The organism is Variovorax paradoxus (assembly GCF_009755665.1).
In the GTDB taxonomy this organism is placed as follows: Bacteria; Pseudomonadota; Gammaproteobacteria; order Burkholderiales; family Burkholderiaceae_C; genus Variovorax; species Variovorax paradoxus_G.
This window is the reverse complement of the sequence record NZ_CP046622.1, coordinates 4773779-4886630: the sequence shown is the minus strand read 5'-3', so window position 1 is coordinate 4886630 and position 112852 is coordinate 4773779. Positions and strand designations below refer to the sequence as shown.

Below are 112852 nucleotides of genomic sequence, written 5' to 3'. Positions count from 1 at the left end.
GCATTTCGCGCACCGGCGTGGCATGCGCCGCATCCGGCCAGGCGCGCAGCGATTCGAGCAGCTTCTTCGAGGCAGTGTTGAGCGCGTAGGCGCGGATGTCGTCCTTGCCCGCCGTGGCGGGCGGCGCCACCAGCGCAACGCGCACGCGCTCGCGCGCAAGCAGCAGGGCCAACGTCCGGCCGACGATGCCGGCACCGCGTATGCAAACTTCAGGGGGGAGGGCCATCGGCTCATTGTAAGAACTATGCCCAGGCCCGGGGCTCGCCCCGGAATGGCCGATGCGGGAGAATCTCGGCCGAATTCCAAGGAACCCCACGTGCCACAGCCCGCTTTCGATCTTCAGGCCACCATTGCGCGTCTCTTCGTCTATCCCGTCAAATCATGCGCCGGAGTCGAGCTCCCCGAGGCGCTGCTGACCGAAACCGGGCTCGAATTCGACCGCGCCTGGATGGTGGTCGATGCACAGGGCGAGTTCGTCACCCAGCGCCAGCTGCCGCGCATGGCGCTGATCAAGCCGCAAATGAAGCAGATGGAAGTGGTGCTGCGGGCGCCCGGCATGCTGGCCCTGCACCTCGCGTTCGACAAGGTCGAAAAGCCGGTGCGCGCGAAAGTCTGGAAAGACGAAGTAGCCGCCTACGACATGGGCGATATCGCGGCGCAGTGGTTCAGCGACTTTCTCTCCGAGCCGGGCAAGCCGCAGACGCTGCGCCTGGTGCGCTTCGATCCTGAGCACAAGCGGCTGTCAAGCCTGGATTGGACGGGGGGCGTCGAGGCAACGAACCAGTTTGCCGACGGCTACCCGCTGCTGGTGGCCAGCGAGGGTTCGCTGGCCGAACTCAACGAGCGGCTGGCCGCCGCGGGGCACGATGCGGTCGGCATCGAACGCTTTCGGCCCAACATCGTGCTGGCGGGCATCGAGTCGCACGATGAAGACCGCGTCGACGCGCTGCACATCGAAACAGCCGAAGGCGACGCCGAGCTCAAGCCGGTAAAGCCCTGCACGCGTTGTCCGATTCCGGACATCGACCCGGCCACCGGCGTCAGCAGCCCCGAGGTTGGCGACATGCTGCGCACCTACCGCGCCGATGCGCGCGTCGACGGGCGGATCACCTTCGGCATGAACTGCATCGTGCTGCAGGGCATGGAGCACATGCTCAAAATCGGGCAGGCCGTGGGCGCGAACTACCGGTTCGAATGAAGGGCAGCCGGAAAGGCAGCCGCACGCTGCGCGGGCTGGCGGTGCTTTTGGCGCTCGTCGCGCTTGCGTCGGTGCTGCTTTTTGTCGGCAATCAGTCGCGATGGCTCCAGCCGCCTGCAGCGCGGCCCTTTTTGCTCTCCCACCGCGGCGTGCATCAGACTTTCGATGTGCGCGGTTTGCGCAGCGATACCTGCACCGCCGGCCAGATTCACGCGCCAACGCATGCGTTGATCGAAAACACGCTGCCGTCGATGCGGGCAGCCTTCGACGCCGGCGCGGACATGGTGGAGTTCGATGTCCATCCCACCAAAGACGGCGCGTTTGCGGTGTTCCACGACTGGACGCTTGAATGCCGAACCGAGGGGCGAGGCGTCGTGCGCGATTACGCGCTGGCGCAACTGCAGGTGCTGGACGTGGGCTACGGCTATACCTACGACGGGGGCAAGACCTATCCGTTGCGAGGTAAGGGCATCGGATTGATGCCGAGTCTGTCGCAGGTACTGGGCGAGTTCCCGACGAGGCGCTTTCTGATTCACATGAAGAGCCGCGACGCGGAAGAAGGCCGGCTGCTTGCAGGCCGCCTCGCCGCTCTGGATGCCGTGCAGAGAAGCCGACTCGTGGTGTACGGCAGCGACGAGCCGGTCAGCGCGCTCAAGCAGGCGTTGCCGGACATTCGAATCGCGCCGCGCAGTGCGCTGGTGCAGTGCCTGCTGCGCTACGCGGCGCTTGGCTGGTCGAGCTACATGCCCGAAGCATGCCGGAGCGGCTTGATGCTGGTGCCGGTCAATGTGGCGCCATGGCTCTGGGGCTGGCCGCATCGGCTGCAGCGCCGGCTGGAGACAGCCGACACTCGGCTGGTGGTGGTCGGGCCCTATGCGGGCGGCGACTTCAGTAGTGGCATCGACAACACCGAGACGCTTGCGGAGCTGCCCCTCGACTATCGCGGCGGGCTGTGGACCAATCGCATCGAGCGCATCGGTCCGGCAGTGCGCTCCCGCATGCCGGATTGAAGCCGGAGGCGCCTCAGAAGCTCACGCCGGCAATCAGCATGATGTTGGCGTAGGGCGTGCACTCGCCCGTGCGCACGATGGCACGCGCCTTCGCGCTGCGGCGCTTGAACTCTTCATGCGACACGGTTTGCGGCGAAATGCCGAGCGATTGCGGATACCAGGCGGGCAGGGCGTTGGCGCCGTTCAGGGCCTCATCCGCCACCACGATGCTCTCGACCTGCATCTCCGAAAGAACGGCTTGAAGCACCTCGGTGAGCAGCGGCACGCCGCGTGTCACCGCAAGGTCGATGCGCCGCGGTCCGTCCGGAATCGGCAGGCCCGCATCGCCGATCACCAGCATGTCGCCGTGGCCCATCGAGGCGATGACCTGGGAAAGTTCGGAGTTGAGCAGGGCGGTACGTTTCACAGCGCGGTCCAGTCAGGGGGCATGGGGCTTTGCAGCACGGCGTCGCGCTGCGGAATGGAAGGTTGGGCGCCGGGCTGCTGAATGCACAGCGCGGCCGCGCGAATGCCCAGGCGAACGGCTTCGTCGAACGACTGGCCTTCGCCCAATGCGACCGCCAGCGCACCGAGGAAGGTGTCGCCGGCCGCGGTGGTGTCGACCGCCTGCACTTTGGGTGCGGGATGGTGGCGCGCGCCGTCGGCATCGACAGCCACCGCGCCGCGCGCGCCGAGCGTGACGACCACGCGCTGAATGCCCTTGGCACGCAAGGCTTGGCCGGCCAGCGCGGCTTCCTGCGAGCTATCGGCGACCTGTCCGCACAGCGCCTCCGCTTCGATTTCATTGACGACCAGCGTGTCGATGCGCGGCCACAGCGGCTCGGCGATGGGCTGCACCGGCGACGGGTTGAGCAGCACCTTGCAGCCTGCCTCGTGTGCCACCGTGATGGCGCGGGCAACCTCGTGCATCGGTGTCTCGAACTGCGCCACCAGAAAGGCCGCGCCTTGCAGCTGTTGCCGCAGCGCCGCCTCGTCGATCTCTACCTTCGCGTTGGCGCCGGGGATCATCACGATGCGGTTCTGGCCGCTGTCCTCCACCAGGATCAGCGCCGTGCCGGTGGGCTCGCTGCCGTCCGTGCGCAGCGCGGCGGTGTCGATGCCGTCTTGCGTGAGCGCTGAGCGCAGCGCCTGGCCGTGCGCGTCGCTGCCGACGCAGCCGATCATGCTGACCCTGCCGCCTTCGCGCGCGCAGCTCACGGCCTGGTTGGCGCCCTTGCCGCCGGGAATGTGGGCGATCGAGCGGCCCAGCAGGGTTTCACCGGCGGAAGGCGCCTGCGGCACGCGCAGCACGATGTCCATGTTCAGGCTGCCGAGCACCACGATGCGGGGCTGCTGCTGCGCAGCGCTGGGAAAAGAAGGCTGGGAACTCACGGGGCGCGGGACTTTCGGTTTTCCGTTGGAGAAGAAACAGGCGCGGCGGCAGGAGCGGGCACGGCCGCCTCGCGGAAGCTCGCATGCCGCGCTGTCGAGGCGCGCACGCGAAGCTCGGGCTGCAGCACCACCTTGCGCGCATCGCGCCGCTTGCCGCCCACGCGCTCCAGCAGCATGTCGACCGCCAGTGCGCCGATGCGCTCCTTGGGTTGCGCCACGGTAGTGAGCGGGGGGCTGGTGTAGGCCGAGAGTTCGATGTCGTCGAAGCCGACGATCGACAGGTCGTCGGGCACATGCACGCCGCTTTCATGCGCCGCGCGCAGGGCGCCGATGGCCATCAGATCGTTGCAGACGAACACGGCCGAAGGCGCCTGCTCGGTACGCAGGATGGCGTGCATCGCCTCGTAGCCGCCCTGGCTCGTGAAGCCGCCGCGCCACAGCAGCGCATCGGCATTCGGCGTGGCGCCGGCTTCGGCCAGCGCCATGCGCCAGCCTTCGATGCGCTGCTCGCTCGGCATCACGCCCACCGGCCCGCCAATGCAGGCAATGCGCTTGTGGCCGAGCGACAGCAGGTGCCGCACCGCGAGCAGGCCGCCCTGCATGTGGGCGGTTTCCACCAGGTCGCAGGCCGGGTCCGCAATCTCGCGGTCGACCAGCACCGTGGGAATGCGCAGGCCGTGCAGTTGCGTGACCAGCGAGTCGTCGTCGCCCGCGCCCGTGGACACCACGATCAGCCCGTCGATGCGGCGTTCGGCCAGCACCTGCAGGTACACGCTCTGGCGCCGGGGCTCGTCGTCGGTGTTGCACAGCACCAGCGTGTAACCGGCGCCAAAGCAGCGGTCTTCCACGATGCGCACGATCTCGGCAAAGTACGGGTTCGAACTGTTTGGAATCAGCATGCCCAGCGTCGACGTGGTGTTGCTCTTCAGGCTGCGCGCCATCGCATTCGGCACATAGCCCAATTCGCGGATGGCCTGCTCCACCCGTTCGCGACCCTTGGCGCTCACGTGGCGCGTGTCGTTGACCACATGCGAGACGGTGGTAACCGAAACCCCCGCGCGCAGCGCGACGTCCTTGATGGTGGCCATGGCGTGTTCCCTTTTTCATGAAGGCGTCAGGCCAGGCGGCGATCGGCCCGGCGCTGGCGCAAGGTGTCGATGATCACCGCAACCACGATCACCGCGCCGGTGATGATGCGCTTGCTCGGCTCGCTCGCGCCCACCTGGGCGAGCCCGGCTTCGAGCACCGCGATGATGAGCACGCCGAAGAAGGTGTTGACCACCGAGCCGCGTCCGCCCATGAGGCTGGTGCCGCCGATCACCACGGCCGCGATCACCTGCAGCTCGATGCCGACGCCTGCATTCGGGTCCGCCGCCTCGAGCCGTGCCGACTGCATCAGCCCCGCAAGCCCGGCCAAGAGGCCGGTGGCGGCAAACACGATGATGCGGATCGGCCGCGGGTCGATGCCCGCAAGCCGCATGGCTTCTTCATTGGTGCCGATGCCCACCACGTGCCGGCCGAAGACCGTGCGCGTGAGTACCAGTTGGCCCACCACCACCAGCACCACCGCCAGCACGAAAGCCGCCGAAATGCCGCCGACCCAGGGCGCTGCAAGGCCGGAGATCGCATCGCCCACATATTGCGTGCGCGAATCGGTGACCAGATACGCACCGCCGCGCACTGCTTCGAGCATGCCCAGCGAGACGATGAAGCTCGGAAGGCGCCATGCCACCGACACCGCGCCCGTGACCGTGCCGCACACCAGCCCGGTCGCAAGGCCCAGCGCGGCAGCCACCGGCACCGAGAGCTGCCATTGCAAGATGGCTGCGGCCGTGACCGCGGCGCTGAGGGCGAGCACCGAGCCCACCGAAAGATCGATGCCCGCGATGATCAGCACGAAGGTCATGCCGATGGCCATCACCGCCAGAGCGGGAATTTCGTTGGCAATGGAGATGAAGGTTTCGCGGGTAAAGAAGTACTCGCTCAGCGAACCGAAAAGCACGACCATGCCCACGAGCACGACCGTGAGGCCAAGGTAGGTGCCCAACTGGCCCTTGAGAGCGGAGGGCTGGGCGGAGGTAGCGGCGGCTGCGTTCATGGTGTCTCGGCGGAGGCCGGTTGGGCCTTGTTCGAATCGGAAATGGCGGAGCCCGCCATCGGGGGCGTCGGCGGCATTGGCGCAGGGGCGCGTCCCGCCGCGTCGCTGAAAGCGGCGGCGAGCAGCGATTGTTCGCTCCACTGGCCGCGCTCGAACACTGCCACCAGCCGGCCGGCGCTCATCACGCCGATGCGGTCGCACATGGCCATCAGCTCGCGCAGGTCGCTAGACACCATCAAGAGCGCCTTGCCGGCCTCGGTCATGCGGTCGAGTTCGGCATACAGGTCGGCACGCGCACCCACGTCCACGCCGCGCGTGGGCTCGTCGAGCAATAGCACCTTGCATTCGCGGTGCAGCCAGCGTGCGAACACCACCTTCTGCTGGTTGCCGCCGCTCAGCGTGGCAACGGGCTGCTCGATGCTGCGCGAACGAATGCGCAGCAGCTCGACCAGCCGCTTGGCAATGCCGCGCTCCTTGGCGCGTTGCAGCCAGCCGGCGTGCGAGATGGCGCCCAGGTCGCTCAACGTGGCATTGACGCGAATCGGCTGCGTGAGCAGCAAGCCTTGCGACTTACGGTCTTCAGTCACCAGGCCGATGCCCGCGCGAATGGCCTGCATCGGCGACCGCCAGCCCTTGGGCGCGCGCTGCACCGGCTGCGTGCTGGCGATGCCGTCGTATAGAAGAATTTCACCGCTGTCGGCGCGGTCCGCACCGAACAGCAGCCGCACGAGTTCGGTCCGGCCCGAACCGACCAGGCCCGCCAGGCCCATGACTTCGCCCGCGTGCAGGTCGATGTCCACGCCCTTCACGACCTCGGCGCGGCCGATGCCGCGCGCGCTCAGCAGTACTGGGCCGGCCACTCGGCGGTCACGCCCTTCGTGTTCGTGCACCGCGCGTCCCACCATGCGCTGGACCAGTTCGGATTCGCGCACGCCGGCCATGGCGCGCACATCGACCAGCCGGCCGTCGCGCAGCACCGCCACGCGGTCGGCAATGCGCTGCAATTCCTCGAGCCGGTGCGACACATAGACGATGGCCACGCCGCGCGCCTTGAGCAGTTCGATCTGCTCGAATAGGTGCGAGGTTTCGCGCGGCGTGAGCATGGCGGTGGGCTCGTCGAGCACCAGCACGCGCGTGTCGTCCTGCAGGTTGCGCGCAATCTCGACCATCTGCTGCTGGCCAATGCCGAGCCGCGCCACGGGCGTGGCCGGGTCGATGTTCTGCATGCCGATTTTTGCGAGCTGCTGCGCGGCCAGGTCGTGCAGTTTGCCGCGGCGAATCCAGCCGGTCTGGTTGGGCAGCCGGTCGAGCAGCAGGTTCTCGGCCACCGACAGCGTGTTGACCAGCCCCAGCTCCTGCATGACCATGCGCACGCCCAGCCGCTCGGCGTCGCGGCGCGATGCGGGCTGGAACGGCGTGCCGCCCAGCAGCATCTGGCCGCGCGTCGGCTGCACCAGGCCGCAGACGATCTTCGAGAGGGTGCTCTTGCCCGCGCCGTTCTCGCCCGTGAGCGCAAGCACTTCGCCGGCATTCAGTACCAGCGAAACGTCGTCGAGCACCGGCGCCGCATAGTCCTTGCCGAGTGCGCTCAGCGAGAGCACGGGCGTGGCAAGACCTGTATTCATGGCGACGGCGGATGCGTTCAACGGCGACTCTTTCTCTTGTTGCTTACTTGGACGACGTCTTGGTGACCAGCACCACGTCAGTCTTCACTTCGGCCGGCATGCTCGACTGCGGCTTTTTCTCGGCCAGCGCCTTGAGCGCGGTCTCGATGCCGAACACCGCCTGCTTGGCGGCGAACTGGTCCGCGGTGGCAAGCATGCGGCCGTCCTTCAGCATCGGCTTGATGGCGCCGATGTTGTCGTAGCCCACCACCAGCACCTTGCCGGTCTTGCCGGCGGCCTTGACGGCAGCCACGGCGCCCAGCGCCATGCTGTCGTTGCCCGCCAGCAGCGCCTTCAGGTCGGGGTGCTCGCGCATCATGCCGGCGGCCACCGTGTTGCCCTTGTCGATTTCCCACTGGCCCGACTGCACGCCCACCACCGTCACGCCGGCGGCCTTCATCGCGTCCTGGTAGCCGAGGGTGCGCTGCTGCGCATTGAAGGTGGTCGAAACGCCTTCGATGATGCCGACCTTGTCGCCGGCTTTCAGGCTCTTGGCCAGCTCGTCGCCGACCAGCTTGGCGCCGGCGCGGTTGTCAGGGCCGACGAAAGGCACCTGGATGCCCTTTTCCTTCAGCGCGGCGGCGTCGAACTGGTTGTCGATGTTGACGACCAGGATGCCCCGGTCGATGGCCGCCTTGACCACCGGCACCAGCGCCTTCGAATCGGCCGGCGCAATGACCAGCGCATTGATCTTCTGCGCCATCATCTGCTCGACCATCTTGATCTGGGCAGCCGTGTCGGTCTCGTCCTTGATGCCGTTGGCCACCAGCGTGTATTGCGAGGCATTGGCTTTCTGGTGCGCCTTGGCGCCGTCTTCCATGGTGCGGAAGAATTCGTTGGCCAGCGACTTCATGACCAGCGCCACCTTGGGCTTCTCTTGGGCGAGGGCGGGCGTGGCGGCGAAGGCGCCCAGCAACGTCAGAGCGGCTGCGCTTTGCAGCGTACGGCGGGTGAACTTCATGGTGATGTGTCTCCTGAGGTGGTTGAGCGGGGGCGCCGGTCTCTGCCGGGGGCTCCGATATTAACTAACGAAAACGTTTGCGCAAACGTTTGCTACTTGGGTTTAACCCTGAGCAATTTGAGCTGTCTCGCACACCCCGCAAACGGTGGCTGAGCCGGCTCGCCTAAAATCCTGGGTTACCCAGAGGACCCCCCATGAGTTTGCAATGCGGCATCGTCGGCCTGCCCAACGTCGGTAAATCCACCCTTTTCAATGCGTTGACCAAGGCCGGTATCGCAGCGGAAAACTATCCGTTCTGCACCATCGAGCCCAACGTGGGCGTGGTGGAAGTGCCCGATCCGCGGCTCGCGCAGCTCAGCGAGATCGTCAAGCCCGAGCGCGTGGTGCCCGCCATCGTCGAGTTCGTCGACATCGCCGGCCTGGTGGCCGGCGCCAGCACGGGCGAGGGCCTGGGCAACAAGTTTCTTGCGCACATCCGCGAAACCGACGCCACGGTGAACGTGGTGCGCTGCTTCGACGACGAGAACGTGATCCACGTGGCCGGCAAGGTCGACCCGATCTCCGACATCGAAGTGATCCAGACCGAGCTCTGCCTGGCCGACCTGGCCACGGTAGAGAAGGCGCTACACCGCCACACCAAGGTGGCCCGCTCAGGCGACAAGGACGCGCAGAAGCTCGTCGGCCTGCTCGAGCGCTGCCAGGCCGCGCTGAACGAGAACACGCCGGTGCGCGCGCTCGAGTTCACCAAGGAAGAGCAGCCGCTGGTCAAGAGCTTCACGCTCATCACCGCCAAGCCCGCGATGTTCGTCGGCAACGTGGCCGAAGACGGCTTCGAGAACAACCCGTACCTCGACCGCCTGCGCGAGTACGCGGCCAAGCAGGGCGCTCCCGTGGTCGCCATCTGCGCCAAGATCGAAGCCGACCTGGCCGAGATGGACGACGAAGACAAGAAGATGTTCCTTGCCGAAATCGGCCAGGAAGAGCCGGGCCTCAACCGCCTGATTCGCGCGGCCTTCAAGCTGCTGGGCCTGCAGACCTACTTCACCGCCGGCGTGAAGGAAGTGCGCGCCTGGACCATCCACATCGGCGACACCGGTCCGCAGGCAGCGGGCGTGATTCACGGCGACTTCGAAAAGGGCTACATCCGTGCCCAGACCATCGCGTTCGAGGACTACATCGCCTACAAGGGCGAACAGGGCGCGAAGGACGCGGGCAAGATGCGTTCGGAAGGCAAGGAATACGTCGTGAAAGACGGCGACGTGATGAACTTCCTCTTCAGCTCGTGAAGCTCGCCACGTGCTCACCGTCCATCACCTGAACAACTCGCGCTCGCAGCGCGTGCTGTGGCTTCTCGAAGAACTCGGGCTGCCTTACGAGATCGTTCACTACCAGCGCGATCCGAAGACCATGTTGGCGCCCGCTTCGCTGCGGGCCGTTCATCCGCTGGGCAAGTCGCCGGTGGTCACGACGGACGACGGGCTCACGCTCGCGGAATCGGGCGCGATCATCGAGACGGTGATCGAGCGCTACGGCAACGGCCAACTGGCGCCGGCGCCGGGCACGGCAGAGGCGCTGCGCTACCGCTACTGGCTGCACTTTGCAGAAGGCACGGCCATGTCGCCGCTGCTGCTGAAGCTGGTGTTCGACAAGATCGAGCGCAGCAAGATGCCTTTCTTCGTGAAGCCGGTCGCGAAGATGATTTCGGGCAAGGCCAAGGCGGCCATCGTCGTGCCCAACATCGAGAGCCACCTGAACTTCATGGAAGCCGAGCTCGGCAAGAGCGAATGGTTTGCGGGCAATGAGTTCACGGGCGCCGACATCCAGATGAGCTTTCCCGTCGAAGCCTCGCAGGCGCGCGGCGGCCTGAATGCAACGCGCCCCCGCCTCATGGCCTATCTGGAGCGCATCTACGCGCGCCCGGCCTACCGGCGTGCGCTGGAACGCGGCGGCCCCTACGATCTGTTGAGCTGAAGCGCGTGCGCCGGGGCTACCCCGGAAAGATGTAGAGCAGCGCCACCGTCATGCACACGTAGCGCAAGAATTTGCCGATCACCATGTATCCAAGGCATGGCCAGAACGGCAGCTTGAGCCAACCCGCCACCGCGCAGAGCGGATCGCCGACGATCGGCAGCCAGCTCAAGAGGCAGGCCTTGGGGCCGAGCCGCTCCAGCCAACTCAATACGCGCACATGATGTTTCGAGTGCGAGTATTTGTCTGCGACCTTGTGCGCGCCGTAGCCGATCCACCAGTCGACCGCACCGCCCAGCGTGTTGCCCGCCGTCGCCACCAGAACCGCCGGCCAGAACAGTTCGGGGTTGAGCTTGAGCAAGCCGAAAAGAATGGGCTCGGAACCCACCGGCAGCAGCGTGGCCGAGACGAAGGCCGCGATGAACAGCGTAGAGAGTCCGTATTGCGGAAGCGCGAGTAGCGCCAGAAGAGCGTCGAGCCAGGCTTGCATAAGGTGAAATGAGTCGACGCAGTATAGGTAGCCCGCTTGCCTGTACGGGTCGGAGAAAGCGCCGAAGCCGCCCGGTTTTATGCCCCTACCCCAGGCGCAAATCGTTTCAGTCGCCGAAATCGCGCGTGGCTACAATCGTGCCTCATTTTTCAGCAGCCGAACTCGCGACGCTCTCTCCTCCATGACCTTGCAGATCGGCACCCACACGCTGGAAAACCGCCTGTTCGCCGCGCCGATGGCCGGCGTGACGGACCGGCCTTTTCGCATGCTGTGCCGCCAGCTTGGCGCGGGCTATGCGGTCAGCGAGATGGTGACCTCGCGCAAAGACCTGTGGAACACGCTCAAGACATCGCGCCGCGCCAACCATGACGGCGAGCCCGGCCCCATTGCGGTTCAGATTGCCGGCACCGACGCGGCCATGATGGCCGAGGCCACGGTCTACAACATCGAGCGTGGCGCGCAGATCATCGACATCAACATGGGCTGCCCGGCCAAGAAGGTCTGCAACAAGTGGGCCGGCTCGGCGTTGATGCGCGACGAGCCGCTGGCGCGCGAGATCGTGCAGGCGGTGGTGAATGCGGCGCAACCTTTCAACGTGCCGGTCACGCTCAAGATGCGCACCGGCTGGAGCCAGGAGCACCGCAATGCGGTGAGGCTCGCGCGCGATTTTGAATCGGCCGGCGTGCAGATGCTCACCGTGCATGGCCGTACCCGCGAGCAGGGCTACAAGGGCAGCGCCGAGTACGACACCATTGCCGCGGTGAAGGCCGCGGTGCGCATTCCCGTGGTGGCCAACGGCGACATCAATTCACCGGAGAAGGCGCGCGACGTGCTCGCGGCCACCGGTGCCGATGCGGTGATGATCGGCCGTGCAGCGCAAGGCCGGCCGTGGATCTTTCGTGAGATTTCTCACTTTCTTGCAACGGGTACGCATCTTGCGCCCCCGCTCGTCATAGAGGTTCGCCGCTTGCTGCTCGATCATCTGGTGGAGCACTATGCGCTCTACGGCGAGTTCAGCGGCGTGCGCACTGCGCGCAAGCACATCGGCTGGTATGTGCGTACGCTTGCGGACGGCGAAGCCTTCCGCGCGCAGATGAACACCATCGAAGATTCCGCCGCGCAGCTGCGTGCGGTCGGCGATTATTTCGACGGGTTGGCGGACCGCATGGACCGCATGCCCGTGCACCAGGCGGCCGAAGAGCTGTCCGGTGAAGAGGAGGCGGCTTGCGCCGCTGATTGAGAGAGAAGAAGAGAAGAAAAGCATGAGCAAGAAACACATCGAGGACTGCGTTCGCACCAGTCTGGACAGCTACTTTCGCGATTTGCGCGGCACCGAACCCGACGGCATGTACGAGATGCTCGTGCGCGTGGTCGAGAAACCCTTGCTCGATGTCGTGATGACGCGCGCCGAGGGAAACCAGTCGAAGGCTGCGCAATGGTTGGGCCTGAATCGCAACACGCTTCGCAAGAAGCTGGTTGAACACAAACTTTTGAAATAACTACACGGCATATTCCATGGCCCAGACCGCACTCATCTCCGTCTCCGACAAAACCGGCATCCTCGAATTCGCGCAAGCGCTGCACGGACTCGGCATCAAGCTCTTGTCCACCGGCGGCACCGCCAAGCTGCTGGCCGACGCCGGCCTGCCCGTGACCGAAGTGGCCGACCACACCGGTTTTCCTGAAATGCTCGATGGCCGCGTGAAGACGCTGCACCCCAAGATTCACGGCGGCCTGCTGGCGCGCCGCGACCTGCCCGCGCACGTGGCGGCCATCCAGGAACACGGCATCGACACCATCGACCTGCTGGTGGTCAATCTCTATCCGTTCGAAGCCACAGTGGCCAAGGCCGGCTGCACGCTCGAAGACGCCATCGAGAACATCGACATCGGCGGACCGGCCATGGTGCGCAGCGCGGCCAAGAACTGGAAAGACGTGGGCGTGCTGACCGACGCCTCGCAATACCCCGTGGCGCTGGCCGAGCTCCAGGCCGGCGGCAAGCTCAGCGACAAGACCAAGTTCGCGTTCTCGGTGGCCGCGTTCAACCGCATCGCCGACTACGACGGCGCCATCAGCGACTATCTTTCGGCCATCGACTTCGAGGCCAGCATCGGCCAGCCTTCGCCCACGCGCTCGCTGTTCCCTGCGCAAAGCAACGGCCGCTTCGTGAAGGTGCAGGACCTGCGCTACGGCGAGAACCCGCATCAGCAGGCCGCGTTCTATCGCGACCTGTATCCGGCGCCGGGCTCGCTCGTGTCGGCGAAGCAATTGCAGGGCAAGGAGCTCAGCTACAACAACATCGCCGATGCGGACGCCGCATGGGAATGCGTGAAGAGCTTCGACGTGCCCGCGTGCGTGATCGTGAAGCACGCCAACCCGTGCGGCGTGGCCGTGGGCGCGGACGCGCTCGAGGCCTACGGCAAGGCGTTCAAGACCGATCCGACCTCGGCCTTCGGCGGCATCATCGCCTTCAACCGCCCGGTGGACCTTGCCACTGCGCAGGCCGTTAACAAGCAGTTCGTCGAAGTGCTGATGGCACCGGGCTACACGCCCGAGGCGCTCGAGGTGTTCCAGGCAACCAAGGCCAAGCTCAACGTGCGCGTGCTCGAAATCGCCCTGCCCAAGGGTGGCGCCACCGACTGGGACAACGGCCGCAACGCGATGGACGTGAAGCGCGTCGGCTCGGGCCTCTTGATCCAGACCGCCGACAACCACGAGCTCGCGGCCAGCGACCTCAAGGTGGTCACGAAGAAGCAACCCACGCCCGAGCAGCTGCAAGACCTGCTGTTTGCATGGAAGGTTGCCAAGTATGTGAAGAGCAACGCCATCGTGTTTTGCGCCGGCGGCATGACCATGGGCGTGGGCGCGGGCCAGATGAGCCGCCTCGATTCGGCGCGCATCGCGAGCATCAAGGCCGAGCATGCGGGCCTGTCGCTCAAGGACACGGCGGTGGCGAGCGATGCCTTCTTCCCGTTCCGCGACGGCCTCGACGTGGTGGTCGACGCCGGTGCGAGCTGCGTCATTCAGCCGGGCGGTTCGATGCGCGACCAGGAAGTGATCGACGCGGCCGACGAGCGCGGCGTGGTCATGGTGCTTTCGGGCGTGCGCCACTTCCGTCACTGAGCATCAACCGCCCTTCGGGCAAGGCCGGGCTGTACCGCCAGCGTTTTGCTGGCGTGCGCAGCCCGGCTTTTTCTTGGCCGGAGGTTCGGCCTTAACGGGGCCCGGAGGCCTTGAAGATCTGCCTTGCGGCCTCGATCGTGGCGGCGATGTCGTCGTCGCTGTGCGCGGCGCTCACAAAGCCCGCTTCGTAAAGAGCCGGTGCGATGTACACGCCGCGGTCGAGCAGGCCATGGAACAGCGCATTGAACTTTGCGTTGTCGGTGGTCATTACGGTGGCGTAGTTCTGCGGCAGCTCGTTCATGAGGAAGAAGCCGAACATGCCGCCTTCGCTGTCGGCGTTGAAGGGCTGGCCTTCGGCCGCGGCGGCAGCCTTGAGGCCCTCGACCAGCGATTGCGTTTTCTTCGACAGCGCTTCATAGAAGCCCGGCCTCGCGATTTCCTTCAGCGTTGCCAATCCGCAGGCCGTGGCAACGGGATTGCCCGAGAGCGTGCCGGCCTGGTAGACCGGGCCTAGCGGCGCAAGCTGCTCCATGATGGCGCGCGGGCCGCCGAAGGCCGCCAGCGGCATGCCGCCGCCGATGACCTTGCCGAGCACCGTGAGGTCGGGCGTGATGCCCAGCACGCCTTGCGCGCCGTGCAGGCCCACGCGAAAGCCGGTCATCACTTCGTCGAACACCAGCAGCGCGCCGTGCTGCGTGCACAGGTCGCGGCAGCGCTTGGCAAATTCGGCCGTGGCGCGTACGAAGTTCATGTTGCCGGCAATCGCCTCGATCATCAGGCAGGCGATGTCGTTGCCATGCAGCGCAAAGGCTTCTTCGAGTTGCGTGATGTTGTTGTACTCGAGCACCAGCGTGTGCTGCGTGACCTCGGGCGGCACGCCGGCCGAGGTCGGGTGGCCGAAGGTGGCCAGGCCCGAACCGGCCTTGACCAGCAGCGCGTCGGCATGGCCGTGGTAGCAGCCTTCGAACTTGATGATGTGCTTGCGGCCGGTGGCGCCGCGCGCGAGGCGCAGCGCGCTCATGGCGGCTTCGGTGCCCGAGCTCACCAGCCGCACCATCTCCATCGACGGCACCAGCGCGAGGATGGCTTCGGCCAGTTCGATCTCGCGCTCGGTCGGCGCGCCGTACGAAAAGCCTTCCAGTACGGCCTTCTGCACCGCCTCGACGACGGCCGGATGGCCGTGGCCCAGGATCATCGGCCCCCACGATCCGATGTAGTCGATGTAGCGCTTGTCGTTGGCGTCCCAGAAGTAGGCGCCTTCGGCACGGCGGATGAAGCGCGGCGTGCCGCCCACGGCCTTGAAGGCGCGCACGGGCGAATTGACGCCGCCGGGAATGACGGCGCGGGCGCGGTCGAAAAGAATGTCGTTTTGGTCAGCGTTTGGCATCAATGTCTGGTGTCGTGAGGGGGCAGGGCAAAGTCTGGGGATGCGTCGGGGTCTTCACCGTCGTCTTCGTCGTCTTCGGGCTCGGCCCAGAACAGGCGGTCGGGCAGCACGTGGCCCATGCCGGGCCTGAAGCCCGCGTCGAGGCAGCGGTCCATGTAGGCCAGGGCTTCGCTGGTGGCAGCCACCAGGTCGGTGCCGCTTGCGAGCAGGGCGGCCAGCGCGGCCGACAGGGTGTCGCCCGCGCCGGCAAAAACGGCTTCGAGCCGCTCGTACTTTTCGCTGGCGAGCACTGACTGCGGGGAGGCCAGCACGTTGTCGATGAACTGGTCGGGCAGCACCATGCCGGTTACCAGGGTGTAGGGCACGCCGAACTCCCCCGCAGCCTTGGCGATGTCGCGCGCGCCGGGCGGACGGTCGCCGCTCCAGTCGGGAAGCAGCCACCGCCACAGCGTACTGTGGTTTCCAACCAACACTGTGGCCTGCGGCAAAAGTAACTCCCGAAATGCGTCCAGATAGGGCTCGATCAGGTTCTCGTCCCACCACGACAGGTTGGGCATATAGGCCACCAGCGGCACTTCGGGGTAGTCGGAGGCGGTCTCGGCGATGGTGCTCAGGGTGTCGGGGCTGCCCACGAAGCCGACCTTGATGAGCTGGACTTCCACGTCCTCGAGGATGGCGCGCGCCTGCTCGGCCACGGCCTCCTCGTCGAAGGCGAAATGGTCGAATATCTCCGCCGTGTCACGGGCGTACGCCCCTGTCACTACGGGAAGCATGTGGGCGCCCACCGACGCCATGGCCAGGGCGTCGGCGCCCAAGCCGCCGGCACCGCTCGGGTCGCTGGCGTTGAAGACCAGCACGCAGGGCGGATTCAGGTCGCGCTCGGCCACCTCTTCGGCGTCCGCCGAGGGGTCGTTAAGATCGCCCGGGTTGCGGGCGTTGTCTGCTGGATGTAAGTAAATGGTCATACGCCGGGCAAAATCCCCTGGATGGTGGCATAGGCGCGACGTTTACCGTCCGCCAGTGAGATACGCATAGATACACTCGTTGCATTTAATGAACAAGGACTTTAAGCTCCGATGAATACGAAAACTTGGATGTGCCTGATTTGTGGGTGGATCTATGACGAAGCGGTTGGTGTGCCGGAGGACGGCATCGCGGCAGGCACGGCCTGGGCTGATGTTCCGATGAACTGGACCTGTCCTGAGTGCGGTGCGCGCAAGGAAGACTTCGAAATGGTTGAAATCTGAAGAGCATGGCATAGGGCTACGCGATTTGCGTCGATGTACGGCGCGGCGGGCATCCAAGTCTCATCTCAGCAGGAGTGTGTGCAATGGGGCCGAATGGATCAGGTTACAAGGTGCTTGTCATCGATGACAGCAATACGATCCGGCGCAGTGCCGAAATATTTCTGAAGCAGGGCGGGCACGAGGTTCTTCTTGCGGAAGACGGCTTTGACGCGCTCTCGAAAATCAACGATCACAAGCCGCATCTGATTTTCTGCGACATCCTGATGCCCCGCCTGGACGGTTATCAGACCTGCGCCATCATCAAGCGCAACGCTCAATTCTCCAATGTTCCGGTCGTGATGCTCTCCTCGAAAGACGGCGTCTTCGACAAGGCTCGCGGCCGCATGGTCGGGTCGCAGGACTACCTGACCAAACCTTTCACCAAAGACCAGCTGCTGCAGGCCGTGCAGCAGTTTGGCATTGTTCAACAGGAAGTGCAGTAATGCCCATTCGAAAAATCCTCGTCGTCGACGACTCCAAGACGGAACTGGTGTTCCTGTCAGACCTGCTCCGCAAGAACGGCTTTGCCGTCAAGACCGCTGAAAACGCCGACGACGCCATGCGCCGTCTGGAGGAAGAGCAGCCCGACCTGATCCTCATGGACGTGGTCATGCCCGGCCAGAACGGCTTCCAGCTGACGCGCGCGATTGCCCGCGACCCGAAGTACGGCACCATCCCGATCATCCTGTGCACCAGCAAGAACCAGGAAACCGATCGCGTCTGGGGCATGCGCCAGGGCGCTCGCGACTACATCGTGAAGCCGGTCAACGAGGCCGACCTGATGTCGAAGATCACCGCGCTCGCCTGAGCTGGAGCCGACTCAGTCCATGGCGAATCGCGACGCTCTCCGAGCCTTCCAGTCCCGGCTTGCAAGCCGCCTGCAGGCCGCACGCACGACTGGCGTCGCCGCCACGTGGCTCGCGGTCGAGGCGGGAGAGGGCAAGTACCTCTTTCCTCTCGGCCACGCGGGCGAAATTTTCCCCTGGACGCCCCCCCAGCCCGTGCCCTACACGGAGCCCTGGTTCCTTGGCGTTGCCAACCTGCGCGGCGGCCTCTTCGGCGTGGTGCAGCTGTCGGCATTCGCCTCGGGCGTTCCGAGCGGACCGGCCTCCACCGAGGCGGCCCGCATGCAATCGCGGCTCGTTGCCCTCAACGAGCTGCTCGAAGTCAACTGCGCATTGCTGGTCGACCGACTGGCGGGGTTGCGCGGCGCCGAGGCCTTCACGGCCGCGGAGCCGCCAAGCGCAGAAGCACCCGCGTGGCTGGGGCATCTGTACACCGATGCGGCGGGTGAGCGCTGGCAGGAAATCAACCTGCAGGCGCTTTCGCAGCAACCCGAGTTTTTGAGTATTGGCGCCTAGTGCTTTCGCACAGCCCAAAGACAACCACCCTGAAGGACCGACCGTGAGCTCGATCGCCGACAAGTTCAAGAAATTACTGCCCGCGAACAGCGGCAACGAAAAGGCCCGCGTCGACGGCTCCGGTTCCACCTTATCGCTCGACGATGTCGATACGGTGCAGGCACTGGACGAGAAGACCGTCCGGCTGGCCCGAAAGCAAGGCCGCACCGCCGATGAGCCCGCGCCCACCGGCTTTGCCGACGGCGCGCTGCCTCCCAGCGAAGCAGCCAACGAGGCGGGCGCAGGCCCGCTCGACGAAGCGCAGGCCGCAGCCGCCAAAGCCGGCTCCAGGCCGGCACGCCAGCAGCGGATCCTGGCGATCATGCTGGCCGTGGTGGTGTTGCTGCTGCTGCTGGTAGCCGGTTCCGCCATTCTTCGCGCCGAACGCCTCGCGCAGCAGGTGGCCGCCACCGGCCAGTCGCTGATGCAGTCGCAGCGTCTCGCCAAATCGATTTCGCAGGCTCTCGTGGGCAGCGCGCCCGCGTTCGTCGAAGTGAAGGACAGCGCCGACGACCTCACGCGCCGCGTGCAGGGCCTGACCAACGGCGACGATGCCCTGCGCCTCGAGCGCGTGGGCAACCAGTACGACGAGGACATGGCCAAGATCAACCCGCTGGTCGCCCGTGCCGACGCCAGCGCCAAGGTCGTGCTGTCGCAGCGCCAGATCCTGACCCAGGTGGGTGCCGCCTTGCGCGACATCAACCAGCAATCGTCCGCGCTGCTCGAAATGACGGAAACCGTCGCGTCGCTGAAGATGCAGCAGAACGCCACGCTGCCTGAAATCTCCGCCGCCGGCCAGCTCGTGATGCTGACCCAGCGCATCGGCAAGTCGACCAACGAGTTCTTCACGGTCGAGGGCGTGAACCCGGACGCCGTGTTCCTGCTCGGCAAGGACCTGAACACCTTCCAGGAAACCACCCGCGGCCTGCTCGACGGCAATGCGCAGCAGCGCTTCCCCGGCTCGAAAGACCCGCAAACGCGCCAGCAGCTCGAAGCCATCCTGAAGACCTACGAGCAGATGCGCACGCAGGCCTCCGCCATTCTGGGCAACCTGCAGGGCCTGGTGGCCGCGCGCGAAGCGCAGGCTTCCATCCTGACCGACAGCGAACCGCTGCGCAAATCGCTCGGCGAGCTGCAGGACAAGCTCTCCGCACGCACCGGCCTGGGCGCCGGAACGATCGTGCTGCTGTTCGTGCTGTCGCTGGCCGCCCTGGCTCTTGCCGGCGCCATCGGTTTCGTGCAGGTGCGCGAAGGCCGCGAACGCGCCGCCATCGCCGAACGCGAACGTCTTGCGGCCGAACAGGCCAGCGACGAGGCCGGCCGCATCAACAACGCCAACCAGGCCGCCATTCTTCGGCTGATGAACGAACTGCAGACAGTGGCCGAAGGCGACCTGACGCAGGAAGCCACCGTGACCGAGGACATCACCGGCGCCATTGCCGACTCGGTGAACTACACGGTGGAAGAACTGCGACTGCTGGTGGGCAACGTGCAGAACACGGCAACCCGCGTGGCGCAGACGACGTCGCAGGTGGAAAGCACCTCGACCGAACTGCTCGCCGCCTCGACCGAACAGCTGCGCGAAATTCGCGAAACCGGCCAGTCGGTGCTGACCATGGCCGAGCGAATCAACGGCGTGTCCTCGCAAGCGCAAGAGTCCGCTACGGTGGCGCGCCAGTCGCTGCAAGCCGCATCGTCGGGCCTGCAGGCCGTGCAGAACGCCATCGGCGGTATGAACTCCATCCGCGACCAGATCCAGGAAACCTCCAAGCGGATCAAGCGCCTGGGCGAATCCTCGCAGGAGATCGGTGAAATCACCGAGCTGATCTCGGACATTACCGAACAGACGAACGTGCTGGCACTGAACGCCGCCATTCAGGCCGCATCGGCCGGTGAAGCCGGTCGCGGCTTCTCGGTGGTGGCGGAAGAAGTGCAGCGTCTGGCTGAACGCTCCGCGGACGCCACGCGCCAGATTTCGGCGCTGGTGAAGGCCATTCAGACCGACACCCAGGACGCGGTGGGCGCCATGGAGCGTTCCACGCAGGGTGTGGTCGAAGGGGCCAAGCTGTCCGACAATGCCGGTACCGCACTGACGGAGATTGACCGCGTGTCGCGCCGCCTTGCAGAACTGATCGAGCAGATTTCGCAATCCGCCTCCCGTGAAGCCGATTCGGCCAACGTGGTGGCTGCCAACATCCAGCACATTTTTGCGGTGACCGAGCAGACCGGAGAAGGTACCCGTACCACCGCCCAGCAGGTGCGCGAGCTTTCGCAGATGGCCGAAGAACTGCGTCGCTCCGTCGCCCGTTTCAAAATTGCCTGACAAGAGATAAGAACGGCGAGCATCCAACGTGTCGATTCAAACCCCTGCCACGGCCCCCCTCGCTGGCAACGTGCCGGCCACCGAAGACCTTGGGCCGCTGGCCTGGGTTCTGGGAGAAATCCAGAAATCCCTCGACAGCGTTGCCAAGTCGCTGCGTCGCTTTGTGCGCGACGTGGGCAATACCTCGGAACTCGAGAGTGGCCCGCTGCAAATGGCTCGCCAGCAACTGCACCAATCCGTCGGTGCCTTGCAGATGGTGGGCAACACCGCTCCGGCGCTGGTGCTCGGCTCCATCGAATTCGCGGTCCAGGGCTTCATTGCCGAACCGCAGCGCTGCACCGAGGGCGCGGTCCTGAAGATCGAGCGCGCCGGCTTTGCCGTCGTCGATTTCCTCAACGCGTTGCTGGCCGGCAAGCCCGTGTCGTCGGTGGCGCTGTTTCCCCAATACCGTGACGTGCTCGAACTGGTCGGCAACGAGCGCGTTCACCCGGCGGACCTGTGGAGCATTGCCTGGCGCTGGGTCGAAGTCCGTCCTGCGCTGACCCAGGCAGCGTTGGCCTATGACCCGGCGGTGCGTTCGCGGCTCGACCGGGAAGTGCTGCAACTGGTCAAGACCGGCGACGCGCAGGCCGCGCGCCGGCTGCACGCCCTGTGCCTCGGGCTCGGGCGCGGCGCGCTGCTGCCCCGCGTCGCGAGCTTCTGGACCTTGGCCGCTGGCTTCTTCGAGGCTTTGGCGCTCGAGCTGATTCCGGCCGATTCGTACGTCAAGCGCGCGGCTTCCCGCGTGCTGCTGCAATACGCCACGCTGGCACGCGGCGACAACACCGTGTCCGACCGGCTCGGCCAGGATCTGCTTTTCTTCTGTGCGCAAGCCGTGCCTACAGGCCGCGACGACGCCGCCACGCTGCGCACCGTGCGCAGCGCCTGGGGCGTCGCGAGCGAGCCATACATCAACTACAGCGTCGAGCAGTTCGGCCGCTTCGATCCGCTGGTGCTCACGCAAGCCCGCAAGCGCATCGAAACCGCCAAGGAAATGTGGTCGGCGCTTTCGGGCGGCGACGTCACCCGTACGCGCCAGGTGGCCGACACCTTCGCGCAGCTGGGCGAATCCCTGCAGAAGCTGCATCCGCCGAGCCTGCCGATGGTGGAAGCGCTGACGCATGCGGTCGAAGCGTCTGTGCGCACGGGCCAGGCACCGGACACCGAACTCGCGATGGAAGTCGCGACCTCGGTGCTCTACCTGGAAGCCGCGCTCGAAGACCTGGATCCGAGCGACCCGCAGCTCACCTCCCGCACCCTGCAGCTGGCCGGCCGCATCGAGCGCGTGCGCGCGGGCGGCCATTCGGAGCCGCTCGAGCCCTGGATGGAAGACCTGTATCGCCGCGTGAGCGATCGCCAGACCATGGGCACCGTGGTCGACGAGCTGCGCAGCCACCTGAGCGAACTTGAAAAATCGCTCGACCAGTACTTCCGCCGCCCGGCCGAAAAGGCGCTGCTGCGCACCGTGCCGAGCCAACTGCTGCAAATGCGCGGTGTGTTCTCGGTGCTGGGTCTCGAGCAGGCCGCGCACACCGTGCAGCGCATGCGCGACGACGTCGAGCAGATGCTCGTGGGCAACGCATCGCCCGTCGAGGAAATGCACAGCTTCGATGCGCTGGGCAACAACCTGGGCGCGCTCGGCTTCCTGATCGACATGCTGGGCTACCAGCCCGCACTGGCCAAGCGCCTGTTCGTGTTCGACGCCGAAGCCGGTGAGCTCAAGCCGCTGATGGGCCGCCAGGCCGCCGACAGCGATGCCGCCGATACCGCGGTGGCGGACGGCAAGCCCGCGGGCGCCGAAGCCGTGCTGAGCATCGAGGAAGTCGATGCCCAGATCGCCTCGAAACTGGCCGCGCTCGCCACGCCCAACCGCAAGGCGAAGGTGTCGCCCATCGAGGAATTCAGCCGCAAGGCCGACAGCTGGACGAACAAGATCACCGGTCCCGCGGCGCTACCCGACACCGAGGTAACCGAGCTCGAAGAAGACGACCTGCAGAACATCTTCCTCGACGAGGCCCGCGAAGTGGTGCAGAACGGCTTGGCCGCCATCGACGAACTTGGCGGCCACCCCGACGACACCGAAGAACTCACCATTCTGCGCCGCGCGTTCCACACGCTCAAGGGCAGCTCGCGCATGGTCGGCTTGACCGACTTCGGCGACGCCGCCTGGTCCTTCGAGCAGGTGCTCAACACCTGGCTGGCCGACCAGCGCGACGCCACGCCCGAACTGCTTTCCGCCACCCGCAACGCGCTCGGCGAATTCAGCGAATGGGTCGAAGCCATTGCTTCGGGCGCCCAGCACAGCTGGCAGTCGTCGCATTTCAGCCGCGTGGCCAATGCCTTGCTGGCCGGCGAGCCCGTGCCAACGGCGCCCCCGCGTATCGATGCGGATGCCCTTGCGGTGGCCGCGCGCCATATTGCCGCGGAGCCGCCGGTGGCTGCTCCCCTGCCGATGCCGGAGCTGCCCGAGCTTGCGGAACTGCGCGGCCTGCCCGATCTGGAGCTGCCGCCCGTCGCGTCGCGAGCCTCCGCGCCCGCGCCCGCCGCCGATTTCGAATTGCCGCCGCAGGTGCTGGAGCAATCCGCAAAGCACGAAACCGACGACGACTTCGCTTCGACCGACTTCCTCGACTTCGAAACCAAGCCGAGCCCGGAAGAATCTTTCGAGGTCCTGAACGGCAGCGGAGATTTCGATTTCCTGGCGATCGAAAAGGTGGAGCCCGCACCGTCTATCGCCCAGTTCGCAGCCGAACCGGTCGCGGAACCGGTCGCCGCGCCCGAACTGCTGCAGACCCCGGTGGCGCTGCCCGACCTGGACTGGACTCCCGAGCCCTTGCCAGCCAAGGAGAGCGAGCCCGTGGCCGTTGCCGTGGCCGAGCCGGTGGAAGAAGAGCCGGCGATCACCGAACCGGCGTTCCTGCTGGCGCCGGAAGAACCCGCTGCAGCCGTGGACGAAACGCCCGCGGCAGCGGCAGAGCCCGTCGAGCCGCCGGCGGCGGTTGCAGACACGGTTGCAGTTGCCGAAGAAGCGCCGCAGCCCGCACCGGAACCTGAGACGCAGGAAACCGCCGAAGCGTCGGCTCCCTCCGGCGCCGACGACCAGGTCAAGGTCATCGGGCCGCTGCGCATCGGCATCGCGCTCTACAACGTCTACCTCAACGAGGCCGACGAATGGTCCAGGCAACTGGCCACCGAAGTCGGCGAGTGGGCGCTCGAATCGCACGAGCGCCTATCCGATTCGACCGTCGCGCTTGCGCATTCGCTGGCCGGCAGCTCGGCCACGGTCGGCTTCCACAGCCTTTCGGGCATGGCCCGCCTGCTCGAAGCAGCGTTGCAGCATCTGCAAATGCAGGGCAGCGGCACGCGCGAGCAGGGCGTGGTGCTGGTTGCCGCAGCGGATGAGCTGCGCCGGCTGCTGCACCAGTTTGCCGTGGGCTTCCTGCGCGAGCCGTCCGAAGGAACGCTGCAGGCGCTGCGCGACATTGCCGCCGCACCCATGCCGCCCGAGGCTGCTGCCCGTGCCGACGTGCGGCCGCTCCAGCACATGGTGGCCACAGACAGCGTTGCCGACGTGGCGCTGGACGACTCCGAAGACGCTATCGATGTGGCCGATGCGGTCGACGTCGACCTGTTCCCGATCTTCGAGGAAGAGGCTGCGGAACTGCTGCCGCAGCTCGGCCAGGCGCTGCGCCAGTGGGCGCACCACCCTGACGACAACGCGCCCCGCGCCTCGGTGCTGCGCACGCTGCACACGCTCAAGGGCAGTGCGCGGCTGGCCGGCGCCATGCGCCTCGGCGAGCGGGCGCACCGCATGGAGTCCGAGATCGAGGTCCTGGGCACCCAGGGCGGTGCCGACCGGGGCGAAATCGAAAAACTGCTCACGCGGCTCGATTCGCTGCAGTCCACCTTCGACGCGCTGCGCGCGGCGGACGATGCCACCCAGGCCGAAGTGGCCCAGCTCGTGGTGGCGGCAACCGCTGCCCAGCCGGGCGTTCAACTGGTGCAGGTTGCCGCCGAAGCCGGCGTGCCCGCCAACGACGAGATTGCTGCCGGCGGCGACCAGAACGCGGATGCCGTGGAAACCGCCGCGGTGCCGTCGCTCCTGCCGCGACCGGCTCCGGCGCTGCTCGCTCCGCTGCGCACCGCGTCTACCCAGGCCGTCCGCATCCGCACCCAGCTGCTCGACCGCCTGGTTGCGCAGACCGGCGAGGTCATCATCACGCGTTCGCGCCTCGAGGCCGAACTGGGCCAGCTGCGCGGTTCGCTGTCCGACCTGACGGGCAACCTGGACCGCCTGCGCCAGCAACTGCGCGACATCGAAGTGCAGGCCGAAAGCCAGATGCAGTCCCGCCTGGCGCAAGCCAAGGATTCGCAGCAGAGCTTCGACCCGCTCGAGTTCGACCGGTTCACCCGCGTGCAGGAACTCACGCGGATGATGGCCGAGTCGGTGAACGACGTGGCCACCGTGCAGCGCACGCTGCAAAAGACGGTGCAGGCCACGGAGGACGACCTGAGCGTGCAGGCACGCCAGACGCGTGAACTGCAGCGTGGCCTGCTGCGTACGCGCATGGTGGAGTTCGAAGGCATTTCCGACCGCCTCTACCGCGTGGTGCGCCAGGCGTCGAAAGACACCGGCAAGCAGGTGCGCCTGGACATCGTCGGCGGCTCCATCGAAATGGACCGCGGCGTGCTCGACCGCATGACGCCCGCCTTCGAGCACCTGCTGCGCAATTGCGTCGCGCACGGCATCGAAGACCCGGCGGCGCGCGAAAAGGCCGGCAAGGATGCCAACGGCCTGATCGTGATCGACCTGCACCACGAAGGCAACGACGTCTCGGTGAGCTTCCGCGACGACGGCGCCGGCCTGGACCACAAGCGCATTGCCGAGCGTGCCCGCACCCTCGGCCTGCTCGAGGCCGGCCAGGAACTGTCGCCCGAAGAAGCTACCGAGCTGATCTTCAAGCCCGGCTTCTCCACGGCGGGACAGGTGTCCGAACTGGCCGGCCGCGGCATCGGCATGGACGTGGTGCGCGCGCAAATCGCGGCGCTCGGCGGCCGTATCGAAACGCACAGCACGGCCGGGCAGGGCACCACCTTCAAGCTGGTGCTGCCGCTCACCACCGCGGTAACGCACGTGGTGATGCTGCGTGCCGGCGAGGTGTCGATCGGCGTGCCGTCCAACCTGGTGGAGCTGGTGCAGCGCGTGAGCAGCACCGAGCTCGAAGCCGCCTACCTGCACAACAGCCATCCGTTCGGCAGCGAACAGGTGCCGTTCTACTGGGCCGGCGCGCTGCTGCAGGCCTCGGCGCGCAGCGAGCATCCCACCAGCAAGAACAACACCGTCGTGATCGTGCGAAGCGCGGCACAGCGCGTGGGCCTGCACGTGGACGAAGTGCTGGGCAACCAGGAAGTCGTGGTCAAGAACCTCGGGCCGCAACTCGCGCGCCTGCCGGGTCTGGCCGGCATCTCGGTGCTGGCTTCCGGCGCGGTGGCGCTGATCTACAACCCGGTGGCGCTGGCCGCGGTGCACGGCGAACAGGCGCGCATGCGCCAGGCCGCCGCGCTGGCCTTGTCCGCGCAGGCCGGTTCGGCCGAAGCCGACCACGGCGCCCCGCAAGAGCCGTTGCCGATGCTGGCTCCGCCGGTGCCGCAGGTTCCGCTGGTGCTGGTGGTCGACGATTCGATCACCGTGCGCCGCGTGACGCAGCGCCTGCTGCAGCGCGAAGGCTACCGCGTGTCGCTCGCGGCCGACGGCCTGCAGGCGCTCGAGCGCCTGCAGCAGGAGCGGCCGGCGGTGGTGCTGTCCGACATCGAGATGCCGCGCATGGACGGCTTCGACCTGGCCCGCAACATCCGTGCGGACGAGTCGATGGCCGGCCTGCCGATCATCATGATCACCTCGCGCATTGCCGAGAAGCACCGCGACTACGCACGCACGCTGGGCGTGAACCATTACCTGGGCAAGCCCTACTCGGAAGACGAGCTGCTGCGCCTGGTGCGTGCGTACACGAGCGAACCGGCGTTGGCCGCGGCGGCTTGACGCTCTCCGGAGCTCGACCAGTAAAGGGGCCCGCCGGGCCCCTTTATTTTTGCAGCGCCTTTGCTCGCGCCGCGCCGTAGCGCTGCAGCGTTTTGTCGCGCGCCTCGGCGTGGTCGACCACCGGCTTGGGATAGGTCTCGCCGAGCTTGATGCCCGCCGCTTCCAGCTCCACGGGCGAGGCCGTCCAGGGCGAGTGGATCGCGGCATCCGACAGCCCCGCCAGCTGCGGCAGGTAGCGGCGGATGAACTTGCCCTCGGGATCGAAGCGCTCGCTCTGCGTGACGGGGTTGAAGATGCGGAAGTAAGGCTGCGCATCGCAGCCGCTGGAGCTTGCCCACTGCCAGCCGCCGTTGTTCGAGGCCAGCTCGAAGTCGTTCAGGTGCAGCGCAAAGTAGCGCTCGCCGCGCCGCCAGTCCAGCCCCAGGTCCTTGCAGAGAAAGCTTGCCGTCACCATGCGCAGGCGGTTGTGCATGTAGCCGCTCTGGTTGATCTGCATCATGGCCGCGTCCACCAGCGGGTAGCCGGTGCGGCCCTGGCACCAGGCTTCGAACAGCTGGTCGGCGTGCTTGCCATGGTGCCACTGGATCCTGTCGTACTCGGGTCGAAAGCTCTTCGATTCGCCGCCCGAATGCACGTGCGGGAAGTGCGCCAGGATCTGGAAGTAGAACTCCCGCCAGATCAGCTCGCTGAGCCAGGTGGCCGCTCCGGCATCGCCCTGCAGCGAAAGCTGGTGCGCCACCCCCGCCACCTGCCGGATCGACACCGTGCCGAAGCGCAGGTGCACGCCCAGGTAGCTGGGCCCCCGCACCGCCGGAAAGTTGCGCGCCGCGTCGTAGCGGTCGATGCGCTGGAAAAAGTCTTCGAACAGCGCCGCCGCCCCCTGGGTACCCGTGGGAATTTCCAGCTCGGAAAGGTTGGTTTGCCGAAAGCCGATTTCTTCGAGCGGGGGCACCGGCGCGCGCCAGGCCTCGGGCGGGGCGGCCAGCGCGTCGGCATAGGCCCGAACCGGGTACGACTTGAGAAAGAACGAATCCACCTTGGCCAGCCAGGCCCGCTTGTAGGGCGTGAACACCGTGTAGGGCTGGCCGGTCTTGGTCATCACCTCGTCGCGGTCGAAGACGGTCGAATCCTTGTAGGTGTGAAAAGCCACGCCGGCATTGGCAAGCGCGCCGAGCACCTGGGCATCGCGCGCCAGCGCGTCGGGCTCGTCGTCCCGGTTGGCGAACACGGCCTGCACGTCCAGCGCGTGCGCGAGCGCCGGAATTTCGTCGACCGCGGCGGCATGGCGCACGATCAGCCCGCCGCTCAGGTCCCGCAGCTCGGCATCGAGCTCCACGAGCGACTCGCGGATGAACTCCACCCGCCGGTCGGCGCGGGGAAGGGGGTCCAGGATGGCCCGGTCGAACACGAAAACGCACACCACCTGGCGGCAGGCCCGCAGGGCGTGGTAGAGCGCCGCGTTGTCCTCCACGCGCAGGTCGCGGCGAAACCACATGAGCCCTTTGGGATAGGTCTTGTCGACGGCCAGTAAAATCGGCGGCATATGGCTTCCGATTCTGCCCCGATGAACCTCACGCATCACTTTTTGATAGCGATGCCGGGGATGGAAGATAAAACTTTCAACCGCAGCGTCGTCTACCTCTGCGAGCACAGCGAACGCGGTGCGCTCGGGCTTGTGATCAACAAGCCCAGCGACATCAATCTCAAGGTGCTGTTCGAGAAGATCGAACTCCACCTGGCCCGCCCCGAACTCGGCGACGCGCCGGTTTTCCAGGGTGGCCCGGTGCAAACCGAGCGCGGCTTCGTGCTGCACGAGCCCGTGTTCTCGCATGCCGAAAAACCCGAAGAGTCGGTCTATGCCTCGACCATGACCATTCCGGGCGGCCTTGAAATGACCACCTCCAAGGATGTGCTGGAGGCCCTGGCTACCGGCGCCGGACCGCGCAAGGTGCTGGTTTCGCTGGGCTATTCGGCCTGGGGTGAGGGCCAGCTCGAGTCGGAACTGGCCGAGAACAGCTGGCTCACCGTGAGCGCCGATCCGGCCGTGATCTTCGACACGCCCATCGAGCAGCGCTACGACAAGGCGCTGATGCTGCTGGGCCTGGAAGCCTGGAAACTGTCGCCGGAAGCGGGACACGCGTGATGGCCGCTGCCATGCCAGACGCTCCCGTTCCCTCCGCTTCTCCTGTTTCCGTTGCCGTTCCCTCCCATTTCCAGAGCTTCCTGGCCTTCGACTTCGGCCTGAAGCGAACTGGCGTCGCGAGCGGAAACCGCTTGCTGGGCGCCGCCACGCCGCAGGCCACCATCAAGGCCGAGGGCGATGCCCGCTTTGCGCAGGTCGAGGCGCGCATCAAGGAATGGCAGCCCGACGCGCTGGTGGTCGGTGTGCCGTATCACCCCGACGGCGCCCCCCACGAGAACACCCGCCGCGCGCAGAAGTTCGCGCGCCAGCTGCGCGGCCGTTTCAATCTCCAGGTGTTCGAGGTCGACGAGCGCTACAGCACCACAGAGGCGCTGGCCTCGGGCGCACGAGACGCCGATGCCGCTTCCGCCTGCATCATCCTGGAACAATTTTTGAGGAGCCTCCCTTGAGTTCAATACCCGATGCCGAAGCGCTCTACAAGGAGCTGCTGAACGGCGTGAAAACGCTGATGCGCACAGAGACAAAGCTGGTGGGTATTACCTCCGGCGGCGCCTGGCTGGTCGAGCGGCTGCAAAAAGACCTGGGCCTTGCCGGCGCGCCAGGCGTCATTTCGTCGGCCATGCACCGCGACGACTTCGCGCGCCGCGGCCTTTCGGCCAGCGCGCAGACCGCGCTGCCCTTCGATGTGAATGGCGCCGACGTGCTGCTGCTGGACGACGTGCTCTACACCGGCCGCACCATCCGCGCGGTGCTCAACGAGCTGTTCGACTTCGGCCGCCCGGCCTGTGTACGGCTTGCGGTGCTGGTCGACAGAGGTGGGCGCGAGCTGCCGGTGGCGGCCGATTTCGCGGCTGCGAAACTCACGCTGCCGGACACGCAGCTGCTCGCGCTCGCACGTGCAGACGATGGCGCCTTCAGCCTCAAGGTCGAGGAGAACCGCTGATGCTCTACAAGCGAAATCCGCAACTCAACAAGAACGGCGAACTGATCCACCTGCTGTCGATCGAGGGGCTGCCCAAGGACATCGTCACGCACATCCTGGACACCGCCGCCAACTTCACGAGCGTGAGCGACCGCGAGGTGAAGAAGGTGCCGCTGTTGCGCGGCAAGAGCGTGTTCAACCTGTTCTTCGAGAACAGCACCCGCACCCGCACCACCTTCGAGATCGCGGCCAAGCGCCTGTCGGCCGACGTCATCAACCTCGACATCGCGCGCTCCTCGGCCACCAAGGGCGAGTCGCTGCTCGACACCATTGCCAACCTGAGCGCGATGGCGGCGGACCTGTTCGTGGTGCGCCACAGCGAGTCGGGCGCGCCGTACCTCATTGCGCAGCATGTGGCACCGCACGTGCACGTGGTGAACGCCGGCGACGGCCGCCACGCGCATCCCACGCAGGGGCTGCTCGACATGTACACGATCCGCCACTACAAGAAGGACTTTGCCAACCTCACGGTCGCCATCGTCGGCGACGTGCTGCATTCGCGCGTGGCGCGCTCCGACATCCATGCGCTCACCACGCTGGGCTGCGCCGAAGTGCGCGTGGTCGGCCCCAAGACCCTGGTGCCCGGCGACATGGCCGGCATGGGTGTGCGTGTGTGCCACACGCTCGAAGAAGGCATCAAGGACTGCGACGTCATCATCATGCTGCGCCTGCAGAACGAGCGCATGAGCGGCGCGCTGCTGCCCTCGTCGCAGGAGTTCTTCAAGACCTACGGCCTCACACCCGAGAAGCTGCAGCTGGCCAAGCCGGATGCAATCGTGATGCACCCGGGGCCGATCAACCGCGGTGTCGAGATCGACTCCGCCGTGGTCGACGGCAAGCAGAGCGTGATCCTTCCGCAAGTCACCTTCGGCATCGCGGTGCGAATGGCCGTCATGAGCATCGTCGCAGGTAACGAAGCATGAACACACTGATCACCAACGGCCGCGTGGTCGACCCCGCTTCGGGCACCGACAAGAAAGCCGACATCGCCATTGCCGACGGCAAGATCGCCGGAATCGGCAGCGTGCCGGCCGGCTTCAAGGCCGAGCGCACCATCGATGCCGCGGGCTGCATCGTCGCCCCCGGCCTCGTCGACCTGGCCGCGCGCCTGCGCGAGCCCGGCTACGAGCACGAGGGCATGCTCGAGAGCGAAATGGCCGCGGCCATTGCGGGCGGCGTCACCAGCCTCGTGTGCCCGCCCGACACCGACCCCGTGCTCGACGAGCCCGGCCTGGTCGAAATGCTCAAGTTCCGCGCCGAGAAGCTGCAGGGCGCGCGCCTGTTCCCGCTGGGCGCGCTCACGCGCAGCCTGGCCGGCGGCGTGCTCACCGAGATGGCCGAGCTCACCGAAGCCGGCTGCATCGGCTTCAGCCAGGCCGACGTACCCCTTGCGGACACGCAGGTGCTGCAGCGCGCGCTGCTCTACGCAAGCACCTTCGGCTACACCGTGTGGCTGCGCCCGCAGGACCGCGACCTGGGCAAGGGTGTGGCCGCGAGCGGCCCGTTGGCCACGCGGCTGGGCCTGTCCGGCGTGCCCGTGTCGGCGGAAACCATTGCCATCTTCACGATCATCGAGCTCATGAAGAGCACCGGCGCGCGCGTGCACCTGTGCCGCATCTCAAGCGCCCGCGGCGTGGCGCTGGTGCGCGAAGCCAAGGCGCAAGGCTTGCCGCTCACCTGCGACGTGAGCATCAATTCGCTGCACCTGGCCGACACGGACATCGGCTTTTTCGACAGCCGCGCGCGCCTGAACCCGCCACTGCGCCAGCAGGGCGACCGCGATGCGCTCTCGGCCGCGCTGGCCGACGGCACCATCGACGCGCTGGTGTCCGACCACACGCCGGTCGAGGCCGACGCCAAGACGCTGCCTTTTGCCGAGGCCGAACCCGGCGCAACCGGGCTCGAGCTGCTGCTCCCGCTGGCGCTGCAATGGGGCGAGCGCAGCGGCGCCGGCATTGCGCGCGCGCTGGAGGTGGTTACCTCCGCGCCCGCGCGTTTGCTGGCGGCCGCCGATGCGGGCACCGGCATCGGCCGCTTGGCGGAGGGTGGCGTGGCCGACCTGTGCGTGTTCGATCCGGCCCTCGAATGGCAGGTGCAGCCTGATGCGCTCAAGAGCCAGGGCAAGCACACGCCTTTTGCAGGCTACCCGCTGCAAGGGCGAGCGCGTCACACCCTGGTTGCGGGCCGCATAGTCCACGGCTGAAGAGAAGAAAGAGGGCACACGTCTCGATGGTCCGTTCGCTGAAGGCCTGCTGGCGCCTGCTGCATGCGGTAGGGCACGCGCTGGGCGGGTGGTGGACGATCCGCTTCACCTTTCCAAGGCTTTCGCAGGAGGAGCGCAACCTGCGGGTGCAGCAGTGGTCGCGGCGCCTGCTCGAGATCATGGGCGTCACGCTCAAGGTGCAGGGCACGCCGCCCGCCAACGGGCCGGTGCTGCTCATCTGCAACCATCTCTCGTGGCTGGACATCACCGCCATTCATGCCGCCTGCCACGTGCGCTTTGTCTCGAAGGCGGGCGTGAAGCACTGGCCGCTGATCGGCACGATGTCCACCGGCGCCGGTTCGCTCTACATTGAGCGCGAACGCCGGCGCGATGCGTTGCGGGTGGTGCACCACATGACCGAGGCCCTGCAAGGCGGCGACCGCATCGGCGTGTTTCCCGAAGGCACCACCGGCGACGGCCGGGGGCTGCTGCCCTTTCACGCCAACCTGCTGCAGGCCGCCATCTCGTCGGGCGCGCCGGTGCTGCCCGCCGCTCTGCGCTTTGCCGACGCGGCCACCGGAGAAACCAGCCAGGCGCCGCGCTACATCGACGACGACAACCTGCTGACCTCGCTGTGGAACACGCTGCGCGCACCGCCCCTCTTGGCCATCGTTCGCTTCGGCGAGCCGCAGTCTTCGCTGGGCCGCGAGCGCCGCGCCTGGGCGCAGTCGCTGCATGAAGACGTGCAGCAATTGCGCCGCGAAACACACTGAAAGAAACATACCGGGCAAAAAAAGCGCTCCCGAAGGAGCGCTTAACGACGCACGAATGCGCCGTGAGGAGGAACCGCAATGAGAAGCCGCACAAAGGGCGCGGAGCCTTTGCGAGCCTGACTGCAGGTTGAACGCTGCGGCGGCTGCGGCTTGCGGGAGAAATCAGTTCATGCGCGTGGGCAAGTGCCTACATACGTAGGCCGGGCGTCCGCCACGCCGGCGCAGGGCAGTGCCCGCAGTCAGCCGGCCGACTCCTGGCCTTCGCCCTTGCTGCGCTCGCTTTGCTCCATGGTGCCCGAGCGCAGGAGGTCGCCCGCTTCGTCGGCGACCACGGCCTCGCTGAAGTAATAGCCCTGTGCAAGGGTGGTGGAGCCCGTCGAATGCAGAAAGGCGCGCTGCGCTTCCGTCTCCAGCCCCTCGACGATGATGCCGATGCGGGCCTCCCGCGCCAAGTTCATGATGGCGCGAACGGTGGCCGCGCTGTCGGGGTCGTCGATGGCTCGCTTGAGCATCGATTGCGCGATCTTCAGGTGGTTCACGCGGTAGGTCCGCAGGTATTCGAACGACGAATATTCGGTGCCGAAGTCATCGATGGCAATTCGCACGCCGAGCGCCCGCAACTGCGGCAGCACGTCGTTATGGCTCCATGTCATCTGGGCCAGCGTCGACTCGGTCACGTCGAACTCCAGGTCGGAAGGGTTGAGCTGCCACTTCGCAAGGCAGTCGACCACGTCGCGAACCAGCTCGGCGCCTTTTCTGAGCTGGCCGAGCGACAGGTTGATGGCCAGCACGGGCGGCGCCACGCCCTGTTCGCGCCATTGGCTCATCTGACCGCACGCCCGGTCCAGCACCCAGCGGCCCAGCGTGACGATGCTCCCGGTGCGCTCGGCAATGGGCACGAACGCACCCGCGTCGAGCAGGCCGCGTTCGGGGTGGTTCCAGCGCAGCAGCGCTTCCACGCCCACGATCTTTCCGGAAGACAGCTCGACCTGCGGCTGGTAGTAGAGCTCCAGCTCTTCGCGCTCGATCGCCTTCTTCAGGTCTTCCCCCAGCGCCACGCGGTCGCGCACTTCGTGGTCGATTTCTTCGGAGTGGAAGTGGAACTGGTTGCGCCCCTCTTCCTTCGACCGGTAGAGCGCGAGGTCGGCCTGCACGAGCATTTCGTCCGGCCCGGCACTGCCCGCGATGTAGGGGCAAATGCCGATGCTGACGGACACATGCACTTCGTTGCCGCCCAGCATGTAGGGGCGCGCCAGTTCCGCCTGGATCTTCGCGGCCAGGGCGCCCGCGGCCGCGGGCTCGCCCATTTCGCTTTGCAGCACTGCAAACTCGTCGCCGCCCAGGCGGGCCACAACGTCGGTTTCGCGCGTGCAGGTCTTCAAGCGCTGCGCCACTTCTCGCAGCAGCAGGTCGCCGGTCGGATGGCCGTACATGTCGTTGACCGGCTTGAAGTGATCCAGGTCGAGATAGTGCAGCGCAAACGGCATGGAGCCTCGCCGGGCGGCCGCATGGGCCTGGTGCAGGCGTTCGGTGAGGGTGGCGCGGTTTGCGAGCCCGGTCAGCCCGTCGGTGCGCGCCAGCTTCGCGAGCTGCTCTTCCGCCGCCTTGCGCTCCGTGACGTCGATGACGATGCCCTCGACCTCGATGAGCCGGCCTTCCTTGTCGCGGACCGGCACATAGCGGTTTTCCACCCAGCGCCGCCCGCCGTCGCCGGTGCACAGGCGGTATTCGATCGAGGCGCCTTCCGCGTCCTTTTCGAGCACGCGGGCCATCGCGTCGGCAACCCCGGCCTGGTCGGCCGGGTCGATCAGCACGTCTGCCCAATTCGGATTCGCCATCAGGCTGGCCGGATCGTGGCCGAACTTGGTGATGTTGTGCGAGATATAGATCAGCGGGAACGCAGGCTCGCCACGCAGGCGGTAGAGGATGGTGGGGCTGTTCTGCACGATGATGTTGGCGTCCGACAGCTCCCGGGTGCGCTCTTCGACGGCCTGCTCGAGCAGGTTCATCTTGAAGGCGGCGTCTTCCGTCATCTGCCATTTCATCGTGAGTGCGCTGGCCAGCTGGCGCACCTCGATCGGATCGAACGGCTTCTTGAGCACCAGCAGGCGGTCGCGCGCGTCCAGGCGCTCGAACACCTCGACCCACGACTGGTCCGCATAGGCCGTACAGATCACGATCTGCAGGCGCGCGTCGACCCGCCACAGCTGCTCGATCGTCTCCACGCCGTCCCAGCCCGGGGGCATGCGCATGTCGATGAAAGCCATGGCGTAGGGCTCGCCCGCCTCCTGTGCCTCACGCACCTTGGCAAGCGCTTCCTGGCCCTGGTAGGCACTGTCCAGCACAAAGTCCACCGAGGTCTGCCTGGCCGAGGTGCCGAACAGCGCGGCCTCCATGTCGTCCAGGTCCGAGGCCGCGGCTTCCGTCAGGAGGATTTTCCGGAAGTCCTCGTGAATGGCGGGCGTGTCGTCTGCCAGCAGGATGCGCCGGTTCTGCTGTTTGCTCATAGGGCTTCGTTTGCCTTCCTGATCGCAAGTCCGAGCGTGAATGCTGCGCATGTGCGAACCAAATACCTCATGTTGCGGCTCCTTACATGATCAATGCATTAGACACTTCGAGGCGCCGTTTCGCTCGGGTTCAATACCTATTCCGGCCCGCACAGTGGCTGCGAAGAAACATGCGTGTGCATCGGTCTGAGGCGAGCGAATCCGGCCGTCTGGAGCCTCGGTAGGCCAATAGCAGTAGCATGCGCAACTTCAAGCCGGCGGATCGCCCGCCGATGCTGCTCACCGACCAGCGCAATGAACTCCTTTTCGGAATCGAATGCCGTGGACAAGAAAATGCAGGAGCGAAGCACGGAGAGGCGTCAGAAACCGCCTCTGCGCGTCACCGTCAAGGACGCAATGATGAAACGCGACAGCGATGTCGATACAGCGACATCCGCGCTGAGAGCCGCCGCCGACGACGTGACCGCCTGCGTTGCCGACCTGATGCACCTCGTGGCCCCGAAAGGCGCTTCGGCGCCCGTGGACTGGCGCGGCGCCGCCGCCGATCGCATCAACGCTTGCAAGCAGTTCGGCCTCGTCGGTGAAATTCACGATGTGACCTTTCAGCTGCGGGCGCTGCAACGGGCCACCGAGCTGGCCATGCGGCGTGCGCGCCGCCGCGCCGCTGAAGAGACCGCCCGGCGCGAAGGCTCCGGCAGCTGATGAGCACAGCAGCAACACTACTGCGCGAGTGGCTGTAGTGGCGTGCCGGCGCAAGGCGCCCATAATCCGCCTCCTGCGACCACGCCAGAGGCCGCTAAACCTGAAGCTGCGCTCCGATCAATGCGAGCCAGCCACATTCTTTTCTGGCCTCACGGGATGACATCATGAGCGTATTGCAGATGTTTCTACCGGTGTCGGAACCAGCCCGCAGCGAGGCGCTGGAGCAATTGAGAAGAACACACCATCTACCGCGCCACCTCGTACGAGGCATTGGGCGCAGGACGCAAGACGGGCCCGCACCGGTCGCATTCGTCGGCCCGATGCAAAGCCAGCAACAGGCAGCGTCGCCGGCCTTGCGTACGCCGGCCGCGCCGGAATAGCGCTCCGGCATCTCCAACAGTCGTCAGTTGCAGGTGAGGCTTGCGAGGGCCTTGCCCGCGCCAGCCACCGCGGGCAGCTTCTGCTTCACGCAGGCTGGGTCCTGCGCCGCGTACGCGTAGGGAATGGCAACCGGAAAGGTGCCGGTCGTGATCCAGTCGCTCGCGTCGCGCGACGGTGAAGACGAACTGGCCACCCAGGTGATCCCGAAGGTGCTGAAGTCGGCCGGCGCCTTGATGTTGTTGTTGCGCAGTTCCCAGAAGCCGATTGCCGAGCTGTCGCGCGAGGTGACGGGATTCTTCGAGTTCTCGAAGTAGTTGCCTTCGATCAGCGAGAAGCCGCCCATGCGGATGTTGGCGCCCGAGGTGATCACGCCGCTGTACAGGTTGTTGTAGAGATGGGTGTAGCCGCCGCGCTGCAGCGGCAGGCGCGAGCCGACGTTCTCGTAGACGTTGTGATGGAAGGTGATGAAGCGATCGCTGGAATCGCTGTCGCTCGAGCCGATGAGGCCGACCTTGTGATGGTCGTGGATGTGGTTGTACGAATAGGTGATGTGGTGCGCGCCGGCCTTGTTGTCGAGCAGTCCGTCGAACTCCAGGTCGCCAGCGCCCGGGCACTCCTTCAGGCTGCTGAACAGCGTGTTGTGGTCGATCCAGATGTGGCTCGGGAAGTTGCCTCCCTGGCCCTCGATGCCGATCGCATCGATCGAACCCGGCAGCAGGCCGATCGTCATGTTGCGGATGACGATGTTCGTGGCGTCGGCCTTGATGGCCAGCCCGAAGTTGGCCGACGAGTTGTCGGCACCCTCGATCGTGATGTCGCTCTTGTCCTCGATCTCGACGATGGCGCCGGCCGGCCGCTGCCATTGCGTGCATGCGTCGGTGATGCTTGAGAAGTCGAACGTTCCGTTGTATCGGATCACCAGCCCGCCCGTGCCGCTGTAGGCATCGATGGCGGCCTGCATCTGCGCCGAGGTAGAGACCGTGATGGCCGCGGCCTTGCCGCCTCCGGTGACTTCGCCGGCGAATCCGCCGCTAAGGCTGCTCGACGTGGACGCTGGTGCAGGTTCGGAGGAACCGGGGGCAACAGGAGCATCGGGAGTCGAAGGGCCGGAGGGAGTGGAGGAGGGGGCGGAAGGATTGGAGGAGGTGGAGGGAGTCGAGGAGGCAGAGGGAGCGGCAGCAAGAGCGGATGTGGTCAGCACTGCGGGCGAGCCCGATCCACCGCCGCCGCCGCCGCAGGCCACCAGCACAAGCGACGTCAATAAAGCACCCGCGGCACGCGCCCGATGCAATTTCCGGTTTGTCGGCTTCAATTTCTTCATGATTTTTTTGATGAGTCGATGCCCGGCATGAAGGACGGACTGTCCAAGCCGCGGGCAATGTCGATATGCACGCTGCGTGCCGACATTGCATTTCTGTTTCTTCGCGTCGATGCGAGCGCGCTTTGTCAGAAGTGATCGAAATTTCCGCGAACGAGGCCCCTAGCCCGAGGCTGGAACGACATATTTGTCGCGAGATCGCACGGCTTCCTTCGCAAGGTCGATGAACGCGCGCGTCTTTGCGGGGGGAGCGATGTTGCCCGGATAGGCCGCGTAGAGAAACATGCGGCCCGACGCCCAGCCAGGAAAGAGACGAACAAGGCGCCCGGCTTCCACCTCGGCGCGGACGTTTGCCGTACTCGGGAAAAAAGAAATGCCCGCGCCCTGGCGCACCAGTTGCAGCACGGCGTCCGTGCTCGCCGCCGATATCGAGCCGCGCAGCTTCACACGCACCTTTCGGCCGCCGCGCTCGAGATCGATCGACCACGGAGCCGGCAGCAGCGACAGCGCAATCCACTCGTGCCCCGCGAGCTCCGCGGGCTTGCGCGGCGTGCCATGGCGGGCGAGGTAGCTGGGCGCCGCGACAGTCCAAAGCCCGAGTTCCTCGAGCACCACCGCGCGAAGGCCGGAATCGGCCATTGGCCCGATGCGGATCGTGAGATCGAAGTGCTCGGCAATCACATCGAGCTTGCGGTCCGTGGGCACATAGTCCACGCGCATTGCCGGATAGCGTTCGCTATAAGCCGCGATCCAGCTCGCGACCATGCCGGCCGATGCTTGCGGGCTGGTGAGCCGCAACGTACCCGAAGGTTGCGCGTGTCCGGTGCGTGCCCGCTCCATCGCAGCCTCCGCGCCGGCCAGCAGCTCACGGCAGTCGGCGAGAAACGCCGCCCCTGCGTCGGTGATTGCGAGCTTGCGCGTGGATCGCTGCAACAGCTGCGTGCCCAACTCCCGCTCGAGCAACGCCACCGCCTGGCTGACCGCGGACTTGGTCGTGTTCAGCCGCTCGGCGGCGGCGGTGAAGGTGCCGGCCTCGGCCACCGCGACGAAGGCCGCCAGGCGGCCGAAGGAGATGGCGGGAGCCTTCATGCGATTGTTCTCCACAACTGGACAATGAATTCTCCCGCAGGCGCTTTCTGGAAACAACCGCGGCGCGCACCATGGCACCCATCGCAACCTCACCCATGAAGGGAACCGCCATGTATGTACTTCTCGGCTCCAACGGCAACATCACCTCCAAAGTCGCGGCACTGCTGCTCGCAGAAGGGACGGCGGCGGTACGCGTCATCGGCCGCAATGCGGGATCGCTCGCTTCGCTGAAAGCCGCGGGCGCCGACGTCGCAGCTGGCGACATCGCCGATGCGGACTTCCTGGCCCGCGCATTCGCCGGTGCCGCGGCCGTCTACACGATGATCCCTACCGACTATGCAGCGCACGACATGGCCGCCGAGCAGGACCGCCTGGGCGATGCGATCGCGCGGGCAGTTGCCGCGGCCGAAGTGAAACGCGTCGTGAATCTGAGCAGCGTCGGCGCGCATGTGAACTCGGGAACCGGGCCGATCGCGGGCCTGCATCGACAGGAGCGGCGCCTGGACGAACTCGCCGGCGTGGACGTGCTGCACGTGCGGCCCGGCTACTTCTTCGAGAACCACCTGGCCGCGATAGAGATGATCCGCAGCATCGGCGCGTATGCGGACATGACCGCGCCCGATTCGCCGCTGCCGATGGTGGCGACCGCCGATATCGCGCAAGTCATTGCGCGCGAGTTGCGCACGCCCTCGGGCAAGGGCAAGCGCGTGCTCCATCTGCGCGCGCCAAGCCTTTACACGATGAAGGAAGCGACGGCGCTGCTCGGCGAGGCCATCGGCAGGCCGGACCTCGCGTACGTTCAATCCGATCCGGAGCAAGCTAAGGCGGCGCTGATGCAGCAGGGCTTCTCGGCGAGCGCCGCTGCGCAATTGGCGGAAATGAGCGAGGCCTTCTCTTTGGGGCGCCTCGACGGCGAGTACGACAAGGGCCCTACCGAGATCACTCCGACGACGCTCGCGGATTTCGCTGCCAGGGTTTTCAGGCCTGCTTTCGAGGAGACCTGACTTGGTGTGCGGTGGTGCCTTCGACAGGAATCGAACCTGTATCTGAGTCTTAGGAGGACCCCGTTCTATCCATTGAACTACGAAGACGCGGTGGACGGCCCGAACTTTACCAGTTCGCTTGCGCTTCGAACCGCCCCGTGCGTGAGGGCGGCAGCGCTCAGCGCAGGCCGACGCGCGAGGCGTGCCAGCGCAGCACGGCCGCGCGCGCCGGGTCGGACGCTTCGATGCGGTCGGCGCGCGTTTGCAGGGCGCGCATTTCTTCGACCTCGCTGATGATCTTGCCTGGGCTCAGCAAGGCCTGAACGAGCACGCTTGCTTCTTCTGCAAGCGCCTTGAGCGCGCCAGCCAAGCCGCTGCCGAACGTGCTTGCGCTGGACGACCGGTCAAGGGTAGACATAAAGGGAACTCCTGGATCTGGTGAGTGGGATGACCCCTCTATTCTAGGGTTTACCCGAATATGTCCCGGAGCGTGGGAAATAGGGCGCCGAAGGCACCCAGGAGTGGGCCCGGCGCATCACGGTTGCGCAGCTCGTCCAACCACATGGCGCGGGCTAACCCCAAGACAAAATCTTTGAAAAGTTGACCATGGTCAAGCAAGCGACGTTCGTGCTGCGCGCACCATCTGCCCTGTTCGCATCTCGGCTCAGATTCTTTAAAAAATAGAGCACACCCTTACACAGGAGACAACATGATGAAGAACTTCTTTTCGCGTGCCCACGCTTGCCGGGCCAAAGTCTTTACCGCCGCCATGCTGGCACTCGCGGCCACCGCACCAGCCGCAGCATGGGAGCCCGCCAAGCCGGTGGAGTTCGTGATTCCAGCGGGCACCGGCGGAGGCGCCGACCAGATGGGCCGGCTGCTGCAGGGCATCGTCATCAAGTACAAGCTCATGAAAGAGCCGTTGATCGTCGTCAACAAGTCGGGCGGCGCGGGCGCCGAAGGCTTTCTGGCGGTGAAGGAAGCCAAGGGCGATCCGCACAAGATCATCATCTCGCTGTCCAACCTGTTCACCACGCCCATGGCCACCGGCGTGCCCTTCAACTGGAAGGATATGACCCCGGTCGCAATGCTGGCGCTCGACCAGTTCGTGCTGTGGACCAATGCCGAGCAACCGTACAAGAGCGCCGCGGAGTACATCGCGGCAGCCAAGGCGGCGGGACCGAGCAAGTTCAAGATGGCCGGCACCGGCTCCAAGCAGGAAGACCAAATCATCACCGTGGCGCTCGAGAAGGCCACCGGCACCAAGTTCATCTACGTGCCGTTCAAGGGCGGCGGCGAGGTGGCGGTGCAGCTGGTGGGCGGCCATGTGCAGTCGACCGTCAACAACCCGATCGAGGCGGTGGCCCAGTGGCGTGCGGGCAAGCTGCGCGCGCTGTGCGTGTTCGACGACGAGCGCATGCCGTTCAAGGCCAAGGTCACCGAGACGCAGTCGTGGAACGATGTGCCCACCTGCAAGGAAGCCGGCGTTCCCACCAAGTACACGATGCTGCGCGGCATCTTCATGCCTCCGGGCGTCACGCCCGAGCAGCGCGCCTTCTACGTCGACCTTCTGACCAAGATCGCGGCCACGCCCGACTGGAAGGAATACATGGAGAAGGGCGCGTTCAACCCGACGTTCATGACGGGCGAACCCTTCACCAAGTGGCTGACCGAAGCGGAAGCCACCCACCGCACGCTGATGAGCGAAGCCGGTTTCCTGGCCAGCAGCAAGTAGCAGCAATCGAGCGCCCTGCAGCGCTCCTTGCCTGACGACGCGGCCGCCGCGGAAGGGCGGCGGGCGGGGCGCTGCACTCTCGTTTTTTTCTCGGTACATACACACGAACGATGAGGTCTCCATGGAGCACGACGAGAATTCCGAAGGCGCGGCACGCACCGGCGTAGCGACCAATGTGGTCGAGGCGGTGGTGGCGGCGGTCCTGCTGGCAATAGGCCTTGTAGTCATCGTCGAGAGCCAGAGGCTGGGCTCCGGCTGGACCAGCGACGGCCCCGGCTCGGGCTACTTTCCCTTCTACATTGGCGCGATCATCGCGATCTCCGGCGCCGGCATCCTGTACCAGGCGCTGCTCGGCAAAGACAAGAAGACCGAAATCTTCGTCGACTCGGTGCAGCTCAAGCGCGTGCTCTCTGTGCTGCTGCCTGCCATCGTCTACGTGCTTGCCATCTCGTTGCTCGGGCTGTACCTGGCGTCGGCGATCTACATCGCGCTCTTCATGGTGTTGCTCGGCAAGTACTCATGGGTGAAGAGCGTCATCGCGGCACTGGTCGTCAACACGGTTTTCTTCTGCATGTTCGAGGTGTGGTTCAAGGTGCCGCTGTTCAAGGGCGCTCTCGATCCCCTCCGATTCCTCGGCTACTGAATTTCACGGAGCAAACGCGAAATGGAAGAAATCAGCGCCCTGCTGCAGGGCTTCTCGGTGATCCTCACCCCCATGAACATCGGCCTGATGTTCGTCGGCATCATCCTGGGGGTACTGATCGGCGTGCTCCCGGGGCTCGGCGGCGCCAACGGCGTGGCCATCCTGCTGCCCCTCACGTTCACGATGTCGCCCACCTCGGCGATCATCATGCTGTCGTGCATCTACTGGGGGGCGCTGTTCGGCGGTGCCATCACCTCCATTCTGTTCAACATACCGGGCGAGCCGTGGTCGGTGGCCACCACCTTCGACGGCTACCCGATGGCGCAGCAGGGCAATGCGGGCGCGGCGCTCACCACGGCGTTCACCTCGTCGTTCATCGGCGCACTGCTGGCGGTGATCATGATCACCTTCCTCGCGCCGCTGGTGGCCAAGTTCGCGCTGAAGTTCGGCTCGCCCGAATTCTTTGCGGTGTACTTGCTTACCTTCTGCAGCTTCGTGGGCATGGGCAAAGGGTCGCCATTCAAGATCCTGGCATCCATGGCGCTCGGCTTTGCGCTGGCGAGCGTGGGCATGGACACGGTCACGGGCCAGCTGCGGCTGACCTTCGGCCAGCCTGAGCTGATGCGAGGGTTCGACTTCCTCATTGCAGTGATCGGCCTGTTCGGCATCGGCGAAATTCTGCTGTCGATGGAAGAAGGCCTGAAGTTCTCCGGCAAGACCGCGAAGATCGATCCGAAGGTGGTGCTGCAGACCTGGAAGCAGCTGCCGCAGTACTGGGTAACGTCGCTGCGCAGTTCGCTCATCGGCATCTGGATGGGCATCACGCCCGGCGGCGCCACTCCGGCTTCGTTCATGGCCTACGGCCTGGCCAAGAAGATGTCCAAGCGCGGCTCCAAGTTCGGCACCGGGCAAATGGAAGGCGTGGTTGCGCCCGAAACCGCGGCGCACGCCGCAGGCACCAGCGCATTGCTGCCGATGCTGGCGCTGGGCATTCCGGGCTCGCCCACTGCCGCGGTGCTGCTGGGCGGCCTGCTGATCTGGGGCCTGCAGCCGGGCCCGCTGCTCTTCGTCGAGCAGAAGGACTTCGTCTGGGGCCTCATCGCCAGCATGTACCTGGGCAACATCGTCGGCCTCATCGTGGTGCTGAGCACGGTGCCGCTGTTCGCCTCGATCCTGCGCATTCCGTTCTCGATCATCGCGCCGGTGATCATCGTGATCTGCGCCATTGGCGCCTACACGGTGCACAACGCGATGCTCGACATCTGGTTCATGCTCGGCTTCGGCGTGGTGGGGTATCTTTTCAAGAAGCTCGACTTCCCGCTCGCGCCGCTGGTGCTGGCGCTGGTGCTCGGCGACAAGGCCGAAGACTCGTTCCGCCAGGCCATGCTGGTCTCGCAGGGCGACGTGATGATCATGTTCTCGAACCCGCTGGTCGGTGGCATCACCACCCTGGCGCTGGTGCTGCTGTTCTGGCCGCTGATCTCCAAGGTGCTTGCACTGGTCAAGCCCAAGAAGCACGACGAGTTTGCCGTCGAGCGCCCCGTGGACTGACCGGAGAACAACCAACATGCCAGTGATTGCACTCACCCAGGAGATGGGCTCCCTTGCCAAGGACGTGTCGCAGCGCCTTGCCGAGCAGCTCGGGCTCGAGATCATGCGCCACGAGACGATCGAGCGCGTGGCCGACCGCATGCAGGTGCCGACCAGCTTCATCGGCCGCCTGCGCGACGGCAAGGCCGGCTTTGTCGAACGGCTCACGGCCGACAAGCGCAGCCTTGCGCTCTACACGGCCGAAGAACTCTTTGCACTGGCCGACCGCGGCAACGTGGTGCTGCGCGGCTGGGGCGCCACCTGCCTGCTGCGGCCGGTGCCGCACGTGGTGTGCGTACGCATCACGCGCTCGATGAAGAATCGTGTCGCATGGCTGATGGCGCACCTGGAAACCGACGACGCGGAGTTTGCCGAAGCCGAAATCCGGCGCAGCGACGATGCGCACGCGGCGCGCATGCATGCGCAGTTCGGCGTGACATGGGGCGACCCGGTGCTCTACGACCTGGTGCTCAACACAGATCGCATCTCGGTGGACAGCTGCGTGGCGCAGATCCGCGCGCTGGCGGAGCGGCCGGAGTTTGCCGAAACACCGGCCTCGCGCGCGCTCCTGGCCAACATGACGCTTGCGGCGCGCGTGAAGTCGGCGCTGAAGGACAACGAGGCGACCAGCGACATCCGCGTGACCGTCGAGGCCGACCAAGGCAAGGTAAAGCTGAGCGGCATCGTTCTCAACGCGGAAGAACGCGCGCTTACGGAGGACGTGGCCTCCAAGGTGGGCGGCGTAAGCAGCGTGGACAACGCGCTGCGCCTGATGACCGTTCCGCGCCGCTTCGCATCGTCCAAGCAGACCTGAATACCGCGCGCGACTGCGCGCCTGCCTAGATCTTTCCGCGTTTTCGGAGCCGGCTAAGGGTTTCTGCGGAGAGGTTGAGATACGACGCAAGCTCCTTGCTGGGAATGCGGTCTTCCAGCTCGGGGTGCTTGCGCATGAATCGGTGCACGCGCCCGGGTGCGTCGAGCAAATGCAGCGTGATGGTGTGCGCCATGATTTCGCTCATGCCGCGCATCACGCAGTATTCGAACAGCTCCTTGGTCTCGGGGTGGCGGTTCAAGAACGCGATCCACTCCTTCAGCGGGAGGCTGGCCACGCGAGCCTTGGTGACGCACACGATGCCGTAGGGCGTGGGCGTGCCAAGCCGCAGGGCCGCATAGCTCGTTTCCATGTCGTGCGCGTCGGCAAAGCGCAGGATCATTTCCTTGCCCTCGGGGTTGCTCACCACCCGCTTGAGGATGCCGTCGAGGATGAAGTACTGCTCCATCTCCCGCACGCCCTGGTGCAACAGAAAGTCGCCTTTGTTGCCGTCCACGATGACGAGATGGGTTTCCAGCTCGGCGCGTTCGCTCTCGCTCAGGTCCTTGAGAAGGATGTTCTGCCGGAGCTGCGCGCGAATGATGTTTTTCTCCGGATGGTTTTCCAACAAAGTCATGGGGCCCGTCTTGCTCGAATTCGCAACAACAACTTCTGGTTCATCTGGCTGGTGCCGTTTTCCGGAAAGTTGACCGAGGTCAACGCCCGAAAGACATGCCCCGAATCATAGTCCCGGCTCGGGCCTCGGCCATTCACCCAAGCAAGAAGGAGAGACATGTCTTCAGTAAGAACGGATAAAGAGGCATCCACGACCCTCGACGACGCCCTCAAGCCAAAGAACAAGGCTGCCGAAGGCGACGCGGTCGTGCTCGCACTCAAGCAACCCACGGAGGAGGCGCACGACACCACGATCGACGGCTTCCACCTGGTCATCGATGCGCTGAAGCTGAACGATATCGACACGATCTTCGGCTTGCCGGGCATTCCGATCACCGACCTGACGCGGATGGCCCAGGCAGAAGGCCTGCGCGTCATCTCGTTCCGCCACGAGCAGCATGCGGGCAATGCCGCTGCCGCTGCCGGCTTTCTCACGCAAAAGCCGGGCATCTGCCTCACGGTGTCTGCGCCGGGCTTCCTGAACGGCCTGACGGCGCTGGCCAACGCCACCACCAACTGCTTCCCGATGATTCTCATCAGCGGCTCCAGCGAGCGCGAGATCGTCGACCTGCAGCAGGGCGACTACGAAGAGATGGACCAGCTGGCCATCGCCAAGCCGCTGTGCAAGGCTGCCTTCCGCGTGCTGCACGCCGAAGACATCGGCGTGGGCATTGCACGGGCCATCCGCTCGGCCGTGTCGGGCCGCCCCGGCGGCGTGTACCTCGATCTGCCGGCCAAGCTGTTCGCGCAGACCATGGACGCCGAAGCCGGCCGCAGGTCGCTCATCAAGGTGGTCGATCCGGCCCCCCGCCAGATTCCGGCGCCCGATGCGGTTCAGCGCGCGCTCGACCTGCTCAAGGGAGCAAAGAAGCCGCTGATCCTGCTCGGCAAGGGTGCGGCCTATGCACAGGCCGACGCCGACATCCGCGCGCTGATCGAGAAGACCGGCATTCCCTACCTGCCGATGTCGATGGCCAAGGGCCTGCTGCCCGACACGCATGCGCAATCGGCCGCTGCGGCGCGCTCCTATGTGCTGCAAGAGGCCGACGTGGTGATGCTGGTGGGCGCGCGCCTCAACTGGCTGCTCTCGCACGGCAAGGGCAAGACCTGGGGCCAGGAGAAGGGCGCCAAGCAGTTCATCCAGATCGACATCGCACCGACCGAGATCGACAGCAACGTGGCCATTGCCGCACCGGTGATCGGGGACATCGGCTCCTGCGTGGCGGCGCTGCTCGCCGGCGTCGATGCCAAGTGGGCCAAGCCGCCGGCCGAATGGACCGGCGCCATTGCCGAGCGCAAGGACAAGAACCTGTCGAAGATGGCCGTGACGCTGGCCGCGCGGCCTTCGCCGATGAACTTCCACAGCGCGCTGAGCGTGATCCGCGACCAGGTGAAGGCCCGGCCCGACGCCATTGTGGTGAACGAGGGTGCCAACACGCTCGACTTCGCACGCAGCATCGTCGACATGTACGAGCCGCGCAAGCGCCTGGACGTGGGCACGTGGGGAATCATGGGCATCGGTATGGGCTTTGCCGTGGCGGCCGCGGTGGTGACCGACAAGCCGGTGATCGCCATCGAGGGCGACAGCGCCTTCGGCTTCAGCGGCATGGAGGTGGAAACCATCTGCCGCTACAACCTGCCGATCTGCATCGTCGTGTTCAACAACAACGGCGTCTACCGCGGCACCGACGTCAACCCCAGCGGCACGCCCGACGTGGCGCCCACCGTTTTCGTGAAGAACGCGCGCTACGACAAGCTGATGGAAGCCTTCGGCGGCGTGGGTGTCAACGCCACCACCGCGGACGAACTGCAGAAGGCGCTGGCCGAAGCCGTGGCTTCCCGCCGCCCCACGCTCATCAACGCCGTGATCGACGAGACCGCCGGCACCGAGAGCGGCCGCATCACCAGCCTCAATCCGGCCACGGCCAAGAAGAAGTAATCCGTTCATTCAATCAGGAGATCGCAGCAATGAGCAGCAACAACAAACCCCTCAACGGCATCAAGATCATCGACTTCACCCACGTGCAGGCGGGTCCGGCATGCACGCAGATGCTGGCCTGGTTCGGCGCCGACGTGATCAAGGTCGAGCGCCCGGGTGCCGGCGACGTCACGCGCAGCCAGCTGCGCGACATCCCGAATGTCGACGCGCTGTACTTCACCATGCTCAACAGCAACAAGCGTTCGATCACGCTGGACACCAAGAAGCCCGAGGGCAAGGCGGTGCTGGAAAAGCTGATCCGCGAATCCGACGTGCTGGTGGAAAACTTCGGCCCCGGTGCACTCGACCGCATGGGCTTTACCTGGGCGCGCATCCAGGAACTGAACCCCAAGATGATCGTCGCCTCGGTCAAGGGCTTCAGCGACGGCCACCACTACGAAGACCTGAAGGTGTACGAGAACGTGGCGCAGTGCGCGGGCGGCGCGGCCTCCACCACCGGCTGGTGGAAGGGTGAAAACTCGGTGCCCACCATTTCGGCGGCCGCACTGGGCGACTCCAACACCGGCATGCACCTGGCCATCGGCATCCTGACGGCCATCATCGGCCGCCAGCAAACGGGCAAGGGCCAGAAGGTGGCTTGCTCCATGCAGGACGCCGTGCTCAACCTGTGCCGCGTGAAGATGCGCGACCAGCAGCGCCTGGACAGCGTGGGCTACCTGGAGGAATACCCCCAGTACCCGCACGAGATGGACGCCTTCAAGGACAAGGTGGTGCCGCGCGGCGGCAATGCCGGCGGCGGCGGACAGCCGGGCTGGATTTTGAAGTGCAAGGGTTGGCAGACCGATCCCAACGCCTACATCTACTTCACGGTGCAGGGCCACGCCTGGGACCCGATCTGCGACGCGCTCGGCAAGCCCGAGTGGAAGACCGACCCGGACTACATGACCCCCAAGGCCCGCCAGCCGCACATCGACCAGATCTTCGCGACCATCGAGGACTTCATCAAGGACAAGACCAAGTTCGAGGCGGTGGACATCTTCCGCAAGCACGACATTCCTTGCGCCCCGGTGCTGTCGATGAAGGAACTGCTGCACGACGAGTCGCTGCGCAAGAGCGGCTCCATCGTCGAAGTGCCGCACAAGGAGCGCGGCAGCTACTGGACCATCGGCAGCCCGATCAAGTTCTCGGACCTCAAGCCCGAGGTCACCGCCTCGCCGCTGCTGGGCGAGCACACTGAAGAGGTGCTGGCGGAGCTGGGCTACACCAAGGAACAGATCGACAATCTCAAGGAATCCAAGGCCGTGTAGCGGCTCCCCCGGTTTCGTCCGCTCCAGGAGCGGGCGAAACCGGGAATCGACATGAAGCGCCAGAGGTAAACATGCAAGCGAACGTTGATTTCAAGCAGCTCGTCGAAGGCGCCGGCGACGCGATCATGGTGTGCGATGCGAAAGGAGCGATCACGCTCTGGAACCGCGCCGCCGAGCGGATCTTCGGCTTTACCGAAGCCGAGGCACTGGGCCAGTCGCTCGACATGATCATTCCCCAGAGGCAGCGCCAGCGGCACTGGGACGGTTACCACAAGACCATGGAAACCGGCATCACCAAGTATGGAGCCGACCTGCTGCGCGTACCCGCGCTGCACAAGGACGGGCACACGCTGTCGATCGCCTTCACGGTGTCGATGCTGTTCTCGGAGGATCGCGAGGTCACGGGCATCGTTGCCATCGTGCGAGACGAAACCGCCCGCTTTGCCGAAGAGCGTAAATTGCGCGCTCGACTGCAAGAAGCAGAGACCACGATCAAAGGAGACAGCTGATGAGCAAGGCACTTGAGGGCGTTCGCATTCTCGACTTCACCCATGTCCAGTCCGGCCCCACCTGCACCCAGCTGCTGGCGTGGTTCGGCGCCGACGTGATCAAGGTGGAGCGCGCCGGCGAAGGCGATGCAACGCGCGCACAGCTGCGCGACATTCCCGGTGTGGACAGCCTCTACTTCACGATGCTGAACCACAACAAGCGCTCGATCACGCTGGACACCAAGAAGCCGAAGGGCAAGCAGGTGCTCGACTCGCTGATCAAGACCTGCGACGTGCTAGTGGAGAACTTCGCACCCGGCGCGCTCGACCGCATGGGCATTACCTGGGCCCACATCCAGGAGCTCAACCCGCGCATGATCGTGGCCTCCGTCAAGGGCTTTGGCCCCGGCAAGTACGAGCACTGCAAGGTGTACGAGAACGTGGCGCAGTGCGCGGGCGGCGCGGCGTCGACCACCGGCTTCGAAGACGGCCCGCCTGTTGTCACGGGCGCGCAGATCGGCGACAGCGGCACCGGCCTGCACCTGGCGCTGGGCATCATGGCGGCGCTGTACCAGCGCAACAGCACGGGCCGCGGCCAGCAGGTGCTCGCGCCCATGCAGGACGCAGTGCTGAACCTCTGCCGCGTGAAGATGCGCGACCAGCAGCGCCTGGAGCGCACCGGCACCATGCACGAGTACCCGCAGTACCCCGACGGCAAGTTCGGCGACGCGGTGCCGCGTGCGGGCAATGCATCGGGCGGCGGCCAGCCGGGCTCCATTCTCAAGTGCAAGGGCTGGGAGACCGACCCCAACGCGTACATCTACTTCATCACCCAAGGGGCGGTGTGGCCCGCGGTGTGCAAGGTCATCGGCGAAGAAGGCTGGATTACCGACGAGGCCTATGCCACGCCGGCGGCGCGCCTGCTGCACCTGAAGCCGATCTTCGCGCGCATCGAGCAATGGACCATGACCAAGGACAAGTTCGAGGCCATGGACATCCTCAACCAGTACGACATTCCGTGCGGCCCGATTCTCTCGATGAAGGAAATCGCCGCCGACGAATCGCTGCGCGAGACCGGCACCATCGTCGAGGTGGACCACCCCACCCGCGGCAAGTACCTGACGGTGGGCAACCCGATCAAGATGTCCGACAGCCGGACCGAAGTGACGCGCTCGCCGCTTCTCGGCGAGCACACAGAAGAAGTGCTGACGCAGCTCGGCTACACGGCGGGCGACGTTGCGGCGCTGCGCGCCGAAGGCGTGATTTGAGCCTGAGCTGAAGAAACGCTGTTTTTGAAGGCCGGGGAAATCGCGGGTGCAAATTCATCCGCAGTGGGAATTCGCGGCCATCTATGTATAACTTATGGCAAATGCATTCAATAAAATAGTTTAACTATTATTTATCGATCATCGAATCTACATTTTGATCATGCCGACACGCAAAACATTTGCCGCCCGGCGCTCAATATCTAGGAGAAATTTCATGATCGATGATTTGCCGGTTCAATATTGGAGCAGTGAAACGGAACGCAATGCGTACAACGCGGCGTTCTACGAGTTGGGTTTTCGCTGGCATTGGGACCGCGAAATCTACTGCCAGCTGCTGCGCCAGAGCCAGGACGGCATTGAGCGCGTCTGCAATTACCTGAATACCCACCAGCCGCATCTTCTGCGCGCCTACGACGCCAAATTCTTGGCCGAGGTGATCGAGCAGAAGAAGGAAAAGCATCAAAAGCGGGAGCTCGAAGCGGGCGCCATGAAAAAGCGCTATTTCAATTGGGCCGAAAGCCGCGGCGCCGAGCTCGGCGCCTGAAATTGCCATGAATATCCACGAATACCAAGGCAAGGACGTATTGCGCAAATACGGCGTGCCCACGCCGCGTGGATATGCATGCTTTTCGCCCGACGAGGCAGCCGACGCCGCCGCGCGGCTCGGTGGCAGGGCCTGGGTGGTCAAGGCGCAAATTCATGCCGGCGGCCGCGGCAAGGGCGGCGGCGTCCGGCTGGCCTGGTCGCCCGCCGAAGTGCGGCGCCACGCGAGCGAGCTGTTGGGCATGACCTTGAAAACGCACCAGACCGGCCCCGAAGGCCGCTTGGTCAAGCGCCTGCTGGTCGAGGAGAGCGTCGAGATCGAGAAGGAGTTCTATCTCGGCATGGTGGTCGACCGGGAATCGCGCCGCGTTGCGCTGATGGCGTCGAGCGAAGGCGGCATGGACATCGAAGAGGTCGCGGCGCGCACCCCGGAAAAAATCCGCAAGCTGTTCATCGACCCCGCCACCGGCGTGAAGGTGGCCGAGGCGGACGGCCTGGCGCGCGATATCGGCTTTTCCGGAAAGTCGATGCTGCAGGTGCGCACGCTGGTGCAAAGCCTCTACCAGGCCTTCGACGCCTGCGACGCATCGCTGGCAGAGATCAACCCGCTGGTGCTGACGCGCGACGGCCGCGTGATGGCGCTGGACGCCAAGTTCAACTTCGATCCCAACGCGCTCTTCCGCCAACCGGAGATCGCCGCGATGCGCGACTTCGACGAGGAAGACCCGGCCGAGGTGGAAGCTTCGAGGTTCGATCTTTCCTATATTCCGCTCGAGGGCGACATCGGCTGCCTGGTGAATGGCGCAGGGCTGGCAATGGCCACGATGGACGCGATCAAGCTCTACGGCGGATCGCCGGCCAATTTTCTGGACGTGGGCGGTGGCGCCACGGCCGAGAAGGTGACAGAAGCCTTCAAGCTGATGCTGCGCAATCCGAACCTACGAGCCATCCTGGTCAACATCTTCGGCGGCATCATGAAATGCGACGTGATTGCGCGCGGCATCATCGCCGCGGCGCGCGAGGTCGAGCTGTCCGTGCCGCTCGTGGTGCGCATGAAGGGCACCAACGAGACCCTCGGCCGGACCATCCTCGGGCAGTCAGGGCTTCCGATCATTTCTGCCAACGACATGGCGGATGCGGCTCAGACGGTTGTGGCTGCGGCTCGTCGGGGGGCTCGATGAAGGCTCGCTGCTCGATTTGCCGAGTCGTGCATTCAGGGCGGCGCTCCCGCCGACGGGGTACCTTGCTCCGCGAATGTCCCCCGGGGCTGCGCCCCTCCTCCTTTATTTCGCTGCGCAAGGCACCCCATCGACGGGCGCGTCATACGCGCCGGTCGTTGATCAGCGGTGCACCAGCAGCGTGCCCCGGTGCACAGGGCATCGGGTGCTCCCCGCAGCGAAATAAAGGAGGAGGCCGCAGGCCGGGGGACATTCGCGGAGGGGAGTACCCGGTGGCCTTTGCACCCGCCCTGAACAACAGCGCCAAAGAACAGCAACTGCGCCAAGAACAAGAGACGGAGAGCTGAGACATGTCGATCCTGATCAACAAGCACACACGCGTGATCACCCAAGGTATCACCGGCAAGACAGGACAGTTCCACACTGCCATGTGCCGCGACTACGGCCACGGCCAGAAATGCTTCGTCGCCGGAGTCAACCCCAACAAGGCAGGCAAGACCTTCGACGGTATTCCCGTGTTCGGCACCGTGAAAGAAGCCAAGGCCGAAACCGGCGCCACCGTCTCCGTCATCTATGTGCCGCCGCCGTTCGCCGCAGCAGCCATCGACGAGGCCGTCGATGCCGGGCTCGATCTTGTCGTGTGCATCACCGAAGGCATTCCGGTGCGCGACATGATCCGCACGCGACACCGCATGGAAGGTAGCAAGACCTTGCTGCTGGGCCCCAATTGCCCCGGTCTCATCACGCCCGACGAAATCAAGATCGGGATCATGCCCGGCCACATCCACCAGAAGGGCCGCATCGGCGTCGTGTCTCGTTCGGGCACGCTCACCTACGAGGCCGCGAGCCAGCTTGCGAGCTTCGGCATCGGGCAGTCGACCGTCGTCGGCATCGGCGGCGACCCCGTCGGCGGGCTTCGGCACATCGATGTGCTGAAGATGTTCAACGACGATCCTCGCACCGACGCCGTGATCATGGTCGGCGAAATCGGCGGCAACGACGAAGAGATCTGCGCGCGCTGGATCAAGGACCACATGCAAAAGCCCGTGGTCGGCTTCATTGCCGGTGCCAGCGCACCGCCCGGCAAGCGCATGGGCCATGCGGGCGCCATCGTGTCCGGTGGCAAGGGCACCGCGCAGGAAAAGCTCGCGGTCATGAAGGAGTGCGGCATTCACGTGACCGACAACCCCGCCGAAATGGGAAAGCTGCTCGCGTCGCTCGTGGTCCCCGACTACCTGCCTTTCGACTGAGCCCTGAAAAAACCACTCCAACAGAAACCAAGGAAGGCACGACATGCAGCAGCAACAGCAAGCACAGCAGCAACAGCGATGGGTCCGTTTCGAGCACGGCGGTGAAACCGGCTTCGGCACGCTCGAAGGCGACACCGTGCACGAGCACCGCGGCAACATGTTCGAGCGCCCCGAGCCCACTGGCCGCGTGTTCGTGCTCTCCGGCGTGCGGCTCCTCACACCCACCGAGCCCACCAAGGTCATTGCGCTGTGGAACAACTTTCACGCGCTCGGCGAAAAGCTCCAGTTGCCGGTGCCCGCGGAACCCCTTTACCTGCTGAAGTCCCCTAACTCCTACCTCTCGCCCGGCGCGGACATCCGCAAGCCCTTGTGCGACGGCAAGGTGGTGTTCGAGGGTGAGCTCGGCATCGTCATCGGCAAGACTTGCACCGCGGTGCCCGAGGCCGAGGCGCTTGGCCATGTGTTCGGCTACACCTGCGCCAACGATGTGACGGTGGCCGACATATTGAACCGCGACGCTTCGTTCGCGCAGTGGGTGCGCGCCAAGGGCTTCGACACCTTCTGCCCGATGGGCCCGGTAGTGGCCACCGGGCTCGTCCCCGCCACGCTGACCGTGACCACGCTGCTCAACGGCGAGGTGCGCCAGAACTATCCGATCAGCGACATGCGCTTTTCGGTCCAGCAACTCGTGAGCCTGATCTCCCTCGACATGACGCTGTACCCCGGCGACGTGATCCTGTGCGGCACTTCCATCGGCGTTGGTTCGATGAAGCCCGGCAGCCTTGTCGAAGTCGAGATCGGCGGCATCGGCAGGCTCGGCAACCGCTTCGGCTGAAGCCTGCCCGCGCACAAAGAATCAACAACTTGGGGATCGACATGAAGATAGCAGTCATCGGAGCGGGCGCCATTGGCGGCCTGGTGGGCGCCAAGCTCGCCCTGGCCGGCGAGGACGTGACGTTCATCGTGCGCGGAAAAAATCTCGACGCCATTGCCACCAACGGCTTCAAGCTCATCGGGGCCGACGGCACCGAGCAGGTGGCGCTCAATGCAAAAGCGACCGATCGCTACGACCAGGCGGGTCCGCAGGACATCGTCATCCTGGCGATGAAGGCGCACCAGGTCGAGGCCGTGGCGAACGATGTGCCCAAGCTCTTCGGGCCCGAGACCGTCGTGGTCACCATGCAGAACGGCATTCCGTTCTGGTACTTCCACAACCATGGCGGCGCATTGGCGGGCACCCCGGTGCGCAGTGTCGACCCAACGGGCGTCGTCGCCGCAAAGATTCCGGCCGAGCGTGTCATCGGCTGCGTCGTGTACCCGGCTTCGGAGCTGATTGCGCCGGGCGTGGTGAAGCACATCGAGGGCGACCGCTTTCCCGTCGGCGAGCTCGACGGCTCTTCGAGCGAGCGCGTGAACCGCGTCTCGGCCTGCTTCGCCGCGGCCGGCTTCAAGGCGCCGGTGCTCGACAACATCCGCTCTGAAATCTGGCTCAAGCTCTGGGGCAACCTGACCTTCAATCCGATAAGCAGCCTCTCGCACTCCACGCTGGTCGACATCTGCCAGTACCCGCCCTCGCGCGAGCTGGCCGCGGCAATGATGCAGGAGGCGCAGGCCGTGGCCCACAAGCTGGACATCGAGTTTCGCGTGACGCTCGACAAGCGCATTGCCGGCGCCGAGAAGGTTGGCAAGCACAAGACATCGATGCTGCAGGACGTCGAGGCAGGGCGCGCGCCGGAGATCGATGCGCTGGTGGGCGCGGTGGTCGAACTGGCGCGGCTCACCGAAACCCCTACGCCGCACATCGACACCGTGTATGCGCTCGTCAAGCTGCTGGCGCGTACGATGGAAGAGCAGCGCGGCCGGGTTTGTCTTCAAGAGATGGCCGGCTAGCACCGCTGGGCTGGGCGATTTTGCGCAGCATGTGTGCGCTGTGATCAATGAAATGGAACGGATGATGCGACGTACACGCAGCGCGAAGATCGTGGCCACGCTGGGCCCTGCCACCACCGACGAGCCGGCCATTCGTGCCCTGTTCGAACGCGGTGTCGATGTGTTCCGGCTCAACTTCAGCCACGGCACGCAGCACGACCATGCGCGGCGGCTCGACACCATCCGCAGGCTCGAGAAAGAGTTCGGCCGGCCCATCGGCGTGCTGCTCGACCTGCAGGGGCCGAAGCTGCGGCTGGGCACGTTCGAAGGCGGTCGCGCGCAGCTCGATGCGGGCGCGCGCTTCCGGCTCGACATGGACAAGACAAGCGGCAGTGCGCGGCGCGCGCCGCTGCTGCACCCCGAGATTTTTGCGGCGCTGCAAGTGGGCACCGAGCTGCTGCTCGACGACGGCAAGCTGCGGTTGCGTGTGGACAGCTACGGCGCCGACTTTGCCGAAACCACGGTGCTCGTCGGCGGGCCGATCTCGGACCGCAAGGGCGTGAACGTGCCAAGCGTGTTGCTGCCGATTTCGCCGCTCACGCCCAAGGACCTGGACGACCTGGCCTGCGGCCTTGCAATGGGCGTGGACTGGGTGGCGCTTTCTTTCGTGCAGCGCCCTGAAGACATCGAAGAGGCACGCGCCATCATCGGCAACCGCGCATGGATCATGGCCAAGCTCGAGAAGCCCGCGGCCATCGACCACCTGGACGCCATCGTCGACCTGTGCGACGGCGTCATGGTGGCGCGCGGCGACCTGGGCGTGGAGCTGCCGCCCGAGCGCGTGCCCGAGTTGCAGCGCCTCATCGTGCGTGCCTGCCGCAAGCGCGGCAAGCCGGTGGTGGTGGCCACGCAAATGCTCGAGTCGATGATTGCCGCGCCGGTGCCCACGCGTGCCGAAGTGTCCGACGTTGCAACCGCCGTCTACGACGGTGTGGACGCGGTGATGCTCTCCGCCGAATCCGCCTCCGGCAAATACCCGCTCGAGGCTGTGGCCATGATGGACCGCATCATCTCGCGCGTGGAAGCCGACGCGTCCTATCGCATTGGCATCGACGCCACGCACGAGGCCTCGCTCTCGACCACGGCCGATGCGGTGTGCGCTTCGATGCGCCAGGTGGCCGCGCTGCTGGCGCCTGCGGCCACCGTCACCTACACATCCTCAGGCTTTACCAGCCTGCGTGCCGCGCGCGAGCGGCCGGCGGTTCCCATTCTCAGCTTGACGCCCGACATTGCGACCGCCCGGCGCATGGCCATGGTGTGGGGCACGCATGCGGTGCAGGTCGACGACGTGCACGACGTGGCCGAAATGATCGAGTGCGCCTGCCGCGTGGCGTGCGCCGAAGGGTTTGCGAACACTGGCAGCGACGTGGTGGTGGTAGCCGGCCTTCCGTTCGGACTTTCGGGAACGACGAACCTGCTGCACGTTGCGCGAATACCGTAGGCGTTTCGTCCGACGTTCTTTTTCAGAATGAAGCACGCGACCCTGCGCCAGTTGAAAGTCTTTGAAGCGGTGGCGCGCCTGCTGAGCTTCTCGCGCGCAGCGGAAGAGCTGCACCTCACGCAGCCGGCCGTTTCCACCCAGGTGCGCAAGCTTGAAGAGCATGCGGGCAATGCGCTGTTCGAGCAGTTCGGCAAGAAGATCTATCTCACCCCCGCGGGCACCGAGCTGCTGCAGATCAGCCGCGCGATCATCCAGCAGTTCGAGGCGGCCGAGAACGCAATGCTGCAGTTCAACGGCGTCTCGGGCGGCAAGCTCAACGTGGGCGTGATCAGCGCGGGCGACTATTTCTTTCCACGCCTTCTGGTGGAGTTTGCGAGCCGGCACCGCGGCGTGACGCTCAACTTCACCGTGCACAACCGCGAAGGGCTCATGACCCACATTGCGGAGAACCTGACCGACCTGGCGATCATGGTGCGGCCCCCGATCGACCTGGACACCGTCAACCAGCCGTTCGCGCCGCACCCTTACGTGATTGTTGCGGCTCCCAACCATCCGCTGGTGGGCGTGCCCAGAATCCCGCTGGACCGGCTGATGCGCGAGCCTTTCGTGGTGCGCGAGAAGGCTTCGGACACCTGGCATTCGATGGAAGAGGGCTTTGGCGGCGACCTGAGCGGCATCAACATTGCCATGGAAATACGCAGCACCGAAACCATCAAGCAGGCGGTGATCGCGGGCATGGGCGTGAGCTTTGTCTCGGCCCACACCATCAGCCAGGAAACCCGGGCGGGCAGCCTGCGCGTGCTCGATGTGCAGGGCTTTCCGCTCATGCTGAATTGGTACGTGGTGCACCGGCGTGCCAAGCGTTTGCCGCCGGTGGCGCAAGCCTTCAAGGACTTTCTGCTCGCTGACGGCCCGACGCTCATTTCGCAGATCGTGCCGTTCGAGTCGGCCTCGCAGGGCACGCCGCTGTCTTGACGCCGCGCGGGCGGCAGTGGCTCAGCGCAGGCCGATGCGCGAGGCGCGCGAGCGCAGCACCTCGGCTTGCGCCGGATCGGTGGCTTCGATGTTGTCCGCCGCAACCTGCAGCGAACGCATCTGTTCCACCTCGCTGATGATCTTGTTCGGGCTGAGCAGGGCCTCGGCGAGCATCAGCGCTTCGTCGACAAGCGCCTTGAACGCATCGGCAAAGCTCTCGGAAGCAGCGGCATGGAACGGTTGGCGAAGGGTTGGCATTCGGGAGCTCCTTGGTTGCTTTTTGGATGCCCCGATCTTCCGGCTGCGTTCGTATCAAGTAAAACGATATTAATTGCCATTTGAATGCAGAAATAATGCATTGAAAATTGGAGGCGTCGAGATGGACATCAACCTGGCCCGGACCTTTCTCGCGATCGTGGACACCCGCAGCTTTCAGCGCGCCGCTGAGCGGCTGCACGTGACGCAGACCTCGGTGAGCGCGCGCGTGCGCACGCTCGAAGAGCTGCTGGGCCGTCCGCTCTTCGTGCGCAACAAGGCCGGCGCGGTGCTCACCACCGCCGGCGAGCAGTTCTTGCCGCACGCCACCACGCTGGTGCAGGTGTGGGAGCGTGCGCGCCACCAGGTTGCGGTGCCAAGCGGCAGCCGCGCGGTGCTCGCCATCGGCTGCGAGATCAGCCTGTGGGATCCGCTGCTGCTGCAGTGGCTGCTGTGGATGCGCACCGCCGCGCCGCAGCTGGCCATTCGCACCGAGGTCGGCTTTCCGCACGACCTGCTCGACAAGGTGGCGGCCGGCGTGCTCGACATTGCCATTGCCTATGCACCGCAGCAGCGGCCCGGCCTGCGCGTGGAGCTGCTCATCGAAGAAAAGCTCGTCATGGTCACCACCGCACAACGTCCGCGCGTGCCCAAGCCCGCGGACTATGTGTACGTGGACTGGGGCCCGGAGTTTGCGGCGCAGCACGGCCTTGCGTTTCCGGAACTCTCCAATGCAGCGGTGATGGCCGGGCTGGGGCCGCTCGGCCGCGAGTATTTGCTGGCCGCGGGTGGCACGGGCTACTTCAGGCACGACGTGGTGCGCAGCCATCTCGAATCGGGCCGGCTGCGCCGCGTGCCCAACACGCCGGAGTTTCTTTACCCCGCCTATGCGGTGTATGCGGTGGGTGCGGAGGCGGCCATCGTCGATCCCGCGCTGGCGGGCCTCAGGCAGGTGGTGAAGACCAAGCCTGCCAACGCAGACTAGGTGGGCGTCAGCGTGTGCCTTGCATGCGCCACGCGCTCTTCGTGCGACTGGAGCAGCGACTCGTAGTAAAGGCACAGCGGCATTGCGATGAACACCATGCCGGCTACGTAGACGATCAGGCCCATCAGCGGAAAGTCATCGCCGCCCCAGTAGGGAATGGACGCCACCGCGGCGCCCGCCGCAATGGCGGCGATCACGCAGCGAAGTGCGTTGCGCAAGAACGTGGTTCGCGAGTACCCAGGGGGGTCGTACTTCTGACGGTCCAGCCGGGAACACTCGCCCTTGTCTCCATCATCGTGCATCGTCGTTCCTTGTATTGGAGGGCGCAGATGATTCTTATCCCTGGCGATTGCCGCGGTCAAGGCGGCAGACCCGGACTCAGTCGTACTTCAGCGTGTAGATCAGGTCGAGCCCGCTTGTCTGCCCGGCCTGGCCGCGCAATGTGAGCCGCTGCGTCAGGTCGTAGAAGATGAAGAGAGTGCCGAAGGTGCCGCCCACGCTGCGCTCGTAGGTGAGGTAGAAATCCTTCGAGAGCCGCTTGCCGAGCGTTACCGCCGACTCGCGCAGGTCGCCGCCGTTGCCCGGCCCCTTGAAGCCGAGTTCGTCCAGGCCGAAGCGGCTGGCCAGGCTGCCGCCGCTTCCGCTTTTGCTGACATGGCCGATCAGCGCGAGAGCCGCCTGCTGCAGCAGTGCCGATTCGCCGCCGCTGGTCGCCGATGCGCGGCCCAGCACCACCCATGAAAGGGTTTCCGCATCCGACAGCGCGGGCTCGGAATAGAGCTTGACGCGCGGCGACTGCGCGGTGCCCGTGATCTGCACGCCGGCGCGCTGCGAGATGTTGGGCCGGATGGCCAGGATGTCGAGCGACGGATTGTCGAACGGGCCGTTGAAGCGCGCGAGGCCCGTTTCCACGTCGAGCTGCTGCCCGTAGGCGCGGTATTGGCCCTTGACGGTCCTGACCTCGCCGGTGATGCGCGGCGGCGCATCGAGCCGGTTGCTTCGGATTTCGAGGTCGCCCTCGAGCCGCGTCGTGATGCCGCGGCCCTGCACCGCGAAGTCGTCGCCCAGGTCGAAGTTCACCACGATGTCGGGCGGCTTCGCGGTCTGCGGCTTGGCGGCCTGCGCCTCGTTGCGCGCGGCATCGCGCTGGGCCTGCTCGGCCGCTTCGCGGTCCTTGGCGGCGGAGCGCACGACCACGTCGGAGCCCAGGCTGGGGGCGGTCTCGTCGGGCAGGATGATCACGGCGCGGTCGGTCTTGAGCTTGCCGCGCACGTTGAACTGGCCGCTGTCGAGCCGCGCCTGCAGGTTGCCCGAGAGCGTGACCTGCCGGTCGGTGCGCACCAGCACGCGCAGTGCGCGCAGGTCGGCCTGCAGGGCCATGCGGATGCCGGTGCCTGATGCACCACCCGATGTGCCCGCCGCACCCCAGCCGATGTCGCCGCGCGCCGTGAGCGAGCCGCCATCGGTGCCGGCTTCGCTCGCCGCCGTGCTGCGGTTGCCGCTCTGCCCCGCAATGCGCGCGGTGCTGCCGGCGCCGCCCTTGAGCGTGAATTCGGTGATCTCGATGCGCTCGCCCGTGAGCGTGGCGCGCAGGCGGCCGTCGCGCAGGTCCAGCCCTTCGACCGGCGCGCGCAGCGCAAGCTTGTCGGCGCCGAGCGTGCCATTCCAGCGCGGCGCCGCGCGGTTGCCCGCCAGAACGGCGTCCGCGTCCAGCGTGCCGGCCACGCGCCAGCCGGGCGGCGCGAGCATCGACCACACGCCCAGGTTGGGCAGCGTGGCCTTCACGTTGCCGGCCAGTGGCGCATCGGGTGCCCATTGCCAACCGTCCGCGCGTTGCTGCATGCGCGTGTTCAGCTCGGCGTTGATCTTTCCGGCGCGCTCGCTGTCCCACGCCAGGGTGGCGTGCACGGACTGGCCTTGCGCGTCGAGTCGCAGTTCGGCCTGGCGCAGGCCGGCGGGCGTGCTGGGTGCTTCCGCACCGGCGGTGGCGGAGTTCATCGTGCGCTCGCTGGCCGTGCCAGTGCCTCGGCTCGTGATGCGTGTGACGAGGGCCGCTTCGCCGGCCTGTACGCGGATGTCGCCGCTCTGGCGCGCAAGCCGCGCGTGCGCGCGCAGCGTGTCGCCGGCATCGATGTCCCAGTCGCCGTCGAACATCAGATTGCCGCTCACGCCCAGTTCATTGAAGGTGGTGCTGGCGCCGAAAGCCTCGGCCCACGCCATCGGCAGGCCCTGCAGCTTGCCCTTCGACTGCACGCGAAAAGCCTGGTTGGGCGCCGCGCCGCTCCGGGTGAAGCGCAGCGGCTGCCATTCGATGCGAACGGTGCCGGGCGCCGGCCCGCTCAGCGTGGCGTCGGCAGCGGAGGCTTCCAGCTCGAGCCGACTGGTGTTGCCGCTCCCGCTGGTCCTGATGGTGGCGGTGACTTCGCGGCCGAGCTCCAGGATCCACGGGGCGGCGGCAGCGCCCGCGGCGTTGACCCGCGCGCTGTCCTGGGCCTGCAGCCGCAGGCTCGCGAGGGCCGCGCGCCAATGGTTCGGGCCCGCAAGGCCGCCGCTCGCGCGGGCGTCGAGCGTGAGCTTTTGCGTGCCGGTGGTGGCTTCGCCCTGCAGCGCGAGCGTGGCCTGCGCCAGGCTGCCGTCGAGGTTGGCGCGCACGTCCTTCAATTGAACCGTGGTGGCTGCCGCATTGGCATTGGCATTTGCGTTGGCCGCCGGCATGCGCAGGTCGAGGCGCGGCACGCCGAGCGTGGCCTTGATGCTGGGTTCTGCGGCGCCGCGCTGGGCCGGCGCACCGGGGTTCTCGAGCCGGCGCTGGATGGTCTGCCATCCGCCCTGCCAACTGGCGTCCAGCTGCGCCGAGCCCTTGGCCGTCTTGCCGGCGAACACGTTCGCCATTTCGGGCAGGCCTTCGATCCAGCGCTGCACCGCGTCGGCATCGTCGATGCGTGCCTTGATGTCGCCGCCGCCCTGCGACGGTGCGATGCGGCCTTCGAGCTGCGCACTGCCGCCCGGCAACGTCAGGTCGAGCTTGCCGCTCGCGGCCTGCTCGGCCACGCGCACCTGCAGCTTGCCGGTAATGCTGGCGCCCTCGGCCTCCAGGCGCAGCGTGCGCAGGTCGAGCACCTGGTTCTTCCATTGGCCCTGTGCAAGCGCGCGGTCCACGCCGAAGCCGGGCATCGCCTTGCTGCCGGCCCCGCCTTCGGCGCGCAGCGCCAGGTCGAAGCCGATGGTGTCTTCGCGCTGCTGCGCGGTGGCCGTGCCGCTGATGGGCGCGCCCGACAACTCGCTGTGCAGCAGGCTGGCGCGCACACGGCGCACGGTGGCGCGCACTTGCCATGGCGCAGGCGCGGGGCTCCAGCGGCCCTCTGCTTCGATGCGGCCGCCGCCCGTGCGCAGGGTGGCTCCGGGAATCGTCCAGTTGGTGCCGTCGAAGCCGACGCGCGCTTCCACCTGCTCGAGCGGTAGCGCGCCCTTGTCCCAGGGCCCCGGCACCGCATTGCGGATGCTGGCCGAGGCTTGCCAGGCCGATGCGCCGGCGGCGGCGTCGGGCTGCAGTTCGACCGTGCCGGTCAGCCGTGTGCGCGGCGCGCCGGGCCACAGGGCGGCCGCATCCACGTTGCGCAGATCGGCCTTGGCGTCGATGACGGGCTGCGGCAGCCACGGCGCGATGTTGGCCTGCAGCTTCGCTTCCATCGGGTCTTCCGCGGCGGGCTCCGCCGGCTTCAGTTCGGCGGCAACCTGCAGCCGCGCGCCGGTGCCGGCAAGGGTGCCCTTGATGGCCGCTTCGGCCAGCACGTCGATGCTGCGTCCTTCCGCCAGCGGTGCCTTCACGCGGCCGTTCAGCGTGGCGTCCAGCGCCATGGGCGCGGGGCCCTGCAGCTTCACGCGCGCGCTGTAGTGGCCGTCGGCAATGTCGACGCCCTTGACCTCCAGGTGGTGCTCGGCGCCGGTGTAGCGGTAGCTGCCCGCGAGCTGGTTGGCCTGGAGTGCGGGCGGGCCGCTCCACTGCAGCTGGTCGATGCGAAACGGCACGTCGACCTCGACAGGCAGCACGAGTTGCTCGAGCGGCTCGGTGGGCGTGTCGCTCGGCGGGCCGCGCTTTTCGATGAGGAGCCGCGCCGCATGCACTTCGCCCAGCTGCAGCTTGCGCTTGAACAGCGGGGCGAGCTGCCAGCCGATGTCCGCCTCATGCACCTCCACCGCCAGCTTCTCGCTTTGCCAGCGCAGCCAGCCGATGCGCCCGCCCGTGCGCAGCGAGCCCGTGACGTCGCGGCTTTCGAGCGTCTGGCCGGCGGGCAGGTAGCGCGCGGCCTTGGCAAGTGCAAAAGCCAGCGACTGGTTGGAGCCCAGCCACCACCACGTGCCCGCGCCCAGCACAAGCACCAGCGCGAGCAGGCCCGCGGCAGTCCAGCCGAGCGCGCGCAGCACCCGCCGCGTGCGCGAGCGCCGTGCGCGCGGCGCTGCCTTGTCGGGCTGGGGTTCGGCGTCTGTCTGCATTCGTGCGTGCTGGGTCAAAAGGTGAAGCCCAGGCGAAAGTGAAGGCGGAACTTCTTCGTGTCCACGCCATAGGCAAGGTCGGCCTGCACCGGCCCCACCGGGCTGCGCCAGCGCGCACCTACGCCCACGCCAACCTTGGGCTTGAGCTCCCCGGGCTTGTCGGCCACTGCGCCCGCGTCGACGAAGACGGTGCTTTCCCACTCGGTGAGCTTGTCGTTGTAGACGAAGGGCCGCTGCCATTCGAGGCTCATCACGCCCAGGTAGCGGCCCGCCACGATCTGGCCGTCGCTGCGCACGGTGCCGATCTGGCGGTAGCTGTAGCCGCGCACCGTGGTGTCGCCGCCGGTCAGGAACATCAGCGTGGAGGGGATCTGCGCGCTTTCCTTGGCGCTCACCGCGCCGGCTTCGGCGCGCAGCTGGAACCGGCTGCGGCGCGCGAGCGTGGCGGCGTCGCGGCCGTTCGCAAAGCCCAACGGCAGCACGCCGAGCCAGCGCGCATAGGTGCGCGTGAAAGGCAGTTGCTCGCCAGTCAGCGTGTAGCCCGCGGCAAGTTCGAGCGCCAGGCCGTAGCCGCGCGTGGGCGCGGCGTTGTCGTCGAAGTAGCGGCCAGTCCAGCCCCAGTTGGCCGTCACGGCGGAGGCGGAGGGCGGGGCGTTGATGCCGCGGTTCTGCGCATAGTCGTACTGCAGGAAGTAGCTGCGGTCGATGTGGCCGCTCGACTTGTTGCGCCCGCTGCGCACGCGGCCGCTGTCGACCACATAGCTGCCGGAGGTCTCGCTCTTGAGTTCGGCGCCCGCAAACCAGCGCCAGCCGGTGTCGTCCGGGATGCCGTTCCACTCCGTGCCCAGCGACTTGATGTCCCGGTCGACGGACAGGCGCGACACGGCGCGCCAGCCGAGCAGCGGCAGGCGGTTGTGGATGTGGTCGACGGACAAGCGCGGCCCGTTGTCGGTGGTGAAGCCGGCGCCCAGCACCACCTTCTGCATGGGGGCTTCGCGCAGCTGCGCGATCACCGGGGCGGCCAGCGGCGTGCCGCTTTCGGTGTCGAGCGTGAGGAACACCGAGTCGTAATAGCCGCTGCTGGCCAGGCGCTGCTGGGCATCGAGCAGCTTCTGCTGGTCGTAGTCGGAGCCGGTGGGGAGCTGCGCGATGCGCCGCGCGCCCTCGGCGTCGTAGCGCTCGACACCGCGCAGCACGAGCGGGCCGAAGCGGTAGGCCGGGCCCGATTGGTAAGTGACGCTGAGCCGCACCTCCTGCCGGTCGGCATCGACCTCGGCGCGGCTCATCTCGATGCTGCCAGTGGGAAAGCGCTTGGCGGTGAGGCTGCGCAAGGCCGTGTTCTTGGCGTTGTCCCAGCCCTGCTGCGTGAAGGGCTGGCCGGCCCGCAGCGCCCAGGCGGTGCGGATCGAGTCGCGCTGCGCCTCGGCGGTGGGGTCGCTGGCAATCTGGCCGCCGTAGCTGATCTGCACGGTGCTCACGCGGGTGAGCTCGCCGGGCTGCACGGTAATGACGATCTCGCGCGGGGCCTTGGTGCTGGCCGGCGTTTCGTTGAGCTCCAGCGTCAGCGTGGGCGTGAAGTAGCCCAGCGTGCCGAGCAGTTCGCGGGCATTGGCTTCCGCCGCCACCATGAGCCGCGAGATCTCGGTGGCGCCCAGGTCGTCGAGCGTGCGGTAGCGCTGGATGTCCAGGTGCAGCGCGAGGTATTCGCGCACCGCGGCCGGCCCGCGAACGTCCACCGTGAAGGCGTCGCGCCGGCCGCGCTTCTCGCCCTCCTTGGCGCCTTCGTCAGTGGATGTGGCGGCCGCATCGCCGCTGCGCACCAGTGCCGGCGCAGGGGAGTCCTTGGCCGCGTCTTTCTTGGGCAGCAGGCTGCACCCCTGCAAAAGCATGACGCCGCAAAAAAGCAAAGCCGGCAACCATGCCGGCGCAAAGACTGGGACCACCCTGAACATGGGCGGATTTTGACAGCATGGCGAGCGGGCTCCGGAAGCATCCGGAAACACATCCGCCCGACCCACGCCGGCTTACTTCGAAAGCATGCGCATTGCTTCCTCGAGGCCCCGCAGCGTGAGCGGGTACATGCGGTTGGACATGAGCTGCTGCATCACCGCGATGCTCTGGCGGTATTGCCACACGCCCTGCGGCTCGGGGTTGATCCAGGCGAACTTCGGGAACGCATGCGTCAGCCGCTGGATCCACTCGGCGCCGGCTTCCTCGTTGTTGTATTCGACGCTGCCGCCGGGCTGCAGGATTTCGTACGGGCTCATGGTCGCGTCGCCGACGAAGATGAGCTTGTAGTCCTTGTTGTACTTGCGCAGGATGTCCCAGGTTGCGAACTTCTCGGAGAAGCGGCGCTTGTTGTTCTTCCACATGAAGTCGTACACGCAGTTGTGGAAGTAGTAGAACTCCAGGTGCTTGAACTCGGTCTTCACGGCCGAGAACAGCTCTTCCACGCGCTGGATGTGCTCGTCCATGGTGCCGCCCACGTCCATCAGCAGCAGCACCTTCACGTTGTTGTGGCGCTCGGGCCGCATCTTGATGTCGAGGTAGCCTGCATTGGCCGCGGTGGAGTGGATGGTGTCGTCCAGGTCCAGCTCTTCGTCGTGGCCCTCGCGCGCAAACTTGCGCAGCCGCCGCAGCGCGACCTTGATGTTGCGCGTGCCCAGCTCCTGGCTGTCGTCGTAGTCCTTGTAGGCCCGCTGGTCCCACACCTTCACGGCGCTCTTGTTCTTGCCCGCGCCGCCGATGCGAATGCCCTGCGGGTTGTAGCCGCCGTGGCCGAAGGGCGAGGTGCCGCCCGTGCCGATCCACTTGTTGCCGCCCTCGTGGCGCTCTTTCTGCTCTTCGAAGCGCTTCTTGAGCGTTTCCATGAGCTCGTCCCAGCCCATCTTCTCGATCTTGGCTTTTTCCTCGGCGGTGAACTCCCGCTCCAGCGTCTTGCGCAGCCAGTCGAGCGGCACTTCCTTGGTGAAGTCGGCCAGCATTTCCACGCCCTTGAAATAGGCGGCAAAGGCGCGGTCGAACTTGTCGTAGTGCTTCTCGTCCTTGACGAGCGCGGTGCGCGAGAGATAGTAGAAGTCGTCGATGCCGTAGGCGCCATCGGAGTTGGGGCCCACCACATCGGCCTGCAGCGCCTCGAGCAGCGTGAGGTATTCCTTGACCGACACCGGCAGCTTGGCCGAGCGCAGGGTGTAGAAGAAATCGATCAGCATGGCGGGCTTTTCTTTCCTTGAACTTCGTTCAGCTTCGCGGCTTGTCGAGCAGGTAGAGCAACTGCGCCTTCACTTCGGGCCATTCGCCCGAGCGCAAGCTGTACATGACCGTGTCGCGGATCGTGCCGTCGCGCCGCATGGCATGCCCGCGAATCACGCCGTCCTTCTTGGCGCCGAGCCGCTCGATGGCTTGCTGCGAAGCGAAGTTGAAATTGTCGGTGCGCCAGCCCACCACGTTGCAGCCGAGGGTATCGAAGGCGTGCGTCAGCATGAGCAGCTTGCAGGTGGTGTTGACGTGCGTGCGCTGGCAGCGCTTGGCGTACCACGTGTAGCCGATCTCCACGCGCTTCACCGCCGGCAGGATGTCGTGGAAGCTGGTGCTGCCGAGCACGGTGCCGGTTTCGGCCTCGGTCACGGCAAAGGCAAAGCGGTGGCCGGCTTCGCGCCCCTGCAAGGCGGCTTCGATGTAGGCGCTGGTTTCGTGCGGCTCGGGCACGGAGGTGATGCGCAGCTTCCAGAGCTCGCCGTCGGCCGCGGCGGCGCGAAGGCCCTCTTCATGGTCGAGCGACAGCGGCACCAGGGCCAGGTCGCGCGCCTTCAGCGTGACAGGTTCGACGAACGCCATCTTCCAGACACCCTTCTCGATTGAATTTTTCAGCGCTGCGGCTTGCCGTATTTGCGGTCGTACCACGCGCGCGCCAGTTGCACGCCGCCGCCGCCACCCAGGCCAATCAGCAGAATGCCGAAGATCTCCCGGTTGCCGTAGCCGTTGGCGCCGAAGGCGTCGAGCCCCAGCTGGAGGCCGATCCAGCGGCCAAGCAGCGCACCGGCCACGAAAAGCACGGCCTGGGCAACACCCAGCTTGAGCAGTTGGCCGACGGGATGCGGCTGCTGGCTCACAAGGAAACCTCCGTGCTTCGCACCGCGGTGCGAGTCCCCTTCGGAGCGGCCGGGCGGGGACTCATCGATTGTTCCGCTGCATGAAGACGAGCTTCTCGAACAGGGTCACGTCTTGCTCGTTCTTGAGCAGCGCGCCCACCAGGGGCGGCACTGCAACCTTGTCGTCCTTGCTTTGCAGGGCTTCGAGCGGGATGTCTTCGGCCACCAGCAGCTTGAGCCAGTCGAGCAGCTCGGAGGTGGACGGCTTCTTCTTCAGGCCCGGCAGGTTGCGCACGTCGTAGAAGGTCTTCATCGCAGCCGTGAGCAGTTCTTGCTTGAGGCCGGGGAAGTGCACCGCGACGATGTGCTTCATCGTCTCGGCGTCGGGGAACTTGATGTAGTGGAAGAAGCAGCGGCGCAAAAAGGCGTCGGGCAGCTCCTTCTCGTTGTTGGAGGTGATGAACACCACCGGCCGGTGCTTGGCGCGGATGAGCTCGCGCGTTTCGTAGCAGTAGAACTCCATGCGGTCGATTTCTCGCAGCAGGTCGTTCGGAAACTCGATGTCGGCCTTGTCGATCTCGTCGATGAGAAGCGCCACCGGCTGGTCGGCCGTGAAGGCCTGCCAGAGCACGCCCTTGACGATGTAGTTCTGGATGTCCTTGACGCGCTCGCCGCCGTCCACGTCCTTGAGCTGCGAGTCGCGCAGGCGGCTCACCGCGTCGTATTCATAGAGGCCCTGCTGAGCCTTGGTGGTCGACTTGATGTGCCACTGCAGAAGCGGCAGCCCGAGCGATTCGGCCACTTCCTCCGCCAGCATGGTCTTGCCGGTGCCGGGCTCGCCCTTGACGAGCAGCGGGCGCTTGAGGGTGATGGCGGCATTGACGGCCAGCATCAGGTCCTGGGTGGCAACGTAATTGTCTGAGCCCTTGAATTTCATGAGTGGACGGAAAGCAAATGGAGGAGGCAGGGTGGAGAAAAGAACACACTCGATTCGCTTCGCGCAACCTCTTGGGCGGCTTGCCGGGGGTCTTGGAGGACCCTTGCATATAATCGAATGTTGATTCGAAAAACTGTATCTCCACGAGATTGTGCGCGCAAAATGAACAAGTTGTTGACCACGATGTTTGCCTTCGCTGTCGCTTGCGTGACGGTCTCGGCGCAAGCCCAGCAAGTCACGGGCAAGGCCCAGGACGGTTCCAAGAAGGTGGCGATGTGCGTGGGCTGCCACGGCATCATTGGCTATCAGGCCAGCTTTCCGGAGATCCACAAGGTTCCGATGATTGCCGGCCAGAGCGCCAGCTACATCACCGCAGCGCTCACCGCCTACAAGGGCGGCGACCGCAAGCACCCCACCATGCGCGCCATTGCCGACAGCCTGAGCGAGCAGGACATCGCCGATGTCGCGGCCTACTACAGCCAGCTGGGCCTGAAGGAAGGCGACGCGCCCCCGGCCGCAACGGCCAAGCCCATGCCTGAAAACATCCAGGCCCTGGTGTCGCGCGACAAGGACAACAGCTGCACCAAGTGCCACGGCGCCAACTTCAACACGCCGAACGACGGCACCGTGCCCAAGCTCGCCGGCCAGCACGCCGACTACCTCTTCGTCGCGCTCAAGTCGTACCGCGTCAAGAACAACCTGCACCTGGGCCGTTCGAACGCCGTCATGGCGCAGCAGGTCGAGCCCAAGAAGTTCACCAACGCCGAACTCAAGACGCTCGCCAACTACATCAGCTCGCTCCCCGGCGAGCTCAAGACGGTGCCTGAATCGCGCCTGCACCGCAGCGGCGGCGAGTAAGCAGCCCCAAGGCCCGGCAGCAACCCAGTTGCCTGCCGCGCACGAAAAAAGCCCGCTTCGAGCGGGCTTTTTTGCGCCTGCGGGTTTCCCCGCGGTCAGACGTCGAAGAACACCGTTTCGTCGGCGCCTTGCATGCGGATGTCGATGCGGTAGCTCACCGCGCCGCCGCGCTCCACGCGCTCGGCAATCAGCGTGTGGCGGCGCTCGGCCGGCACGCTGGCCAGCACGGCGTCTTTTGCGTTCGCCTCGGCCTCGTCGCTGAAATACACGCGCGTGAACGCATGCAGCAGCAGGCCGCGCATCAGCACGATCACATTGATGTGCGGGGCTTGGCCCGGCGCTTCAGCGCCCGGCTTCACCGTGTAGAACACGAAGCGGCTCTGCGGGTCGGTGCCCGTGCCGGCGCGTCCGAACGCGCGAAAGCCCATTTCGCGCGCCTCGGCCGGGGTTTGCGGATAGCGGCCTTCGCCGTCCGCCTGGCTGATCTCGACCAGCGCGTCGCCGATCGGGTTGCCGTCGCCGTCGAGCACGCGGCCTTCGAGGCGGATGCGCTCGCCCGCGGCGTTGTCCAGCGCCACGGCGGCGTCGAAGGGCTGGTTGAAGTCGTAGCCGTACTGCGTGGCAGTAAGGCCGTAGGCGAAGTAGGGGCCCACCGTCTGGGAGGGGGTCTGGCCGAAGTCGGCTTCCTGGGCGGTCATCAATGGCATGGGAAATCCTTTCAGCGGTTCTCGAACGGCGTTTCGTCGGCGCCGCGCAGCACGATGTCGAACTGGTAGCCCAGCGCATAGCCCTCTTCGGTGATGTCGAGGCTGAAATCGGCGATGAGGCGGTTGCGGTAGCGCTCGGGCGTGCCGGTGATCATCGGGTCGTACTGCAGCAGCGGATCGCCGGGAAAGTACATCTGCGTGACCAGGCGGCTCGCAAAGCTCTGGCCGAACAGCGACAGGTGGATGTGCTGCGGGCGCCAGGCGTTCGGATGGTTGCCCCACGGGTAGGCGCCGGGCTTGATGGTGAGAAAGCGGTAGCGGCCCTCGCTGTCCGTCAGGCAGCGGCCCGCACCCAGAAAGTTGGGGTCGAGCGGCGCGTCGTGCTGGTCGACCTTGTGCACGTAGCGGCCCGAGGCATTGGCCTGCCACAGCTCCACCAGCGTGTTGGCGACCGGGCGGCGGCGCTCGTCGAGCACCTGGCCGGTCAGGATCATGCGTTCGCCCAGCGGCTCGCCGTTCTTGCGCGCGTTGCGCGTCAGGTCATGGTCGAACTCGCCGATGCTGTCGTGGCCGTAGACCGGCTGCTGCAGCTCGCCCAGCGAGGCCTTCAACGGAACCAGCGGCTTTTGCGGGCCGCGCTTCACGGTGGACTTGTAGCCGGGGTAGACGTAAGAGGGGTGGGCCTCCCAGTCGCGCGGCGTGAGGATGGCCGAGGGGGTCTTGGCCTTGGTGTTGGTCAACATGTCGTTGTCTCCTGTCGTGGGGACGGATCGAATCCGGAACCCGGACTTTAGAAGTCCCGTCCGATGATGTAAATTGAAGATTGATTCGTTCTGAATAACCAACGGTAATTGAAAAACACCGCCGACCTACGCCAGGATTTTGTGCGCAACGTGCAGCTGCGCCACCTGCGCTGCCTTGTCGCGGTGGCCCAGGAGCGCCATCTGGCGCGCGCCGCCGAGCGGCTTTCGCTGAGCCAGCCGGCGGTTTCCAAGACGCTCTCCGAGCTTGAATCCATTGTTGGCACACGCCTGGTCGAGCGCAGCAAGGCCGGCCGGCGCGGCGTGCAGGGGCTCGCACCCGCCGGCGAGCAACTGCTGGCCCATGCGCTGCGTGTGCTCGAGGCGCTCGACGCCAGCGCCGAGGCGGTGGCGCCCGCCTCGGGCGAGCGCGTCGAGCGGCTGCGCATCGGCGCGCTGCCGAGCGTGGCGCCGGCCCTGCTGCCCATGGCGCTTGCGCGCTTTCGAGAGCGCTGGCCCGCGGTTCAGGTGATGGTGAAGAGTGCCGCCAACCCGGTGTTGCTCGATGAATTGCGCGCCGGCGAGCTCGACCTGGTGGTCGGCCGCATGAGCGACCCGCGCCTGATGGGCGGGCTCAGCTTCGAGCTGCTCTACACCGAGCCGCTGGTGTTTGCCGTGCGAGCCGGCCATCCGCTCGCGGCGCGTCCCGCCCGGGCGGTGTCGGTGCAGGCGGTGCTCGCCTATCCGCTCGTGGTGTACGGCGAAGGCACGATTCCCCGCCACAACACAGAAAGCTTCCTGTCCGCGCGCGGCCTGGCGCTACCCGCCAACGCGCTGCAGACGCTCGACGTTGCGGTGGCGCGCGGCCTGCTGGCGGTGTCCGACGCGGTATGGATCACTCCCCTGGGCGCCGCGCGCGGTGAACTGGCCGACGCGCGCCTGGTCAGGCTGCGCATCGAAACCGCGGGCACCGACGAGCCCGTGGGACTGCTGCTGCGCAGCGAGGCCGAGCCTTCCGCCCTGCGTGGCGCCATGGCAGCCCTGCTGCGCGAGGGCGCCAAGCAGCAGGGGGCGCTGCCTTCCCGAAAGGCCGGCTAGTCCTTGGTTGCCCGGCGCTGCACGCAGGCTACGTAGCTGTCGCCATCAGGCGGGCGGCCGGCGCGCTGGCTCTCCCACATCATCTGCCCGAGGCATTCCATCGCCTCGTGATGCGCATCGAGCAATGAGCCGCGGCGCGCGGCCAGCAGCTCGACGGCCTGGCGGATTCCGCGCGGCTGGTCGATCGAGCATTGCTCGCTGATCGACAGATGCATCGACAGATGCAGGAACGGGTTCTCGCGGCCGTTCGCGCCGTCGTACACGCGCGCCACCGCCGCGTCGGCATCGGCCAGGTCTTCGTGGTATTCGGGGTGCGCGTCGATCCATCCCGCGGCAATCGTCTCGAGGGCTTCCATCGGCCGGCCTTGCCGGTGCTTCGCATACACGTCGCAGAAGAAGCGGCGCACGTCTTCCTGGGAGGGATTGAACATATCTATATGAGGGACCGAAAAAGAGAAGAAGAGGGGAGAAGTCCGCGTGTGGACGGGCTCTGAACGCGCCCGATGTTCCGGTAGCACGACGTTACATCGTTACGTAACGAATGGCCAAAAGACCCCCGCGACGGCTGTTTTCGGCCGGATATTTTGACCCGGAAAATAAAAAAATAGCCATGTAAATCAAGGAGTTGCGTCGTTTGTGATGCGGCGGCGAACAGCTGTTAACGATTTGGCACGCCAGTTGCCCCTGTACATGCATCTTTTGTCACAGAGGCCAACCATGAACGCACCCCAAGCATCGACCGTTTCGACCGAAGGACCCGCCGCCAGTGGCGTGGCTCCCGTGGTCATTGCCCAAGCCACCAGCATGCCGCTCGGCGCTCCCGCCGCAGCCAGCTCGATGGCGCCCGCCGCAACCGCGGCGCCTGCCGGCATTGGCACATTGTCCAATGCTACGCCGGGCGTTGCCGTGATGCGCGAAGGCGTCCGCATTCCGGTGGAGGGCAACCAGACATTGATGGCGGGCGACCGCGTGATCGTTCCCGAAGGCGGCCAGGCCAACGTGCTGTTCCCAGGCTCGGCCGCCAACAAGGCCCCGCTGGCCGGCGTCTTTACCGGCGGCACCGACGCCACCATCGGCTCGACCAAGCTGCCCGGCGGCCTTGAACAAGTGAACGTGGATGTCGCCTCGGGCGACCTGCAGGTGACCCCGCCTGACAGCGACGCCGATGCGGCCGCGCTGGCCGTCACGAAGAAGGTCGCCGCAGGCGGCGGCCTCGGCCTGGGCGAATTCGCACTCGGCGCACTGGGCGCTGCGGCCCTGGGTGCCGCACTCGGCGGTGGCGGCGGCGGCGACGGTGGAACGATTCCGTTCTTCGTCGGCGGCGGCGAGACGGATGCCGATGCGGATGCGGACGCCGACGCGGATGCCGATGCGGACGGCGATGCCGACGCGGATGCGGACGCCGACGCCGATGCCGATGCAGACGCCGATGCCGATGCCGATGCCGATGCCGATGCAGACGCCGACTCGGACTCCGATGCCGACGGCAATGGCCTCCTCAACCCCGGCGACAACCTCCTCGAAGGCGCAGTCGGCTCGACAGACGACAACCTGGGCCTCGGTGGTTCTCTCAACCCGGTGCCGGGTGTGATCGACAGCACCACCGACCTGGTCGATGACTTGGTGGCCCCGGTGTTCGGCGAGAACTTCACACGCGACGATCCGAACCAGTTCGACCCGGTGGACGATTTCGCCGAAACCGTTGTCGACGGCGTGGGCGGCGTTGCAAGTCCCGTCGTAGATGCCCTTCTGGGTGAAGGCGCCACCGATGCGCTGGTCGGCCAGGTCGACCATCTCACGGACGCTCTTCAGAATGGCCTGGACAACCTCGTGGGCGAGGACGGCATCCTGAGCGGCGCAACCGCGGCCCTCGGCCTGGACGGCGTTCTTGAAGATGTCGTCGGCGACTGCGGCGTGCTCGGCAACGTGGTCGAAGGCGTGCTTGGCGACGGCAGCCTGGTCACCACCCTTGTGAGCGAGGACGGCCTCGTGGGTGGGCTTCTCGCGGAGGACGGTGCCCTGGGCAACCTGATCGGAGAAGACACCGCCGTGGGCGGCCTGTTGAACAACGTGCTGAGCGACGACGGCCTGGTCGGCGGCCTCCTGGGTGACGACGGTTTGCTGGGCGGCGTGCTCGGTGGATCGCTCGGCGACGACGGCCTGCTGGGTGGTGTGCTCGGCGGCGACGGCATCGTGGGCGGCCTGCTGGGTGACGGCCTGGTGGGTGGACTGCTCGGCGGAGAGGGCACCGCGGCCGGCCTGCTGGGCAGCGAAGGCCTGACCGGCGGTTTGCTGGGTCAGGAGGGCGTGGTCGACAACCTGCTCGGCGCGAACGGCGTGTTCGGCGGGCTGATCGAAGACGGTCCGCTCGGTGGGCTGCTGGGTGGGGAAGACGGGCTGCTCGGTGGTTTGACCGATGGCGTGCTGGGCGGCGTTCTCGACAGCGAAGGCTTGGTGGGCGGCTTGCTCGGGAACGACGGTCTGCTCGGTGGTACCGGTCCGCTGGGCAGCCTTCTTGCCGAAGACGGCCTGCTCGGTGGCGACCTCCTTGGCGGCGATCTGCTCGGCGGTGACCTGCTGGGCGGTGTGCTCGGCGAAGACGGCATCGTCGGCAACCTGCTCGGCGGCGACCTCCTTGGCGGCGATCTGCTCGGCGGCGACTTGCTGGGCGGTGTGCTTGGCGAAGACGGCATCGTCGGCAACCTGCTCGGTGGCGACCTCCTTGGCGGCGATCTGCTCGGCGGTGACTTGCTGGGCGGTGTGCTCGGCGAAGACGGCATCGTCGGCAACCTGCTCGGTGGCGACCTCCTTGGCGGCGATCTGCTCGGTGGCGACTTGCTGGGCGGTGTGCTCGGCGAAGACGGCGTCGTCGGCAACCTGCTCGGTGGCGACCTCCTTGGCGGCGATCTGCTCGGCGGTGACTTGCTGGGCGGTGTGCTCGGCGAAGACGGCATCGTCGGCAACCTGCTCGGCGGCGACCTCCTTGGCGGCGATCTGCTCGGTGGCGACTTGCTGGGCGGTGTGCTCGGCGAAGACGGCGTCGTCGGCAACCTGCTCGGTGGCGACCTCCTTGGCGGCGATCTGCTCGGCGGTGACCTGCTGGGCGGTGTGCTCGGCGAAGACGGAGTCGTCGGCAGCCTGCTCGGCGGCGATCTGCTGGGAGGCGACGTCCTCGGTGGCGACCTTCTCGGCGGTCTCCTGGGCGATGAGGGCCTCGTGGGCAGCTTGCTCGGCAATGGCGGCCTGCTTGGTGGCGGGCTGGGCGACACCAACCCGGTTGCCAACATCCTGGACCCGGTCCTCGACGCCGCAGGTTCCGTCGGTGAGACGCTGGAGCCGGTGGTGGCCGCAGTGTCCGAGGTGGCCGAGCCGGTTACCGACATCCTGGCCGGCACGGCCCCGACGCTCGCGCCGGTGGTCGAAACGGTCGCCGGCCTGTTGGACAACGTGGAACAAGCCGCACCGATCGTCACCGATGTCGTGACCCCGATCACGAGCCTGGTCGATCAGGCAGCCGGCACCGGCAGCGTTCTGACTCCGGTCACGAACATCCTGCACGGCTTGCTGGGCTAAGGAACAAGGGCAGCAGCAGGAGAAGAAGAAAAAGCAAAAGCAAGGGGCAGGCTTCGCCGGCCTGCCCCGCGCAAAAAGGACCGAACATGAAAAACACTTCCCGGATACTGGCCGTCGTCGCACTGGGGGCAAGCCTTGCCGCCTGCGGAACAGGGCCCAAGAGCGGACGCGAAGACGCGACGTACTACTACTCGAACAAGGCCACGCCGGTGGCCAAGGTAGAGCCGCCTCCGGCCGCTGCGCCGGTGCAGGAGAGCCCGGCCGCATCGAAGATCGTGTACTTCGATTTCGACAAATACGACATCAAGGCGCAGTACCGCAGCGTGGTGGAAGCGCATGCGAACTTTCTGCGGAACCGGCCTGCCAGCAAGGTGATGATCGAAGGGCACACCGACTCGCGCGGCGGTCGCGAATACAACCTTGCGCTGGGCCAGCGCCGGGCCGAATCCGTGCAGCGCGCGCTCACGCAACTCGGCGTGCCGGCCGAGCGCATCGAGGCCGTCAGCTGGGGCATCGAAAAGCCTGCGTCCGCTGAAACCACCGAGGAGGGCTACCAGCTCAATCGCCGAGCCGAATTCAGCTACCGCTGAAATCCGGAGATCTGCGATGCCTTCGAGGGGAGCTTCCGGTCCGCTGCGTCAAAAGCACGAGAGCACATGACGGGCGGGATCGGTCTCCCGTATTCGATCGGGGCCGAATGATGTCCTTCTCCGACCAGCTCCATGCCTGCCACGAGCGCCTGGTCTCGGTATGCGCGGCGCTGCCGGCGCCTTATCCGGCGTTCACGCTTTTCTTCTCGGTCAGCGATGGGTCGCAGCGTGCGCACGTGGTGCATGCGCGCGCGCCCGAGTTCGAGACCGCGTGGCGCGAAGGCGCCGGCATCATCGCGCGCTGGGTGCGCGAAAACGGCATCGTGTCGCCTTGGCTGCGCATCGACTGGGTCGAGGGCGCAAGCCCCATCGAATGGGCCCAGTTCAAGGCCCAGCTCGCCGCCGTCAAGCGCAACTACTTCCGGCTCGGCCTGGCATTCGACAAGAACTTCGAGACGGCATTCACCGAGCAGGAGCTCAATGCCAACGCCATGCTCTATGCCGATTCGTCCATCGCGCATGCGGTGGTGAACATGCGCAACTTCGAGAGCTACGCCCAGGCGCGCTTCGCACGCACGCTCCTGCTCGACCTGCCGGCGGACAGGCCGGTCTACCTGCTGGCCACCGTGGGTGTTTTTTGCCAGTCCGACTGCGTGGTGCACAAGCTGGTGGGAACGGGGCTCGACGCAGGGCGGCGCCAGGCGCCCGCGCTCACCCCGAATTCGGCGCTCGACCTCGTGCGCAGCGGCGCGTCCTATCTCGCGCGGCAGGTCCAGGCCGACGGGCGGTTCGCCTACGGCTATTTCCCGTGCTTCGACCGCCGCATTCCGACCTCCGACCCCACGCGCCATCCGAGCGTGCTCCACGCCATGATCGAGGCGTGGGAGCTCACGCGCGAAGACAAGCTGCGGGCCGCCATCGACCGCGCGCTGAACCATCTGTCGAACGGGCTCATACGGGGCTACAGGCTCGCGGACGGCAGCGAAGCCGCGTTTCTCGTCGAGGCCGGTGATGAGATCAAGCTGAGCGGCAACGCGGCCTGCGTGCTCGCGTTGGCGAAGTATTGCGAGGCGACCGACACGCGCCACTGGCTGCCGCTGCTCGAAAAGCTGGCGCTGGGCATCGTGTCGATGCAGGACGCCGACACGGGCCGCTTCAACCACGTGCTGCATGCCGCCGACCTGACGGTGAAGCAGGCCTCGCGCGCCATCTATTACGACGGCGAGGCGGCCCTGGGCCTCATGCGCCTGTACGGCCTCACGCGCGATGCGCGGTGGCTCGCAGCGGTCGAGAAGGCGTTCGAGCATTTCATCGCAAGCCAGCACTGGCAGGCGCACGACCACCGGTTGAGCTGCTGCGTCAACGAGCTCACGCGCTGGAACCCGCAGGAAAAGTACTTTCGCTTCGGCCTGCAGAACGTCGCGGGCTACCTGGACTTCGTGCTCGACCGCAAGACCACGTTTCCGACGCTGCTCGAGCTCATGCTGTCCGCACAGCAGATGCTGCAGCAGCTCGAGGGCATGCCCGCCATGCGGCACCTGCTCGAAGAACTGGACACCGAAAAATTCCACCGCGCGCTCGAGTACCGCGCGCACTACCTGCTCAACGGATTCTTCTGGCCCGAGATGGCGATGTACTTCCGGCGGCCGTCCACCGTTGCCGGGTCGTTCTTCACCCGGCATCACGCCTTCCGGGTGCGCGTGGACGACGTGGCGCAGTACGTGTCGGGCCTTGCGGCCTACCACCGCTACCTGCTCGAGCGCCGCGCATTGCCCGCCGCCGGCAGTGCCCGGGACGACGGCGCCGCGTGGAGCGCGAACGAGATGGCGCGCGTCACAGGTGGCGAATGGGTCGTGCGGCCGGAGGAGGGCTGGCGCGCCACCGGCGTGACGCAGCGCTCCTTCCTGCGCAAGGGGCGCGTGGTGTTCGAGCACCAGGTGCGCCCTTCGAAGACACCGCTGGCCGCGGTGGCGCTCAAGGGCGTCTTGCAGCCAGCCGCCGCGGTGCTGTGCACCGATCCCGCGCCCCACCTCGACAAGCGCGTGCCCGTGCTCCAGGTGCCCGACGTGCAGCAGGCGGTGCTGGCGCTGGGCGCACATGCGCGCACCGGGTTCGGCGGGCGCGTATGCGGCGTGCTGGGCAGCGGCACAGGCAGCAGCACCGTGGCCGCGATGCTCGCCAATGCATTGGCCGTCTGGGGTGAAGTAGGCCGGCCCGAAGGCAACGTCAGCCTGCCCTCGGGCATTGCCTGGAACCTCACCTGCATGCCGCGGCACGCCGCCTACTGGGTGCTAGAGATGGGCTCGCCGCACATGCTGGCTTCGGCGCAGCTGGTGCGCCCGATGCTGGCGGTGGTCACGGGGCTTTCCGCGGCTGCGCAAAAAACGCGCGGCCCATCGGAGGCCGCCGCGCGCCTGGACAGCCGCGTCTTCCAGGGCATGGCACCTGGCGACGGCGCTGTTCTGAACCGCGACATTCCCGAGTTCGCGACCTTTGCAGAGGCTGCGATGGCGCAGCAGCTCCAGATCGTCACGTACGGCGAGCACAAGGACGCCGACGTGCGGCTGCTCGCCTTCGACCACGGCGAGGTCCAGGCCCTGGTGCTCGGCGAACCGCTCCAGCTGCGGCTCAATGCGCCCGGGCGACACATGGGCTCAAGCGCCGTGGCCGTGCTCGCGGCACTGCAGGCCATGCGCCTGAAGCTGGCCGCCGCGGTGGAGCCCTTCGCCCATTTCGAACCGTCGGGCGGGCGCGGCGCTCTGCACACCATTCACATCGGCGGCGGCAGCTTCAAGCTGATCGACGAGACCTACGACGCCAACCCGAGCTCGATGCGCGCCGCGCTCGAGCTGCTGTCGCAGGCGCCCTGCGAGCCGTCGCGCCGCGTGGCGATCCTCGGCGACATGCAGGAGCTCGGCCCTGCCGCGCAGCGGCATCACCTCGACCTTGAGCCGGAGCTGCTCGCATCGCAACCCGACCGCGTGCTGCTGTGCGGCCCGCTCATGCGGGGACTGCATGCGCGCATCCGCACCAAGGTCCGGTCGCACTGGTTCGTCGATGTGTCCGATTTGTCGACCGCACTCGGAAGCCTGCTGCAGCCGGGGGACTGGGTGCTGGCCAAGAGTTCCGCAGGCGTCGGCCTGTCCCGGCTGGCCCGGGTTTTGAAAGCACTGCCATGAAATTCAGCGCGTATCTGCCACTGCCCATTCAACGCTATCCAGCAAAGGCGGCAGCGCCCGCCCGCCGCTGGTGGCTCGGCTGGCTGCAACTGCTCGGCGCATGGCTTCTGTGCATGTTGCTGTGCGCCAACATCGCCTTGGTGCTGGCCAAAGGACTACCTATGGATGACGCCCGCCAGGGGGCCAGAAAACCCGCAGATTGCGTGGCCGCCGAAGGTCTCCTGAAGCCCGTCGCTGCCCTCGGCGGAACGGCAACCCAGGAGGCTGCGCGAGCGCTTCGATGCCGCGGCGTGTAAGGGTAGATTTTGCTTGTAACAGCCGGGTAACAGTTGATAATCATCGAGGCGTGACTGCCCGACGGATCGGCCATTTCCCATGATCAAGTTTCTCTTGCCCAGCCAGCTGGTTGCCGATGCGCCCGAAGAGCCGGGCGCGAGTCCGTACGCAGGTGCGCTGAACAAAGCCTTTCGCGACGCCTATCCGCTGGTCAAGAGCGCGGCCTGGCGCTCGCTGCCCATCAGCCTTTTCGGCTTGCTGCCGTCGATCTTCCTGCTTCAGGTGTATGACCGCGTGCTCTCGCGCGGCGGCATCTCGACGCTGGCCGCGCTGGTGAGCGGCATCTTGTTTTTCCTGTGCCTCGAGTTCTGGTTGCGCGCGCGGCGCTCGCGCCTGCTGCGCAATGCGGGCGCCATCATCGACCACGGCGTGTCGGGTGCGCTGCTCCATTCGATGCTGAACCGGCCGTTGCGTGCGCTCGAAGCGCGGCCGGCGTCGATCTGGCACCAGTTCTTTCGTGACGTGGCTTCGGTGCGCGGCACGGTCAGCGGCGGCCTGGCGCAATCGATCTTCGATCTGCCGATGGCGATCTTCGCGCTGGTGGTGATCGGCATCGTCGCCTTGCCGGTATTGCCGGTGGTGGCTTTGTTCCTGGGTGTCATGGCCTTCCTGGCCTGGTGGTGGGCCGACGAGGTGCGCACCGGCCGGGTGGAAGAAGTGCAGCGCGGGCGCGGCCTCGACCGCATGACCTCCGAGATCTGCAATGCGCGCGAAACGCTCAAGACGCAATCGAACGACGGCCCCACCATCGAGATGTGGCGTCAGACCTACAACGCCTGGCTGAGCGAAAGCTTCAGCAAGAACGGCCAGATCGAATCCGCGCGCGACGGCACCACCGTGCTGCTGACGGTCTTTTCGGTGATCGTGGTGACGGTGGGCGCTGTCTCCGTGATGCAGCAGTGGATGACGGTGGGCGGCCTGGTCGCCTCGAACATGCTGGCCCTCAAGGCACTACAGCCGGTGGCGGGCCTGGTCTCGAGCTGGCGTTCGCTGGCCGCCGCCAAGGAGGCGGCCAAGCGGCTCGAGAAGGTGCTTTCCGAGCCGGTCGAAAAACCGCCGAGCGGCATGACGCTGCCGCAGCCGCTGGGCCGCGTGACGTTCAAGGACGTGAGCTTCAGCTTCACCGAGGCCGCGCAGAAGCCGGTGCTCGAGAACGTCGACCTCGACATCGGGCCCGGCGGCCTGCATGTGGTCGTCGGGCGCAACGGCGCCGGCAAGTCGACACTGGTCAAGCTGCTCTCGGGCCTGTACACGCCCACGCGCGGGGTCATCAGCATCGGCGAGTACGACCTTTCGCAGTTCGGCCGCGAAGAGCTCTCGCGCTGGATCAGCTATCTCTCGCAAGAGGTGTACTGGTTTGGCGGGCCGCTGATCGACACCATGCGCCGCACGGCCCCGGGCCAGAGCGACGAGCAGGTGGTGGCGGCGTGCAAGCTCTCGGGTGCGCACGACTTCATCTCGAAGCTCCCCGACGGCTACCGCACCGTGGTGGGCGAAGGAGGCACGGGCTTTTCGGTAGGCGAGCGGCGCAAGCTGGCGCTGGCCATGAGCTTCTTGCGCAAGCCCTCGGTGCTGGTGCTCGACGAGCCGAGCAACGACCTCGACTTTCAGAGCGAGCGCACGCTGCTCGCCACGCTGCTCGCGGTGGCCAAGGTGCGCACCGTGGTGGTGGTCACGCATTCGCTGCGCATCGTGTCGGCCGCCACGGTGGTCTATCACGTCACTGGGCAGGGCAATGTCGAACAGGGAACGGCCGCCGTGATGGTGCCAAAGCTTTTCGGCGTGAAGAAGCCGCTGGTGGCGCTGACCGATCCGGCCGCGGGAGACAGCGACGCCGATGCGCACTCGCTGGGCGCCGCCGCGGCGAACCGTTCCATGGCTTGAGCCAGGCGATCAAAGAACAAACAGGGACCGCGACTTGAAATCAGATCTGCCGCAGATACTCCAGGACGAAGAGCACAAGCGCGCCGCGCATGCATCGCCGGAGGGCCGGCGCCGACAGTGGGTGATCGGCGGCGTGGTGGCCGTGCTGGCCGTCGTTGGCCTCGGCTTTCCGATGGAGACGGTGGTGGTGGCGCCCGGCCGCGTGATTCCGTCGGACCGCGTCAAGTCGATCCAGCATCTGGAAGGCGGCATTGTCAGCAACGTGCTGGTGAAGGAAGGCGACCGCGTGAAGCAGGGCCAGTCGCTGGTCGAGATCGACCTGGGCGGCAGCGGCCTTAATTTCGAGGAGCTCACTGCGCGCCACGCGGCCACGCAAGCCACCCGCATCCGCCTCATGGCCGAGAGCCGCGGCAAGCCGCTCAAGCGCGAGAGTTTCGCGGCCGACATCGACGAGAGCGTGCTCGACGGCGAAACCGGGGCGTATGAAGCACGCGCGCTCGAGCAGCGCGGCGTGATGGCCGGCGCGGTGTCGGGGCTGGAACAGGCGCGCAGCAAGGAGCTCGAACAGCAGGCCAAGGTCAAGGGCCTGAACGACCGCCTGGCGCTGATGCAGAAGGAACTCGAAATTTCGGAGCAGCTGCTGGCCGAAAAACTGGTCGGGCAGGTCGAGGTGCTCGAAAAGCGCAGGCTGGTCGAGGGGGTGCGAAGCGAGCTGGCCGCGGCACGCCAGGGCGCCATTTCCGCCAGTGCGGTCATTGCCGAGGCACAGGCCAAGATGGCCGAGGCCGAAGGGCGCTTCCGGCGCCGCGCCTCCGACGAACTGGCCACCGTGGAACGCCAGTTCGCAAGCCTGAGCGAAGACCTTGCGCGCGCGCGCACCCAGCGCTCCCGCACCATCGTCAAGGCGCCCGCCGACGGCATCGTCAAGGGCCTGCGCAGCGCCAGCCCCGGCTGGGTTATCAAGCCCGGCGAGGCCATCATGGAAGTGGTGCCCGACAAGGACGAGGTCATGATCGAGGCGCGCCTGAATCCGAACGACCGCGGCTTTGTCGAAGTGGGGCAGGCGGCGCGCGTGAAGATCACCGCCTACGACTACCTGCGCTACGGCGCCATCGACGGCAAGGTCACGCTGGTGGCCGCCGATGCCGACCGCGATCCGGCTGTTGCCAATGCAGCGCCTTACTACCGCATCCTGGTCGGCACCGGGCAGGCCTATGTGGGGCACCAGGACAACCGGGTCACCGCCGGCATGGAGTCCGAGGTCGACCTGAAGGTGGGAACCGATCCGTTCATCTGGTACATCCTTCGTCCCGTGCTCAAGCTTCGGCGCGAAGCGTTTCGCGAACCATGAGGGGCAGCAAATCGGCAGGCCCGCGCCGCATGGGCCGCGGCGTTCTCTGCGCAGCGCTGTGCGCGAGCTTCGCGCTGCCGCCGGGCGCCGCCTTCGCGCAGGAGCCGCCCGCGCAGCTGGTGCCGGCACGCCGCCTTTCCACCCCGTCGATCGGCGCTGCAAGCTATGCCCAGCGTGTGAAGCAGGCGCTGGTCGCGCTCTCGCAGGAATACCCTGAAGTGCAGACTGCGCAGGCGGCCGCCAACACCAGCAGCTTCAGCGTGGACGCTGCCAAGAAGGCGCGCTTTCCGCGCTTCAAGATGGGCACCGCCTCGGGCAACTACAACAGCGGTGCGGCCAACGCCAAGACCGAGAACTACACCGTGCTGACCGCCGAGGCGCGCGTGAGCCTGATCGACGGCGGCGCCATGAGCGCCGCGGTGCGCGCGGCCGAAGCCGGCAACCAGGCGGACGACGAGGCGGTGGTGACCACGTCGCAGAAGGTGGTGCTCGATGCGCTGACCGCCTACCTGCAGGTGCAGCGCTTCGACCTGAAGAAGCAGATCGCACGCAAGTCCACCGAGGTGGTGGCCGAGCTGTCGAAGGCCGAGGCCCGGCGCGTTGCGCTCGGCGCCGCGGGCGAGAACGACCTGAACATGGCGGCCGCGCGCCGCGCCAGCGTAGCCGCGCGCGAATCCGACTTTCAGGCGCAGCGTGATGAGGCGGTGGCCAAGTTCAACACCTACTTCAAGTTCACGCCCAATACCGATTCGCTGCCCGTGCTCGCGGCACCCACGTTCTGGCGCATCGCTTCGCATGAAGAAGCCCTGCGCCGCGCCGAGGAGCGCAGCACCGAAATTGCCGAAGCCAAGGGCCGCGTCGCACGGGCCCAGGCGCTCGTCGACCAGCAGGAGGCCAGCATCTACCCGACCGTGGACGCGGTGTTCGTGAAAAGCAAGGACCCGCGCGGCGTGTCGCCGCAAGACCCGACGCGCGCGGCCTTCGAGCTGAACTGGAACTTCGGCAATGGCTTCGACCGCCAGTTGCGCCTGAAGTCCGCGCTGGCCGAGGTTGCCAACCAGGAAGCCAAGCTCGAAGGCGTGAAGCTGAATCTGCTGGAGCTCACATCGGCCTCATGGGCGCGCACTGTGTCGGGCCGAGAGCGCGAGCGCCAGCTGATGGAGGCCGTCAGCACATCGGGCCAGGCCTTCCGCGGCCGGCGCCGCCTGATGGAGTTCGGGCGCGAGACTTTGCCCGCCGTGCTCGACGCGCAGCTCGACTACTACAACCTGCTGTTCGACTATGTCGATGCCGTGTTCGACCTGCGCATTTCGGAGCTGCGCCTGGCGCGCACCACCGGCGAACTGCGCATCGACCCCGAAGCCAGCAACGCGTGGATCGACCGCATCTTCGGCCCGCCGAGCCCGCCGGCGCTGAGCGAGGACGGCCTGCTCACCGCGCTGTGCATTTCGAGCAACGCAAGCTGCGCCAGCGAACCCGTTGTCGATCGCGGCGCCGCCGCGGCAGCGGCAAACCCGCCGCTGCGCCGGAGCGCCCGCCTGGCGGAGCGCTGAGGGGCGGAGAAGGGCTCAGGCGTCCTCGGGGATGCCTGGCTCTCCGTCCAGGATTTGATACTTGCGCATCTTTTCCCACAGCACCTTGCGGCTGATGCCCAGATGCTGCGCGGTGTCCTGGCGCTTCCAGTCGTTGATTTCCAGGGCCGCGATGATGCGGTTGCGCTCGCTGCCGTTCCATCCCTTGCGGTCGCCGCTGGCGTCGAGCGCCGCGCCGTTGGCGCCTGCGCCGTGGCCGTTTCTGTCTGCCGCGTTGGGCGAGGGGGTCGGCGTGCCGCGCGTCAGTGCAATGGCGCGCTGGATCAGGTTCTGGTCCCATGCATGCAGCTGCCGCGCAATCACGCCCACCCGCTCGGCCAGGTTGCGCAGCTGCCGCACGTTGCCGGGAAAGTACGTTTCCGCCACCGCATCGCTCAGCCAGTGCGGCGTTTCACCCAGCGCCTCGAGCTCGTCGCCCAGCACATTGGCAAGCAGCGCCTTGAAGATCGCGATCTTGTCGATCTCGCCGCGCTCTTCGAGGCTGGGCACATGCAGCTCGATCACCGCGAGCCGATAGAACAGGTCGGCGCGGAACTCGCCGCTCGCGACCATCTCGCGCAGGTTGCGGTTGGTGGCGGCCACCAGCCGAAAGTCGACCCGGACCGGCGCCGTGGCACCCAGCCGCGTGACCGCGTTGTCTTCCAGCACGCGCAGCAGCTTGACCTGCTGGTACTTGGGCAGGTCGCCGATCTCGTCGAGAAACAGTGTGCCGCCCGTCGCCTGCTCGAAATAGCCGCGGTGCGCATGCACCGCGCCAGTGAACGAGCCCTTGGTATGGCCGAAGAAAAGCGACTCGAACAGGCCGTCGGGAATGGCGCCGCAGTTCACCGCCACGAATGCGCCCTTGCTGTAGTGCTGGTGCCCCAGGTGCAGCTGCTGCGCAATGCGCTCCTTGCCTACGCCTGTTTCGCCGCGCACCAGCACGCTGTGGTTGCAATCGGCAAAGGCGGACACTTCGGCAAGCAGTGATTTCATCGCGTCCGAATGCGCCACCAGCACGTCGGGCGCCTGCGGCGCCACGTCGCGCGCCCGCAGCTGCCGCACCAGCTTTGCCACCATGGTGCGCAACTCGGCACAGGTGAAGTCATATGGCAGAACGTGCAGGTACTCCGGCGGGTAAGTGCGCGAGTCGCGCTCGCGCGAAGCCGCCGCCACCCAGATCACCGGCATGCCCTGCAGCAATTCGGTCGCATGGGCCAGCGCCCCGCTATCGATGACCGTGACGCTGATGATGGCAACCGACGGCCGAAGCGCAGTGCCGCGCTCCTGCTGCGGCGCCGGCATGCCGTCGGCCCGGATCACCTCCACGTCGAAGCTCGCCATGCACCGCGCGATACGGTCGAGGATGTCGGCCTTGCCTTCCCAGACAAAGAGGTCGAGTTCGTCGAAATTGGGAGGAGCGCTCATGGCAGGGGAATACGTATATCAATAGACAAGCTCGGCACCCCGGTTGCAGGAAAGGCGAGCCCCGACCTCGGCTTTCGCGAGATCGATGCCGAGCAAGTCCAGAAGCAGGTTGACTGCGGGGTCGAGCAATGGGAAGAGCGCATCCGTGATGATGGTCTGTATGGTGTTGAGCAGGCCACTCACCAGGGTCAAAGTGCCGTTGAGGAGCGGTCCGAGGATGCCGGTGGTGTCGCTCTTGTACGGCTTGGTGTCGATGCCAGCGAGTTGAGAACCTAGGCTCTGGACTAGCGCCTGCTCGCTGATCGGCTGAAATGATGGATCAGGGCCGACGCCATCGTAAGGTGGAGCGTCAATCTCGGGCAAATTCGCAGCCGCCGGTGCCGCATAAGTCAGGGTATTGCTAGTCGCGCCTCCTCCGCTACTCGGTGGATTGATGGCTAGTCCCAGGCCGGCGATGATGGTTTTTTGGGCACTCGTTTCATCATCTACATAAGCGCCGCTAACGGTCCTCCATTTTTTCCCCTGGCATTCGCCCAAGCCCAAGGGAGGACAAGTATCAAACTTAGCTTCGCGATAACCGATCTCAAGGAGTTCAATTGGATCCGCATGGACAGGCAGCGATGTAGAAAATGCGTTAGAAATTTTCCCAACATGTAGCCGGACAACGTTCGTGTCTGCCTGTACAACCAGTGACTTGGCGTCCTCCGTTCCACAATCGTGATCGGTAATGAGAGCGGAGCCGTTGCCGGCACTTATGCTGATATCGATGGGACTTTGCAGTGCAGTTGTGTAGACGATCTTCTGCGGCGGACACGCAGGCTGCAAAAAATTCCCGCAGCCAAGCGCTGCTTGAAGAAGGTCAACGACAAGGCCTTGCAGGTTCAGAGTTAAAACGCTCTCAAGAAACCCGATGATTGGTGCCAACGCCTGAACGGCGGCCAATGCAATATTGGAGACGACATCAGTCAGTCCACTTAGATTAAGAGACAACAGGACTCTGATCTGTGCCGTCCGCACATAAATCTTGTTGGGATCGTTCACACCCAGACTTGCATCGATCAAGGAAGGATCCCCGACCGCTGAAACCTGCGGTGGCTCGATCGCACGAACCTTGGCGGTGATACCGGCGACCCCGGGAACATTCACCGGAAGATCGGCTGCCAGCGCGTTCTTTCCATTCGCAAGTTGCACCACACCCTGAACGAGTTGAAAGAGCTGCAGGTCGGACTGCAATCCCGCGGCCTCCGTGCCTGTAGCAATGTTCAGCAGTTCACCGACGGTGAGCGGCTGGGGCGACCCGGCCGATGCTGTCAGAAGTTGCTGCAACGTCTGCACCGCAATACTGGTGCTCGTGCCCCCGCGTTCCATGACCGTGATCATGCTCTGCAGAAGGATGCCGGCGTTCACATTGGTGCCAAGCACTTCGTCGTAGTTGGCAGCATTGATGTTGAGATCCAGCTTGAGCTGGTCGAGGAAATCGAGCAGCTTGATATTGGTGTCGAGCAAACCTTGCCAACCGCCGACAGACACATCGACGGCACCCCCGAGCATTCCGCCAAAGAGGGCGTTCAAGATCGACGAACGCTGGGGGTCGATGGCTGCGATCGTGCTGCGGATACTCAGTGAAGCGAGTGGCTGTTTCTTGGCCGCGAGCGCTTCGACGCTGATGGCAGAAGACTGGTTGCCCGGCAGATTCGGCAGCAGGGGTGGTGCGGTCCTGGTGAGTGTTACGCGCACGGCATTGAGGATCTGCCCGCTCTCGGGTGTGCCAAAGTGAAGGGGCGCTGGGCGCAAGGTCGGGTCCCAGTTGCCGCATTGGACTTCTGCTGCTGTGATCGGCGCCATCAGTTGGGGCATGTTTTGCCCGCCGTTCGCAACTGCTGCGGTTGTTGCCTCGCCGCAGCTTGCGGGTAGCAAGGCCTGCGCACCCGCCAGCGCAGCAAGATCGGCAGTCTTCTGAAGCTCGCGTTTCAGAAAGAACATGTAGCCCAACTCAACGCCGACAAGCACGATGACCACAAGGCTCAACGCGATGACCGAAGTGATGACCACCGACCCGCGTTGCCGCCGTGCTGTTCTTCGACTGAATGCGCGCATTGTTCGCATCTGTTTATGACGAGGATCTGGCGGCCGTGGCCTTGCCAAGCAGGTGCTCGGGCATCCAGCTTCCGGTCAGCGGAACGGCCGGCAGCAGCGGGTTTTCGCGGTAGGGGTATGTCACCTTCACCGCGATTTCTCCAGGCGAAACAGTCACTTCAGGGGACGCCATCTTCGCCCGAAGCCAAGTCTCTTTTGAAGAAGGCGCGCTGCCTGCGGAAGCGGGGGTAATCGTCGAGAGCGCCAGAGACCGATAGACCGCCGTTCGAACATTCGTTTGCAGGTCTACGGCCGGCGTGTCGCTGCGGAAAGACTGAGCAGCTCTCGCGCCGTCTTCTGCCGCGCGAGAGACGACTTGCTGAACGTAGAGAACGCCGCAGAACGTCACGAGGCCATAGATGCCGAGGAACAGAACACCGAAGACGAGTGCAAACTCGATGGCGGCAACGCCTCGCTGGCGGCGAGCCATGGTCCGTTCGAGCTTGAGCCGGCCGGACTTCACAACGACCTCCCGTCGAGCAGCATGCTGGCCTGGCCCGCGATCCTGGTGGGGACAGCAAAGCTCGGGAACGCGGGAAACAGCGTGTCTATCCCACTGACGGCGACGGTCACGACCACCTGGCACCGGTTGTTCCATTCCGGGCCGCAAGGGGGCGCCGCCTGCGAGCAGTCGTCCGTTCCAGCCAGGCAGATTCTTGCCTCGACATTCCGGTTCGCTTTCAGGCCCGCGGGCAGCCAGTCGCTGCGCTCTACGGCAATGTCGTTTGCCTTGGTTTTTCTGGCTTCAAGGTTGATTTGATAACGCAGCCCCGCACGCGCACCGTCTTCCGCCGCGTTCTGCAGGCTCATGCGCATCGTCAACAAGAAGCCATAGCAAATCACCGCGTACAGCAGCGCAAAGATGATCAGGAACACGAACGCAAACTCGATCGCGTACACGCCGTGTTGGGCGTGTCCGGGCTTTGCGTGGTTGCGTGTTTCCATGGTGGTTCTCTTTGCGCGGCGAGGGTCGGCGTTTTGCCTATCGGCCTGCGGAAGAGGAGGCGCCACCGCCGCCCTTCGACTTGGACACCGTGGAGCCAAGGTGCTCGGGAATCGGATGCTCGAAGCTCTTGATGTAGCGCTCATAGCTGCGGCTGGCGATGCTGCCGGCAATGGGCCGGGGTGTGCGCGAGGCGATTTCTCCGCTGCGTTGCCAGGCGAGCAGGCTCTGCGTCGCGTCGCCCATGAGCAGCGGCGGCGGCGATTCGAACTCTTCGGCCTCGGCCTCGGCTTCGACCTCCCGCGCCTCCTGCGCTTTCAGCGCCTCCGCGGGTTGCGACGCCGGCGGCACGGCTTGCGCCGAGACTGCGGTCGCCATGAAGAAGAGTGCGGCTGTCAACGCGATCCGCTCGGCAAGCTGGTGGTTCATGGGGTACCTCGCGAGGTCGAGTTCAGTGAAAGCGGCGCTTCAGGTGCGGAGGCCGAAGGGTTGGTCTGGCTCGCGGTTCTCATGCCGCCCGCGCCTGTCCATCGGGACGGCTTGAGCGCAAGGGGCGCCACAGCAGCGTCGATGCGAGTTCCCGCCGCTGCGGCAGCAGCAACCGGTGCAGGCAGCTTGCCCGAGGCGCGCATCTGCAGTGCGGCCTGGCGCACGGCAAGGCGTGTCGGCTGGGGCATGCGGTGGGCATCCATCAGCGCTGCCGCGCGCTCGGGCTGGTTGGTCACTTCGAGATAGAGCGCGAGATTGGCTTGCGCCTGGGTGCTGTCAGGGCGCAACTGCAGGGCCTGCATCAGCGGCAGCCGCGCTTCCTCGATCTGGCCGGCGCCCAGGTGCGCATAGCCGAGATCGCTCAGCAGCAGCGCATCGGTCGGGGTGCGGCGCTGCGCTTGCGCAAGCAGCTGGACCGCCTCGGCATAGTTGCCGCGCATGCCCGCCAGGAGCCCCAGTCCACGGTAGCCCGCGCTCGCCAGTGGCGTGGCCAACAGGCGCTTGTAGGCGGCTTCGGCAGCCGCGGTCTGCCCGGTCTGGCGCAGCGCCTCGGCGCGCGTGCGTGTGGATTCGGGCGACACGCCCCACCGCTGTTCCAGCGCATCGATGTGCGCGAGCGATGCAAACCACAGGTCTTCCTTCTGCATCTGCTCGACGAGCTTGAGATAGGTGGCCTGCGTGTCCACGGCCGCGCCGGCCTTGGTGTCCGCCGCGGCCTCGGCGGCCATGCGCTGCTGCGCATCGGTGCTGGCGGCGTACTGGTCCTTGGGGCCGGCGCAGCCGGCAACGGCAAGGGCCGCGGCCGCGGCGCAGGCGATGGCCAGCAAGCGGCAAGCAGGGCGCGGGCTTGCGCAAAAGTCGAGTGGCTTCATTTGGCGGCGGCTCCCAGTGAACGGAAGATGGCAAGAAAGGCTGGCCCCGCAGTAACGATGACCAGCGCCGGCAGCAACGTGGTCACCATCACGGCGGTCATCTTCACGGTGATCTTTCCGATGCGTTCCTTCATTTCGGAACGCCGGTGTTCGCGCAGCCGGTCGCTGAAGACGCGCAGCGGCTCCTGCACGGCGCCGCCGTGCTTGTCGACCTGCACCAGCAAGGACACGAGCCCGCGGAGGTTCTCGTTCTTGTGCAAGGTTGCAAGGCGCTGCAGCGAATGTTCGCGGCTGCGGCCTCGGCTGTACTGGTTGTTGGCAAAGGTCAGCTCGTAGCCGAGCACGCGCAGCACGTGCGAGAAGTCGCTGGCCATGATCTGCAGGCTCTGGTCCAGGCTCAGCCCCACGCCTTGCAGCAGGCGAAGCAGGTCGATGAACAGCGGCAGCTCCTGGTTCACCCGCTCGCGGCGCTTGGCGGCAATGCGGCCGAGCACCCACTTGGGCGCCATGAAGCCGATGACGAACGCGGCGGCAAGCACGATGGTGACAGTACGCTGCGGACGGCCGGCGCTCCACAGCACATAGGCGGCAAAGGGAAGAAGGAACGTGAAGAAGATGCGGGTCACCAGAAACACCAGCTGCGCCCGCTTCGAGGAAAAGCCGCATTGATCGATGAGGTTGCGGTCCTCGTTGGCCACGAGCGCGCGGCCGATGCGCGAGTCGAGCCAGTGAAACGGCAACTCGATGTCCGGCTTTGCCGGGGCGTTGAACACGTCGGCCGCACCGGCGGACGCCGCGGATTCGACCGGCGCCGTGGTGACCTGCTGGATGGCGCGGCCGATGACCTTGCCGCTGCGCGAGCGCCGCAAGTCGGCCGCGATCAGCGCGCCGGCACCGGTCATCAGGCCCAGGGCCAGCAGCGCCAGGCTGATGATCGCCAGCTGGTTGGTGGTGAAGGTCATGTGAGTTTCGCCAGCCGGTAGAGAAGCGCCGCACCGAACAGCTGAAAGCCTGCGGCTGAGAGGACCATCATGCGGCCGGTCCCGTCGTTCCACATTCCCATGAAGTAGCCGGGATTGGTGAGAATGAAGAAGGCGCCCACGCTCACAGGCAGCAACCCGAGAATCCAGGCGGAAAGCCGCGTTTCGGACGACAGGGCGAGCAGCTCATGCTCGGCTTGCTCGCGATCGCGCATGAAGTTGCCCACGCGCTCCAGCAGCAGGTCGGAGCGTCCGCCGTAGCGCACGCCAAGCCCGAGGATGGACGCCAACAGGAACATTTCCTCAATGCGCACGTTGCTGGCCGTCTGGTGCAGGGCGCGATCCAGATCCATGCCCGCGCGCACCAGCGATGCCGAGCGCTCCAGCTGGCCGCGCAGCGGCGCCTCGGTGGTGGCAATCGCAAGCTGGAACGCCGCCTGCGTGGAGTTGCCGATGGTGATCAGCCGCACCATCGCGTCGATGTACGCGGGCAGCTGGCTCACGAGCTTGCGGCGGAATTTCTGCAGCCGCAGCCAGACCCCGAAGGCTGCAAGAAGAACCAAGAGCGCGAGCGCGCTCAGGCCCGACACCCAGCCGGCAAGCAGGCCGGCGAGTGCGGCCGCCGCCACGATGACGGCCAGCCCCAATGCGGCCGTGCGCGGAGCAACCACGCCTATGAGCCATTCGGGCAGGGCCTTTTCAAGCAACCCTGCGGGTGCGGCGGCCGGAGTGCCTGCGTCGGCGTTGAGCCATGGGTCCGAGGTCACGCCCGCCATGAGGTTGTCATTGGCCGGGTCGCGCAGCGGGATGGGCATCGGCACCGGTGTGCCCGCGGCCGTACTGGCCTGGATCTGCTGGTTCAGGTGCCGCGCCGCGGCCTGGCGTGCCTGGCGGCCCTTGGCCCATTGCCACAGCAGCAACCCCGCGGCTGCGAACAGCAGCGCAAGGCAGGCCACGGCGAGCAGCATTTCACGCACGGCTGTTGTCTCCCTGCTGCGCGCGTGTCAGCGACTGCCTGAAGCGCGTGATCTTGGGTGAATGCGGCGCAATGCCCAGCGATATCCAGCGGTCGCGCTCCTCGCCGTCGGGCGACGTGATGGGCTCGTAGCGGTAGAGCTCCTGCATGGCCACCACGTTGTCGTTGACGCCCGTGACTTCGCTCAGCGAGAGGATGCGGCGCTGCCCGTTCGAAAGGCGGCCGATCTGCACGATGAAATCGATGGCATTGGCAATCTGCCGGCGCAGGCTCACTTCGCTGCCCTGGTAGCCCGCAAAGCCCGCGAGCATTTCAAGGCGATACAGGCATTCGCGCGGCGAGCTGGCGTGGATGGTGCCCATCGAGCCTTCGTGGCCCGTGTTCATCGCCTGCATCATCTCGATCACTTCGGCACCGCGCACCTCGCCCACGATGATGCGGTCGGGCCGCATGCGCAGGCTGTTGCGCAGCAGGTCGCGGATGGACACCACGCCGGTGCCGTCGAATCCGCCCGGGCGGCTCTCGAGGCGCACCACGTGGCTGGTGCCGAGCGAAAGCTCCGCCGTGTCTTCGATGGTGATGACGCGCTCTCGCGGCGGGATGAAGGTGGCCAGCGCATTCAGCAGCGAGGTCTTGCCCGAACTGGTGCCGCCGCTCACAAGAATGTTGCAGCGTGCGCGAACCGCAATCTCCAGCAGCTGCGCCATGCCCGCGTCGAAGGTGCCGAGCTTCACCATGTCGGCCGGCGTGAGCGGTTCCTTGCGGAACTTGCGAATGGAAACCGAGAGCCCGTCGATCGCGAGCGGCTCGATGATCACGTTGATGCGACCGCCGTCCGGCAGGCGCGCATCGACCATCGGATTGGATTCGTCCAGCCGCCGGCCGAGCGGCGCGAGGATGCGGCGCACGATGCGCATCACGTGCTCGGCATCGGCAAAGCGCACCGTCTCGCGCTCGAGCATGCCGTGGCGCGACACGTACACGTTCTGGTAGCCGTTGATCAGGATGTCTTCGACGGCCGGATCGTTGAGCAGGTCTTCCAGCGGTCCGAAGCCCGCAAGCTCCTTGGTCAGCGCGTCGGAGATGAGCTGCATCTCGCGGTCGTTGATCGGCACACGGCGCAGCCGCACGAAACTGTCGACCTCCAGTTCGACGAACTGCTGGATGGATGCACGCGACCAGCGGCCGAACTCTGCGCCGAGCTCTTCGATGCGGCTCAGCAGATGGTCGTGCGTCCAGCTCTTGATGTCCTGGAACTGCTGGGAGTTGATGAACGCCTGGTCGTCGTCGGCGAATTCGAGATCGTTGGACATAAGGGCGGTTCAACCTTCACTAGAGCTTTTCCAGAAGCCGGCAAGTCGCGGCACCCGCGGCATTCGCGCGGCCCATCTGGATTCCCTGGCCGGCGGCTGGCCTGTGCCGGACATGAATTCCTGGTGCAGGCCGCGCGCCAGTTCGGCCACGGCTTGCGAATAGGCGTCGCTGCGCGCGGTGCGCACCAGCATTTCGCCGCGGCTTGCCGCCGCCAGCAGTTGCGTGCTGCGCGCCGGCACAACGTGGTGCAGCGGCAGCTCGAGCCGCTCGGCGATGTCCTTGGCAGACAGGCCCACGTGGTTGTCGAACTTGTTGACCACGAGCGACAGCCGCTCGGTTTCCACCCCGCGCGTGCGCAGTTCCTTGAGCATGGTCGCCGTCGAAACGATCGCGCCGATGCTCTGGTCGCACACGACCCAGCTGCGCGGCGCCGCCTTCACCGTTTGGGCGACGAAGTCGAGGGTCGAAAAGCCCCCCAGGTCGGCGATCTGGAAGTCGAAGAAATCGCCGAGCCGCTTGATCAGCGCCACCGAATCTGCGTGCGAGATCTCGCGCACCTGCGCAAGGCTCGCAGGCAACGGGAGCACGGCCACGCCGCTCGCGTGGTGGGCCAGCGCCGTGTGCAGCAGCGTCTGGTCGAGGCGGCGCAGGTTGCGCACGCCGTCGACAAAGCTGAAGCCGCTTTGCGTGTCGAGGTAAAGGAGACCGTCTCGCGCCGGAAGCCCGAGGTCGAGCAACGCGACGCCGCCGCGCGTGTTGCGGCCGCCCCGGGGCATGGCGCCGGCCTGGCACAGCTGGTCCTTGAGCACGAGCGACAGGCTGGCCGCGAGCGTGGTCACGCCAATGCCGGCACGGGCGCCCAGCAGCGCCAGCGTGCGTCCGCGCGTGCGGCCCGGCAGGCTGCTCTGGCGATCGAGCAGCTTGCGCAGCGTGTTGACCGCATCCGCCGGCGGCGCGGCCATGTCCACGAAGTCGTCCACGCCGGCGCGCAAGGCAGCCAGCATGGAAGCCGGCTCGGCTGAAACGCCCGTGGCCAGCACCAGCAGCGTCGGCCATTCGCGCTTGAGGCGCTGGTGGAGCTCGCTTGCAGCCGCGGCGTGGTCGCCCGAAAAATCCAGAAAAACCGCGGCGGGACCGAGCAAGGTCATGCGCTCGTCCAGCGACTTGGCCTCGGCGGGAAGGTTCACCACCGTGCCCAGCCGCGCGAGTGCGTCTGTCAGCCAGTTGATGTGGCCGCTGTTGGGCGATGCGAAGAGATAGGTCTCCGCACCGGTCTCTGGAAGGCTGTCGCGGGGAGCGTTCATGGCGTCTGCCAACGGATCTGTGGGGTTTGTTTCAGTCAACGTGAGAAGCCCGGAACAGTGGTGCCCGAAGCGGGCCCAAGAAGGTGAGCGCGCCACACGGGGCCGTCGCGCTGCTCGGCGCCGCCAGGCAGGTACGGGGCGAGATCGGTGCCGCGCGCAATGGGCTTCACCAGGTGCGGCGTGACGAGGATCACCAGTTCCTTCTCGCTCATCTGGTACTTGTTCTGCTTGAAGAAGGTTCCGAGCACCGGGATGTCGCCGAGCAGCGGAACCTTGTCGGCGTTCGACGTGGTGGTGCGGCTCACGAGGCCGCCGATGATGAAGCTCTCGCCGTCGCCAAGTTCCACCGTGGTGTCGGCGCGCCGCGTGCTGATGGCGGGCACGGCCACGCCGCCGATGCTGAGCGAGTTGGTGTAGTCCAGGTCGCTGGCCTCGGGCGCAACCTTGAGCACGATGCGGTCGTTCGACAGCACAGTGGGAGTGAGGGTGAGGCCGATGCCGAAAGCCTTGTATTCAATGCTCGTGGTGCCCAGGCCCTGAGGCGCCGGCACGGGCAGTTCGCCGCCCGCCAGAAAGCTTGCGCTCTGGCCCGACAGTGCCACCAGCGTGGGTTCGGCGAGCACGCGGGCCATGCCGTTGCCCTCGAGAAAACCCACGTTCAGGCCGATGCCGGCCTTGCCGAAATTGAACAGCAGGCTGAATGCCTGCGCGAGCGGGTTGTTGTGTTCGCCGCTGAGCGAACCGTCCGGAGCGAACGAGGCCGAACGCAGCGACGACGGCGTGAACACACCGAAGCTGAAGCCGTTGGAGTTGGCGCGCGTGCTGAAGATGTTGAGGCCGGCCTGCTTGAGCACGCTGCGGTTGAACTCGACGATCTTGACCTCGACCTGCACCGTGTTGCTGCGCACATTGACCACGGAGCGATCGATCAGCGCCGACTTTTCTCCGCCGGACGACATGGCCGCATCGCGCGCCTCCTGGTGCGCCTCCATGCTGTTGAGCGAGCCATTGAGCGTGGAGGTGCGGCGCCGTACTTCGAGCGCATAGACGATGGCGTTGGCCTGGCCCTTTTCCCAGACCATGAGCGTCGTGCGGCCCGCCGCCTTGCCGGTGACGATGAGGCGCGCCGCCGGCGAGCTGGGCGACTGGCGGGTGAGCGCAACGCCCGCCACGGTTTCGTCCGCAATGGCCATGCGCTCGATGCCCTTGCCGATCAGCAGTTCCTTTTGCGTGCCGGCATCGATGCGCAGTTGAAGCGCCGCGCGCACAGGCGCCGCCTCTGCCTCGGCCGCCGTTGCGGGCGCCACCGGCCAGACGCCCGAGGCCAGCAGGCACAGCACCGCAAGGGTCGGGCGCATGGAGCGCGCCGTGCCGGTTGTTTTCGCACAAGGGGCGATCGTCATGGTGTTCGTTTCCTGGGTGGCGTGCATGTGCGTGCCACTGGTTGCTGATCAGTAGTTGATGGTTTCGCTGCGGTCGCCGCGAATGACCTCGACCTGCAGTCCGCCGCGGGAACCGCCCGTGCGGGCCGGGGGATTTGCGGGGGCTGCGGCGGCAACGGCTGGTATTCGCGAGTTGCCCGGCTTGCCGCCTGTCACGAAGTCGGCGGCGGTCAAACCGGCTTGGGCCCGGTCCAGGCCTTCGAGCGGCGGCCTGCGGGCCTCGCCGGCTTTTTGCGCCACCGGCTGCAGAGCCGTGGGCAGTTCGGCAAAAAGCTTCGGGTCGGGTTCCGACATATCGGTGGGATTGCGTAGCGCCAGAAGCAGGCGGCCGCTGTTCTCGGCGAGCGTCAGCCGGTTGATGTCGTCCACGGGCACGGCGAGCACCGCGGTGCGGGCTGCCTCGGCGCGCTGGGCCTGCTGCTGGGCTGCGCCGTTCTTGTCCATTCCGGAAGGCATTCCATCAATGGAGGCGCCGCCGTAGGCCAGCACCCGTTTCCGCGACAGGAGCAGGCGCGCCTGGCTGCGGTCGATGTCCTTGCCGTCGGACTTGAGCATGAGGAAGACATCGACGAAGTCGCCGGGCCGTACTTTGTTGCCCACGCCCATGACCTCGTCGGCCTTGATGGCGACCGCGCGTTCGCCTTCGCCGACGCGCAAGGCCAGGCCGGAAACCAGTTGGCCTTCAACCAGCGGCGTGCCCTCGCCCAGGTCGATGACGGGCACTCGGCCCGCGAGCTGCGCCGCCTCCTGGAAAGCGCCTGCAGGATTGATCGTGAGGCGTTCGACGCGAAGCGCATCGGCGGGTATCACGCGGCCCGCGGGCAGCGGCTTGGACGCCACGACCACCCTGAACGTTTGCGCCTGAGCCGCCTTTGCCGGGGCGACGGTGGAGGCGGCGACCGCAACCGGCCGTGGCGGCTGCCGGCTGAGCAGCCATGCATAGCCGCCGAGCGCAAGGGCCAGGAGCACGAGGATGGCGGCGACGATTTTGGTGAGATTGATCATGTGCGGCAGGTCAAGGAAGGGGCCATTCGAGAGTCATCGATGAACAACTCGTGGTGACGGGGCGGCTAGCTACCCTGTCGACCCCAAACCATCCACACCGCGGCGGCCAGCGCGAGGTAGGCCGCATAAGGAATAAATCGAATCCGGGTGGACGTGGGCTGGCCCTCCGGCGAAGACGATGGCCCGAAAAGCACCAGCGAAAGCCGGGGAAAAACGGGCCAGCGCTGAAGAGCGAGCCAAAGCGCGGCGTGAAGACCGGCGAGCAGGCTGCCGATGAGCCATATGGCCGGCAAAGCAGAAAGGCCCACCCAGAGTCCGAGAGCTCCGGCGAACTTCACGTCGCCGGCTCCCATGACTCGGAGTGCATAGAAAAGAAGCAGAAAGCCGAAGCCGGCGCCTGCGCCGAGCAGGGCGGCAGTCCAGTCTTGCTCGATGGGAGCCATTCCCGTTGCCAGTGCCGCAAGAGCCAGGAAAGCGCCTGCAAGCACAAGCCGGTTGGGAACGCGGCGCTGCCTGAAGTCATAGACGGCAATGAAGAGCAACCAGACCAAATAGGCTGACGCCATTGCTTTTCACATGCCTCAAGCGGCGGCGGTGGCAATGGAGGATTTAATGTCCCCCCAAATGGTTTCCAAGCTTTTGCCGATTCCACCGTCCCCGGTAATGGCCGTGATCATCACTACCGAAATCAGTCCTGCAATGATTCCATATTCAATTGCGGTTGCACCTTCTTCGTCACGCAGAAAACGATTAATTGAATTGAGCATGATTTACCCCTTTTGAAAGTTGTTAACAACGACTGGCAAGGTGAATGTTATACAGCGTAACTCCGTGTATCAAGAAGGTGAACCCGTGAGACCCTGTCGTTCATGTGCTAGCAACTAGGCGTAAGCACGATAGCGGCCAGCCTGCTGCCGCGCTCATGGAAGCTCCTCGTTCAGAGGAGAACAGGCCTTCCGAGAATGGATTTTTCCCTCTGTGGCAGAGCGCCCGTATCCCATGAATGTGGGACGCGCGTTACGACCTCACGAAACGCGCGGAAGAGTCTTGTTACGGGAACGAATGGGTTGCGTGTTACGTAACGAAGCGCATGTGAGGCAAGGTGTAACGCCGAAATTTCGCGTTCCATCTGAGGAAAAAATCACATTTTTGGGGGGGCAACCCCGTTGCGAGACGGGCCTGAGCAGGCGCTCAGCCTGGTACTTCTTCGTAAAAAAGTTTCCATTCGCTGCCGTGGCGCAGCCAATACTGGCGACGTGTGCGCCCGCTTTTTTCGCCTTCGAACACCTCGCCGAAAGTGGCGACCATGGTGTCATCGCCGTCACGCCAATGCAGATAGGACACATCCTTGAACTGGACGCGCTTGCCTCGGGCGTATTCCACTTCATCCCGAAGGACTGCAAATCCTTCTGTGGATTTTTTATTGTTGCTGCGCTGGAAATCCGGCAAATAGAATTTCTTCAATTGCGCTTCATTGCCGCTCGCCCGCGCCTCTTTCCAGGCCGCGATGGTGCTTGTGAACGCCTGTGCTTCCTTTTCGGCCTGCGGCGGTGAGATCCATTGCAGGCTGCGTGCGGTGATCACCGGCGTGGCGCCGATCTGCACTTTGCGCAGCAATTGCTTCAGGTCGGGGTTGGCCATGACCACGCAGCCGTCGCTTGCCTGCGGCGCGCGGGCAAACTGCTGCGACGGCGTGCCGTGCAGCCATATGCCGCCGCCGGTCTTTCCGCGCCGCACGTCATAGGGGTTGGGGTAGTTGATGGGGAGCGCCCCGGCGCCGTAGAAGTCGCGCAGCGACTTGGGGTCGAGGCTGCTGGTGATGTAGTACACCCCCAGCGGCGTGCGTGCGTCGCCTTCGGCGGCTTTGTCGATGCCAGACTTGCCGACCGACACGTAGTAGTCGGCCACGAGCTGCAGCCCCTTGTCGGAGTTCTCGAGCAGGTAAAGCCGCGAGCGCGAGGCGTCGACCGCAATGGCATAGCGGCTGCGCGTGGAGAGCGCCAGGAACTGCGAGGGCACGGTGCCGGCCGCCGGCCGCTCGCGCAGGGCCTGCAGGCGCCGGCGGGATTCTTCGCGCAAGTCGGCCATGGCCGGATCGCTGCGCAGCCGCGCAATGCCGGAGTCGGAAAAGGCGTGCGCGGGTGGCACCTGCGTTGCCAGCAGGTCGGCGTAGACAAGCTGGGCGAGCTGAAAGTTGGGATAGTCGCGCACAAGGTCGCGCGCTTTTGCCAGCGCGGGCCGGGTCTTGCCGCGGCCGAACAGCTCGTAGACCGCAATCAGGCGGGCTTCGGCGCCGGTGGCTTCCTGGATGGCGGCCGATGAAGATGCGGCCGCTTTACGCGGTGCGGGCTTGGCCGCTGCCGGTCTGGTTGTCGCCGCGGAGGCGTTCCGGGTATTGGCTTTTGCTGCCCTGCCAGCCCCATGTGCAGCCGTGCGTCCTGCGCCAGACCCCTTGGGCTTTGCGCTGCTCGCCTTGGTGCTGCCCGATTGGGCCGGCGTCGACGCGCTGGCCGCGCCGGGCGCCGCCAGCATCAGGGCCGATGCGGCCAGGAGTGCGGCAAGCCTTGTCCGGCCGCGTTGCAGCGGGGAGGTCTGTGGCCGGGCGTGCCGGACGATGTCCGCCACTATCCGCCGACGCTTTCCTTGCGAATTTGCCATTGATTGCCGGAGCGCTGCAGCTCCAGCGTCTTGCGGCTCGAGATGTTGAGGTTGTCGGCGCGGTAGATCTGCCGGAACTTGGCGGTCGCCGCCTGCCCGTTGACGTTGATCACCAGGTTTTCGATGTTCACGCTGATGCTCGACTTGCCGACGATGCGGGCGCGGCGCTCTTCTTCCCAGCTCTTGCGGCTTTGTCCGCCGCCGGGATTGAAGTCGGGCCCGTAAGCGGCGAGATAACGGTCCATGTCCTGGCCTGCCCACGCGGAAGCCCATCCGCGTACGGCGGATTCGACTTCAGCTGTCGCGGCGGGGGAGGCTGCGGCCGGCGCGGGCGCGGGTGCCGCCGCGGATGCAGCCGTAGATGTCGAAGCGGACGGTGCCGAAGCTTCCGGCGCCTTGGCAACCACCGCGGGCGCCGGTGCGGGGGGCGCTGCCTTGGCGACCGGAGCGGGCGCAGGCGCCGGTGCGGCGGCGACAGGTGCCTTTGCCATGGGCGCAGCCGCCGCCACCGTTGCCGCGGGCTTGCCACCAGCCGGCGCGGGAGTGAACAGGGTGCGGATCACAGCGAGCTTGGGTTGCACCGCCGTGTTGTTCTGGTCGAGCTGCAATGCCTTGCTGTAGGCCTGGCTCGCCAGCCGTGCGTACACATCGCCCAGGTTTTCTTGCGCCGTGGCGTAGCTCGGGTTGGTGCGAATCGCGCTTTCGAGCGCGCTGCGCGCCTTGTCGAACTGGTTCTGGCTCGCGTAGATCACCGCCAGGTTGTTGTAGGGCTCGGGCAGCTCGGGCGCGTCCTGCGTGAGTTGCGTAAAAGCCGCAATGGCTTCGGCGCGCTTGCCGGTGTCGAGCTGGATCACGCCCTTGAGGAAGCGCATCTGCGGATCCTTCGGCTTGTCCTTCAGGAAGGCGTCGGCGCGGCCCATGGCTTCGTCGAGCTTGCCGGCCTGCATGAGCCGGTCGACTTCATCGTGCTCGGCCGCGGCGAGCGCAGGCAGCGCCATGCCGCAGGCGCTTGCCAGGAGCAGGGCGCGCACGGCAGGAGTAAGGCTGAAACGGGCGCGCGGGAGGGGGCTCTTGGGCATTGCGGACGAGGCCTCGTAGGAGGGGAAAGGGAGATGCGGCAGGGATTGTAAGTGGGCAGTTAACTTACGGATACAACGGCAAACTCCAAGGGCCAAAGCACCGAAATACGCATCCGTCAACAGGCCATCGGATGCCCACATCCATGAAGACGCATCGACTTGCGCAATGCAGCACGATCATGTAACGTTGTGTAAGCAGATTGTCAGCAATCTCCCAGTTCCTTCACTCTCTGGAGCCACCTTGAAGATCACCAAACGCCGCTTGCTGGAAGGCGGCGCAGCAGCATTTGCCGCGTCGCTTTTTGCGCCGGGCTCCTTGGCGCAGCAGCGCACCGCAGCCGGCGCGGCCGGCGGCGACGCGTGGCCTACCAAGCCGGTCCGCATCCTCGTGGGCTTTCCCGCCGGTGCATCGCCCGACCTGGCGGCCCGCGCCATTGCGGAGCCGCTGTCGAAGATCCTGCGCCAGCCCGTCACGGTCGAGAACAAGCCGGGCGCAAGCGGCAACCTGGTGGCTGAGCAGGTGGCCAAGGCCACCGACGACCACACCATCGGCGCGTTGATCAACGGCAATCTCACCATTGCCAAACTGCTCAACCCCAAGCTCAGCTTCGATCCCGAAAAGGACTTCCTGCCGGTCGGCATGATCGGTACCGCACCGCTGGTGCTCGCGGTTTCGGGCAACGCGCCTGGCAAGACCGCGGCCGAGCTGCTGCTGTGGACGCGCAATCTGAGCAGCAGCGGCAAGTACGGCACGCCGGGTGTGGGCACGGTGGGCCATCTGGGCATGGAGCTCATCAAGAGCCGCGCCGCCATCACCGCGCAACATAAGCCCTACACCGGTAACCCGCAGGTCATCGCCGGCTTGCTGGCGGGTGAGATCCAGCTCGCGCTGCTGCCGCCCGGCCTGGCACTGCCGCATGTGAAGTCGGGAAAGATCAAGGCCATTGGCGTGACCTCGCCCGAGCGCAGCCCCCTGGCTAACGAGCTGCCCACGATTCGCGATGCCGACGTGCGCGGCGCCGACCTCGAGATCTGGACCGCGCTGGCCGCGCCTGCAGGCATGAAGCCGGCCGCCGTCGCCAAGCTGAATGCGGCGCTGGTCGAGGTGACCAGCTCGCCCGACGTGAGCCAAGCCTTGCTGAAGACCGGCTGGCAAGCGCAGCCGGGCACGCCCGATGCGCTCGCCAAGCGCATGCGCTCCGACACGGCCCGCCTCGGCGGCGTGATCATCATGAAGGGCATTCAGTCAGAGACTTAGGACGCCCCCCGAAGCGCCTTCGGCGCCTCCCCCCACTGGGGGGCGCACCCGGCGGCCCGGCAAAGCCGGTTCCGCGGGTGCCTTGGAATGGGCGCTTTTCTCTACAGCAGTAGCGAGACCTTCTTTGCGGCGTCGATCAGCGCCGGGAGGATGGTCTCCTGCATCACCTTGGCGCTGGTGCGGTTGGCCTGGCCGCTGATGTTCAGTGCCGCGACCATGCGGCCCTGTCGATTGACGATGGGGGCGGCCACTGAGATCAAGCCTTCTTCGAGCTCCTGGTTCACCAGGCACCACTGTTGCCTGCGCGCCTGCGCCACCTTTGCCATGAGCGCATCGACATCGGTCACCGTGTGCTTCGTGAGAGCCTCGCGCTCCGAGGCCTCGAGCCGGGCGCGCACCTCGTCGTCGTCCAGGTCGGCCAGGAGCAGCCGGCCCAGCGAGGTGCAGTACGCCGGCAGGCGCGAGCCCACGCCCAGGCTGATGCGCATGATCTTCTGCGTGGGCACGCGCATCACGTAGACGATGTCGGTCGCGTCCAGCACGGCGGCCGAGCAAGACTCCTGCACTTGCTGCACCAGCGCTTCCATCACCGGTTCGGCGCGGTTCCATATCGGCATCGACGAGAGGTACGCAAAACCCAGGTCGAGGATTCGCGGCGTGAGCGTAAAGAGCTTGCCGTCGGTCACCACATAGCCCAAGGTCTGCAGCGTGAGCAGAATGCGCCGCGCGCCAGCCCGCGTGAGGCCGCTCGCGGCAGCCACCTCGCTCAGCGTCTGCCTGGGGGCGCTTTCGCTGAACGAGCGAATCACCTGCAGGCCGCGCGCAAACGACTGCACGTAGCTGTCGCCGGGGGCGGGTGCCTCGGGTGTCTTGGGCGTGCCGGTTTTCAGAGCGTGGGTTGCCATGCGGGGTGATCCTCTTTAGAATTCATTATACGAACAAATGTTCTTTAGACGAACAAATCGGCAGTTCGCAGAATCGATCGGGTCGCCCGAGCGGATCGCAGGCAGTTCGGTTTCTTTCTTCATTCCCGGAGACAGGCTTCATGATCAACAAGATCGCGCGCTCGGTCGCCGATGCCCTTGAAGGCATCCAGGACGGCGCCACGGTTCTCATCGGCGGCTTCGGCACCGCCGGCATTCCCGGCGAACTTATCGACGGCCTCGTCGAGCAGGGCGCCAAGGACCTCACCGTCGTCAACAACAACGCCGGCAACGGCGAAACCGGACTGGCGGCGCTGCTCAAGGCCGGCCGCGTGCGCAAGATCATCTGCAGCTTTCCGCGCCAGGCCGACAGCCAGGTGTTCGACGGGCTCTACCGCAGCGGCAAGCTCGAGCTCGAACTGGTGCCCCAAGGCAACCTGGCAGAACGCATTCGTGCCGCGGGCGCCGGCATTGGCGCCTTCTTCTGCCCAACGGGGTACGGCACGCAACTCGCGGGCAACCGCGAAACGCGCGAGATCGACGGCAAGCAATATGTGCTGGAGTACCCCATCCACGGTGACGTGGCGCTCATCAAGGCCGAGCGCGGCGACCGCTGGGGCAACCTGGTCTACCGCAAGGCCGCGCGCAACTTCGGCCCTGTGATGGCCATGGCCTCGAAGAAGACCATTGCCACCGTGCACGACATTGCCGAACTCGGCACGCTCGACCCTGAGACCATCGTGACCCCGGGCATCTTCGTGCACCAGGTGGTGCGCATCGACCGCGTGGCGACGCAAGCCGGCGGTTTCAAGAAGGCGGCATGACCATGACAACTTACCAACGTCGCACCAAGGACCAGCTCGCCGCCCGCGTGGCGCAAGACATCTTCGATGGCGCCGTCGTCAACCTGGGTATCGGCCAGCCCACGCTGGTGGCCAACCACTTGCCGAAGGGCCGCGAGGTCATCCTGCAAAGCGAGAACGGCATTCTCGGCATGGGCCCCGCGCCTGCCGCCGGCGAAGAAGACTACGACCTCATCAATGCTGGCAAGCAGCCCGTCACGCTGCTGCCGGGCGGCTCGTTCTTTCACCATGCCGACAGCTTCGCGATGATGCGCGGCGGCCACCTCGACATTTGCGTGCTCGGCGCTTTCCAGGTGTCGGCCACGGGCGATCTTGCCAACTGGCATACCGGCGAGAAAGACGCCATTCCCGCCGTCGGCGGCGCCATGGACCTGGCCATCGGTGCCAAGCAGACCTGGGTGATGATGGACCTGCTCACCAAGCAGGGCGTGAGCAAGCTGGTGCAGGAATGCAGCTATCCGCTCACCGGCATAGGCTGCGTGAAGCGCGTGTACTCCGACCTTGCCACGCTCGAATGCACGCCCCAGGGCCTGAAGCTCGTCGACCTGGTCGACGGCCTCAGCCGCGAAGAGCTCGAAGAGCTCGTAGGCCTTCCCATTGCCGCATGAAGCGGATTCATTCACCTTTGAGACAAAAGACATGACCAACCAAGCCTTCATCTGCGACGCCGTTCGCACCCCCTTCGGCCGCTACGGTGGTTCGCTCAGCAGCGTGCGCACCGACGACCTCGGCGCCGTGCCGCTCAAGGCGCTGATGGAACGCAACAAGAACGTCGACTGGCAGGCCGTGAGCGACGTGCTCTACGGCTGCGCCAACCAGGCCGGCGAAGACAACCGCAACGTCGCGCGCATGTCGGCGCTGCTGGCGGGCCTGCCGATCGAGCTCGGCGGCGCCACCATCAACCGCCTGTGCGGCTCCGGCCTCGATGCCGTGGGCACCGCGGCGCGCGCCATCCGCGCCGGCGAGGCGGGCCTCATGATTGCGGGCGGTGTGGAAAGCATGAGCCGCGCACCCTTTGTCATGCCCAAGGCCGAAAGCGCCTTCAGCCGCAACAACGCGGTGTACGACACCACCATCGGCTGGCGCTTCGTCAACAAGCTCATGAAGGCGCAGTACGGCGTCGACTCCATGCCCGAAACGGCGGAGAACGTGGCCACCGACTACAAGATCGAGCGCGAGGCGCAAGACCTGATGGCGCTCAACTCGCAGCTGCGCGCCGTCGCATCGCAGAAGTCCGGCTTCTTCGACGCCGAGATCGTGCCCGTGACCGTGCCCCAGAAAAAGGGCGATGCGCTCATCGTCAACAAGGACGAGCATCCGCGCGAAACCAGCCTGGAGTCGCTTGCCAAGCTCAAGGGCGTGGTGCGCCCCGACGGCACCGTGACCGCAGGCAATGCCAGCGGCGTGAACGACGGCGCCTGCGCGCTGCTCCTGGCCGACGAAGCCAGCGCCGCCAAGCACGGCCTCACGCCGCGCGCCCGCGTGGTCGGCATGGCCACCGCCGGCGTTGCGCCGCGCGTAATGGGCATCGGCCCGGCACCCGCCACGCAAAAGGTGCTGGCGCTCACCGGCCTCTCGATCGACCAGATCGACGTCATCGAACTCAACGAAGCCTTCGCGGCCCAGGGCCTTGCCGTGCTGCGCCTGCTCGGCCTGAAGGATGACGACGCACGCGTCAACATCAACGGCGGCGCCATTGCGCTCGGCCACCCGCTGGGCGCCAGCGGCGCGCGCTTGGCCACCACCGCCGTCAACCAGCTGCACAAGGGCGGCGGACGCTATGCGCTGTGCACCATGTGCATCGGCGTGGGGCAAGGCATTGCCGTGATCCTGGAACGCGTCTGATGGATCTCGCCCGACGCGATTTGCTGCTGGGCCTTCTGGCCGCGGTGGGCTTGCCCGCGAATGCGCAGCAGGCCGGCGGCAAGCCCATTCGCATCGTTGTTCCGTTTGCGGCCGGCGGCGGCAACGACGTGTTCGCGCGCCAGATGGCCAAGGGCCTCGGCGAAGTGCGCAAGTCGAGCGTCATCGTCGACAACAAGCCCGGCGCGGGCGGCAATCTCGGCACCGAGCAGGTGGTGCGCAGCACGCCTGACGGCAGCACGCTGCTGCTCGGGCACACGGGCACCGTGTCGATCAATTCCGCGCTCTACAAGGGCCTGAAGTTCGATGCGCGCAAGGATTTGCTGCCGGTCGCGATGTTCGCCTCGTCCGCGCTGGTGCTCGTGGTGCCTGCTGCATCGAAGGTGCGCAGCGTGGCCGACCTCGTCGCCGAAGCCAGGGCGCGGCCGGGCCTGCTCGACTACGCATCGAGCGGCAGCGGCACAGGCGGCCACCTGACCGGCGAACTCTTCGCGCAGCGCACGGGCAGCAAGCTCAATCACATTCCCTACAAGGGCACCAATCCTGCGCTCACCGACCTCGCGGGCGGGCAGGTTCAGATGATGTTCAGCGTCATTCCGCCCGCGCTCGCGCTGGTGAAAGGCGGCCGGCTGCGTGCGATTGCCGTCACCGGAGCCAGGCGCTTGCCCACGCTGCCCGACGTGCCCACCGTGGCCGAATCGGGGCTGCGCGAGCTAGCTGGCTTCGAAAGCACGCTCACCTACGGTGTCCTCGCGCCGCGCGGCACGCCTGACGCGTTCGTGAAAGAGCTGTCGGCGCAGATGCTCCAGGTGGCAGGCGGCGCCGAATTCCAGTCGCGCCTCGATGTGGAGGGCGCCGTGCCGTTGCTCGGCGGGCCGGCCGAATATGCCGCACTCATCGCAAGAGAAAGTGCGCTGTGGGCCGGCATCGTCAAGGCTTCCGGCGCTTCGGTCGATTGATTCTGCGCGGCCGCCGCCGGACCCGCGGCCACTTTCCCTTTCTTCATAAAAGCAGTCGGAGACTTCCCGCATGACCTTTTTCCGTTCGCCGGCTTCGCGCCGCGCCGTCGCAGCCGCCGTGCTCGCATTCACTGCCGGCAGCCTGCTGCCGATGACTGCCGGGGCGCAGCAAGCCGCATTTCCCACCAAGCCGGTGCGCATCATCACGCCGTTCCCGGTCGGCGGCGGCCCCGACGGTGTGGCCCGCCTCGTGGCCGACAAGCTCTCCCGCGCTTGGGGACAGCCGGTGGTGGTCGAGAACCGCCCGGGTGGCAACGGCTTCATCGCCATCGACGCGTTCAAGCGCGGCGCCAAGGACGGGCACGACATCATCGTGCTGGACAACGTGCACCTGGCTGCCTACCCGGCGCTGTTCAAGAAGCTGCCTTATGACGCCGGCAAGGACTTCGACGCGCTGCTGCCGCTCTTCAAGACCTACTTCTTCTTTACCGTTGCCACCAACAGCAAGTACAAGACCATCGGCGACCTGATTGCGGACGCCAAGGCCAACCCCGGCAAGCTCGACTACGGCTCATGGTCGGTCGGCAACCCCGTGCACCTGGGTTCGGAGCTCTTTGAGTCCGCCACCGGCACGCAGATGGAGCACGTGATCTACAAGGAAACCACGCAGCTCTACACCTCGGTGGCTACCGGCGAACTGGCCTTTGCGCTTGGCAGCAGTGCCACCGCCGGGCCGCTGCAGCGCGCGAACAAGCTCCGTTTCCTGGCCGCGGCAGCGCCTGCGCGCGTAGCCGCCTTCCCCGATGTGCCGACCGTCGCCGAATCGGGCGGTCCCAAAGGCTTCGAGGTGATCGGCTGGAACGCCATTGCGGTGCCCAAGGGCCTGCCTGTTGCAGTCACCGAGAAGATCAAGCGCGACATCGAAAAGGGACTGGCCGAACCCGACGTGCAGGAAAAGTTCAAGAGCTTCGGCTATGAGCCATTCCCAACCACGCGGCCGCAGTTCGACGAGTTCGTCGCAAGCGAAACGAAGCGGTTCGGAGATGTGATCCGCAAGGCGAACGTTTCGCTGGATTGAGGTTTCACAAGGCGGGCGGCTGCGCCTTGTGAAACGTAGTGTGTTGATTTTCTGCCCTGATACAGAGGCATACGCAGTACGCATCGAGGGCTTGGCGGGCGGAAAACAATCCGCTCGTCATCAACCCGCGCCCATGCGCATTGCTCCAAGGAAATCACCATGAAGCTCTCCCGCGTTGCCATTGCTTCGAGCATTGCCGCGACCATCGCCGCATCGGTGGCCGCCCTGGCGTTTGCCGCGCCGCAGCTCGGCGCCAATGCATCCGCCGGCCTTGCGCGCCCAGCGCCCGAGTTCCAGAATATCGACACATGGCTCAACTCGCCGCCGCTCAAGCTCGAAGCGCTGCGGGGCCAGGTGGTGCTGGTCGATTTCTGGACCTACACCTGCATCAACTGCCTCAACCACCTGCCGCACGTGAAAGAGTGGCACGATAAATACAAGGACAAGGGCCTCACCGTGGTGGGCGTGCACACACCCGAGTTCGCGTTCGAGAAATCGACGAAGAACGTGAAGGACGCCATCCAGCGCCTGCAGATCAGGCACGCGGTGGCACAGGACAACAGCTACGGCACCTGGCGGGCCTTCAACAACCAGTACTGGCCGGCCGTGTACCTGATCGACAAGCAGGGCCGCATTGCCTATTCGCACTTTGGCGAGGGCAGCTACGGCGTCACCGAGAAGAAGATCCAGGCGCTGCTTGCGGAACCCTCGGGCACTGCGGCCACTGCCCCGGCGCCAGGCGGGGGCGTCAAATGAAGAAGCTCTGGTTTGCGCTGCTCTTTTTTGCGGGCGGCGTGGCGCACGAGGTGCGCAACCCGACCAACTGCCAGTGCGTTGCCTCGGTCAGTCTTTCGCCTCGACCGACGAAGCGAGGACGTAGCCTTCGCTGCGCACGGTCTTGATGTAGCGCGGCTCGCGCGCATCGTCGCGCAGCCGCTGGCGCAGCCGGCTCACCAGCAGGTCGATGGAGCGCTCGAAGAGCTCTGCCTCGCGGCCCTGGGTAAGGCTCAGCAACTGGTCGCGGCTCAGCACCTTCTGCGGGTGGTCCAGAAACACGCGCAGCAGCCGGTACTCGGCGCCGCTAAGCGCCACCATCACGCCGCTTTCGTCAATCAGGTGGCGCGCCACGGTGTCGACCTCCCATTCGCCGAATGCCAGCTTCTGCGCCGGCTCGGCGGCATTCATGTTGGGCGGCAGCATGCGCGTGCGGCGCATCACGGCGCGCAGCCGCGCAAGCAGTTCGCGCGCCGAAAAGGGCTTGGCGAGGTAGTCGTCGGCGCCCATCTCCAGGCCCAGGATTCGGTCGGCCTCCTCGCTGCGCGCGGTCAGCATGAGGATGGGCGTGGCCTTGTACTTGCCGGTGCGCAGGTCCCGGCACAGCGTCAGTCCGTCTTCGCCGGGCAGCATCAAATCCAGAATGATCAGGTCGAACGGGCCCGACTCCTCGAGCGCGGCGCGCATGTGCCGCCCGGTGGGCACCGCGACCACCCGCAGGCCGTTCTTCACCAGGTAGGTGGTGAGCAGCTCGCGGATTTCCCGGTCGTCGTCGACGATGAGGATGTGGTCGGAAGTCTTGGGTGTCATGGCAATGAACAAGGAAAGGATGGTGCGGAAGGGGCCGCAGCCGCAATGTAGCGTCACCGCCGCCCGAAGGCGGCCGACAGTGAAACGTAGTGTGTTGATTTCTTGCGCGGATACATAGGCATACGCAATGCGGGTTGGCAGGGCGGGGGCGGCCCAACAATCCGTTCGTTCGCAAGCCAACGCAAGTCAACCTTCATCAAGGAATCACCATGACCCGCATCGAAAAAGTCCTCTACACCGGCAAGACCCACACCTCTTCGGGCGGCCGCGACGGCGAAGCGCGCAGCTCCGACGGCCGCCTGGACATCAAGCTCTCTTCGCCCGGCAGCGCCGGCACCGGCACCAACCCTGAGCAGCTGTTTGCCGCCGGCTGGTCCGCCTGCTTCATCGGCGCCATGGGCAAGGCGGCCGGCAAGATGAAAGTCACGCTGCCGCCCGACCTGGCCGTGGACGCCGAAGTCGACCTGGGCATGGCCGGCAACGAGTATTTTCTGCAGGCGCGGCTGAACGTGAGCCTGCCGGGCCTGGACCGCGAAGTGGCACAGGCCCTGACTGACGCGGCGCACCAGACCTGCCCATACTCCAAGGCCACCCGAGGCAACATCGACGTTGCCATCAACCTGGTGTGATCCGGTCACGCCGCCCATAGAAGAAAGCGCCCATGCCCACTCCCGCGAACCTTTCTGCGAACACGGCCGGTGCCGCGAATGCCGCAAGTGCCGCCAGGGGGTGGCGCAGGCTGCTGCCGGATTCGCTGTTCTACCGCGTGACGCTGATCATCGTGGTGGGCCTGGCCGTTGCGCAGCTCCTTACTTTTGCCGCGATCCGCTACGAGCGGAACATGGCGCTTCGCGAGCTGATGATGATCGGCATCGAGCGCGACATCGCGAGCTCGGTCGCCATTCTCGACCGCCTTCCCGCAGCCGAGCGCGCAGGTTGGCTCGAGCGGCTGGAGCGGCGCAACTACCGCTTTGTTCTGGGCGGCAGCGCGGAGGGCACCGAGCCCGGCTCGCCCGCTTCTCGCCAGTTTGCCGCCGCCATCGTCGAAGCGATGCGCCCGTTCGAGATCGTCAAGGTGGGAGAGGTGGCCTGGCCGCCCGAGGGGCTGCAGATCCAGGTGCGGCTGGGGGACGGGTCTTCGGTGGTGGTGCATGCCAGGCGCGTGGGCATGCCTGTGTCGGGCTGGGTGATGTGGCTGCTTGTCGTGCAGCTGCTGGTGCTGGCCATTTGCGCCTGGTATGCGGTGAGGCTGGTCACGCGCCCGCTCGCGCAGCTGTCTGCCGCGGCCGACGAGCTGGGCCCCGACCTCAAGGGACAGGCGCTCGCGGAAGACGGCCCCAGCGAGGTTGCGCATGCGGCGCGCGCCTTCAACGCCATGCAGCAGCGCATCGCGGGCTACATGGCCGAGCGCGTCGAGATTCTGGCGGCCATTTCTCACGACCTGCAGACGCCCATCACCCGCATGCGCCTGCGCACCGACCTGATGGACAACGAGCACGACCGCGAGAAGTTTCGGCAAGACCTGGACGCCATGAACTCCCTCGTGCGCGAGGGCGTTACCTACGCTCGCACGCTGCATGGCGCGACGGAGCCGCCACTGCGCATCGATGCAGACGCGCTGCTCGAGAGCATGGTGGCCGACTACGAAGACGTGGGCCAGCAGGTGCGGCTCGAAGGCAAAGCCGGCGCGCCCATCGTGAGCCGCCCCAACGCGCTGCGCAGGATCTTGATGAACCTGATCGACAACGCACTGAAGTTCGGCACCGACGTGCGCGTGCAGGTGCATGCCGAGGGCGGCAAGCTGGTGGTTGCCGTGCTCGACAACGGACCGGGCATTCCGCCGGAGGAGCTCGAAGCAGTGCTCAAGCCCTTCTACCGCGTCGAGAGCTCGCGCAACCGCAGCACCGGCGGAACGGGCCTGGGCCTGGCCATTGCGCACCAGCTCGCCATGGCCATGGGCGCCGAGCTCACGCTCAACAACCGCGCCGAAGGCGGGCTGGAGGCCCGGCTCACGCTGGGCACCGCGCCCGCGCATTGAACACATCCTTTCACGGACGACCCCGATCATGCTCATCCTCCTCATCGCCTACCTGGGCGGGGTGCTCACCATCCTGAGCCCCTGCATCCTGCCGGTGCTGCCTTTCGTGTTCGCACGCGCCGACCGTCCGTTTCGCTCGCACGGCCTGCCGATGCTGCTGGGCATGGCGCTGGCCTTTGCCGCCGTTGCCACGCTGGCAGCGGTGGGCGGCGGCTGGATCGTCACGCTCAACGAATATGGGCGCTATGCCGCCATTGCGATGCTCGCGCTTTTCGGCGCCACGCTGCTGTTTCCGCGCATTGCAGACCGCATGAGCCGGCCACTGGTGGCGCTGGGCGTTCGCATGTCCGAGCCGCAAGGCAATGCCGTGCCAAGCTCGGTGTTCTCGCCGCTCATGCTGGGCGTGGGCACCGGCCTGCTCTGGGCGCCGTGCGCGGGTCCGATCCTCGGCCTCATCCTGACCGGCGCGGCGCTCAATGGCGCGAGCGTGGGTACCTCGCTGTTGCTGCTGGCCTATGCCGCGGGTGCGTGCACGTCGCTGGCGGCCGCGCTGCTGTTCGGCGGGCGCGTGTTCTCGGTCATGAAGCGGTCGCTGCATACCGGCGAATGGGTGCGGCGTGCCGCCGGTGCGGCCGTGCTGGTGGGCGTGGGCGCAATCGCATTGGGGCTGGACACCGGCCTGCTCGCGCGCCTGTCGGTCGGTACCACGTCGGCGCTGGAGCAGGCGCTGGTAGACAAGATCAAGCCTGGCAAGCCGCATGGGGAGCCGGTTGCCTTGCAGGAAGACCCGGGCTTCGTGCGGGTGGCGGACAACCGCCCGGCCGCGGTGCCTGCGCGCGGCCTGCAAGTGGAAGGCAGCTTTCCTTCGCTGGCTGGCGCCACCGAATGGATCAACTCCCCGCCGCTCACGCCCGAGGCGCTGCGCGGCAAGGTGGTGCTGGTCGACTTCTGGACCTATTCGTGCATCAACTGCCTGCGCACGCTGCCCTACCTGAATGCATGGGCCGAGAAGTACAGGGACGCGGGCCTCGTGGTGCTGGGCGTTCATACGCCGGAGTTCGCTTTCGAGAAACGCTCGGCCAATGTGCGCCGGGCGACCAAGGACCTGGGCATCGGCTTCCCCGTGGCCACCGACAACGACTACGCGATCTGGCGCGCCTTCGGTAACCGGGCCTGGCCGGCGTTTTACTTCATCGATGCGGAGGGGCGCATCCGCCACCACCAGTTCGGCGAGGGCCGGTACGACAAGGCCGAACAGGTCATCCAGCAACTGCTGGCCGAGGCGGGGCAGGCCCGCGTTCCCGCCGGGCTGGTCTCGCCCTCAGGGCAGGGTACCCAGGCGCAGCCCGGCCTCGAGACCGCCTTGTCCGGCGAAACCTACCTGGGCCACGAGCGCGCGCACGGTTTTGCCTCGCCGGGCGGCGTCGTGCGAGATCGTGCAAAGGTCTACCAGGCGGCTTCTTCGCTGCGCACCAACCAATGGGCGCTGTCCGGCGACTGGACCGTGGAGGCGGAGCGTGCCGTGCTCAACAGTGCCAACGGCCGCATCGCCTATCGCTTTCAGGCGCGCGACCTGCACCTGGTGCTCGGTCCCACAGCCAACGGCAAGCCGGTGCGATTCAGGGTGCTGGTGGATGGCAAGCCGCCGCTGGCGGATCATGGCGCCGACACCGACGCGCAAGGTTTCGGCGTGATCGATGCGCAGAAGCTTTATCAACTGGTGCGCCAGGCCACCAATGGGACTGATGGGAAAGACAGGCTGTTCGAGATCGAGTTTCTCGACGCGGGCGCGCAGGCCTA

At 66.1% G+C, this 112852-nt stretch carries 102 protein-coding genes and 1 tRNA gene (2 of these 103 cut by a window edge); 57 read left to right on the top strand and 46 right to left on the bottom strand.

What is annotated here, in order from left to right; all coding sequences use genetic code 11:
• Positions 1-226, bottom strand: partial view of an FAD-dependent monooxygenase gene (locus tag GOQ09_RS22820; RefSeq protein ID WP_157615982.1) — the start only. The gene continues 926 nt to the left of window position 1, outside the view; the window shows 226 of its 1152 coding nt (coding positions 1-226); the start codon lies at positions 224-226; its stop codon lies off the left edge, out of view.
• 90 nt (positions 227-316) lie between these two features.
• Here GOQ09_RS22820 and GOQ09_RS22815 point away from each other — a divergent pair, with 90 nt between their 5' ends.
• Positions 317-1198: an MOSC domain-containing protein gene (locus GOQ09_RS22815; protein WP_157615981.1), complete on the top strand. Its 882-nt coding sequence runs from the start codon at positions 317-319 to the stop codon at positions 1196-1198.
• Positions 1195-2208 carry a glycerophosphodiester phosphodiesterase family protein gene (locus GOQ09_RS22810; protein ID WP_157615979.1) on the top strand — a complete coding sequence of 338 codons (1014 nt, stop codon included), beginning with the start codon at positions 1195-1197 and terminating at the stop codon, positions 2206-2208. The genes GOQ09_RS22815 and GOQ09_RS22810 overlap by 4 nt, the downstream gene beginning before the upstream one ends.
• A gap of 13 nt (positions 2209-2221) precedes the next feature.
• On the opposite strand, the gene rbsD is transcribed toward GOQ09_RS22810, so the two are convergent.
• The 6 genes from rbsD to GOQ09_RS22780 are packed head-to-tail and all read right to left on the bottom strand — an operon-like array spanning position 2222 to position 8302.
• Positions 2222-2614: a D-ribose pyranase gene (rbsD, locus tag GOQ09_RS22805; RefSeq protein ID WP_157615977.1), complete on the bottom strand. Its 393-nt coding sequence runs from the start codon at positions 2612-2614 to the stop codon at positions 2222-2224.
• Positions 2611-3579, bottom strand: a complete 969-nt coding sequence (rbsK, locus tag GOQ09_RS22800; protein ID WP_165442115.1) for a ribokinase — start codon at positions 3577-3579, stop codon at positions 2611-2613. Before rbsK ends, rbsD begins: the two co-directional genes overlap by 4 nt.
• Positions 3576-4667, bottom strand: a complete 1092-nt coding sequence (locus GOQ09_RS22795; protein WP_157615975.1) for a LacI family DNA-binding transcriptional regulator — start codon at positions 4665-4667, stop codon at positions 3576-3578. Before GOQ09_RS22795 ends, rbsK begins: the two co-directional genes overlap by 4 nt.
• 26 nt (positions 4668-4693) lie before the next feature.
• Positions 4694-5677 carry an ABC transporter permease gene (locus GOQ09_RS22790; protein ID WP_157615974.1) on the bottom strand — a complete coding sequence of 328 codons (984 nt, stop codon included), beginning with the start codon at positions 5675-5677 and terminating at the stop codon, positions 4694-4696.
• Positions 5674-7302, bottom strand: a complete 1629-nt coding sequence (locus GOQ09_RS22785; protein WP_157615972.1) for a sugar ABC transporter ATP-binding protein — start codon at positions 7300-7302, stop codon at positions 5674-5676. Before GOQ09_RS22785 ends, GOQ09_RS22790 begins: the two co-directional genes overlap by 4 nt.
• Before the next feature lie 43 nt (positions 7303-7345).
• Positions 7346-8302: a sugar ABC transporter substrate-binding protein gene (locus tag GOQ09_RS22780; RefSeq protein ID WP_157615970.1), complete on the bottom strand. Its 957-nt coding sequence runs from the start codon at positions 8300-8302 to the stop codon at positions 7346-7348.
• Positions 8303-8496: 194 nt separating this feature from the next.
• Here GOQ09_RS22780 and ychF point away from each other — a divergent pair, with 194 nt between their 5' ends.
• Positions 8497-9588, top strand: coding sequence for a redox-regulated ATPase YchF (ychF, locus tag GOQ09_RS22775; RefSeq protein WP_157615968.1), 1092 nt, complete (start codon positions 8497-8499; stop codon positions 9586-9588).
• A 10-nt stretch (positions 9589-9598) separates the two neighbouring features.
• On the top strand, positions 9599-10273 hold the full coding sequence (locus tag GOQ09_RS22770) for a glutathione S-transferase family protein (RefSeq protein WP_157615966.1): 675 nt from the start codon (positions 9599-9601) through the stop codon (positions 10271-10273).
• A gap of 16 nt (positions 10274-10289) precedes the next feature.
• Here GOQ09_RS22770 and GOQ09_RS22765 read toward each other — a convergent pair whose 3' ends face one another.
• Complete coding sequence (locus tag GOQ09_RS22765) at positions 10290-10760, bottom strand: YqaA family protein (RefSeq protein ID WP_157615964.1); 471 nt, start codon at positions 10758-10760, stop codon at positions 10290-10292.
• A gap of 181 nt (positions 10761-10941) precedes the next feature.
• Between GOQ09_RS22765 and dusB the strand changes: the two genes are divergently transcribed.
• From dusB to purH, 3 genes are read left to right on the top strand one after another with little or no spacing between them, the layout of a single operon-like run.
• On the top strand, positions 10942-12000 hold the full coding sequence (gene dusB / locus GOQ09_RS22760; RefSeq protein WP_157615962.1) for a tRNA dihydrouridine synthase DusB: 1059 nt from the start codon (positions 10942-10944) through the stop codon (positions 11998-12000).
• A 22-nt stretch (positions 12001-12022) separates the two neighbouring features.
• On the top strand, positions 12023-12259 hold the full coding sequence (locus GOQ09_RS22755) for a Fis family transcriptional regulator (protein WP_007838304.1): 237 nt from the start codon (positions 12023-12025) through the stop codon (positions 12257-12259).
• Between the two features lie 16 nt (positions 12260-12275).
• Positions 12276-13883 (top strand): bifunctional phosphoribosylaminoimidazolecarboxamide formyltransferase/IMP cyclohydrolase, encoded by a 1608-nt coding sequence (gene purH / locus GOQ09_RS22750; protein WP_157615960.1) that lies wholly within the window; start codon positions 12276-12278, stop codon positions 13881-13883.
• 91 nt (positions 13884-13974) lie between these two features.
• Here purH and hemL read toward each other — a convergent pair whose 3' ends face one another.
• Positions 13975-15270, bottom strand: coding sequence for a glutamate-1-semialdehyde 2,1-aminomutase (gene hemL / locus GOQ09_RS22745; RefSeq protein ID WP_157615958.1), 1296 nt, complete (start codon positions 15268-15270; stop codon positions 13975-13977).
• A complete protein-coding gene (gene thiD / locus GOQ09_RS22740) occupies positions 15270-16235 on the bottom strand; it encodes a bifunctional hydroxymethylpyrimidine kinase/phosphomethylpyrimidine kinase (RefSeq protein ID WP_157615956.1) in 966 nt (321 codons plus the stop codon). Before thiD ends, hemL begins: the two co-directional genes overlap by 1 nt.
• A 111-nt stretch (positions 16236-16346) precedes the next feature.
• Between thiD and GOQ09_RS22735 the strand changes: the two genes are divergently transcribed.
• The 6 genes from GOQ09_RS22735 (at position 16347) to GOQ09_RS22710 (ending at position 26358) form a co-directional block, all read left to right on the top strand.
• Positions 16347-16517, top strand: a complete 171-nt coding sequence (locus GOQ09_RS22735) for a rubredoxin (protein WP_007838397.1) — start codon at positions 16347-16349, stop codon at positions 16515-16517.
• 83 nt (positions 16518-16600) lie between these two features.
• Positions 16601-16999, top strand: coding sequence for a response regulator (locus tag GOQ09_RS22730; RefSeq protein ID WP_126749384.1), 399 nt, complete (start codon positions 16601-16603; stop codon positions 16997-16999).
• A complete protein-coding gene (locus GOQ09_RS22725) occupies positions 16999-17364 on the top strand; it encodes a response regulator (RefSeq protein WP_126749383.1) in 366 nt (121 codons plus the stop codon). The genes GOQ09_RS22730 and GOQ09_RS22725 overlap by 1 nt, the downstream gene beginning before the upstream one ends.
• A 19-nt stretch (positions 17365-17383) precedes the next feature.
• A complete protein-coding gene (locus GOQ09_RS22720) occupies positions 17384-17917 on the top strand; it encodes a chemotaxis protein CheW (RefSeq protein WP_157615954.1) in 534 nt (177 codons plus the stop codon).
• A gap of 43 nt (positions 17918-17960) precedes the next feature.
• On the top strand, positions 17961-20279 hold the full coding sequence (locus GOQ09_RS22715) for a methyl-accepting chemotaxis protein (RefSeq protein WP_157615952.1): 2319 nt from the start codon (positions 17961-17963) through the stop codon (positions 20277-20279).
• Between the two features lie 28 nt (positions 20280-20307).
• On the top strand, positions 20308-26358 hold the full coding sequence (locus tag GOQ09_RS22710; RefSeq protein ID WP_157615950.1) for a hybrid sensor histidine kinase/response regulator: 6051 nt from the start codon (positions 20308-20310) through the stop codon (positions 26356-26358).
• A gap of 43 nt (positions 26359-26401) precedes the next feature.
• Here the strand turns inward: GOQ09_RS22710 and GOQ09_RS22705 are convergent, their stop codons facing one another.
• On the bottom strand, positions 26402-27901 hold the full coding sequence (locus GOQ09_RS22705) for a cryptochrome/photolyase family protein (RefSeq protein WP_157615948.1): 1500 nt from the start codon (positions 27899-27901) through the stop codon (positions 26402-26404).
• Here GOQ09_RS22705 and GOQ09_RS22700 point away from each other — a divergent pair, their 5' ends adjacent.
• Genes GOQ09_RS22700 through GOQ09_RS22675 form a run of 6 tightly spaced genes read left to right on the top strand, consistent with a single transcriptional unit; the run spans position 27902 to position 32459 of the window.
• Complete coding sequence (locus GOQ09_RS22700; RefSeq protein WP_126749378.1) at positions 27902-28501, top strand: YqgE/AlgH family protein; 600 nt, start codon at positions 27902-27904, stop codon at positions 28499-28501.
• Positions 28501-28950, top strand: a complete 450-nt coding sequence (ruvX, locus tag GOQ09_RS22695; protein ID WP_157615946.1) for a Holliday junction resolvase RuvX — start codon at positions 28501-28503, stop codon at positions 28948-28950. Before GOQ09_RS22700 ends, ruvX begins: the two co-directional genes overlap by 1 nt.
• The gene (gene pyrR, locus GOQ09_RS22690; protein WP_157615944.1) at positions 28947-29444 is read left to right on the top strand and encodes a bifunctional pyr operon transcriptional regulator/uracil phosphoribosyltransferase PyrR; all 498 of its coding nucleotides are present in this window, start codon (positions 28947-28949) and stop codon (positions 29442-29444) included. The genes ruvX and pyrR overlap by 4 nt, the downstream gene beginning before the upstream one ends.
• The gene (locus GOQ09_RS22685; RefSeq protein ID WP_013543579.1) at positions 29444-30406 is read left to right on the top strand and encodes an aspartate carbamoyltransferase catalytic subunit; all 963 of its coding nucleotides are present in this window, start codon (positions 29444-29446) and stop codon (positions 30404-30406) included. Before pyrR ends, GOQ09_RS22685 begins: the two co-directional genes overlap by 1 nt.
• Positions 30403-31686 (top strand): dihydroorotase, encoded by a 1284-nt coding sequence (locus tag GOQ09_RS22680; RefSeq protein WP_157615942.1) that lies wholly within the window; start codon positions 30403-30405, stop codon positions 31684-31686. The genes GOQ09_RS22685 and GOQ09_RS22680 overlap by 4 nt, the downstream gene beginning before the upstream one ends.
• Before the next feature lie 26 nt (positions 31687-31712).
• Positions 31713-32459, top strand: coding sequence for a lysophospholipid acyltransferase family protein (locus GOQ09_RS22675; RefSeq protein WP_157615940.1), 747 nt, complete (start codon positions 31713-31715; stop codon positions 32457-32459).
• A gap of 239 nt (positions 32460-32698) precedes the next feature.
• Here the strand turns inward: GOQ09_RS22675 and GOQ09_RS22670 are convergent, their stop codons facing one another.
• A complete protein-coding gene (locus GOQ09_RS22670; RefSeq protein WP_157615938.1) occupies positions 32699-34966 on the bottom strand; it encodes an EAL domain-containing protein in 2268 nt (755 codons plus the stop codon).
• Between the two features lie 321 nt (positions 34967-35287).
• Between GOQ09_RS22670 and GOQ09_RS22665 the strand changes: the two genes are divergently transcribed.
• The gene (locus GOQ09_RS22665) at positions 35288-35668 is read left to right on the top strand and encodes a hypothetical protein (RefSeq protein WP_157615936.1); all 381 of its coding nucleotides are present in this window, start codon (positions 35288-35290) and stop codon (positions 35666-35668) included.
• A gap of 403 nt (positions 35669-36071) precedes the next feature.
• Here the strand turns inward: GOQ09_RS22665 and GOQ09_RS22660 are convergent, their stop codons facing one another.
• The gene (locus GOQ09_RS22660) at positions 36072-37310 is read right to left on the bottom strand and encodes a pectate lyase family protein (protein ID WP_207309887.1); all 1239 of its coding nucleotides are present in this window, start codon (positions 37308-37310) and stop codon (positions 36072-36074) included.
• A gap of 24 nt (positions 37311-37334) precedes the next feature.
• Between GOQ09_RS22660 and GOQ09_RS22655 the strand changes: the two genes are divergently transcribed.
• A complete protein-coding gene (locus tag GOQ09_RS22655; protein ID WP_157615935.1) occupies positions 37335-37505 on the top strand; it encodes a hypothetical protein in 171 nt (56 codons plus the stop codon).
• A gap of 24 nt (positions 37506-37529) precedes the next feature.
• Here GOQ09_RS22655 and GOQ09_RS22650 read toward each other — a convergent pair whose 3' ends face one another.
• Positions 37530-38456 (bottom strand): LysR family transcriptional regulator, encoded by a 927-nt coding sequence (locus tag GOQ09_RS22650; RefSeq protein WP_157615934.1) that lies wholly within the window; start codon positions 38454-38456, stop codon positions 37530-37532.
• Positions 38457-38566: 110 nt separating this feature from the next.
• Here GOQ09_RS22650 and GOQ09_RS22645 point away from each other — a divergent pair, with 110 nt between their 5' ends.
• On the top strand, positions 38567-39460 hold the full coding sequence (locus GOQ09_RS22645; protein ID WP_157615933.1) for an NAD(P)H-binding protein: 894 nt from the start codon (positions 38567-38569) through the stop codon (positions 39458-39460).
• A gap of 12 nt (positions 39461-39472) precedes the next feature.
• On the opposite strand, the gene GOQ09_RS22640 is transcribed toward GOQ09_RS22645, so the two are convergent.
• Together GOQ09_RS22640 and GOQ09_RS22635 are read right to left on the bottom strand one after the other, a co-directional pair.
• Positions 39473-39547, bottom strand: a tRNA-Arg gene (locus GOQ09_RS22640).
• Between the two features lie 70 nt (positions 39548-39617).
• On the bottom strand, positions 39618-39857 hold the full coding sequence (locus GOQ09_RS22635; protein ID WP_126749368.1) for a hypothetical protein: 240 nt from the start codon (positions 39855-39857) through the stop codon (positions 39618-39620).
• 294 nt (positions 39858-40151) lie between these two features.
• Here GOQ09_RS22635 and GOQ09_RS22630 point away from each other — a divergent pair, with 294 nt between their 5' ends.
• The 4 genes from GOQ09_RS22630 to GOQ09_RS22615 all read left to right on the top strand — a co-directional run bounded on the left by GOQ09_RS22630 (position 40152) and on the right by GOQ09_RS22615 (position 44221).
• Positions 40152-41174 carry a Bug family tripartite tricarboxylate transporter substrate binding protein gene (locus tag GOQ09_RS22630; RefSeq protein ID WP_431769317.1) on the top strand — a complete coding sequence of 341 codons (1023 nt, stop codon included), beginning with the start codon at positions 40152-40154 and terminating at the stop codon, positions 41172-41174.
• Positions 41175-41295: 121 nt separating this feature from the next.
• Complete coding sequence (locus tag GOQ09_RS22625; protein WP_157615930.1) at positions 41296-41817, top strand: tripartite tricarboxylate transporter TctB family protein; 522 nt, start codon at positions 41296-41298, stop codon at positions 41815-41817.
• 21 nt (positions 41818-41838) lie between these two features.
• Positions 41839-43368 (top strand): tripartite tricarboxylate transporter permease, encoded by a 1530-nt coding sequence (locus tag GOQ09_RS22620; protein WP_157615928.1) that lies wholly within the window; start codon positions 41839-41841, stop codon positions 43366-43368.
• A 16-nt stretch (positions 43369-43384) separates the two neighbouring features.
• On the top strand, positions 43385-44221 hold the full coding sequence (locus GOQ09_RS22615; RefSeq protein WP_157615926.1) for a cytidylate kinase family protein: 837 nt from the start codon (positions 43385-43387) through the stop codon (positions 44219-44221).
• 25 nt (positions 44222-44246) lie between these two features.
• Here GOQ09_RS22615 and GOQ09_RS22610 read toward each other — a convergent pair whose 3' ends face one another.
• Entirely contained in the window at positions 44247-44855 is a 609-nt protein-coding gene (locus GOQ09_RS22610) for a Crp/Fnr family transcriptional regulator (protein WP_157615924.1), read from the bottom strand.
• Between the two features lie 156 nt (positions 44856-45011).
• On the opposite strand from GOQ09_RS22610, the gene oxc reads away from it, so the two are divergent.
• The 11 genes from oxc (at position 45012) to GOQ09_RS22555 (ending at position 57211) form a co-directional block, all read left to right on the top strand.
• Positions 45012-46832, top strand: a complete 1821-nt coding sequence (oxc, locus tag GOQ09_RS22605) for an oxalyl-CoA decarboxylase (RefSeq protein ID WP_157615922.1) — start codon at positions 45012-45014, stop codon at positions 46830-46832.
• A 29-nt stretch (positions 46833-46861) separates the two neighbouring features.
• A complete protein-coding gene (gene frc, locus GOQ09_RS22600; RefSeq protein ID WP_157615920.1) occupies positions 46862-48139 on the top strand; it encodes a formyl-CoA transferase in 1278 nt (425 codons plus the stop codon).
• A gap of 71 nt (positions 48140-48210) precedes the next feature.
• A complete protein-coding gene (locus GOQ09_RS22595) occupies positions 48211-48648 on the top strand; it encodes a PAS domain-containing protein (RefSeq protein WP_157615917.1) in 438 nt (145 codons plus the stop codon).
• On the top strand, positions 48648-49895 hold the full coding sequence (gene frc / locus GOQ09_RS22590) for a formyl-CoA transferase (RefSeq protein WP_157615915.1): 1248 nt from the start codon (positions 48648-48650) through the stop codon (positions 49893-49895). Before GOQ09_RS22595 ends, frc (GOQ09_RS22590) begins: the two co-directional genes overlap by 1 nt.
• A 214-nt stretch (positions 49896-50109) precedes the next feature.
• On the top strand, positions 50110-50439 hold the full coding sequence (locus GOQ09_RS22585) for a hypothetical protein (protein ID WP_157615913.1): 330 nt from the start codon (positions 50110-50112) through the stop codon (positions 50437-50439).
• 7 nt (positions 50440-50446) lie between these two features.
• Complete coding sequence (gene sucC / locus GOQ09_RS22580; RefSeq protein ID WP_157615911.1) at positions 50447-51619, top strand: ADP-forming succinate--CoA ligase subunit beta; 1173 nt, start codon at positions 50447-50449, stop codon at positions 51617-51619.
• 347 nt (positions 51620-51966) lie between these two features.
• The gene (gene sucD, locus GOQ09_RS22575; protein WP_157615909.1) at positions 51967-52866 is read left to right on the top strand and encodes a succinate--CoA ligase subunit alpha; all 900 of its coding nucleotides are present in this window, start codon (positions 51967-51969) and stop codon (positions 52864-52866) included.
• 43 nt (positions 52867-52909) lie between these two features.
• A complete protein-coding gene (locus GOQ09_RS22570; RefSeq protein ID WP_157615907.1) occupies positions 52910-53701 on the top strand; it encodes a fumarylacetoacetate hydrolase family protein in 792 nt (263 codons plus the stop codon).
• Between the two features lie 41 nt (positions 53702-53742).
• A complete protein-coding gene (locus GOQ09_RS22565) occupies positions 53743-54756 on the top strand; it encodes a 2-dehydropantoate 2-reductase (RefSeq protein ID WP_157615905.1) in 1014 nt (337 codons plus the stop codon).
• 64 nt (positions 54757-54820) lie between these two features.
• Positions 54821-56236, top strand: a complete 1416-nt coding sequence (gene pyk, locus GOQ09_RS22560) for a pyruvate kinase (RefSeq protein WP_157616815.1) — start codon at positions 54821-54823, stop codon at positions 56234-56236.
• 27 nt (positions 56237-56263) lie between these two features.
• Positions 56264-57211: a LysR family transcriptional regulator gene (locus GOQ09_RS22555; protein WP_157615904.1), complete on the top strand. Its 948-nt coding sequence runs from the start codon at positions 56264-56266 to the stop codon at positions 57209-57211.
• A 21-nt stretch (positions 57212-57232) separates the two neighbouring features.
• Here the strand turns inward: GOQ09_RS22555 and GOQ09_RS22550 are convergent, their stop codons facing one another.
• Positions 57233-57469, bottom strand: a complete 237-nt coding sequence (locus GOQ09_RS22550) for a hypothetical protein (protein WP_157615902.1) — start codon at positions 57467-57469, stop codon at positions 57233-57235.
• Positions 57470-57590: 121 nt separating this feature from the next.
• Between GOQ09_RS22550 and GOQ09_RS22545 the strand changes: the two genes are divergently transcribed.
• A complete protein-coding gene (locus tag GOQ09_RS22545) occupies positions 57591-58451 on the top strand; it encodes a LysR family transcriptional regulator (RefSeq protein WP_157615900.1) in 861 nt (286 codons plus the stop codon).
• On the opposite strand, the gene GOQ09_RS22540 is transcribed toward GOQ09_RS22545, so the two are convergent.
• The 7 genes from GOQ09_RS22540 to GOQ09_RS22510 all read right to left on the bottom strand — a co-directional run bounded on the left by GOQ09_RS22540 (position 58448) and on the right by GOQ09_RS22510 (position 67973).
• Positions 58448-58753 (bottom strand): hypothetical protein, encoded by a 306-nt coding sequence (locus GOQ09_RS22540; protein ID WP_157615898.1) that lies wholly within the window; start codon positions 58751-58753, stop codon positions 58448-58450. The genes GOQ09_RS22545 and GOQ09_RS22540 overlap by 4 nt on opposite strands.
• Positions 58754-58829: 76 nt before the next feature.
• Positions 58830-62945, bottom strand: a complete 4116-nt coding sequence (locus tag GOQ09_RS22535; RefSeq protein WP_157615896.1) for a translocation/assembly module TamB domain-containing protein — start codon at positions 62943-62945, stop codon at positions 58830-58832.
• A gap of 14 nt (positions 62946-62959) precedes the next feature.
• Positions 62960-64897, bottom strand: a complete 1938-nt coding sequence (locus GOQ09_RS22530) for an autotransporter assembly complex protein TamA (protein ID WP_157615894.1) — start codon at positions 64895-64897, stop codon at positions 62960-62962.
• Between the two features lie 72 nt (positions 64898-64969).
• Positions 64970-66157 (bottom strand): vWA domain-containing protein, encoded by a 1188-nt coding sequence (locus tag GOQ09_RS22525; RefSeq protein WP_157615892.1) that lies wholly within the window; start codon positions 66155-66157, stop codon positions 64970-64972.
• 28 nt (positions 66158-66185) lie between these two features.
• Positions 66186-66782, bottom strand: a complete 597-nt coding sequence (locus GOQ09_RS22520) for a GNAT family N-acetyltransferase (protein WP_157615890.1) — start codon at positions 66780-66782, stop codon at positions 66186-66188.
• A gap of 29 nt (positions 66783-66811) precedes the next feature.
• Positions 66812-67057 carry a hypothetical protein gene (locus tag GOQ09_RS22515; RefSeq protein ID WP_157615888.1) on the bottom strand — a complete coding sequence of 82 codons (246 nt, stop codon included), beginning with the start codon at positions 67055-67057 and terminating at the stop codon, positions 66812-66814.
• 61 nt (positions 67058-67118) lie between these two features.
• On the bottom strand, positions 67119-67973 hold the full coding sequence (locus tag GOQ09_RS22510) for an AAA family ATPase (RefSeq protein ID WP_157615886.1): 855 nt from the start codon (positions 67971-67973) through the stop codon (positions 67119-67121).
• Positions 67974-68135: 162 nt separating this feature from the next.
• Here GOQ09_RS22510 and GOQ09_RS22505 point away from each other — a divergent pair, with 162 nt between their 5' ends.
• Entirely contained in the window at positions 68136-68831 is a 696-nt protein-coding gene (locus GOQ09_RS22505) for a c-type cytochrome (protein ID WP_157615884.1), read from the top strand.
• 95 nt (positions 68832-68926) lie between these two features.
• Here GOQ09_RS22505 and pcaG read toward each other — a convergent pair whose 3' ends face one another.
• Together pcaG and pcaH are read right to left on the bottom strand one after the other, a co-directional pair.
• Positions 68927-69538, bottom strand: a complete 612-nt coding sequence (gene pcaG, locus GOQ09_RS22500) for a protocatechuate 3,4-dioxygenase subunit alpha (protein WP_157615882.1) — start codon at positions 69536-69538, stop codon at positions 68927-68929.
• A gap of 11 nt (positions 69539-69549) precedes the next feature.
• Positions 69550-70281, bottom strand: coding sequence for a protocatechuate 3,4-dioxygenase subunit beta (gene pcaH, locus GOQ09_RS22495; RefSeq protein ID WP_126747138.1), 732 nt, complete (start codon positions 70279-70281; stop codon positions 69550-69552).
• A 108-nt stretch (positions 70282-70389) separates the two neighbouring features.
• Here pcaH and GOQ09_RS22490 point away from each other — a divergent pair, with 108 nt between their 5' ends.
• On the top strand, positions 70390-71376 hold the full coding sequence (locus tag GOQ09_RS22490; protein ID WP_157615880.1) for a LysR substrate-binding domain-containing protein: 987 nt from the start codon (positions 70390-70392) through the stop codon (positions 71374-71376).
• Here the strand turns inward: GOQ09_RS22490 and GOQ09_RS22485 are convergent.
• Positions 71373-71807, bottom strand: coding sequence for a DUF1841 family protein (locus GOQ09_RS22485; protein ID WP_157615878.1), 435 nt, complete (start codon positions 71805-71807; stop codon positions 71373-71375). The two genes, GOQ09_RS22490 and GOQ09_RS22485, sit on opposite strands and share 4 nt — an antisense overlap.
• A gap of 286 nt (positions 71808-72093) precedes the next feature.
• Here GOQ09_RS22485 and GOQ09_RS22480 point away from each other — a divergent pair, with 286 nt between their 5' ends.
• The 7 genes from GOQ09_RS22480 (at position 72094) to GOQ09_RS22450 (ending at position 83842) form a co-directional block, all read left to right on the top strand.
• On the top strand, positions 72094-74949 hold the full coding sequence (locus GOQ09_RS22480) for a hypothetical protein (protein ID WP_157615876.1): 2856 nt from the start codon (positions 72094-72096) through the stop codon (positions 74947-74949).
• Between the two features lie 86 nt (positions 74950-75035).
• Positions 75036-75539, top strand: coding sequence for a peptidoglycan-associated lipoprotein Pal (gene pal, locus GOQ09_RS22475; protein WP_157615874.1), 504 nt, complete (start codon positions 75036-75038; stop codon positions 75537-75539).
• Positions 75540-75646: 107 nt separating this feature from the next.
• Positions 75647-78718 carry a glutamate ligase domain-containing protein gene (locus tag GOQ09_RS22470; protein WP_157615872.1) on the top strand — a complete coding sequence of 1024 codons (3072 nt, stop codon included), beginning with the start codon at positions 75647-75649 and terminating at the stop codon, positions 78716-78718.
• Positions 78715-79014 (top strand): hypothetical protein, encoded by a 300-nt coding sequence (locus tag GOQ09_RS22465; RefSeq protein ID WP_242630920.1) that lies wholly within the window; start codon positions 78715-78717, stop codon positions 79012-79014. Before GOQ09_RS22470 ends, GOQ09_RS22465 begins: the two co-directional genes overlap by 4 nt.
• A gap of 79 nt (positions 79015-79093) precedes the next feature.
• Positions 79094-80938 carry a peptidase domain-containing ABC transporter gene (locus GOQ09_RS22460; protein ID WP_157615870.1) on the top strand — a complete coding sequence of 615 codons (1845 nt, stop codon included), beginning with the start codon at positions 79094-79096 and terminating at the stop codon, positions 80936-80938.
• A 34-nt stretch (positions 80939-80972) separates the two neighbouring features.
• The gene (locus tag GOQ09_RS22455) at positions 80973-82289 is read left to right on the top strand and encodes an HlyD family type I secretion periplasmic adaptor subunit (RefSeq protein ID WP_157615868.1); all 1317 of its coding nucleotides are present in this window, start codon (positions 80973-80975) and stop codon (positions 82287-82289) included.
• Positions 82286-83842 carry a TolC family protein gene (locus tag GOQ09_RS22450; protein WP_157615866.1) on the top strand — a complete coding sequence of 519 codons (1557 nt, stop codon included), beginning with the start codon at positions 82286-82288 and terminating at the stop codon, positions 83840-83842. Before GOQ09_RS22455 ends, GOQ09_RS22450 begins: the two co-directional genes overlap by 4 nt.
• A 15-nt stretch (positions 83843-83857) precedes the next feature.
• Here GOQ09_RS22450 and GOQ09_RS22445 read toward each other — a convergent pair whose 3' ends face one another.
• The 16 genes from GOQ09_RS22445 to GOQ09_RS22370 all read right to left on the bottom strand — a co-directional run bounded on the left by GOQ09_RS22445 (position 83858) and on the right by GOQ09_RS22370 (position 100486).
• Positions 83858-85288, bottom strand: a complete 1431-nt coding sequence (locus GOQ09_RS22445; RefSeq protein ID WP_157615864.1) for a sigma 54-interacting transcriptional regulator — start codon at positions 85286-85288, stop codon at positions 83858-83860.
• Between the two features lie 18 nt (positions 85289-85306).
• The gene (locus GOQ09_RS22440) at positions 85307-87340 is read right to left on the bottom strand and encodes a TadG family pilus assembly protein (RefSeq protein WP_157615862.1); all 2034 of its coding nucleotides are present in this window, start codon (positions 87338-87340) and stop codon (positions 85307-85309) included.
• Between the two features lie 58 nt (positions 87341-87398).
• Complete coding sequence (locus tag GOQ09_RS22435) at positions 87399-87854, bottom strand: TadE/TadG family type IV pilus assembly protein (protein WP_242630919.1); 456 nt, start codon at positions 87852-87854, stop codon at positions 87399-87401.
• Positions 87855-87883: 29 nt separating this feature from the next.
• Positions 87884-88369, bottom strand: a complete 486-nt coding sequence (locus GOQ09_RS22430) for a TadE/TadG family type IV pilus assembly protein (protein ID WP_157615858.1) — start codon at positions 88367-88369, stop codon at positions 87884-87886.
• A 37-nt stretch (positions 88370-88406) separates the two neighbouring features.
• Positions 88407-88796 (bottom strand): DUF3613 domain-containing protein, encoded by a 390-nt coding sequence (locus tag GOQ09_RS22425; protein WP_157615856.1) that lies wholly within the window; start codon positions 88794-88796, stop codon positions 88407-88409.
• A complete protein-coding gene (locus tag GOQ09_RS22420) occupies positions 88793-89728 on the bottom strand; it encodes a tetratricopeptide repeat protein (protein ID WP_157615854.1) in 936 nt (311 codons plus the stop codon). The genes GOQ09_RS22425 and GOQ09_RS22420 overlap by 4 nt, the downstream gene beginning before the upstream one ends.
• Complete coding sequence (locus tag GOQ09_RS22415) at positions 89725-90690, bottom strand: type II secretion system F family protein (RefSeq protein WP_157615852.1); 966 nt, start codon at positions 90688-90690, stop codon at positions 89725-89727. Before GOQ09_RS22415 ends, GOQ09_RS22420 begins: the two co-directional genes overlap by 4 nt.
• Positions 90687-91676 carry a type II secretion system F family protein gene (locus tag GOQ09_RS22410; protein ID WP_242631151.1) on the bottom strand — a complete coding sequence of 330 codons (990 nt, stop codon included), beginning with the start codon at positions 91674-91676 and terminating at the stop codon, positions 90687-90689. Before GOQ09_RS22410 ends, GOQ09_RS22415 begins: the two co-directional genes overlap by 4 nt.
• A gap of 1 nt (position 91677) precedes the next feature.
• Positions 91678-92997: a CpaF family protein gene (locus GOQ09_RS22405; RefSeq protein WP_157615848.1), complete on the bottom strand. Its 1320-nt coding sequence runs from the start codon at positions 92995-92997 to the stop codon at positions 91678-91680.
• Positions 92998-93006: 9 nt separating this feature from the next.
• Positions 93007-94302, bottom strand: coding sequence for an AAA family ATPase (locus GOQ09_RS22400; RefSeq protein ID WP_157615845.1), 1296 nt, complete (start codon positions 94300-94302; stop codon positions 93007-93009).
• A 35-nt stretch (positions 94303-94337) separates the two neighbouring features.
• Entirely contained in the window at positions 94338-95705 is a 1368-nt protein-coding gene (locus tag GOQ09_RS22395; protein ID WP_242630918.1) for a type II and III secretion system protein family protein, read from the bottom strand.
• 48 nt (positions 95706-95753) lie between these two features.
• A complete protein-coding gene (gene cpaB, locus GOQ09_RS22390; protein ID WP_157615843.1) occupies positions 95754-96749 on the bottom strand; it encodes a Flp pilus assembly protein CpaB in 996 nt (331 codons plus the stop codon).
• Between the two features lie 65 nt (positions 96750-96814).
• Positions 96815-97315, bottom strand: coding sequence for an A24 family peptidase (locus tag GOQ09_RS22385; protein WP_157615841.1), 501 nt, complete (start codon positions 97313-97315; stop codon positions 96815-96817).
• A 15-nt stretch (positions 97316-97330) separates the two neighbouring features.
• Complete coding sequence (locus tag GOQ09_RS22380; protein ID WP_157615840.1) at positions 97331-97516, bottom strand: Flp family type IVb pilin; 186 nt, start codon at positions 97514-97516, stop codon at positions 97331-97333.
• 424 nt (positions 97517-97940) lie between these two features.
• Positions 97941-99407 carry a L,D-transpeptidase family protein gene (locus GOQ09_RS22375; RefSeq protein WP_157615837.1) on the bottom strand — a complete coding sequence of 489 codons (1467 nt, stop codon included), beginning with the start codon at positions 99405-99407 and terminating at the stop codon, positions 97941-97943.
• The gene (locus tag GOQ09_RS22370; protein WP_157615835.1) at positions 99374-100486 is read right to left on the bottom strand and encodes a nuclear transport factor 2 family protein; all 1113 of its coding nucleotides are present in this window, start codon (positions 100484-100486) and stop codon (positions 99374-99376) included. Before GOQ09_RS22370 ends, GOQ09_RS22375 begins: the two co-directional genes overlap by 34 nt.
• 241 nt (positions 100487-100727) lie before the next feature.
• On the opposite strand from GOQ09_RS22370, the gene GOQ09_RS22365 reads away from it, so the two are divergent.
• Positions 100728-101744, top strand: coding sequence for a Bug family tripartite tricarboxylate transporter substrate binding protein (locus tag GOQ09_RS22365; protein WP_157615834.1), 1017 nt, complete (start codon positions 100728-100730; stop codon positions 101742-101744).
• 101 nt (positions 101745-101845) lie between these two features.
• On the opposite strand, the gene GOQ09_RS22360 is transcribed toward GOQ09_RS22365, so the two are convergent.
• A complete protein-coding gene (locus GOQ09_RS22360; RefSeq protein WP_157615832.1) occupies positions 101846-102649 on the bottom strand; it encodes an IclR family transcriptional regulator domain-containing protein in 804 nt (267 codons plus the stop codon).
• A gap of 140 nt (positions 102650-102789) precedes the next feature.
• On the opposite strand from GOQ09_RS22360, the gene GOQ09_RS22355 reads away from it, so the two are divergent.
• The 6 genes from GOQ09_RS22355 (at position 102790) to GOQ09_RS22330 (ending at position 108186) form a co-directional block, all read left to right on the top strand.
• Positions 102790-103491: a 3-oxoacid CoA-transferase subunit A gene (locus tag GOQ09_RS22355; protein WP_157615830.1), complete on the top strand. Its 702-nt coding sequence runs from the start codon at positions 102790-102792 to the stop codon at positions 103489-103491.
• Entirely contained in the window at positions 103488-104138 is a 651-nt protein-coding gene (locus GOQ09_RS22350; protein WP_157615828.1) for a 3-oxoacid CoA-transferase subunit B, read from the top strand. Before GOQ09_RS22355 ends, GOQ09_RS22350 begins: the two co-directional genes overlap by 4 nt.
• Positions 104139-104169: 31 nt before the next feature.
• Positions 104170-105375 carry a 3-oxoadipyl-CoA thiolase gene (gene pcaF / locus GOQ09_RS22345; protein ID WP_157615826.1) on the top strand — a complete coding sequence of 402 codons (1206 nt, stop codon included), beginning with the start codon at positions 104170-104172 and terminating at the stop codon, positions 105373-105375.
• Complete coding sequence (locus GOQ09_RS22340) at positions 105375-106352, top strand: Bug family tripartite tricarboxylate transporter substrate binding protein (protein WP_157615824.1); 978 nt, start codon at positions 105375-105377, stop codon at positions 106350-106352. Before pcaF ends, GOQ09_RS22340 begins: the two co-directional genes overlap by 1 nt.
• A gap of 70 nt (positions 106353-106422) precedes the next feature.
• Positions 106423-107430, top strand: a complete 1008-nt coding sequence (locus tag GOQ09_RS22335; RefSeq protein ID WP_157615822.1) for a Bug family tripartite tricarboxylate transporter substrate binding protein — start codon at positions 106423-106425, stop codon at positions 107428-107430.
• A gap of 159 nt (positions 107431-107589) precedes the next feature.
• Complete coding sequence (locus tag GOQ09_RS22330; RefSeq protein ID WP_157615820.1) at positions 107590-108186, top strand: thioredoxin family protein; 597 nt, start codon at positions 107590-107592, stop codon at positions 108184-108186.
• Positions 108187-108273: 87 nt separating this feature from the next.
• On the opposite strand, the gene GOQ09_RS22325 is transcribed toward GOQ09_RS22330, so the two are convergent.
• Entirely contained in the window at positions 108274-109014 is a 741-nt protein-coding gene (locus GOQ09_RS22325; RefSeq protein ID WP_126747108.1) for a response regulator, read from the bottom strand.
• 209 nt (positions 109015-109223) lie between these two features.
• Here GOQ09_RS22325 and GOQ09_RS22320 point away from each other — a divergent pair, with 209 nt between their 5' ends.
• The 3 genes in view from GOQ09_RS22320 to GOQ09_RS22310 are tightly spaced (at most 32 nt apart) and all read left to right on the top strand, a layout consistent with a single transcriptional unit that may run on beyond the window.
• Complete coding sequence (locus GOQ09_RS22320) at positions 109224-109643, top strand: organic hydroperoxide resistance protein (RefSeq protein WP_157615818.1); 420 nt, start codon at positions 109224-109226, stop codon at positions 109641-109643.
• Positions 109644-109675: 32 nt separating this feature from the next.
• Positions 109676-111052 (top strand): ATP-binding protein, encoded by a 1377-nt coding sequence (locus GOQ09_RS22315; RefSeq protein WP_157615816.1) that lies wholly within the window; start codon positions 109676-109678, stop codon positions 111050-111052.
• 28 nt (positions 111053-111080) lie between these two features.
• A protein-coding gene (locus tag GOQ09_RS22310) for a cytochrome c biogenesis protein DipZ (RefSeq protein ID WP_157615814.1) crosses the window boundary here: on the top strand, positions 111081-112852 show its 5' portion. It continues 19 nt past the right edge of the window; only the first 1772 of its 1791 coding nucleotides appear in the window; its start codon is at positions 111081-111083; the stop codon falls past the right edge of the window.

Excerpts from the sequence above, each read along its gene's own strand:
- GOQ09_RS22810 (WP_157615979.1), top strand. The coding sequence starts at position 1,195 with ATGAAGGGCAGCCGGAAAGGCAGCCGCACGCTGCGCGGGCTGGCGGTG.
- GOQ09_RS22795 (WP_157615975.1), bottom strand. The coding sequence starts at position 4,667 with ATGGCCACCATCAAGGACGTCGCGCTGCGCGCGGGGGTTTCGGTTACC.
- GOQ09_RS22790 (WP_157615974.1), bottom strand. The coding sequence starts at position 5,677 with ATGAACGCAGCCGCCGCTACCTCCGCCCAGCCCTCCGCTCTCAAGGGC.
- GOQ09_RS22785 (WP_157615972.1), bottom strand. The coding sequence starts at position 7,302 with ATGAATACAGGTCTTGCCACGCCCGTGCTCTCGCTGAGCGCACTCGGC.
- GOQ09_RS22780 (WP_157615970.1), bottom strand. The coding sequence starts at position 8,302 with ATGAAGTTCACCCGCCGTACGCTGCAAAGCGCAGCCGCTCTGACGTTG.
- ychF (WP_157615968.1), top strand. The coding sequence starts at position 8,497 with ATGAGTTTGCAATGCGGCATCGTCGGCCTGCCCAACGTCGGTAAATCC.
- GOQ09_RS22765 (WP_157615964.1), bottom strand. The coding sequence starts at position 10,760 with ATGCAAGCCTGGCTCGACGCTCTTCTGGCGCTACTCGCGCTTCCGCAA.
- dusB (WP_157615962.1), top strand. The coding sequence starts at position 10,942 with ATGACCTTGCAGATCGGCACCCACACGCTGGAAAACCGCCTGTTCGCC.
- GOQ09_RS22755 (WP_007838304.1), top strand. The coding sequence starts at position 12,023 with ATGAGCAAGAAACACATCGAGGACTGCGTTCGCACCAGTCTGGACAGC.
- purH (WP_157615960.1), top strand. The coding sequence starts at position 12,276 with ATGGCCCAGACCGCACTCATCTCCGTCTCCGACAAAACCGGCATCCTC.
- hemL (WP_157615958.1), bottom strand. The coding sequence starts at position 15,270 with ATGCCAAACGCTGACCAAAACGACATTCTTTTCGACCGCGCCCGCGCC.
- thiD (WP_157615956.1), bottom strand. The coding sequence starts at position 16,235 with ATGACCATTTACTTACATCCAGCAGACAACGCCCGCAACCCGGGCGAT.
- GOQ09_RS22735 (WP_007838397.1), top strand. The coding sequence starts at position 16,347 with ATGAATACGAAAACTTGGATGTGCCTGATTTGTGGGTGGATCTATGAC.
- GOQ09_RS22730 (WP_126749384.1), top strand. The coding sequence starts at position 16,601 with ATGGGGCCGAATGGATCAGGTTACAAGGTGCTTGTCATCGATGACAGC.
- GOQ09_RS22725 (WP_126749383.1), top strand. The coding sequence starts at position 16,999 with ATGCCCATTCGAAAAATCCTCGTCGTCGACGACTCCAAGACGGAACTG.
- GOQ09_RS22720 (WP_157615954.1), top strand. The coding sequence starts at position 17,384 with ATGGCGAATCGCGACGCTCTCCGAGCCTTCCAGTCCCGGCTTGCAAGC.
- GOQ09_RS22705 (WP_157615948.1), bottom strand. The coding sequence starts at position 27,901 with ATGCCGCCGATTTTACTGGCCGTCGACAAGACCTATCCCAAAGGGCTC.
- GOQ09_RS22700 (WP_126749378.1), top strand. The coding sequence starts at position 27,902 with ATGGCTTCCGATTCTGCCCCGATGAACCTCACGCATCACTTTTTGATA.
- ruvX (WP_157615946.1), top strand. The coding sequence starts at position 28,501 with ATGGCCGCTGCCATGCCAGACGCTCCCGTTCCCTCCGCTTCTCCTGTT.
- GOQ09_RS22685 (WP_013543579.1), top strand. The coding sequence starts at position 29,444 with ATGCTCTACAAGCGAAATCCGCAACTCAACAAGAACGGCGAACTGATC.
- GOQ09_RS22680 (WP_157615942.1), top strand. The coding sequence starts at position 30,403 with ATGAACACACTGATCACCAACGGCCGCGTGGTCGACCCCGCTTCGGGC.
- GOQ09_RS22675 (WP_157615940.1), top strand. The coding sequence starts at position 31,713 with ATGGTCCGTTCGCTGAAGGCCTGCTGGCGCCTGCTGCATGCGGTAGGG.
- GOQ09_RS22670 (WP_157615938.1), bottom strand. The coding sequence starts at position 34,966 with ATGAGCAAACAGCAGAACCGGCGCATCCTGCTGGCAGACGACACGCCC.
- GOQ09_RS22655 (WP_157615935.1), top strand. The coding sequence starts at position 37,335 with ATGCAATTTCCGGTTTGTCGGCTTCAATTTCTTCATGATTTTTTTGAT.
- GOQ09_RS22650 (WP_157615934.1), bottom strand. The coding sequence starts at position 38,456 with ATGAAGGCTCCCGCCATCTCCTTCGGCCGCCTGGCGGCCTTCGTCGCG.
- GOQ09_RS22645 (WP_157615933.1), top strand. The coding sequence starts at position 38,567 with ATGTATGTACTTCTCGGCTCCAACGGCAACATCACCTCCAAAGTCGCG.
- GOQ09_RS22635 (WP_126749368.1), bottom strand. The coding sequence starts at position 39,857 with ATGTCTACCCTTGACCGGTCGTCCAGCGCAAGCACGTTCGGCAGCGGC.
- GOQ09_RS22630 (WP_431769317.1), top strand. The coding sequence starts at position 40,152 with ATGAAGAACTTCTTTTCGCGTGCCCACGCTTGCCGGGCCAAAGTCTTT.
- GOQ09_RS22625 (WP_157615930.1), top strand. The coding sequence starts at position 41,296 with ATGGAGCACGACGAGAATTCCGAAGGCGCGGCACGCACCGGCGTAGCG.
- GOQ09_RS22620 (WP_157615928.1), top strand. The coding sequence starts at position 41,839 with ATGGAAGAAATCAGCGCCCTGCTGCAGGGCTTCTCGGTGATCCTCACC.
- GOQ09_RS22615 (WP_157615926.1), top strand. The coding sequence starts at position 43,385 with ATGCCAGTGATTGCACTCACCCAGGAGATGGGCTCCCTTGCCAAGGAC.
- GOQ09_RS22610 (WP_157615924.1), bottom strand. The coding sequence starts at position 44,855 with ATGACTTTGTTGGAAAACCATCCGGAGAAAAACATCATTCGCGCGCAG.
- oxc (WP_157615922.1), top strand. The coding sequence starts at position 45,012 with ATGTCTTCAGTAAGAACGGATAAAGAGGCATCCACGACCCTCGACGAC.
- frc (WP_157615920.1), top strand. The coding sequence starts at position 46,862 with ATGAGCAGCAACAACAAACCCCTCAACGGCATCAAGATCATCGACTTC.
- GOQ09_RS22595 (WP_157615917.1), top strand. The coding sequence starts at position 48,211 with ATGCAAGCGAACGTTGATTTCAAGCAGCTCGTCGAAGGCGCCGGCGAC.
- frc (WP_157615915.1), top strand. The coding sequence starts at position 48,648 with ATGAGCAAGGCACTTGAGGGCGTTCGCATTCTCGACTTCACCCATGTC.
- GOQ09_RS22585 (WP_157615913.1), top strand. The coding sequence starts at position 50,110 with ATGATCGATGATTTGCCGGTTCAATATTGGAGCAGTGAAACGGAACGC.
- sucC (WP_157615911.1), top strand. The coding sequence starts at position 50,447 with ATGAATATCCACGAATACCAAGGCAAGGACGTATTGCGCAAATACGGC.
- sucD (WP_157615909.1), top strand. The coding sequence starts at position 51,967 with ATGTCGATCCTGATCAACAAGCACACACGCGTGATCACCCAAGGTATC.
- GOQ09_RS22570 (WP_157615907.1), top strand. The coding sequence starts at position 52,910 with ATGCAGCAGCAACAGCAAGCACAGCAGCAACAGCGATGGGTCCGTTTC.
- GOQ09_RS22565 (WP_157615905.1), top strand. The coding sequence starts at position 53,743 with ATGAAGATAGCAGTCATCGGAGCGGGCGCCATTGGCGGCCTGGTGGGC.
- pyk (WP_157616815.1), top strand. The coding sequence starts at position 54,821 with ATGCGACGTACACGCAGCGCGAAGATCGTGGCCACGCTGGGCCCTGCC.
- GOQ09_RS22555 (WP_157615904.1), top strand. The coding sequence starts at position 56,264 with ATGAAGCACGCGACCCTGCGCCAGTTGAAAGTCTTTGAAGCGGTGGCG.
- GOQ09_RS22550 (WP_157615902.1), bottom strand. The coding sequence starts at position 57,469 with ATGCCAACCCTTCGCCAACCGTTCCATGCCGCTGCTTCCGAGAGCTTT.
- GOQ09_RS22545 (WP_157615900.1), top strand. The coding sequence starts at position 57,591 with ATGGACATCAACCTGGCCCGGACCTTTCTCGCGATCGTGGACACCCGC.
- GOQ09_RS22540 (WP_157615898.1), bottom strand. The coding sequence starts at position 58,753 with ATGCACGATGATGGAGACAAGGGCGAGTGTTCCCGGCTGGACCGTCAG.
- GOQ09_RS22535 (WP_157615896.1), bottom strand. The coding sequence starts at position 62,945 with ATGCAGACAGACGCCGAACCCCAGCCCGACAAGGCAGCGCCGCGCGCA.
- GOQ09_RS22530 (WP_157615894.1), bottom strand. The coding sequence starts at position 64,897 with ATGTTCAGGGTGGTCCCAGTCTTTGCGCCGGCATGGTTGCCGGCTTTG.
- GOQ09_RS22525 (WP_157615892.1), bottom strand. The coding sequence starts at position 66,157 with ATGCTGATCGATTTCTTCTACACCCTGCGCTCGGCCAAGCTGCCGGTG.
- GOQ09_RS22520 (WP_157615890.1), bottom strand. The coding sequence starts at position 66,782 with ATGGCGTTCGTCGAACCTGTCACGCTGAAGGCGCGCGACCTGGCCCTG.
- GOQ09_RS22510 (WP_157615886.1), bottom strand. The coding sequence starts at position 67,973 with ATGAAATTCAAGGGCTCAGACAATTACGTTGCCACCCAGGACCTGATG.
- GOQ09_RS22505 (WP_157615884.1), top strand. The coding sequence starts at position 68,136 with ATGAACAAGTTGTTGACCACGATGTTTGCCTTCGCTGTCGCTTGCGTG.
- pcaG (WP_157615882.1), bottom strand. The coding sequence starts at position 69,538 with ATGCCATTGATGACCGCCCAGGAAGCCGACTTCGGCCAGACCCCCTCC.
- pcaH (WP_126747138.1), bottom strand. The coding sequence starts at position 70,281 with ATGTTGACCAACACCAAGGCCAAGACCCCCTCGGCCATCCTCACGCCG.
- GOQ09_RS22485 (WP_157615878.1), bottom strand. The coding sequence starts at position 71,807 with ATGTTCAATCCCTCCCAGGAAGACGTGCGCCGCTTCTTCTGCGACGTG.
- GOQ09_RS22480 (WP_157615876.1), top strand. The coding sequence starts at position 72,094 with ATGAACGCACCCCAAGCATCGACCGTTTCGACCGAAGGACCCGCCGCC.
- pal (WP_157615874.1), top strand. The coding sequence starts at position 75,036 with ATGAAAAACACTTCCCGGATACTGGCCGTCGTCGCACTGGGGGCAAGC.
- GOQ09_RS22470 (WP_157615872.1), top strand. The coding sequence starts at position 75,647 with ATGATGTCCTTCTCCGACCAGCTCCATGCCTGCCACGAGCGCCTGGTC.
- GOQ09_RS22465 (WP_242630920.1), top strand. The coding sequence starts at position 78,715 with ATGAAATTCAGCGCGTATCTGCCACTGCCCATTCAACGCTATCCAGCA.
- GOQ09_RS22460 (WP_157615870.1), top strand. The coding sequence starts at position 79,094 with ATGATCAAGTTTCTCTTGCCCAGCCAGCTGGTTGCCGATGCGCCCGAA.
- GOQ09_RS22450 (WP_157615866.1), top strand. The coding sequence starts at position 82,286 with ATGAGGGGCAGCAAATCGGCAGGCCCGCGCCGCATGGGCCGCGGCGTT.
- GOQ09_RS22445 (WP_157615864.1), bottom strand. The coding sequence starts at position 85,288 with ATGAGCGCTCCTCCCAATTTCGACGAACTCGACCTCTTTGTCTGGGAA.
- GOQ09_RS22435 (WP_242630919.1), bottom strand. The coding sequence starts at position 87,854 with ATGGCTCGCCGCCAGCGAGGCGTTGCCGCCATCGAGTTTGCACTCGTC.
- GOQ09_RS22430 (WP_157615858.1), bottom strand. The coding sequence starts at position 88,369 with ATGGAAACACGCAACCACGCAAAGCCCGGACACGCCCAACACGGCGTG.
- GOQ09_RS22425 (WP_157615856.1), bottom strand. The coding sequence starts at position 88,796 with ATGAACCACCAGCTTGCCGAGCGGATCGCGTTGACAGCCGCACTCTTC.
- GOQ09_RS22420 (WP_157615854.1), bottom strand. The coding sequence starts at position 89,728 with ATGAAGCCACTCGACTTTTGCGCAAGCCCGCGCCCTGCTTGCCGCTTG.
- GOQ09_RS22415 (WP_157615852.1), bottom strand. The coding sequence starts at position 90,690 with ATGACCTTCACCACCAACCAGCTGGCGATCATCAGCCTGGCGCTGCTG.
- GOQ09_RS22410 (WP_242631151.1), bottom strand. The coding sequence starts at position 91,676 with ATGCTGCTCGCCGTGGCCTGCCTTGCGCTGCTGTTCGCAGCCGCGGGG.
- GOQ09_RS22405 (WP_157615848.1), bottom strand. The coding sequence starts at position 92,997 with ATGTCCAACGATCTCGAATTCGCCGACGACGACCAGGCGTTCATCAAC.
- GOQ09_RS22400 (WP_157615845.1), bottom strand. The coding sequence starts at position 94,302 with ATGAACGCTCCCCGCGACAGCCTTCCAGAGACCGGTGCGGAGACCTAT.
- GOQ09_RS22395 (WP_242630918.1), bottom strand. The coding sequence starts at position 95,705 with ATGACGATCGCCCCTTGTGCGAAAACAACCGGCACGGCGCGCTCCATG.
- cpaB (WP_157615843.1), bottom strand. The coding sequence starts at position 96,749 with ATGATCAATCTCACCAAAATCGTCGCCGCCATCCTCGTGCTCCTGGCC.
- GOQ09_RS22385 (WP_157615841.1), bottom strand. The coding sequence starts at position 97,315 with ATGGCGTCAGCCTATTTGGTCTGGTTGCTCTTCATTGCCGTCTATGAC.
- GOQ09_RS22380 (WP_157615840.1), bottom strand. The coding sequence starts at position 97,516 with ATGCTCAATTCAATTAATCGTTTTCTGCGTGACGAAGAAGGTGCAACC.
- GOQ09_RS22375 (WP_157615837.1), bottom strand. The coding sequence starts at position 99,407 with ATGGCAAATTCGCAAGGAAAGCGTCGGCGGATAGTGGCGGACATCGTC.
- GOQ09_RS22370 (WP_157615835.1), bottom strand. The coding sequence starts at position 100,486 with ATGCCCAAGAGCCCCCTCCCGCGCGCCCGTTTCAGCCTTACTCCTGCC.
- GOQ09_RS22360 (WP_157615832.1), bottom strand. The coding sequence starts at position 102,649 with ATGGCAACCCACGCTCTGAAAACCGGCACGCCCAAGACACCCGAGGCA.
- GOQ09_RS22355 (WP_157615830.1), top strand. The coding sequence starts at position 102,790 with ATGATCAACAAGATCGCGCGCTCGGTCGCCGATGCCCTTGAAGGCATC.
- GOQ09_RS22350 (WP_157615828.1), top strand. The coding sequence starts at position 103,488 with ATGACCATGACAACTTACCAACGTCGCACCAAGGACCAGCTCGCCGCC.
- pcaF (WP_157615826.1), top strand. The coding sequence starts at position 104,170 with ATGACCAACCAAGCCTTCATCTGCGACGCCGTTCGCACCCCCTTCGGC.
- GOQ09_RS22340 (WP_157615824.1), top strand. The coding sequence starts at position 105,375 with ATGGATCTCGCCCGACGCGATTTGCTGCTGGGCCTTCTGGCCGCGGTG.
- GOQ09_RS22335 (WP_157615822.1), top strand. The coding sequence starts at position 106,423 with ATGACCTTTTTCCGTTCGCCGGCTTCGCGCCGCGCCGTCGCAGCCGCC.
- GOQ09_RS22330 (WP_157615820.1), top strand. The coding sequence starts at position 107,590 with ATGAAGCTCTCCCGCGTTGCCATTGCTTCGAGCATTGCCGCGACCATC.
- GOQ09_RS22325 (WP_126747108.1), bottom strand. The coding sequence starts at position 109,014 with ATGACACCCAAGACTTCCGACCACATCCTCATCGTCGACGACGACCGG.
- GOQ09_RS22320 (WP_157615818.1), top strand. The coding sequence starts at position 109,224 with ATGACCCGCATCGAAAAAGTCCTCTACACCGGCAAGACCCACACCTCT.
- GOQ09_RS22315 (WP_157615816.1), top strand. The coding sequence starts at position 109,676 with ATGCCCACTCCCGCGAACCTTTCTGCGAACACGGCCGGTGCCGCGAAT.